The sequence below is a fragment of the Sphingomonas sp. IC081 genome, from assembly GCF_006874585.1.
Lineage (GTDB): Bacteria > Pseudomonadota > Alphaproteobacteria > Sphingomonadales > Sphingomonadaceae > Novosphingobium.
In genome coordinates, this window is the sequence record NZ_CP029761.1 from 1991911 (window position 1) to 2107253 (window position 115343).

The 115343-nt window shown below is 64.6% G+C and carries 100 protein-coding genes, 1 other RNA gene and 1 pseudogene (1 of these 102 running past the window's edge); 40 read left to right on the plus strand and 62 right to left on the minus strand.

Annotation, left to right across the window (positions count from 1 at the left end; all coding sequences use genetic code 11):
• The 11 genes from DM450_RS09685 to gor form a co-directional block, all read right to left on the minus strand.
• On the minus strand, positions 1-543 hold the 5' portion of the coding sequence (locus DM450_RS09685) for a thioesterase family protein (protein ID WP_142634356.1). It extends 240 nt beyond the left edge of the window; only the first 543 of its 783 coding nucleotides appear in the window; the start codon lies at positions 541-543; its stop codon lies off the left edge, out of view.
• A gap of 75 nt (positions 544-618) precedes the next feature.
• Positions 619-2643, minus strand: a complete 2025-nt coding sequence (locus DM450_RS09690) for an acetyl/propionyl/methylcrotonyl-CoA carboxylase subunit alpha (protein ID WP_142634358.1) — start codon at positions 2641-2643, stop codon at positions 619-621.
• A gap of 1 nt (position 2644) precedes the next feature.
• Positions 2645-2890 (minus strand): hypothetical protein, encoded by a 246-nt coding sequence (locus DM450_RS09695; protein WP_142634360.1) that lies wholly within the window; start codon positions 2888-2890, stop codon positions 2645-2647.
• A gap of 115 nt (positions 2891-3005) precedes the next feature.
• Positions 3006-3377, minus strand: coding sequence for a lysozyme inhibitor LprI family protein (locus tag DM450_RS09700; RefSeq protein ID WP_142634362.1), 372 nt, complete (start codon positions 3375-3377; stop codon positions 3006-3008).
• A gap of 7 nt (positions 3378-3384) precedes the next feature.
• Positions 3385-4437, minus strand: coding sequence for a biotin synthase BioB (bioB, locus tag DM450_RS09705; protein WP_142634364.1), 1053 nt, complete (start codon positions 4435-4437; stop codon positions 3385-3387).
• Between the two features lie 107 nt (positions 4438-4544).
• Positions 4545-6707, minus strand: a complete 2163-nt coding sequence (gene scpA / locus DM450_RS09710; protein WP_185928584.1) for a methylmalonyl-CoA mutase — start codon at positions 6705-6707, stop codon at positions 4545-4547.
• 50 nt (positions 6708-6757) lie between these two features.
• Positions 6758-7195: a methylmalonyl-CoA epimerase gene (gene mce, locus DM450_RS09715; RefSeq protein WP_142634367.1), complete on the minus strand. Its 438-nt coding sequence runs from the start codon at positions 7193-7195 to the stop codon at positions 6758-6760.
• 4 nt (positions 7196-7199) lie between these two features.
• Complete coding sequence (gene bktB / locus DM450_RS09720; protein WP_142634369.1) at positions 7200-8390, minus strand: beta-ketothiolase BktB; 1191 nt, start codon at positions 8388-8390, stop codon at positions 7200-7202.
• Complete coding sequence (locus DM450_RS09725) at positions 8390-8629, minus strand: hypothetical protein (RefSeq protein WP_142634371.1); 240 nt, start codon at positions 8627-8629, stop codon at positions 8390-8392. Before DM450_RS09725 ends, bktB begins: the two co-directional genes overlap by 1 nt.
• Positions 8626-10152: an acyl-CoA carboxylase subunit beta gene (locus DM450_RS09730; protein WP_142634373.1), complete on the minus strand. Its 1527-nt coding sequence runs from the start codon at positions 10150-10152 to the stop codon at positions 8626-8628. The genes DM450_RS09725 and DM450_RS09730 overlap by 4 nt, the downstream gene beginning before the upstream one ends.
• A gap of 349 nt (positions 10153-10501) precedes the next feature.
• Positions 10502-11848: a glutathione-disulfide reductase gene (gene gor, locus DM450_RS09735; RefSeq protein WP_142634375.1), complete on the minus strand. Its 1347-nt coding sequence runs from the start codon at positions 11846-11848 to the stop codon at positions 10502-10504.
• Positions 11849-12113: 265 nt separating this feature from the next.
• Here gor and DM450_RS09740 point away from each other — a divergent pair, with 265 nt between their 5' ends.
• Complete coding sequence (locus tag DM450_RS09740) at positions 12114-12761, plus strand: RBBP9/YdeN family alpha/beta hydrolase (protein ID WP_142634377.1); 648 nt, start codon at positions 12114-12116, stop codon at positions 12759-12761.
• A gap of 175 nt (positions 12762-12936) precedes the next feature.
• Here the strand turns inward: DM450_RS09740 and pgi are convergent, their stop codons facing one another.
• On the minus strand, positions 12937-14457 hold the full coding sequence (pgi, locus tag DM450_RS09745; protein ID WP_142634379.1) for a glucose-6-phosphate isomerase: 1521 nt from the start codon (positions 14455-14457) through the stop codon (positions 12937-12939).
• A gap of 228 nt (positions 14458-14685) precedes the next feature.
• Between pgi and lepB the strand changes: the two genes are divergently transcribed.
• The 5 genes from lepB (at position 14686) to DM450_RS09770 (ending at position 19978) form a co-directional block, all read left to right on the plus strand.
• Positions 14686-15555, plus strand: coding sequence for a signal peptidase I (gene lepB / locus DM450_RS09750; RefSeq protein WP_142634381.1), 870 nt, complete (start codon positions 14686-14688; stop codon positions 15553-15555).
• Positions 15556-16224 (plus strand): ribonuclease III, encoded by a 669-nt coding sequence (rnc, locus tag DM450_RS09755; protein WP_142634383.1) that lies wholly within the window; start codon positions 15556-15558, stop codon positions 16222-16224. It begins immediately after the preceding gene.
• Positions 16221-17114, plus strand: a complete 894-nt coding sequence (gene era, locus DM450_RS09760; RefSeq protein WP_142634385.1) for a GTPase Era — start codon at positions 16221-16223, stop codon at positions 17112-17114. Before rnc ends, era begins: the two co-directional genes overlap by 4 nt.
• The gene (locus tag DM450_RS09765) at positions 17114-18163 is read left to right on the plus strand and encodes an SGNH/GDSL hydrolase family protein (RefSeq protein ID WP_142634387.1); all 1050 of its coding nucleotides are present in this window, start codon (positions 17114-17116) and stop codon (positions 18161-18163) included. Before era ends, DM450_RS09765 begins: the two co-directional genes overlap by 1 nt.
• A 285-nt stretch (positions 18164-18448) precedes the next feature.
• Positions 18449-19978: a hypothetical protein gene (locus DM450_RS09770; RefSeq protein WP_260609754.1), complete on the plus strand. Its 1530-nt coding sequence runs from the start codon at positions 18449-18451 to the stop codon at positions 19976-19978.
• On the opposite strand, the gene DM450_RS09775 is transcribed toward DM450_RS09770, so the two are convergent.
• The 4 genes from DM450_RS09775 to plsY form a co-directional block, all read right to left on the minus strand.
• Positions 19979-20158, minus strand: a complete 180-nt coding sequence (locus DM450_RS09775; RefSeq protein ID WP_142634389.1) for a hypothetical protein — start codon at positions 20156-20158, stop codon at positions 19979-19981.
• Positions 20155-22785: a type I DNA topoisomerase gene (topA, locus tag DM450_RS09780; RefSeq protein ID WP_142634391.1), complete on the minus strand. Its 2631-nt coding sequence runs from the start codon at positions 22783-22785 to the stop codon at positions 20155-20157. The genes DM450_RS09775 and topA overlap by 4 nt, the downstream gene beginning before the upstream one ends.
• Before the next feature lie 182 nt (positions 22786-22967).
• Complete coding sequence (gene dprA / locus DM450_RS09785) at positions 22968-24086, minus strand: DNA-processing protein DprA (protein WP_142634393.1); 1119 nt, start codon at positions 24084-24086, stop codon at positions 22968-22970.
• Positions 24083-24670 (minus strand): glycerol-3-phosphate 1-O-acyltransferase PlsY, encoded by a 588-nt coding sequence (plsY, locus tag DM450_RS09790; protein WP_142634395.1) that lies wholly within the window; start codon positions 24668-24670, stop codon positions 24083-24085. The genes dprA and plsY overlap by 4 nt, the downstream gene beginning before the upstream one ends.
• A 109-nt stretch (positions 24671-24779) precedes the next feature.
• Between plsY and murI the strand changes: the two genes are divergently transcribed.
• The 4 genes from murI (at position 24780) to DM450_RS09810 (ending at position 29076) form a co-directional block, all read left to right on the plus strand.
• The gene (gene murI / locus DM450_RS09795; RefSeq protein ID WP_142634397.1) at positions 24780-25613 is read left to right on the plus strand and encodes a glutamate racemase; all 834 of its coding nucleotides are present in this window, start codon (positions 24780-24782) and stop codon (positions 25611-25613) included.
• Positions 25614-25642: 29 nt separating this feature from the next.
• Positions 25643-26425, plus strand: coding sequence for a hypothetical protein (locus DM450_RS09800; protein WP_260609755.1), 783 nt, complete (start codon positions 25643-25645; stop codon positions 26423-26425).
• A gap of 173 nt (positions 26426-26598) precedes the next feature.
• Positions 26599-27813 carry a 5-aminolevulinate synthase gene (gene hemA / locus DM450_RS09805; RefSeq protein WP_142634401.1) on the plus strand — a complete coding sequence of 405 codons (1215 nt, stop codon included), beginning with the start codon at positions 26599-26601 and terminating at the stop codon, positions 27811-27813.
• A gap of 159 nt (positions 27814-27972) precedes the next feature.
• Positions 27973-29076: an NADH:flavin oxidoreductase/NADH oxidase gene (locus DM450_RS09810; protein WP_142634403.1), complete on the plus strand. Its 1104-nt coding sequence runs from the start codon at positions 27973-27975 to the stop codon at positions 29074-29076.
• A gap of 75 nt (positions 29077-29151) precedes the next feature.
• Here DM450_RS09810 and DM450_RS09815 read toward each other — a convergent pair whose 3' ends face one another.
• The 5 genes from DM450_RS09815 to DM450_RS09835 all read right to left on the minus strand — a co-directional run bounded on the left by DM450_RS09815 (position 29152) and on the right by DM450_RS09835 (position 33951).
• Positions 29152-30363: a type III PLP-dependent enzyme gene (locus tag DM450_RS09815; RefSeq protein WP_142634405.1), complete on the minus strand. Its 1212-nt coding sequence runs from the start codon at positions 30361-30363 to the stop codon at positions 29152-29154.
• Positions 30364-30746: 383 nt separating this feature from the next.
• Positions 30747-31925 (minus strand): carboxynorspermidine decarboxylase, encoded by a 1179-nt coding sequence (locus tag DM450_RS09820; RefSeq protein WP_142634407.1) that lies wholly within the window; start codon positions 31923-31925, stop codon positions 30747-30749.
• Positions 31926-31956: 31 nt separating this feature from the next.
• Positions 31957-32307, minus strand: coding sequence for a DMT family protein (locus DM450_RS09825; RefSeq protein ID WP_142634409.1), 351 nt, complete (start codon positions 32305-32307; stop codon positions 31957-31959).
• A 10-nt stretch (positions 32308-32317) separates the two neighbouring features.
• Positions 32318-32740, minus strand: a complete 423-nt coding sequence (locus DM450_RS09830; protein ID WP_142634411.1) for a hypothetical protein — start codon at positions 32738-32740, stop codon at positions 32318-32320.
• Entirely contained in the window at positions 32740-33951 is a 1212-nt protein-coding gene (locus DM450_RS09835; protein ID WP_142634413.1) for a saccharopine dehydrogenase family protein, read from the minus strand. Before DM450_RS09835 ends, DM450_RS09830 begins: the two co-directional genes overlap by 1 nt.
• A 325-nt stretch (positions 33952-34276) precedes the next feature.
• Here DM450_RS09835 and DM450_RS09840 point away from each other — a divergent pair, with 325 nt between their 5' ends.
• From DM450_RS09840 to DM450_RS09865, 6 genes are all read left to right on the plus strand, one after another.
• On the plus strand, positions 34277-35497 hold the full coding sequence (locus DM450_RS09840) for a DUF3419 family protein (protein WP_142634415.1): 1221 nt from the start codon (positions 34277-34279) through the stop codon (positions 35495-35497).
• A gap of 41 nt (positions 35498-35538) precedes the next feature.
• Complete coding sequence (locus DM450_RS09845) at positions 35539-36144, plus strand: class I SAM-dependent methyltransferase (RefSeq protein ID WP_142637713.1); 606 nt, start codon at positions 35539-35541, stop codon at positions 36142-36144.
• A gap of 16 nt (positions 36145-36160) precedes the next feature.
• A complete protein-coding gene (locus DM450_RS09850; RefSeq protein WP_142634417.1) occupies positions 36161-37138 on the plus strand; it encodes a threonine/serine dehydratase in 978 nt (325 codons plus the stop codon).
• Between the two features lie 63 nt (positions 37139-37201).
• Positions 37202-37624 carry an MAPEG family protein gene (locus DM450_RS09855; RefSeq protein ID WP_142634419.1) on the plus strand — a complete coding sequence of 141 codons (423 nt, stop codon included), beginning with the start codon at positions 37202-37204 and terminating at the stop codon, positions 37622-37624.
• A 330-nt stretch (positions 37625-37954) separates the two neighbouring features.
• Positions 37955-38191, plus strand: a complete 237-nt coding sequence (locus tag DM450_RS09860) for a hypothetical protein (RefSeq protein ID WP_142634421.1) — start codon at positions 37955-37957, stop codon at positions 38189-38191.
• An 18-nt stretch (positions 38192-38209) separates the two neighbouring features.
• Complete coding sequence (locus tag DM450_RS09865; RefSeq protein WP_142634423.1) at positions 38210-38473, plus strand: hypothetical protein; 264 nt, start codon at positions 38210-38212, stop codon at positions 38471-38473.
• Between the two features lie 24 nt (positions 38474-38497).
• Here DM450_RS09865 and DM450_RS09870 read toward each other — a convergent pair whose 3' ends face one another.
• The 3 genes from DM450_RS09870 to DM450_RS09880 are packed head-to-tail and all read right to left on the minus strand — an operon-like array spanning position 38498 to position 41515.
• Complete coding sequence (locus tag DM450_RS09870) at positions 38498-39757, minus strand: class I SAM-dependent RNA methyltransferase (protein WP_260609756.1); 1260 nt, start codon at positions 39755-39757, stop codon at positions 38498-38500.
• Entirely contained in the window at positions 39754-41166 is a 1413-nt protein-coding gene (locus tag DM450_RS09875; protein ID WP_142634425.1) for an NAD(P)H-hydrate epimerase, read from the minus strand. The genes DM450_RS09870 and DM450_RS09875 overlap by 4 nt, the downstream gene beginning before the upstream one ends.
• Positions 41138-41515 carry a hypothetical protein gene (locus DM450_RS09880; protein WP_142634427.1) on the minus strand — a complete coding sequence of 126 codons (378 nt, stop codon included), beginning with the start codon at positions 41513-41515 and terminating at the stop codon, positions 41138-41140. Before DM450_RS09880 ends, DM450_RS09875 begins: the two co-directional genes overlap by 29 nt.
• 128 nt (positions 41516-41643) lie before the next feature.
• Between DM450_RS09880 and DM450_RS09885 the strand changes: the two genes are divergently transcribed.
• Positions 41644-41919, plus strand: coding sequence for a hypothetical protein (locus DM450_RS09885; protein ID WP_142634429.1), 276 nt, complete (start codon positions 41644-41646; stop codon positions 41917-41919).
• 61 nt (positions 41920-41980) lie between these two features.
• Here DM450_RS09885 and ilvD read toward each other — a convergent pair whose 3' ends face one another.
• The 5 genes from ilvD to DM450_RS09910 all read right to left on the minus strand — a co-directional run bounded on the left by ilvD (position 41981) and on the right by DM450_RS09910 (position 47868).
• Complete coding sequence (gene ilvD / locus DM450_RS09890) at positions 41981-43837, minus strand: dihydroxy-acid dehydratase (protein WP_142634431.1); 1857 nt, start codon at positions 43835-43837, stop codon at positions 41981-41983.
• A gap of 136 nt (positions 43838-43973) precedes the next feature.
• Positions 43974-44540, minus strand: a complete 567-nt coding sequence (locus DM450_RS09895; protein ID WP_142634433.1) for a DUF805 domain-containing protein — start codon at positions 44538-44540, stop codon at positions 43974-43976.
• A 53-nt stretch (positions 44541-44593) separates the two neighbouring features.
• Entirely contained in the window at positions 44594-45331 is a 738-nt protein-coding gene (locus DM450_RS09900) for an N-formylglutamate amidohydrolase (RefSeq protein ID WP_142634435.1), read from the minus strand.
• Entirely contained in the window at positions 45328-46149 is an 822-nt protein-coding gene (locus DM450_RS09905; protein WP_142634437.1) for a 4-(cytidine 5'-diphospho)-2-C-methyl-D-erythritol kinase, read from the minus strand. Before DM450_RS09905 ends, DM450_RS09900 begins: the two co-directional genes overlap by 4 nt.
• Before the next feature lie 69 nt (positions 46150-46218).
• Positions 46219-47868, minus strand: a complete 1650-nt coding sequence (locus DM450_RS09910) for an electron transfer flavoprotein-ubiquinone oxidoreductase (RefSeq protein WP_142634439.1) — start codon at positions 47866-47868, stop codon at positions 46219-46221.
• Between the two features lie 113 nt (positions 47869-47981).
• Between DM450_RS09910 and DM450_RS09915 the strand changes: the two genes are divergently transcribed.
• The 3 genes from DM450_RS09915 (at position 47982) to moaB (ending at position 51123) form a co-directional block, all read left to right on the plus strand.
• On the plus strand, positions 47982-48755 hold the full coding sequence (locus DM450_RS09915; RefSeq protein WP_260609758.1) for a uracil-DNA glycosylase family protein: 774 nt from the start codon (positions 47982-47984) through the stop codon (positions 48753-48755).
• 99 nt (positions 48756-48854) lie between these two features.
• A complete protein-coding gene (locus DM450_RS09920) occupies positions 48855-50606 on the plus strand; it encodes a transglycosylase SLT domain-containing protein (protein WP_409529364.1) in 1752 nt (583 codons plus the stop codon).
• Positions 50596-51123, plus strand: coding sequence for a molybdenum cofactor biosynthesis protein B (gene moaB / locus DM450_RS09925; RefSeq protein ID WP_142634443.1), 528 nt, complete (start codon positions 50596-50598; stop codon positions 51121-51123). Before DM450_RS09920 ends, moaB begins: the two co-directional genes overlap by 11 nt.
• A 15-nt stretch (positions 51124-51138) precedes the next feature.
• Here the strand turns inward: moaB and DM450_RS09930 are convergent, their stop codons facing one another.
• The 7 genes from DM450_RS09930 to DM450_RS09955 form a co-directional block, all read right to left on the minus strand.
• On the minus strand, positions 51139-51987 hold the full coding sequence (locus DM450_RS09930) for an arylamine N-acetyltransferase family protein (protein ID WP_142634445.1): 849 nt from the start codon (positions 51985-51987) through the stop codon (positions 51139-51141).
• A 184-nt stretch (positions 51988-52171) separates the two neighbouring features.
• Positions 52172-53038 carry an alpha/beta fold hydrolase gene (locus tag DM450_RS09935; protein ID WP_142634446.1) on the minus strand — a complete coding sequence of 289 codons (867 nt, stop codon included), beginning with the start codon at positions 53036-53038 and terminating at the stop codon, positions 52172-52174.
• Positions 53039-53144: 106 nt separating this feature from the next.
• Positions 53145-54779: an alpha-D-glucose phosphate-specific phosphoglucomutase gene (locus DM450_RS09940; protein WP_142634448.1), complete on the minus strand. Its 1635-nt coding sequence runs from the start codon at positions 54777-54779 to the stop codon at positions 53145-53147.
• A 226-nt stretch (positions 54780-55005) separates the two neighbouring features.
• Positions 55006-55452, minus strand: a complete 447-nt coding sequence (locus tag DM450_RS26195; RefSeq protein ID WP_242526109.1) for a JAB domain-containing protein — start codon at positions 55450-55452, stop codon at positions 55006-55008.
• An 89-nt stretch (positions 55453-55541) separates the two neighbouring features.
• Positions 55542-56051 (minus strand): hypothetical protein, encoded by a 510-nt coding sequence (locus DM450_RS26200; protein WP_242526108.1) that lies wholly within the window; start codon positions 56049-56051, stop codon positions 55542-55544.
• A 61-nt stretch (positions 56052-56112) separates the two neighbouring features.
• Positions 56113-56451 (minus strand): hypothetical protein, encoded by a 339-nt coding sequence (locus DM450_RS09950; RefSeq protein WP_142634452.1) that lies wholly within the window; start codon positions 56449-56451, stop codon positions 56113-56115.
• Positions 56452-56517: 66 nt separating this feature from the next.
• Positions 56518-57168: a helix-turn-helix transcriptional regulator gene (locus tag DM450_RS09955; RefSeq protein WP_142634453.1), complete on the minus strand. Its 651-nt coding sequence runs from the start codon at positions 57166-57168 to the stop codon at positions 56518-56520.
• Between the two features lie 480 nt (positions 57169-57648).
• Between DM450_RS09955 and DM450_RS09960 the strand changes: the two genes are divergently transcribed.
• Positions 57649-60474, plus strand: a complete 2826-nt coding sequence (locus tag DM450_RS09960) for a TonB-dependent receptor (RefSeq protein ID WP_142634455.1) — start codon at positions 57649-57651, stop codon at positions 60472-60474.
• A 118-nt stretch (positions 60475-60592) separates the two neighbouring features.
• On the opposite strand, the gene lepA is transcribed toward DM450_RS09960, so the two are convergent.
• Both lepA and DM450_RS09970 read right to left on the minus strand, forming a co-directional pair.
• Positions 60593-62395, minus strand: a complete 1803-nt coding sequence (gene lepA, locus DM450_RS09965) for a translation elongation factor 4 (RefSeq protein ID WP_142634457.1) — start codon at positions 62393-62395, stop codon at positions 60593-60595.
• A 66-nt stretch (positions 62396-62461) separates the two neighbouring features.
• Complete coding sequence (locus tag DM450_RS09970; protein ID WP_260609760.1) at positions 62462-65233, minus strand: EAL domain-containing protein; 2772 nt, start codon at positions 65231-65233, stop codon at positions 62462-62464.
• Positions 65234-65460: 227 nt separating this feature from the next.
• Here DM450_RS09970 and DM450_RS09975 point away from each other — a divergent pair, with 227 nt between their 5' ends.
• The 3 genes and pseudogenes from DM450_RS09975 (at position 65461) to DM450_RS09985 (ending at position 69329) form a co-directional block, all read left to right on the plus strand.
• A complete protein-coding gene (locus tag DM450_RS09975; RefSeq protein ID WP_142634459.1) occupies positions 65461-66780 on the plus strand; it encodes an FAD-dependent oxidoreductase in 1320 nt (439 codons plus the stop codon).
• A 5-nt stretch (positions 66781-66785) separates the two neighbouring features.
• Positions 66786-67091: pseudogene (locus DM450_RS09980) on the plus strand (TlpA family protein disulfide reductase); the annotation flags it as partial.
• A gap of 168 nt (positions 67092-67259) precedes the next feature.
• A complete protein-coding gene (locus tag DM450_RS09985) occupies positions 67260-69329 on the plus strand; it encodes a putative bifunctional diguanylate cyclase/phosphodiesterase (RefSeq protein WP_142634461.1) in 2070 nt (689 codons plus the stop codon).
• A gap of 87 nt (positions 69330-69416) precedes the next feature.
• Here DM450_RS09985 and dnaN read toward each other — a convergent pair whose 3' ends face one another.
• Positions 69417-70535: a DNA polymerase III subunit beta gene (dnaN, locus tag DM450_RS09990; protein WP_142634463.1), complete on the minus strand. Its 1119-nt coding sequence runs from the start codon at positions 70533-70535 to the stop codon at positions 69417-69419.
• Between the two features lie 389 nt (positions 70536-70924).
• Between dnaN and DM450_RS09995 the strand changes: the two genes are divergently transcribed.
• Positions 70925-71200 (plus strand): hypothetical protein, encoded by a 276-nt coding sequence (locus tag DM450_RS09995; RefSeq protein WP_260609762.1) that lies wholly within the window; start codon positions 70925-70927, stop codon positions 71198-71200.
• Here DM450_RS09995 and DM450_RS10000 read toward each other — a convergent pair.
• From DM450_RS10000 to DM450_RS10015, 4 genes are all read right to left on the minus strand, one after another.
• Positions 71197-71661, minus strand: coding sequence for a GNAT family N-acetyltransferase (locus DM450_RS10000; protein ID WP_142634467.1), 465 nt, complete (start codon positions 71659-71661; stop codon positions 71197-71199). The two genes, DM450_RS09995 and DM450_RS10000, sit on opposite strands and share 4 nt — an antisense overlap.
• Before the next feature lie 4 nt (positions 71662-71665).
• Positions 71666-72430 carry a 3-oxoacyl-[acyl-carrier-protein] reductase gene (fabG, locus tag DM450_RS10005; protein WP_142634469.1) on the minus strand — a complete coding sequence of 255 codons (765 nt, stop codon included), beginning with the start codon at positions 72428-72430 and terminating at the stop codon, positions 71666-71668.
• Positions 72431-72547: 117 nt separating this feature from the next.
• Positions 72548-73483 (minus strand): ACP S-malonyltransferase, encoded by a 936-nt coding sequence (fabD, locus tag DM450_RS10010; RefSeq protein WP_142634471.1) that lies wholly within the window; start codon positions 73481-73483, stop codon positions 72548-72550.
• Positions 73484-73560: 77 nt separating this feature from the next.
• Complete coding sequence (locus DM450_RS10015; protein ID WP_142634473.1) at positions 73561-74388, minus strand: LD-carboxypeptidase; 828 nt, start codon at positions 74386-74388, stop codon at positions 73561-73563.
• 53 nt (positions 74389-74441) lie between these two features.
• Here DM450_RS10015 and DM450_RS10020 point away from each other — a divergent pair, with 53 nt between their 5' ends.
• From DM450_RS10020 to DM450_RS10030, 3 genes are all read left to right on the plus strand, one after another.
• The gene (locus DM450_RS10020; protein WP_142634475.1) at positions 74442-75854 is read left to right on the plus strand and encodes a glutamate ligase domain-containing protein; all 1413 of its coding nucleotides are present in this window, start codon (positions 74442-74444) and stop codon (positions 75852-75854) included.
• Positions 75855-75954: 100 nt separating this feature from the next.
• Positions 75955-76170: a hypothetical protein gene (locus tag DM450_RS10025; protein WP_142634477.1), complete on the plus strand. Its 216-nt coding sequence runs from the start codon at positions 75955-75957 to the stop codon at positions 76168-76170.
• Positions 76142-77161, plus strand: a complete 1020-nt coding sequence (locus tag DM450_RS10030) for a DUF6976 family protein (protein WP_142634479.1) — start codon at positions 76142-76144, stop codon at positions 77159-77161. Before DM450_RS10025 ends, DM450_RS10030 begins: the two co-directional genes overlap by 29 nt.
• An 89-nt stretch (positions 77162-77250) precedes the next feature.
• On the opposite strand, the gene DM450_RS10035 is transcribed toward DM450_RS10030, so the two are convergent.
• Positions 77251-78198 (minus strand): DUF808 domain-containing protein, encoded by a 948-nt coding sequence (locus tag DM450_RS10035; protein WP_142634481.1) that lies wholly within the window; start codon positions 78196-78198, stop codon positions 77251-77253.
• Positions 78199-78449: 251 nt separating this feature from the next.
• Here DM450_RS10035 and DM450_RS10040 point away from each other — a divergent pair, with 251 nt between their 5' ends.
• Positions 78450-79274: a flagellin gene (locus tag DM450_RS10040; RefSeq protein ID WP_142634483.1), complete on the plus strand. Its 825-nt coding sequence runs from the start codon at positions 78450-78452 to the stop codon at positions 79272-79274.
• A gap of 82 nt (positions 79275-79356) precedes the next feature.
• On the opposite strand, the gene DM450_RS10045 is transcribed toward DM450_RS10040, so the two are convergent.
• A complete protein-coding gene (locus DM450_RS10045; RefSeq protein WP_260609764.1) occupies positions 79357-80040 on the minus strand; it encodes a glutathione S-transferase in 684 nt (227 codons plus the stop codon).
• 125 nt (positions 80041-80165) lie between these two features.
• On the opposite strand from DM450_RS10045, the gene DM450_RS10050 reads away from it, so the two are divergent.
• A complete protein-coding gene (locus DM450_RS10050; RefSeq protein WP_142634485.1) occupies positions 80166-81401 on the plus strand; it encodes a polyhydroxyalkanoate depolymerase in 1236 nt (411 codons plus the stop codon).
• A gap of 3 nt (positions 81402-81404) precedes the next feature.
• On the opposite strand, the gene DM450_RS10055 is transcribed toward DM450_RS10050, so the two are convergent.
• Positions 81405-82349: a cupin-like domain-containing protein gene (locus DM450_RS10055; protein ID WP_142634487.1), complete on the minus strand. Its 945-nt coding sequence runs from the start codon at positions 82347-82349 to the stop codon at positions 81405-81407.
• Positions 82350-82460: 111 nt separating this feature from the next.
• Here DM450_RS10055 and DM450_RS10060 point away from each other — a divergent pair, with 111 nt between their 5' ends.
• The 7 genes from DM450_RS10060 (at position 82461) to DM450_RS10090 (ending at position 92333) form a co-directional block, all read left to right on the plus strand.
• Positions 82461-85283: a DUF3857 domain-containing protein gene (locus DM450_RS10060; RefSeq protein ID WP_142634489.1), complete on the plus strand. Its 2823-nt coding sequence runs from the start codon at positions 82461-82463 to the stop codon at positions 85281-85283.
• Positions 85284-85444: 161 nt separating this feature from the next.
• Complete coding sequence (gene rpsF, locus DM450_RS10065; RefSeq protein ID WP_142634491.1) at positions 85445-85807, plus strand: 30S ribosomal protein S6; 363 nt, start codon at positions 85445-85447, stop codon at positions 85805-85807.
• Between the two features lie 5 nt (positions 85808-85812).
• Positions 85813-86037, plus strand: a complete 225-nt coding sequence (gene rpsR, locus DM450_RS10070) for a 30S ribosomal protein S18 (RefSeq protein ID WP_142634493.1) — start codon at positions 85813-85815, stop codon at positions 86035-86037.
• A gap of 14 nt (positions 86038-86051) precedes the next feature.
• Complete coding sequence (gene rplI / locus DM450_RS10075) at positions 86052-86648, plus strand: 50S ribosomal protein L9 (protein ID WP_142634495.1); 597 nt, start codon at positions 86052-86054, stop codon at positions 86646-86648.
• A 371-nt stretch (positions 86649-87019) separates the two neighbouring features.
• Entirely contained in the window at positions 87020-88450 is a 1431-nt protein-coding gene (locus DM450_RS10080; protein ID WP_142634497.1) for an AMP nucleosidase, read from the plus strand.
• 455 nt (positions 88451-88905) lie between these two features.
• A complete protein-coding gene (locus tag DM450_RS10085; protein WP_260609767.1) occupies positions 88906-91731 on the plus strand; it encodes a TonB-dependent receptor in 2826 nt (941 codons plus the stop codon).
• Between the two features lie 200 nt (positions 91732-91931).
• The gene (locus tag DM450_RS10090) at positions 91932-92333 is read left to right on the plus strand and encodes a hypothetical protein (protein ID WP_142634501.1); all 402 of its coding nucleotides are present in this window, start codon (positions 91932-91934) and stop codon (positions 92331-92333) included.
• Between the two features lie 169 nt (positions 92334-92502).
• Here the strand turns inward: DM450_RS10090 and DM450_RS10095 are convergent, their stop codons facing one another.
• The 8 genes from DM450_RS10095 to lon all read right to left on the minus strand — a co-directional run bounded on the left by DM450_RS10095 (position 92503) and on the right by lon (position 102970).
• Complete coding sequence (locus tag DM450_RS10095; RefSeq protein ID WP_142634503.1) at positions 92503-94341, minus strand: M2 family metallopeptidase; 1839 nt, start codon at positions 94339-94341, stop codon at positions 92503-92505.
• Between the two features lie 135 nt (positions 94342-94476).
• Positions 94477-95175, minus strand: coding sequence for an alpha/beta fold hydrolase (locus tag DM450_RS10100; RefSeq protein WP_370584580.1), 699 nt, complete (start codon positions 95173-95175; stop codon positions 94477-94479).
• Between the two features lie 94 nt (positions 95176-95269).
• The gene (locus DM450_RS10105) at positions 95270-95716 is read right to left on the minus strand and encodes a GFA family protein (RefSeq protein ID WP_142634507.1); all 447 of its coding nucleotides are present in this window, start codon (positions 95714-95716) and stop codon (positions 95270-95272) included.
• Between the two features lie 69 nt (positions 95717-95785).
• Entirely contained in the window at positions 95786-96349 is a 564-nt protein-coding gene (locus tag DM450_RS10110; protein WP_142634508.1) for a DedA family protein, read from the minus strand.
• Positions 96350-96500: 151 nt separating this feature from the next.
• Positions 96501-97526 carry an aspartate-semialdehyde dehydrogenase gene (locus DM450_RS10115; RefSeq protein WP_142637722.1) on the minus strand — a complete coding sequence of 342 codons (1026 nt, stop codon included), beginning with the start codon at positions 97524-97526 and terminating at the stop codon, positions 96501-96503.
• 168 nt (positions 97527-97694) lie between these two features.
• Entirely contained in the window at positions 97695-99110 is a 1416-nt protein-coding gene (locus DM450_RS10120) for a DUF418 domain-containing protein (RefSeq protein ID WP_260609768.1), read from the minus strand.
• A gap of 98 nt (positions 99111-99208) precedes the next feature.
• On the minus strand, positions 99209-100357 hold the full coding sequence (locus tag DM450_RS10125) for a diguanylate cyclase (RefSeq protein WP_142637726.1): 1149 nt from the start codon (positions 100355-100357) through the stop codon (positions 99209-99211).
• A gap of 198 nt (positions 100358-100555) precedes the next feature.
• The gene (gene lon / locus DM450_RS10130; protein WP_142634510.1) at positions 100556-102970 is read right to left on the minus strand and encodes an endopeptidase La; all 2415 of its coding nucleotides are present in this window, start codon (positions 102968-102970) and stop codon (positions 100556-100558) included.
• A gap of 223 nt (positions 102971-103193) precedes the next feature.
• On the opposite strand from lon, the gene DM450_RS10135 reads away from it, so the two are divergent.
• Positions 103194-103721, plus strand: a complete 528-nt coding sequence (locus DM450_RS10135; RefSeq protein ID WP_142634512.1) for a GtrA family protein — start codon at positions 103194-103196, stop codon at positions 103719-103721.
• A 207-nt stretch (positions 103722-103928) separates the two neighbouring features.
• Here the strand turns inward: DM450_RS10135 and DM450_RS10140 are convergent, their stop codons facing one another.
• The 5 genes from DM450_RS10140 to hrpB form a co-directional block, all read right to left on the minus strand.
• A complete protein-coding gene (locus DM450_RS10140; RefSeq protein ID WP_142634514.1) occupies positions 103929-104264 on the minus strand; it encodes a YbaB/EbfC family nucleoid-associated protein in 336 nt (111 codons plus the stop codon).
• Position 104265: 1 nt separating this feature from the next.
• On the minus strand, positions 104266-106233 hold the full coding sequence (locus tag DM450_RS10145) for a DNA polymerase III subunit gamma/tau (protein ID WP_142634516.1): 1968 nt from the start codon (positions 106231-106233) through the stop codon (positions 104266-104268).
• Between the two features lie 142 nt (positions 106234-106375).
• An RNA gene (ffs, locus tag DM450_RS10150) (signal recognition particle sRNA small type) lies at positions 106376-106470 on the minus strand.
• Positions 106471-106624: 154 nt separating this feature from the next.
• Positions 106625-106903 (minus strand): ETC complex I subunit, encoded by a 279-nt coding sequence (locus tag DM450_RS10155; RefSeq protein ID WP_142634518.1) that lies wholly within the window; start codon positions 106901-106903, stop codon positions 106625-106627.
• Positions 106904-106948: 45 nt separating this feature from the next.
• Entirely contained in the window at positions 106949-109405 is a 2457-nt protein-coding gene (gene hrpB, locus DM450_RS10160; protein WP_142634520.1) for an ATP-dependent helicase HrpB, read from the minus strand.
• A 147-nt stretch (positions 109406-109552) separates the two neighbouring features.
• Between hrpB and DM450_RS10165 the strand changes: the two genes are divergently transcribed.
• Positions 109553-111505, plus strand: coding sequence for a putative bifunctional diguanylate cyclase/phosphodiesterase (locus tag DM450_RS10165; protein WP_185928585.1), 1953 nt, complete (start codon positions 109553-109555; stop codon positions 111503-111505).
• A gap of 18 nt (positions 111506-111523) precedes the next feature.
• Here DM450_RS10165 and DM450_RS10170 read toward each other — a convergent pair whose 3' ends face one another.
• The 3 genes from DM450_RS10170 to DM450_RS10180 form a co-directional block, all read right to left on the minus strand.
• Complete coding sequence (locus tag DM450_RS10170) at positions 111524-112285, minus strand: hypothetical protein (protein WP_142634522.1); 762 nt, start codon at positions 112283-112285, stop codon at positions 111524-111526.
• A gap of 95 nt (positions 112286-112380) precedes the next feature.
• A complete protein-coding gene (locus tag DM450_RS10175; protein ID WP_260609771.1) occupies positions 112381-113601 on the minus strand; it encodes a linear amide C-N hydrolase in 1221 nt (406 codons plus the stop codon).
• Positions 113602-113825: 224 nt separating this feature from the next.
• Positions 113826-114842 carry a polyprenyl synthetase family protein gene (locus DM450_RS10180; RefSeq protein ID WP_142634524.1) on the minus strand — a complete coding sequence of 339 codons (1017 nt, stop codon included), beginning with the start codon at positions 114840-114842 and terminating at the stop codon, positions 113826-113828.
• Positions 114843-114994: 152 nt separating this feature from the next.
• On the opposite strand from DM450_RS10180, the gene DM450_RS10185 reads away from it, so the two are divergent.
• On the plus strand, positions 114995-115294 hold the full coding sequence (locus DM450_RS10185) for a chorismate mutase (protein WP_142634526.1): 300 nt from the start codon (positions 114995-114997) through the stop codon (positions 115292-115294).
• Positions 115295-115343: the final 49 nt, after the last annotated feature.

A 115343-nucleotide genomic window follows, 5' to 3' on the forward strand; every position in this document is an offset into this window, starting at 1 on the left:
CAGTACGGCTTCCAGCGCCGGATCGAGCCCGTCACGCTCCTTGAGGCGCACCCACCAGCACAGGTCCGCTTCCCCCAGCGCCGATTTCGGCAAGGCAAAGCGCGCATCGAAATTCTCGCGCAGGAAAGCGGGCGCATGGTCCATCGGCACCGGCTTCGCGTGTTGGGCCGGGTTCACGCCTTCCGGCATAAGATAACCGGCAATATCCGCCGCGCTTTCGATCTGGCGCATGAACACGAAGCTGGCGCTGAAACCGACGCCCTTCTCGTTCGACAGTTCCGCTGAAACCCAGGTGGCATTGCGCCCCTTGCGCACGATCCGCGCCCGCGCCTCCACGCGGCCCGCCAGCGGCGCGATCATCGCGAACTGGCCGGAGCGCAGCGGCGGCAATTCGGCATCGACCCGCTGCGCTGCCGCCAGCGACAGCGCCGACGTCAGCCCGCCGTAAGCGGTGCGCCCTTGAAGCCACTCCTCGGTAATGTCGAAGGCGAAACCACCGTCGATCTCTTCCGCTGCGGCAAGACGCGCGGCAAAACCCGTCATCAGAATATACCTTGAAGCGTTGGGCTTGAAGTGCTGGGAATGCGGCTCTCCGACGGATCGGAGAGCCGCAAGGCATCATTCCATTTCGAGGATCACGGCATCCACGGCAAGGCTTTCGCCCGCCTTGGCATTGACCGCCTTCACCACGCCCGACTTCTCGGCGCGCAGGATGTTCTCCATCTTCATGGCCTCGACGACGGCAAGCGGCTGACCCGCCTCGACCTTGTCGCCCTCGCCCACATGGAGCGCGACGAGCAGGCCCGGCATCGGGCAGATCAGGAACTTCGAAAGATCCGGCGGGATCTTTTCGATCATGTGCTTGTTGAGCGGCGCCACGCGGCTCGGCAGGATCAGCACATCGTGGATGCAGCCGCGCGTGGTCATCTTCAGGCCCGTGCGCGTGGGCGCAACGCGGATGCCGATGAGCTCGCCGTCGATCTCCGCTTCGATCAGGCGATCGCCCGGCGTGTATTCCATCGCCAGTTCGACCGAAACGCCGTTCACGGTGACGTCCTCATCGTCGATGACGACTTCGTACGGCGCCTTGTCGATGGTAACGGTCCATTCCGACGGCGGCATCAGGCGGCGCGGTGCCAGCTGGCCATCGACGCGGCGCGCACGGTCGGCCCGCGCGGTGGCGACGAAGGCGGCAACGGCGGCCAGCTTGCCCTTCAATTCTTCGGGCGCCGGCGCGCCGGTGAAGCCTTCGGGATATTCCTCGGCAATGAAGCCGGTGGTCAGTTCGCCCGAGCGGAAGCGCGGGTGCTGCATGATGGCCGAGACGAAATCGATGTTATGGCCAAGGCCCTCGATCTCGAACAGGTCGAGCGCGGCAACCTGCTTGTCGGCCGCCTCGTCGCGGGTCTCGCCCCAGGTGATCAGCTTGGCGATCATGGGGTCGTAGAACATCGAGACTTCGCCGCCTTCGTAGACGCCGTCATCGACACGAATGCCGTCCACACCGCGACGGCCGTTCTCCGAACCGTCGTCGGTCCAGCCGTCAACCGGCGGGTTGTAGCGCACAAGACGGCCGGTCGAGGGCAGGAAGCCGCGATAGGGATCTTCGGCATAGACGCGGTTTTCGATGGCCCAGCCGTCGATCTTCACGTCGTCCTGCGTCATCTCCAGCTTCTCGCCGGCGGCGACGCGGATCATCTGCTCGACGAGGTCAACGCCGGTGATCGCCTCGGTAACCGGGTGCTCGACCTGAAGGCGGGTGTTCATTTCCAGGAAATAGAAGCTCTCGCCCGTCGGGTCGGCGCCCGAGACGATCAGTTCCACCGTACCCGCCGAGTAGTAGCCAACGGCACGCGACAGGGCGACGCACTGCTCGCCCATGGCCTTGCGCATCTTTTCGGTGACGAAGGGCGACGGCGCTTCCTCGACCACCTTCTGGTGGCGGCGCTGGATCGAGCATTCGCGCTCATTCAGGTAGAGGATGTTGCCGTGCTTGTCGCCGAGGATCTGGATCTCGATGTGGCGCGGGTTGAGGATGAACTTCTCGATGAAGACGCGGTCGTCGCCGAAGGAGTTCAGGCCTTCGCGCTTCACGCTCTCGAAGCCCTCGCGCACGTCCTGCTCGCTATAGGCAAGGCGCATGCCCTTGCCGCCGCCGCCCGCGCTGGCCTTCATCATCACCGGATAGCCGATCTCGTTCGAGATGCGCACCGCGTGCTCGGTATCCTCGATCTCGCCTACGAAGCCGGGGACGACGTTGACGCCGGCCTGCTTGGCAAGCTTCTTGGACTCGATCTTGTCACCCATCGCGGCAATCGCGCCGACGGGGGGGCCGATGAACTCGATACCCTCTGCGGCCAGAGCCTCTGCGAAGGAGGTACGTTCGGACAGGAAGCCGTAGCCCGGATGGACGGCCTCGGCGCCGGTCTGCTTGCAGGCCTGGATGATCTTGTCGGCAATCAGGTACGACTGCGCGGCGGGCGCGGGGCCGATGTGGACGGCCTCATCGGCCATCTGCACGAACGGCGCGCGGGCATCGGCGTCCGAATAGACGGCCACCGTCTGGATGCCCATGCGGCGCGCGGTCTTGATCACACGGCAGGCAATCTCGCCCCGGTTTGCGATGAGGATTTTCTTGAACATCTCAATCCCTGTCTTTTGTCCTACGCCAAGCGGCGAAAAGTCCCACCAAGATCAGAACGATCAGGCTCCCCGGAAACATGAGGAACTTGATCAGCCCATCGTTCTTGCATGCCGTACTGCCAGGGCGACCGCAGTCTCCCATCGCCGCGCCGACCAGCAACGTCGCCACAAAGGCAGTGCCGAGCAGCCCCAGCGCAATGCAGCCCAGATGCTGCTTCAGGCTTGCGCCGGAATCGCTGAAGCTCACCCGTCACCGCCCCTCTCGTCGTCATCCCCGCGAAGGCGGGGATCCCGCTCGTTCGCGAGGCTCCGCAAGGAAGCGGGATCCCCGCCTCCGCGGGGATGACGAGAAAGGCCGAATGTCACCGCTCGCCCGTCTCAACAACGGCGCGCAGCTGTTTTGTGCGCGCTTCGGTCAACTCCGTGAGGCAGCCGTTCTGCTGGAGCGGCCAGATCGTGCCGCTTTCCTCACGCGGGCCGTTCTCTGCGAGGCACTGGGCGTCGCGGTAGGCGAGCCACTTGCGCTGCGCGTCGAGCAGCCGATTGAAATTTCCGCCGGGGCCCTGCCTGTCGGCGGCCTTCGCCGCCGCTGCCGCCTTCCCCCAGGCCTCGTTCATCGCCCGGTCGGCCGACTGGAAGTCGCGGTACGAACAGATGTTCATGTCCGTCTGCGTCATCGCGTTGGCGCAATCGATCGCGGGCTCCGAGGCCAGGAGAAGGATCGGCAGGATCATGCGTGGATCACTCCGCCGCTTCCAGCTTCGCGCAGCCCTTGGGCATGCGCTGGGCTTCGACCTGAGCCGGGGTCAGTTCGATGGCCATTGGCTTGATGCCGAGGCGGGCGAACATCGCCGCGTCATTGTCGTCACCCGAATTCGGCGCGGTCAGCAGCTTGTCGCCGGTGAAGATCGAGTTGGCGCCGGCCATGAAGCACATGGCCTGGGTCACTTCGGACATGCTCTCGCGGCCCGCCGAGAGGCGCACCATCGACAGCGGCATGGTGATGCGCGCAACCGCCACGGTGCGCACGAATTCGACGTCGTCGATCTTGGCGAGCGGGGTGTCGGCCAGCATGTCGCCCAGCACGGTGCCCTTGACCGGCACCAGCGCGTTGACCGGCACCGACTGCGGGTGATCGGGCAGCGTCGCCAGCGTGTGGATGAAGCCCACGCGGTCGGCGCGCGTCTCGCCCATGCCGACGATGCCGCCGGAGCAGACGTTGATGCCCGCCATGCGCACGTTCGACAGCGTATCGAGACGGTCGTCCATCGTGCGCGTGGTGATCACCTGGTCATAGCGTTCGGGCGAGGTGTCGATGTTGTGGTTGTAGTAATCGAGGCCCGCTTCGGAGAGCATGTCCGCCTGATCGGGGGTCAGCATGCCCAGCGTCATGCAGGTTTCCATGCCCATCGCACGCACGCCCTTCACCATCTCGATGATGGCGGGCATGTCGCGGTCCTTGGGGTTGCGCCAGGCGGCGCCCATGCAGAAACGGGTCGAGCCCTGATCCGCCGCCTGCGCCGCGCGCTGGAGCACCTGCTGCACTTCCATCAGCTTGGTCGCCTTGACGCCGCTGCTCGCAGAAACCGACTGCGAGCAATAGCCGCAGTCTTCCACGCAGCCGCCGGTCTTGATCGAAAGCAGCGTGGAGAGCTGCACTTCGTTGTGCGGATGGCTGGCCCGGTGCACTTCGGCCGCGCGGAACACCAGTTCGGTGAACGGCAGGTCGAACAGGCCTGCGATTTCCTCGCGGGTCCAGTCGGTACGGGGGGTGATGGCGGTGGTCTCGGTCATGATCATTCCTCAGGCGGCCGGAACGCGCGCGGGATAACGCACGGGATTGCTGGGGGCCAAAGCTCCGCCATAATCGCAAGCGCGGCGCCGATCCAGCATCGCCGTCCTTATTCCGCCGCTTCCAGCGCCGAACCAAGCGGCGGCATGTTGTGGCCGAGCAGGCGCAGTACGTCGGCGGCGCATTCCACCACGTTCGTACCGGGGCCATAAATGCCCTGAACGCCCGCATTGCGGAGGAATTCATAGTCCTGCGGCGGGATCACGCCGCCGGCGATCACCTTGATGTCGCTGCGGCCGGCTTCGCGCAGTTTCTGGATCAGTTCGGGGATCAGCGTCTTGTGCCCCGCCGCCAGCGACGATGCGCCGACCACGTCCACGCCGCTTTCCAGCGCCAGCACCACGGTTTCCTCCGGGGTCTGGAACAGCGGACCGGAAATGACCTCGAAGCCCATGTCCCCGAAGGCCGAGGCGATCACGTTGGCACCGCGATCGTGGCCATCCTGGCCCATCTTGGCAACCAGCAACCTGGGCTTGCGGCCGAGACGACGCTCGACCGCCGAGACGCCGTCCAGCACTTGCTGCCAGCGGCTGTCGCCTTCGTACGGCGCGGCATAGACGCCCTTCACCGGGGTCGGCTGGGTGCCATAACGCTGGAAGCTGTCTTCCATGGCCGAGCTGATCTCGCCCAGCGTCGCGCGGGCACGGGCGCACTCGACGGCGAGCGCGAGCAGGTTGTTCTCGATGCTGGCGGGCGCGGCGGCACCATCGCGCAGAGCCTGGAGTGCGGCCTGACAAGCCGCCTCGTCACGATCCGCCTTCATCTTGTTGATGCGGGCGATCTGGCCTTCGCGGACCTTGGCGTTGTCCACTTCCAGCGTTTCCAGCAGGTCTTCGCTGGCAAGGCGGTACTTGTTGACGCCGACGATCACGTCGTCGCCCCGGTCCACGCGGGCCTGGCGGGCGGCGGCGGCGGTCTCGATCATCGCCTTGGGCCAGCCGGCAGCAACCGCCTTGGCCATGCCGCCTTCGGCCTGCACGCGCTCGATGATCTCCCAGGCCTGGTCGACCAGCTGCTGCGTCAGCGATTCAATGTAGTAGGACCCACCCAGCGGATCGACGACATTACACATGCCGGTCTCTTCCTGGATGATGATCTGCGTGTTGCGGGCGATGCGGGCCGAGAAATCGGTCGGCAGCGCGATCGCCTCGTCCAGCGCGTTGGTGTGCAGCGACTGGGTGCCGCCGAGCATCGCCGCCATCGCCTCGATCGTGGTGCGGATGACGTTGTTGTAGGGGTCCTGCTCCTGCAGCGACACGCCCGAAGTCTGGCAGTGGGTGCGCAGCATCTTCGAGCGTTCGTCCTTGGCACCAAGCTGCGTCATCACCCGGTGCCACAGCACGCGTGCGGCGCGCAGCTTGGCCACTTCCATGAAGAAATTCATGCCGATGGCGAAGAAGAACGACAGGCGGCCGGCGAACTTGTCGATATCGAGGCCCGAGGCCACACCGTACTTCACGTATTCCGCGCCGTCGGCGATGGTGAAGGCCAGTTCCTGCACCTGTGTCGCCCCGGCTTCCTGCATGTGATAGCCGGAAATCGAGATCGAGTTGAACTTCGGCATCTCGCGGCTGGTGTAGCCGAAGATGTCCGAGATGATCCGCATCGAAGGCTCTGGCGGGTAGATATAGGTGTTGCGGACCATGAACTCCTTGAGGATGTCGTTCTGGATGGTCCCGTCGAGCAGCTTGCGGTCGACGCCCTGCTCTTCACCGGCAACGATGAAGAAGGCCAGGATCGGGATCACCGCGCCGTTCATCGTCATCGAGACCGACATCTTGTCGAGCGGAATGCCGTCGAACAGGATCTTCATGTCCTCGACGGAATCGATGGCGACCCCGGCCTTGCCCACGTCCCCCACGACGCGCGGATGATCGCTGTCATAGCCACGATGGGTGGCAAGGTCGAAGGCGACCGAAAGCCCCTTCTGGCCCGCCGCAAGGTTGCGGCGATAGAAGGCGTTCGATTCCTCGGCAGTAGAGAAGCCCGCGTACTGGCGGATGGTCCAGGGGCGGCCGGCATACATCGAGGCACGCACGCCGCGCGTGAAGGGGGCAAAGCCGGGAAGGCCGGGATCGCCCACCTTGTCCGGGGTCACGTCCTCGGCAGTGTAGAGCGGCTTCACCGCAATACCCTCGGGCGTGTTCCAGGTCAGGTCCTTCCCCTTGACCTCCTTGTCGGCGGCTGCCTTCCAGTCGTTGATGTCTGCCATGTTCCGCATCCCTTCCGGCCCGCTCGCATTGCCGCGGACCGTAAATCCTATCAGTGAGCGCCCTTGGGCGTTTCCATGATCTCGGTGAGCTGACCGCCCATGTCCCGGGGGTGGACGAAGAAGATCAGCGTCCCGTGCGCGCCCATGCGCGGCTCACCCAGCACGCGCTTGCCGAGGCTCTCGAACCAGGCCTTGGCGGCGTGAATGTCCGGCACTTCGTAACAGATGTGGTGCTGCCCCCCGAGCGGGTTCTTCTCCAGCCACTTGCCCACCGCCGAGTCCGGCGCGGTCGGCTGGAGCAGCTCGATCTGCGTACCCGCCGTGCCATTTTCACCGGGCGTGTTGACGAAGCAGACGCGCACCTGCTGGCTTTCGAGCACGAACGGCTCGGTGATGTCGGTCGCGCCCATGACGTCGCGGTAGAACGCGATAGAAGCGTCGAGATCCGGCGTCGCGACGCCAATGTGGTTGAGACGGCCAAGCTTCACAGTCTTACTCCGCATTCTCGATGATGAGGGCGATGCCCTGCCCGCCGCCGATGCACATGGTGACGAGGCCGTACCTGCCGCCCGAACGCTTCAGTTCGTAGGCAGCCTTGATCGTCAGCATGCAGCCCGTCGCGCCGACCGGGTGGCCGATCGAGACGCCAGAGCCGTTGATGTTGGTCTTGGCGGGATCGAAGCCGAGCACCTTGGCGCAGGCCGCGGCCTGGGCGGCAAAGGCCTCGTTGCTCTCGATCACGTCGATCTCATCGAGCGTGAGCCCGGCGCGTTCGAGCGCGATGGGAGTGGCCTTGATCGGCCCCTCGCCCATGTATTCGGGCTCGACCCCGGCGTGGCCCCAGGCGACGATCTTCGCCAGCGGCTTGAGCCCGCGCTTTGCGACTTCGCTGCCGGTCGCCAGCACGACCATCGCCGCGCCGTCGTTGATACCCGAAGCGTTGCCCGCGGTGACGGTGCCGTCCTTCTTGAAGGCCGCGCGCATCGCGCCCAGCACTTCCATCGTAGTGTCGCCCTTCACATGCTCGTCGGTGTCGAACACGGTCACGCCCTTGCGGGTCTTGATCTCGATGGGGAGGATCTGCTCCTTGAAGCGTCCTTCCGCGATCGCCGCCGCCGCGCGCTGGTGGCTGGTGACGGCCAGCCGGTCCATGTCCTCGCGGGTGATCTGGTGGCGCTCGGCCACGTTCTCCGCCGTGATGCCCATGTGATAGCCGCCGATGGCGTCCGACAGACCCAGCGTGAGCGCGTCTTCCTGCGTATTGGCGCCCATCTTGCGCCCCCAGCGCACGCCGTGATCATGGTAGGGCACGTTCGACATCGATTCCGCGCCGCCCGCGAGCGTAACCGAGGCCTCGCCCAGCTTCATCGCGCGCGCCGCGTTGACGATCGCCTCGACGCCCGAGCCGCACAGGCGGTTGAGCGTGAGCGCGGGCACCGAGAGCGGCACGCCGGCATTGATGCCGATCACCCGGCTGAGCATCTCGTCGCGCGCGCTGGTCGGCATGACCTGCCCGACAACGACATGGCCCACGGCCTCGGGCTCGATCCCGGCGCGCTTGAGCGCTTCGGCGGCGACAAGGCCGCCGAGGTCCGAGGGCATGAACGACTTCAGCGAACCGCCGAAGTCGCCGACTGCCGTGCGCACGCCACTGACGATGTAGATGTCTTCAAGATCAGCCATCACCCGGTTCCCAATTTCAACCAGATCAGCCCGGCAAGCACGCCAAGGCCGCCCAGAAAGTTCATTGTCACGGCGAGGCCGAACATCGTCGTGCCTCGCGCGAATTCATCGTCGTTCAGGAACTGCAACGGAATGCGCACAGTCCCTTCACGCAATCCTCTAACCCCGTTCCACAGGAACGCGCTGGCGATGCCGGTAAAAACAAAGATCTGCCAGACATCGAGGAATTCCAGCGTCACAGCGGAATGTTGTCGTGCTTCTTCCAGGGGTTTTCGAGGCTCTTGGTCCGCAGCTTGCGCAGGCCCAGCGCGATGCGCCGACGGGTCGAGTGCGGGTAGATGACCTCATCGATGTACCCCCGGCTCGCCGCCACGAAGGGATTGGCGAAGCGGTCCTCGTATTCCTTGGTCTTCTCGGCGATGCCTTCGGGCGAAAGGCCGCGGAAGATGATCTCCACCGCGCCCTTGGCGCCCATGACCGCGATTTCGGCGGTCGGCCAGGCATAGTTGAGATCGCCGCGCAGGTGCTTGGACGCCATGACGTCGTAGGCGCCGCCATAGGCCTTGCGGGTGATCACGGTGATCTTGGGCACGGTCGCCTCGGCATAGGCGAACAGCAGCTTGGCGCCGTGCTTGATGATGCCGTTGTGCTCCTGATCGGTGCCCGGCAGGAAGCCCGGAACGTCCACGAAGGTGATGATCGGGATGTTGAAGGCATCGCAGAAGCGCACGAAACGCGCGGCCTTCTTCGACGAATTGATGTCCAGCACGCCCGCCAGCACCATCGGCTGGTTGGCGACGACGCCCACGGTCTTGCCCTCGATACGGCCGAAACCGACGATGATGTTGCCTGCATGCAGCGGCTGGACCTCGAAGAAGTCACCCTCGTCGAGCGTCTTCTTGATGACTTCGTGCATGTCGTAAGGCTGGTTGGCCGAGGGCGGGATCACGGTGTCGAGGCTTTCCTCGGCGCGGTCCCACGGATCGGCGCAAGGACGCTCGGGCACTTCCTCGCGGTTGTTCAGCGGCAGGAAATCGAAGAAATCGCGCGCCGCCAGCAGCGCCTCGATATCGTTCTCGAGTGCAAGGTCGGACACCGAAGTCTTGCTGGAGTGCGTGACCGCGCCGCCCAGTTCTTCCTGCGTAACGACTTCGTTGGTCACGGTCTTCACCACGTCCGGCCCGGTGACGAACATGTAGGAGCTGTCCTTCACCATGAAGATGAAGTCCGTCATCGCCGGCGAGTAGACCGCGCCGCCCGCGCAGGGGCCCATGATCAGCGAGAGCTGCGGCACCACGCCCGAGGCGAGCACGTTGCGCTGGAACACTTCGGCATAACCGCCAAGCGAGGCCACGCCTTCCTGGATGCGCGCGCCGCCGGAATCGTTGAGACCGATGACGGGGGCGCCGACCTTCATCGCGTTGTCCATCAGCTTGCAGATCTTCTGCGCGTGACGGTGCGACAGAGAGCCACCGAACACGGTGAAATCCTGACTGAACACATACACAAGGCGGCCATTGATGGTGCCCGAACCGGTAACGACACCGTCGCCGGGGATGCGCTGGCTTTCCATGCCGAAGTCGGTGCAGTCATGCTCGACGTAGAGATCGAACTCCTCGAAGCTGCCTTCGTCCAGCAGGATGTCGAGACGTTCGCGCGCGGTCAGCTTGCCCTTGGCGTGCTGCGCGGCGATGCGCTTTTCACCACCACCCAGCTTCGCTGCGGCGCGGCGCTTCTCCATTTCGGCGATATTCGCTGACATCCGTTATCCCTTGCAGTGACCTTGCAGTACCTGGGGCCTTTGGCTGGCCGCTCGGCGCAAATTTGCTGTGACTGCTAAGGCAGGTCGGAACGCTCAGGTCAATAGTTTTAATCGCGCGGTTAAATGGTCGGAGTAATGATCTGGCGCCAAATCCGCCCCACCGATGGCTATCCAACGCCCCGCCGATAAAATGGCGCAATTTCGCGATATCAAAGCCGTGCAGCACCCTGAAAACACGAAAGCCCGGGAGCCACACGCGACGGTGACCCCCGGGCTATCTTCACTCCCGCGCGGAGGCGGTTGCGACATTTGCATGCAACTGAGCGGAGGCAGGCGCCCCCGCTCGGCGTCACTTCATCAGCACCAGTTCTTCCGACATCGTCGGGTGGACGGCAACGGTGGCGTCGAAATCGGCCTTGGTCAGCCCCGCCTTCACCGCAATGGCGGCAGCCTGGATGATCTCGGGCGCTTCCGGCCCGATCATGTGCAGCCCCAGCACGCGCCCCGTGCCCGCCTCGCAGATCATCTTGTAGAGCGAGCGTTCGTTACGGTGGGCAACGACGTTCTTCATCGGCCGGAAGTCGCTGGTATAGACTTCCACCTCACCGTACTGCTGGCGCGCCTGCGCTTCGGTCAGGCCCACCGCGCCGATCGGCGGATGGCTGAACACGGCCGAGGGAATGCAACCATAGTCCACCGTCGCCGGCTTGCCGCCGAACACGGTATCGGCAAAGGCATGGCCCTCGCGGATGGCCACCGGGGTCAGCTGTACACGATTGGTCACGTCGCCCACGGCGTAGATGTGGTCGACGCTGGTCTTCGAATACTGGTCGACCAGAATCGCGTTCTTGTCGTCCACTGCGACACCGACGTTCTCCAGCCCCAGCCCCTCGACATTGGGCACGCGGCCGGTGGCGAACATCACGCAGTCGACTTCAATCGGATCGTGATTGGTCATCGAAACCGTCAGTGAGCCATCGGCATTCTGCTCGATGCCGCGGAAGTCGGCGTTGAAGCGGAAGTCGATGCCCTTGGCGATCGAGATCTGCAGCAGACGGTCGCGCAGTTGTTCGTCGTAGCCGCGCAGGAGCTGATCGGAGCGGTTGATCAGCGTCACCTTGGCACCGAACTCGTGGAAGATGCCCGCGAACTCGTTGGCGATGTAACCGGCCCCGGCGATCAGCATGCGCTTCGGGATCGCGTCGAGGTGGAACGCCTCGTTGGAGGTGATGCCCAGTTCATGTCCCGGGCAGTTCGGCACCTGCGGACGCGCGCCGGTGGCGATCAGGATCACTCTGGCCGTCTTCTTCTCACCGCTCGACAGCGTGATCTCGTGCGGACCGGTGATGACCGCACGCTCGTGGAAGATCTCGACCTTGTTGTTCGAAAGTGTCTGCGTGTAGAGCCCGTTGAGCCGGTCGACGTCGCCCAGCACGTTGTCCCGCAGCTTCAGCCAGTCGAACTTCGCCTCGGGAATGTCCCAGCCGAAATGTTTGGCGTCTTCGAGATCCTCGGCAAAATGCGCGCCGTAGACCAGCATCTTCTTGGGCACGCAGCCACGGATCACGCACGTCCCGCCGACCCGGAACTCCTCCGCCACCGCCACGCGCGCCCCGTGCGATGCGGCAATACGGCTGGCACGCACGCCGCCCGATCCGGCGCCGATGGTGAAGAGGTCGTAGTCGAATTCGGACATGCGGCTTGCTCCTATGCCCCCCATCCGGGGGCGTACTCTCTTGCGGCGCGCATATGGGGCATCGGCGCATGGATTGCCAACGGGTCATTTGCGCCTGACCGCCGCAGGCCTTTCGGAACGGACCGGCATTCGGGTCGTCGAAAACCTCAAACCACTGGACGCAGACTCATTGTCAACTTTTTTGGTTGAGTTATAAGGAGTCGCATCGCCCACCGCACCTTGTCTATCCCCGGGGTTCGGTGGGCACCCTTACGGGAGACGATGAATGGCACAGACGCACACGCCGCAGGCGCCTGCCGAAAAGCCCCTGGTCCTGCTGATCCCCGGCCTTGATGGCAGCGGGCCGGGCCATTGGCAGCGCCGCTGGTCGGAAGAGATGGACAATGCCCAGATGGTCGACCTCGGCCTCTGGGAAAAGCCGCACCGCAACACCTGGATCAACCGCCTGAACCTCGCTGTGCAGCGGGCCGGACGGCCGGTGGTGCTGGTCGCGCATAGCCTCGGCTGCCTGCTGACCGCATGGTGGGCGAAGTTCGAGCAACCCGGCTGGTCGAGCCCGGTAGTCGGCGCCCTGCTGGTGGCGCCGCCGGAAGTGGACTTTTTCCCGCGCGATGACCGCCTCAACGGCTTTGCACCGACGCCCGCCGATGCCCTGCCCTTCCCCTCGATCCTCGTCGCCAGCCGCAACGATCCATGGATCGGTTTCCCGACCGCAAAGCTGCTCGCCAAGCAATGGGGCAGCGAGTTCGAGGATGCCGGCGAGGCCGGGCACATCAATGCCGATTCGAAGATCGGCAGCTGGGAAGACGGCAAGCTCCTGCTGCACCGCCTGCTGAACACGCGGCCCGTCGCCTCGGCCCCGCATATCCCGACCCATGGAGACTGGTCCGAGGGCCTCGAATACCGCGCCTGACAGTCCGTCAGAAAATTCGCCGCAGGCGAATTTTGCGGCACTAGCCCCCCCCCCCCACCCGACCACCCAACGATTATACCCCGGTGGGTGGTCGGGTGGGGGAGTGGGCCGGTGCCGCCATTCAACTTGAGGAGGATCGGGCCGGGGATGCACCTGCATCCCCGGCCCGTTCTTTTTACTTGATGCCGGCGAGTTCCAGCAGCGCCTCGGTGGAGGGATCGAACGAGGTGCCGCCGGTCTCGATCTGCTTGGCAATTTCCTTGCCCAGTTCGACGCCGAACTGGTCGAAGGGATTGATGCCCATCAGCACGGCATTGGCGAACGTGCGATGTTCGTGGAACGCGATCAGCGCGCCGAAAGTGGCGGGGCTGACTTCGTCGAGCAGGATCGTCGCCGAGGGACGGTCGCCCGGATAGGCGCGCGCCGGGTCCTCGCTGGCCTTGCCCGCCATCAGCGCGGCGCCCTGCGCGAAGCAGTTCGACAGCAGGATGCGGTGATGCGCGGGATTGAGATCGTCGCCCGGCCCGATTGCGGCAATGAAGTCCACCGGCACGATGTTGGTGCCCTGATGGAGCAACTGGAACACCGCGTGCTGCGCATCGGTACCGACACCGCCCCAGGTGATCGGCGCGGTCGGCCCATCGACGGGCGAGCCATCCACCTTCACGCTCTTGCCGTTCGATTCCATCTCCAGCTGCTGGAGATAGTCCGGCAGCAGCTTCAGGCGCTCGTCATAGGCAAAGACGCCGCGCGTCTGGCAGCCGCGCAGGCGGGTGTAGTACTGGTCCGCGAAGGCGGCGCGCAGCGGCAGGTTGGCAAGGCCGTCGGTATCGCGGAAATGCGCGTCCATTGCCGCCGCCCCGTCGAGGAACTCGGCAAAGTCCGGCCAGCCGAGCGCCATCGCGACCGGAAAACCGATCGACGACCACAGCGAATACCGGCCGCCGACGCTTTCCGAGAACGGCAGGATGCGGGTCTCGTCGACGCCCCATTCGATCGCCTTGTCGGGCGCCGCGGTCAGCGCGACGACGCGGCCATAAGGGTCCTCGACGCCGTTCTCGCGCAGCCAGGCGATGGCGCTTTCGGCGTTGGTCATCGTCTCGATGGTGGTGAAGGTCTTGGAAGCGACCGCCAGCATCGTGGTCGCCGGATCGCACTTGGCAAAAGCGGCTTCGAGCGCGCAGCCGTCGATGTTCGAGACGACCTGCACGTTCACCATCGCGCCGTCGCGCGCCAGCGCGTCGATCGCGAGCGCCGGGCCAAGCGCGGAGCCGCCGATGCCGATGTGGATGAGGTGCTTCACCTCACCCATGGCACCGCGGTGGATGGCCTCGACGATGGCGGCCATCCGGCCGTGGAATTCAGCGGCGAGTGCGACGCTCTCTTCCTTGCCGACGCCGCGCTGGGCGGTGTGCTCGGCAGCGCGGCCTTCGGTGGTGTTGACGATCTCGCCGTCGAACAGCGCCTTGCGGCGGGCATCGAAGTCCATCGCGGCGGCCAGTTCCTCGAAGGCGGCGACGTGCGCGGCATCGAGGTGGGTCTTCGACCAGTCGAACCGCATGCCGCAGTCGGTCTCGATGTCACTGGCCTCGAAATGGGTCGCAAACGTGTCGAGGCGGGCGGGATCGGCGGCAAAAAGCTCCTTCAGGGTCGGCTTGGGAAGGCCCTCCAGCTTGGTCCACACCGCTTTGCTCATGCCTCGTATCCCTTCATTCGAATATATCGCCAGTCTTGGGGGCAAGCTGGCGGCTAAAAACGCGGGCCGCGTTATGCATGGCAGGCAGGGCAAGGCCAAGTGCCATTGTTGGAGCCTCACCGTTAGAGGGCCAATCCAGCGAAAAGATGACGATTTTGGTCGACCTGAAACGGGTCTCCATCGGGATTGCGCTTGACGGCAGCGCGCGGGCGCAACAAGGGTCGCCACATGAGCGAAACCGACACTGCCACTCAGGCCCCGTCATCCGCAAGCCCCGCGCAGGCCGACAAGGCACAGCGCGACAAGCGATCAGAACAGCCCAAGAAGGACGACAGCTTCATCGCTTTCCTGTTCTGGCTGGTTCTGGGCGTAGTCGTGCTGCGCAGCTTCATCATCTCGCCCTTCAACATTCCCAGCGAATCGATGCTGCCGCGCCTGCTGAACGGCGACTATCTGTTCGCCACCAAGTGGTCCTACGGCTACTCGAAGTACTCGCTGCCCTTCAGCCTGCCGCTGATCCCGGGCCGCGTGTTCGCCAGCCAGCCCGAGCGCGGCGACGTCGCCATCTTCAAGGCGCCCCCGGGCAACGACGTCGACTACATCAAGCGCGTCATCGGCCTTCCGGGCGACGAAGTGCAGGTCAAGGGCGGGCAGGTCTGGCTCAACGGCAAGCCGGTGCCCCGCGTGAAGCAGCCCGATTTCGTGCTGCCCGTCACCCCCAACACCCATTGCTACGCGCCCGAATTCGAAGGCACCGACGCCAAGGGCGGCCCGGTCTGCAACTATCCGCAGTACCGCGAGACCCTGCCCAACGGCAAAAGCTACAACGTGCTCGACCTCGGCCAGACGCCGCAGGACGACACCGGCGTCTATGTCGTGCCCGAAGGCCAGATGTTCATGATGGGCGACAATCGCGACAACTCGCTCGACAGCCGCTTCCCCGCCGTGGAAGGCCAGGGCATCGGCATCGTTCCGCAGGAAAACCTCGTCGGCAAGGCCTCGGTCATGATGTTCTCGACCGATGGCTCGGCCAACTGGTTCCTGCCCTGGACCTGGTTCACAGCCGCGCGCTGGAGCCGCATCGGGAGCGTGATCTGAGTGCTTGACGCGCAGGACCGCGCCTTCATCGCCAGGATTTCCGGGGCGGAGCCCGTCGACGAAGCCCTCTGGCTCGCCGCGCTCACCCACGGCAGCACCGGCGAAAAGCGCAATTACGAACGTCTCGAATTCCTCGGCGACCGGGTGCTTGGGCTCTCGGTCGCCGAATGGCTCTTCGAGAACAGCGAGGAAGCCGAAGGACGGCTGTCGCAGCGCCTCAACGCGCTGGTCGCCCGCGCGACCTGCGCGCAAGTGGCGCGCGGCATCGACCTCGGGCCGCGCATGCGTCTGGGCAAGCAGGCCCGCGACGACGGCGGCCAGGACAGCGACAACATCCTGGGCGACGTGATGGAGGCGCTGATCGGCGCCTGCTTCATCGAACGCGGCTTCGATGCCGGCAAGGCCATGGTCCGCGGCCTCTGGGCAGGCGAGATGCAGGGCAAGGCCGGCAAGCGCAAGCACCCCAAGTCCGCATTGCAGGAATGGGCGGCCGGCAATCGCCGCCGCATGCCCGAATACAAACTGGTCGACCGCTCCGGCCCCGACCACGCCTCGAAATTCACTGTCGAGGTTTCGATTCATAACGTAGGCTCGGCGCGCGCGGTCGCGAACTCCAAGCAGGATGCTGAAACGCAGGCCGCCGAGGAATTCATGAGGAAATTCGGATGACCCAGCATTGCGGTCTCGTCGCCGTCATCGGCGCCCCCAACGCGGGCAAGTCAACGCTCGTCAATGCGCTGGTCGGCCAGAAGGTGGCGATAACTTCGGCCAAGGCCCAGACCACCCGCGCGCGGCTGATGGGCATTGCCCTGCTCGATGAAACCCAGATCATCCTGGCGGACACGCCCGGCATCTTCGAGCCCAAGCGCCGCCTCGACCGCGCGATGGTCGCAGCGGCCTGGGAAGGCGCGCAGGAAGCCGATGCCGTGCTGCTGGTGGTCGACCCCATCAAGAAGCGCCGCCATGAGCTGGAACCGCTGCTCGAAGCCCTTGCCGCGCGCCCGGAACGCAAGATCCTGGTGCTCAACAAGGTCGATGCCGGTGCCAAGGAGCCGCTGCTGGTGCTGGCCCAGGAACTGACCGGCAAGGTCCAGTTCGACGAGGTGTTCTTTGTCTCGGCGCTGACCGGCGACGGTGTGCCCGAACTCAAGACGCACCTGGCCGGGCTCATGCCCGAAGGTCCCTGGCACTATCCCGAGGATCAGGTCTCCGACGCCAGCGAACGCCTGCTCGCCTGCGAAATCACGCGTGAACAGCTCTATCGCCAGCTTCACGAGGAACTGCCCTACGACGCCGCCGTCCGCCCCGAGGCCTACGAGCAGCGCAAGGACGGATCGGTGGAGATCCGCCAGCAGATCGTCGTCACGCGCGACAACCAGCGCGCCATCGTGCTGGGCAAGGGCGGCGCCAAGATCAAGGCGATCGGCGAGGCCGCGCGCAAGGAACTGGCCGAAGTGCTGGGCCAGAAGGTCCACCTCTTCCTCCACGTGAAGGTCGAGGAAAACTGGGCCGACGCACGCGACATCTACGAAGAGATCGGGCTGGACTGGGTCAAGTGATGGCACGCGTCTCGCTGACGGGACTTGCCGTCACCGCGCTGCTGCTCGGCGGCTGCGCGACCCCTTACATGAAAGCCCGTGCGGCCGAGGCCGATGTCGCCGCCCAGGTCGAGGAAAGCTTGGCCGGGCAGCGCTATGTCGCCATCGGCTCGTCCTTCGCCGCAGGCCCGCAGCTGCCTCCCCCAAAGACCGGTGCGCCGGTGCGCTGCGGGCAGAGCCTCAGCAACTATCCCACGCTGCTGGCCGAACGTTTCGGCATGGTGCTGACCGACCGTTCCTGTTCGGGCGCCAAGACCGACAATGTGCTGGGTCCATGGTCCGAGATCCCGCCGCAGATCAACGCGGTGACCCCGCAGACCCGGCTGGTCACGCTGACCATCGGCGGCAACGACCTCAACTACGTCGGCAACCTGTTCAATGCCGCCTGCGCCTATCGTTCGAAGCAGGCCGTGGCGGCGGGCGGCAAGCCGCATGCCTGCGGCCCGGTCAAGGTCCCGACCGACTACGACTATGCGCGCGACGAGATGCAGATGATGGAGATCGCGCGGCGCGTGCGCACGCAGGCGCCCCATGCCCGCATCGTCTTTGTCCAGTATCTGACGCCGCTGCCGGAACCCGGCAAGCTCTGCGCGAATACGCCGATCAGCGAAGAGCACGCCGCCATCGTGCGCAAGATCGGCGTGCGCCTTGCCGAGATCACCAACCGCGTCGCCCAGGCCAACGGCGCGCTGCTGGTGGAGATGAACCAGGCCTCGGCAACCCACACCCCGTGCGACGCGGTGCCATGGCTGATCGGCTCGCCCGACGGCTATGACGGCAAACAGGGCCTGCAGTGGCACCTCAACTCCGCCGGCATGGAAGCCACCGCAAACGACATCGCCTGGTGGCTCACCCGTTCGGGCGTCAAACAGGTGAAGCCGAACTTCCCGCAGACGGTGACCCCGCCCCCTGCCCCCGGCGCTACCCCGGTCCCCCTGCCCGTACCGGCCCCGCAGGTGACGCCTCCCAAGAGCGGCACTGGAAGCGGCACCGCACCTCGCCGCCGCTGAATACACTGTCGGCCAGCCTTTGCTGCCACCTCGATGGCGGCAAGGTTGGCCGATAGGGCTGACCGCCCCGGCATGGCATGGCATGGCATGGCATGGCACGGCACGGCACGGCTCGATCCGCCCCCTTTTCCCGACCCGGCATAAATCCCGCGCGGCACGCTGCGGATTCCGTGCGCCGGCGGCGTCTCGGTACCGCAATCTTCATGCGGCATAGCGCGCACGAAGCCGCTGCGCGCAATCACTGCCCGGACACGCTGCGGGCCCACGGGACAAAAAGGGTCAGCCATGATCGCAGCTGCCGGGCGTCTTCTCGCCCGCACCGGAACCTCACTCCGCGCCGGATTTTCCGCGCGGGCCGGTCTCTCCGCGCGCACCGGGATGGCATCGCCGGTGCTGTACCTGGCAGTGGCACTGGCGGTCCGCCTGCTCATGCTCGGCAAGCCCGCGTTCCAGTCCGACGAGCAATTCTACCTGCTGGTCGGCCAGCGCATGGCCGAGGGCGCCGTGCCCTTTGTCGACATCTGGGACCGCAAGCCCTGGGGGCTCTTCGCGATCTTCCGCAGCGTCTACCTGCTGCCTTTCGACCCCGTGCTGAGCTATCAGTTGCTCGGCCTCGCCTGCTCGGTGCTGACCGCGCTGGTGATCGAACGCATGGCCCGCTGGATCGCCCCGCCCCGCGCCGCACAGGCGGCGGGCCTTGTCTATCTCCTCTGGCAAGTCGTGTTCAACGCCGCGCTGGGGCAGGCACCGGTGTTCTACAACCTGCCCGTGGCGCTGGCCGCGATGGTGGTGATCGAGGCCTGCCAGCGCCGCGACGATCCGCTGCTCCGGCGCCGCGCACTGGTACCGATGCTGCTGCTCGGCATCGCCATGCAGATCAAGTACACGGTGCTGTTCGAAGGGATCGGCTTCGGCCTCATGCTGCTTGCGCGGGGGCGAACTGACGGCTGGAGCTGGCCCCGCCTTGCCGGGGCAGGTGCGTCATGGCTGCTGGCCGCGCTGGCGCCAACCGCAGCGGTCATGGCAGGCTATGCCCTCACCGGCCATCTCGATGCCTTCGTGCAGACCAACTTCCTCTCGATCTTCGGCCGCGCGACCGACCATGCCGATGCCTATGCCCAGCTTGCCAAGGAGACGCTGGCGATGACGCCCTTCGCGCTGGCCATCCTGCTGGCGCCGCATCGCCTTTCATCCGTGCGCGCAGGCTCGCCTGCCGCACTGCCGGCCCTGCGCATCTGGGCCATCTTCGCCATTGCCGGATTTTTGATTTTCGGGACGTGGTACGACCATTACCTCGGCCCGGTGCTGGTGCCGCTTTCGATCCTCGCCGCCCCGGCGCTCGCCTGCACCCACAAGGGCGAGCGCTGGTATGGCCAGTTGCTGATCGGTCTGGGCCTGATCGGCGCAGTACTGGTCCCCGCCTTTCAGGTGCGCGAAAAAGGCGACGCGGAGGATTTTGCAATCGCCAGCGATCAGGTCGCCCGCGAACTCCACGGGCGCTGCCTCTACGTCTACGAGGGTGACAGCGCGCTTTATCGCACAACGAACGCCTGCATCCCGACGCGCTACGCCTACCCCAGCCATCTCAATGCGATGAACGAAGCGGGCGCACTGGGCGTGGACCCCGCCTCAGAAGTATCACGCGTGTTTGCGAGCAAGCCGGGCGTGGTCGTGGTGGCCGAATCCGGCCGCCCCAACCTGCCCGACCTGGCAACGCGGGCGCTCGTCCGACGGCAGCTGGCCGAGAGTTACCAGCGCTATGCTGGCGTCACTCTCGGCACCCGCAAATACGGGCTCTATCGCCTCAGGCGGTGATCAGCGCGCCTTGGCGATGGCAAAGCCGTGCTGGCGCGCGGCGTCCTTGGTCGATTCCTCGGTGCGGTTGAGAGCCTTGGCGATCTCCTTCAGGCCCTTGCCCTTTCCGGCAAGGACCTGGAGCTTCTGAAGCTCTTCCGGCTTCCAGGGCTGCTTGTGCTTGGCGATCTTGTCGCTCATTCGGCCGCTTCCTTCTTCACCGCCTTCTTGGCCGGAGCCTTCTTGGCAGCGGGTTTCTTGGCAGCAGGCTTCTTTTCAGCCGCCGGCTTCTCCGCCGCATTCTTGGGGGCCGCTTTCTTGGGGGCCGCCTTCTTGGCCGGGGCCTTCTTGGCGGGCGCCTTCTTCTTGCCCTTTGCCGGGCCCTTGGCCGCCTTGGCATCGATCAGCGCGATGGCCTGCTCCGGGGTCAGGTCCTCCGGCTTCTGGTCGCGCGGGAGCGTGGCATTGGTGGTGCCGTCGGTCACGTAAGGACCGAAGCGGCCGGCCATGACCTTCATCTCGCCTTCCGAAGTCGGATGCGCGCCCAGCACCTTGATCGGCTCCGCCTTGGCGCGGGCGCCGCCGCCGCGATTGGCGGCATCGGCCAGCATCGAGACGGCGGCATTCATGCCGGTCTCGAACACTTCGGCGGTGTTGCGCAGGCGGGCATACTTGCCATCATGGGCCAGATAGGGTCCATAACGGCCGATGCTGGCGGTGATGTCCTTGCCGCTTTCCGGGTGCGGACCGATCGTGCGCGGCAGGCTGAGCAGCTTGATGCCCCATTCCAGGGTCAACTCGTCGATGTCCTTGGGGATCGACGCACGCTTGGCTTCCTTGCCCTCACCCAGCTGGATGTAGGGACCGAAGCGGCCGACACGGCGCACGATTTCCAGCCCGGTTTCGGGATCCTTGCCCAGCGCCTCGTCCTCACCCTCGCCATCGGCGCTGCCGCCGGGCTGCGCGAACTTGCGTGTGAACTTGCACTCGGGATAGTTCGAACAGGCGACAAAGGCGCCATAGCGGCCACCGCGCAGCGAGAGGCGCCCCGCGCCGCACTTGGGGCAGACGCGCGGATCGCTGCCGTCGGCCTTGGGCGGGAACAGGTAGTCCGACAGGAATTCGTCCAGCGCCTCGGTCACTTCCGAGGGCTTCTTTTCCATCACTTCGTCCGACTTCGGCTTGAAGTCGCGCCAGAAGGCTTCAAGCAGCGCCTTCCATTCCTGACGGCCACCGGAAACGTCGTCGAGTTCGTCTTCCATGCCCGCCGTGAATTCGTAGGCGACATAGCGCTGGAAGAAGCGTTCAAGGAACGAGGTCAGCAAACGGCCCGACTCTTCGGCGAAGAAGCGGTTCTTCTCGGTGCGGACGTAGTTGCGGTCCTTGATGACCTGGATCGTCGCGGCGTAAGTCGACGGGCGGCCGATGCCGAGTTCTTCCAGGCGCTTCACCAGGCTTGCTTCCGAATAGCGCGGCGGCGGCTGGGTGAAGTGCTGTTCGGCGCTGACGTCCTTCTTCGCGGGCATGTCGCCCGACTTCATGAATGGCAGCAGGCCCGAATCGTCGTCGTCCGACTTGTTGTCCTGGCCTTCCTCGTAGACTGCGAGGAAGCCGGGGAACTTCACCACCTGGCCGGTGGCGCGCAGCTCGTGCTGGCCGGTGCCGTCACGCAGGGTGACGGTTGTGCGTTCCAGCGCGGCGGAAGCCATCTGACTGGCCATCGCGCGCTTGAAAATCAGGTCGTAGAGACGCGCCTCGTCACCCGAGCCATAGCGGTCCTTGGTGAAGTCGGTCGGGCGGATCGCCTCGTGCGCTTCCTGTGCGTTCTTCGCCTTGGTTTCGTAGTGACGCGGCTTTTCGGGCAGGTAGTGGCCCGAGAAACGCTCGGTGATGGCCGCACGCGCCGCCGAAATGGCGCTGGGATCCATCTGCACGCCGTCGGTACGCATGTAGGTGATCGCGCCGGCTTCATAGAGCGTCTGCGCCACGCGCATCGTCTGGCTGGCCGAGAAGCCGAGCTTGCGCGAGGCTTCCTGCTGCAAGGTCGAGGTGGTGAACGGCGGCTGCGGATTGCGGCGGTGGGGCTTGGTCTCGACCGTCTCGACGCGGAAGGCGCCGTTCTCGACAGCGGCCTTGGCGCGCAGGGCAGTGCCTTCGTCGCCGATGCTCAGACGCTCCAGCTTCTGGCCCTCGAACGTCACCAGACGGGTGGTGAAGTCGGTGCCGTCATGCGCCATCTGCGCGGTGACCGACCAGTATTCCTGCGGCGTGAACGCCTCGATCTCGCGCTCGCGGTCGACGATCAGGCGCAGCGCCACCGACTGCACGCGGCCGGCCGACTTGGCGCCCGGCAGCTTGCGCCAGAGCACCGGCGAGAGCGTGAAGCCGAACAGATAGTCCAGCGCGCGACGGGCAAGGTAGGCGTCGATCAGGTCCTGATCCAGCTCGCGCGGCTGGGTCATCGCCTTGGTGACGGTTTCCTTGGTGATGGCGTTGAAGGTAACACGCTGCACGTCCTTGGGCAGCGCCCGGCGCTTGGCCAGGAGTTCCTTCACGTGCCACGAAATCGCCTCACCCTCGCGATCAGGGTCAGTCGCGAGGATCAGTCGGTCGGCTTCCTTGGCCGCGTCGGTGATGGCCTTCACCTGGCGCTGCTTGTCGCCATAGAGTTCCCAATCCATCTCGAAACCCTCGTCCGGGCGGACCGAGCCGTCCTTCGGCGGCAGGTCGCGGACGTGGCCGTAGCTGGCCAGAACCTTGTAGTCCTTGCCCAGGTACTTCTCGATGGTCTTCGCCTTGGCCGGCGATTCTACGATGACTAGCTGCATGCGATACTCTTATAGCCCCTACGCGCGCGCTCCCACGCGTGCGCATGTGTGTACACGCATAGGGTGGGAAGCTTTGAGGCGCCTCGTCAAGCACCCCGATGGGCCCAAGCACCCCGATATGGCAAGGTCATTTCAGGCTGCAACAATAGTGATACCGCGCAACCCTGCGGAAAACCGCTCTTTTATCCCAGACTGACACGCCCGCCGGCGTGGCGCACCAGCCTTCCGGCAATCTCCAGTTCAAGCAGTTCCAACTGCACCGCAGCCGTACCCGCACCCGATTGCCGGATCAGCTCGTCGACCGCGACTGGCGCCGTCGTGAGCAGCCCGGCGATGCCCGCCGCCTGCACTTCGACACCGGCATCGCCCACCCACGCCCAGTCCTGCGCCTCCTCGCGAAAACGGGAGCGCGGCGTACCGTCAAAGCCGGTCAGGAGTTCGATCACATCGGCCACCGACTGGACCAGAACCGCCCCGTCGCGGATCAGGTTGTTGCATCCGTGGGAGCGCGGATCGAGCGGCGACCCCGGCACGGCCATGACCTCGCGCCCCATCTCGCCTGCCAGCCTTGCGGTGATGAGCGAGCCCGACTTGGGCGCCGCCTCCACCACCACGGTACCGGCAGCGAGCCCGGCGATGATGCGGTTGCGCGTCGGGAAATGACGGGCGAGCGGTTCGGTACCGGGCGGCTGCTCCGCCACCAGCAGGCCTTCGCCGGCGACACGCTGCTGCAACTCGGCATGTTCCGGCGGATAAGTCACGTCGATGCCACTGGCGATCACGCCGATCGTTGCCCCGCCCGCCAGCGCGCCCTGATGCGCTGCGCCGTCGATGCCCCGGGCCAGCCCCGAGACAACGGCATGACCGGCCTCCGCCAACCCCTGGGCGAATTCGCGCGCGATCCGCACCGCGCCTGCCGAGGCGTTGCGCGCGCCGACAATGGCGACGCAGGGTTTGGCAAAAATCGCGAGGTTGCCGCGCACCGTCAGGATCGGCGGCGCGCCTTCACTATGGGCAAGCAGGCGCGGATAGTCCGGCGAATCGTGAAACAGGTAGCTGGCGCCCGCCTTGCGGATCCGCGCGATTTCGGCCTCGACGACCCGTTCCGGCGCCGCCGTGTAGCGCCGTCCGGCGCGGCCGGCCAGTTCCGGCAGAGCCTCCAGCGCCGCCGCCGCGCTGCCGCAGCGCGCCATCAGTTGGCGGTAGGTGACCGGGCCGACATTGGGAGAACGCAGCAAGCGGATGCGCGCAAACGCCTCGTCCTGCGAAAGCGGTGCGGTCTCCCCCCCGGCGCCGCTCACGGCTTCTTGCCGCTCCCGATCCTGGGCTCGGTGCCTGCGCGCAGGCGGGCAATGTTCTCGCGGTGCTGGAACAGCACCACGGCGGCGATCACCGCCAGCACGCCCGCGGCTTCACCGTAGCCCAGCGCCCATGCCGCGAGCGGTGCCGCCACCGCAGCGGTCATGCCCGCAACCGAGCTGATCCGCACGGTGAGCAGCAAGCCGATCCAGGTCAGCGCGTAAATCAGCCCCACCGGCCATGCGAGGCCAAGCGCGATTCCGGCCGTGGTGGCGACCCCCTTGCCGCCCTTGAAGCCGAGCCAGACCGGGAAGCAGTGACCGGCGAAGGCACCAAGCGCCGCCAGCCAGACCCAGTCGGGCAGGAAATGCCGGGCAATCAGCACCGCGGCGAGCCCCTTGAGCAGATCGAGCAGCAGCGTTGCTGCGGCAAGACCCTTGCGACCGGTGCGCAGCACGTTGGTCGCGCCGATATTGCCCGATCCGATCGAGCGCAGGTCGCCCGCCCCGGCGATCCGAGTGATGAGAAGCCCGAACGGCACCGAGCCGAGGGCGTAACCGAGGACAATTGCGAGAATCCAGTTCATGGCATGCCTCTTAGCCGCTCATGCCGGTGAGGCGAAGCGGCTTGCAGCATTCGACATTGCCCTTTGCACATCGGCGCGGTTAACAGTGTGCAAGGTACAGGGAAAAACGATGCCTTCCGAGAATTTTGCCGTGTCGACCGCGCACGACGTCGACCCCGCCGCCCCGATCCTGGTTTTCGATTCGGGCGTGGGCGGACTGTCCGTGCTGGAAGAAGTGCGAAAAGCGCTGCCCGATGCACCGATCATCTACGCCGCCGATACCGCCGGCCTGCCCTATGGCACCAAGACCGAGGCGCAGATCGCCGCCCGCGTCGCCGGGCTGCTCGGCCGGATGACCGAACGTTTTGCGCCGCGCCTTGTCTGCATCGCCTGCAACACCGCCTCGACCATCGCGCTGGGCATGGTGCGCGACGTGCTCGAGGTGCCGATCGTCGGCACCGTGCCCGCCATCAAGCCCGCGGCCGCGCTCACGCGCACCGGCACCATCGGGCTGCTCGGCACCCAGGCGACCATTCGCCAGGCCTATGTCGACCGGCTCGAACACGAATTTGCCGCCGACAAACGCCTGCTGCGCCATGGCGCGCCCGAACTGGTGGAAGCCGCCGAGGCCAAGCTGCGCGGCGAAGCCGTCGATCCCGCCGCGATCCACCGCGCCGCCGATGCCCTGCGCACGATGCCGGGGGGGACGGACATCGACACGGTGGTGCTCGCCTGCACGCATTTTCCGCTGCTGGAAGAGGAACTGCGCGCAGCGTTCGGCCCCGACGTAACCTTCGTTCACGGCGCTGCCGGCATCGCCCGCCAGATCGCCCGGCTCACGCAGGGCCAGGAATATGCTCGCCAGGGCCCCGACCGCGCGCTATTCACCGGAACCAGGGATTTGTCCGCATCCTACGCCGAGACCCTGGCACGATACGGACTCATAGGGGGCGGGCTGTTTTGACGCCGAGATTCAATGTCTTCATACTCGTCGTGCTGCTGCTCGCCGGGCTTCCGATCTACTGGTTCCAGTTCGATGCCAGCGCCCGGGATGCACAGCCCAAGCGCCTCGACATAGCGGTGTTGCGCGAGCTCGCTAATGCCGTTCCCGGCGCGCATCCCGTACAGATTCGCCATGAGATCATCGGTTCGCGCATCGCCCTGTACAACCAGCTCGCCGCGGGCTCCGGCCTGCGCCCGATCCACACCGGCGTGCGCGCCTACCAACTGGTTGTTCCCGGCCAGCGCCCGATCCTGATCGATGCCGGCACCTCTGCCGAACTGGCCGAGGAAAACAAGGTCACCGATTTCGACGCCGCCGCGCAGCAGCGCGTGGACCATGTGGCCAGGGAAGCCGGCCTGCGGCTCACCCTGCTCGACCGGCCCGTCCACCGCGGCAATCCCGCCGTTTCCTCACCCCACGCCGCCCCGCTGCCCGACCTTGGCGACGGCCGCCCCCGCGCCGTCGCGCCGGGTGTGGTTGTCATTCCCCAGGACGACCTGCCCAACCACCCCCGGATGGTCTTCGTGCAACTGGCGAACGGCGCCGAGTTCCTGTTTGCCGGCGACGTCGCCCAGGTGCCGCTGAGCTGGGAAATGACGCGCCCGCCGGCGCGCACCTTTGCCGACCTCGGACACCCGGCGCTGCGGACCGAAATCGTCTCCTGGTTGATGACGATCAATGCGCTCAAGCGCGCGGCGCCCAAGATGGAGGTCGTTGCCGGCCACGATCCGGCGGCGCCCCGGGTCATTCCCTGGGGGTTCGTCCGTAGCTGAAAGCCCCTCGAATGCGAAAAATTCGCCTGTGCGACGATTTATTTCAAGCCAATCCCGAGGCGATATCGATCACTGTATCCGGTACAAGCGACTGGTCATGCCGTCCGCGATACGGTATTGGCCCGCAGCAGAAAGTAGAAGCCGTTTTAAGGCCAGCGCAGGATAACGCCCAGGTGAACTACGAGCATATTTTCGATCAGGCGATCGACCGCCTGCATTCCGAAGGCCGTTACCGGGTCTTCATCGACATCTTGCGCAACAAGGGCGCTTATCCCAACGCACGCTGCTTTGCCGGCCACAACGGGCCCAAGCCGATCACCGTGTGGTGCTCGAACGACTATCTTTCGATGGGCCAGCACCCCAAGGTGATCGAGGCCATGGAAGAGGCGCTGCATGACGTCGGCGCCGGTTCCGGCGGCACCCGCAACATCGGCGGCAACACGCACTATCACATCGAGCTTGAGCGCGAACTGGCCGACCTTCACGGCAAGGAAGGCGCACTGCTGTTCACGTCGGGCTATGTCTCGAACGACGCCACGCTGTCGACACTCGCCAAGCTCCTGCCGGGCTGCGTGATCTTCTCGGACGAGCTCAACCACGCCTCGATGATCGCCGGCATCCGCAATTCGGGCTGCGACAAGAAGGTCTGGCGCCACAACGACCTCGAACACCTCGAGGAACTGCTGGCCGCCACCGATCCGAACCTGCCCAAGCTGATCGCCTTCGAATCGGTCTATTCGATGGACGGCGATATCGCCCCGATCCACGCGGTCTGCGACCTGGCAGAAAAGTACAACGCCCTCACCTACATCGACGAAGTCCACGCGGTCGGCATGTACGGCCCGCGCGGCGGCGGCATTACCGACCGCGACGAAGCCGCGCACCGCATCGACATCATCGAGGGCACGCTGGGCAAGGCGTTCGGCGTCATGGGCGGCTATATCGCCGCCGACCAGCGCGTGATCGACTGCATCCGCAGCTATGCGCCGGGCTTCATCTTCACCACCTCGCTCTCGCCCGTGCTGGTCGCAGGCGTGCTGGCCTCGGTGAAACACCTCAAGAGCTCCAGCGCGGAGCGTGAGGCGCAGCAGAACTCTGCCGCGACGCTCAAGCAGATGTTCCGCGATGCGGGCCTGCCGGTGATGAATTCCACCACGCACATCGTGCCACTGATGGTCGGAGATCCGGTCAAGGCCAAGAAGATCAGCGACATCCTGCTCGCCGAATACGGTGCCTATGTGCAGCCGATCAATTTCCCCACCGTGCCGCGCGGCACCGAACGGCTGCGCTTCACGCCCGGGCCGACGCATACCGAAGCGATGATGCGCGATCTGACCGACGCTCTGGTCGAGATCTGGGAACGGCTGGAGATGCGTCTCGCGGCCTGACGCTATCGCAGTTGCAACATATTCTTTTTCGAGAAGGGCTCCACCGCAAGGCCGGAGCCCTTTTCATTTGGCCAAGGCACCCCACGTTGCCTGCCATCGCAGGCGCCGTTCGGCGCGCACTCTCCCCCCAATTGCGACGACATGACCGGAAGGACCCGCATGGCCAAGCTTTTCGAACCGATCTCCCTCGGCAAGCTCCCTCTCGCAAACCGCATCGTCATCGCGCCGATGTGCCAATATTCCGCCGAGGACGGCAAGATGACCGACTGGCACGTCCAGCATCTGGGCAACCTGTCGCAGTCGGGCGCCGCCATCCTCACCATCGAGGCGACTGCCGTCAGCCCCGAAGGTCGCATCTCCTACGCCGACGTCGGCCTTTGGGATGACGAGACCGAGGAGGCCATGGGCAAAGTGCTCGAATCCGTGCGCCGCTGGTCGGATATGCCCATCGCCATCCAGCTTGCCCATGCCGGCCGCAAGGCCAGCACCGCCAAGCCCTGGGACGGCGGCGCCCAGATCGCCCCTGAGGACGCGAACGGCTGGCAGACGGTCTCCGCATCGGACATTCCCTTCCTTGCGCACGAGAACGCGCCCGAGGCGCTCGACAAGGCAGGGCTCGCCCGCATTCGCGACGCATTCGCCGATGCCGCCCGCCGCGCCGACCGCCTGGGCATCGATGCGATCCAGATTCACGGCGCCCACGGCTACCTGCTGCACCAGTTCCTCTCGCCGCTTTCGAACACGCGTACCGACGAATACGGCGGCACCCTCGAAAACCGCATGCGCTTCCCGCTGGAAGTCTATGACGCCGTGCGCGCCGCTTTCCCGGCGGACAAGCCGGTTACCATGCGCGTCTCGGGCACCGACTGGACGCCTGGCGGCTGGGACATCGAACAGACCATCGCTTTCGCCAAGGCGCTTGAAACGCGCGGCTGCGACGGTTTCCACGTTTCCAGCGGCGGCCTTCATGCCGAGCAGAAGATCCCGGTCGGCCCGAACTACCAGGTGCCTCTGGCCCGCAAGGTGAAGGAAGCGGTGGAGACCATGCCGGTGATCGCCGTGGGCCTCATCACCGAGCCAGAACAGGCCGAAGCCATCGTCGCCACCGGCGATGCCGACATGATCGCGATCGCCCGCACCGTGCTCTACGATCCGCGCTGGCCCTGGCATGCCGCCGCCGCCCTCGGTGCGCAGATAAAGGCATCGCCGCAGTTCCTGCGCTGCCAACCGCGTGCCCTGAAGGATCTTTTCACCGCCGGCTGACCACCAACAACAAAAAAAGAGCCCCCCGGTCATCGCTGACCGGGGGGCTCTTTTTGTGTTTCTATCGGCGAACGATCAGCGCAGCGAGACGACGTTGTCCGAAACGCGCGGATCCTTGCGCTCGCCCGTGTAGAGGCTCGCCATCGGTTCGTCCGACACGGTCACCACATCGCCGGTTCCGAAGCCGTTGAACGCCGTGCGCATCGCCGCGCCATAGGCGCCCAGCATGCCCACCTCGATCCAGTCGCCGGCCTTGATGTCGGCGGGGAGCAGGAACGGGCCTTCCATGAAGTCGGCATCGTCGCAGGTCGGACCGTAGAACGAGAACTCCTGAAGGTCCTCGGAACGCTGACCGTCACGCGCGATGCACTTCACCGGGAAGCGCCATGCCACGTGTGCCGCATCGTAGAGCGCGCCATAGGCGCCCTCGTTGATGTAAAGCTCGTCACCGCGACGCTTCTCGACCTTGACGATCATCGAGCTGTATTCGGCGGAGAGCGCACGGCCCGGCTCGCACCACAGTTCGGCGTTGTACGCGATCGGCATCGCTTCGAAGTGGCGGTGGATGACCTGGAAGAAGTCTTCCAACGGCGGCGGTTCCATGCCCGGATAGACCGAGGGGAAGCCACCACCGACGTCGATCATGTCGATGACCACGCCCGCATCGGCAATCGCCGCACGCGCACGCTCCAGCGCCTGCACATAGGCAAACGGCGTCATCGCCTGCGAACCGACGTGGAAGCACACGCCCAGCCAGTCGGCAACCTGACGGGTCGCCTGCAGCAGCGGGCCGGCGTCGGCCAGATCGATACCGAACTTCGAGGCGAGGCTCAGTTCCGAATATTCGGAGCTGACACGCAGACGCACGCAGAGACGCAGGTCGGTCGCTTCATTGCCTTCGGCGTCGGTGGTCGCTTCGAGGATCTTCTCGACTTCCTCGATGGTATCGAGGCTGAAAGTGCGAACGCCATGCTCGAAATAGGCTTCGCGGATCGCGCTTGCGGTCTTGACCGGGTGCATGAAGCACAGGGTCGCATCCGGCAGGGTCTGGCGGACCATGCGGACTTCACCGATCGAGGCAACGTCGAAATGCGTGATCCCATTGTCCCACAGGATCTGGATGAGATCCGGCGAGGGATTCGCCTTCACCGCGTAGAGCGACTTACCCGGAAACTTCGTGGCGAAGAAACGGGCAGCGCGCGCAGCCGCGTGCGGGCGATTGAGAATAACGGGTTCGTCAGGCGCGAGAGTGTGCGCTACGACCGATGCATCAAGATGTTCGAGCAACTCAAGGGACCCCCAAACGGATTGTTAGCGACAAAGCTGCCTTGCGGTTTGGAAGTCCCCATGGGGCAGCGAGGGGCCGGATATAGGGCGGGGCCGATGAATCGCAAGTGAAAAAATCCGGCCTTCATGAAAACGTCACAGAAGTTTCACGAAGGTCCGCGAAGCGCGCCCTTGGTCCGAATTTAGCCTTTTAAAAACAGATGGTTAACTACGCCCGCCACCCTCCGGAAAAACACCCCGAGAGATGCGGAAAAGCATCGCGATACACGGTTAAAACGCAGGCTCGCCCCAGGGGTTCACGCGACTCGTCGCAGCAGGGACCGGCCGGGGCAACGGCAGGACGGACCGAGCCGCCCTGCCCTGCTTCATCGGCTGGAGGGTCCTCAGCTCAAGCGGGCGCGGAAGTCCTCGTAATCGAAGCGGCGGATGCAATCGAGTGCATCGGTTTCCGAATCCCATAGCCAGATCGATGGCAGCGGCACGCCGTTGAAGGTCGTGGTCTTGACCATCGAATAATGGGCCTGGTCGAGAAACGCGAAGCGCATGCCCGGTTCGGGCCGCTCGGGCAGCACGTAATCGCCGATCACGTCCCCCGCGAGGCACGACGGCCCGCCCAGGCGCACCGGCTGGCCATCGCCCTCCTCACGCTCGCCCAGCATCGCCGGACGATAGGGGGCCTCGATCACGTCGGGCATGTGGCACGTGGCGGAAATGTCGACCACGGCAACCGGCATGCCGTTGTGGGTGATGTCGAGCACGCTGCCGACCAGAATGCCTGCGTCGAGCGCCACGGCCTCACCCGGCTCCAGATAGACTTCGGCCCCGGTGTCTTCCTGAAGGTCGATCAGGAATTCCACCAGTTCGTCGCGCTGGTAATCGGCGCGGGTGATGTGGTGGCCGCCGCCGAGGTTGATCCACTTGAACTGGCCGAAATAGGGTTCGAGGTAGTCGAACGCCTTGTCCCAGGTGCGGCGCAGCGGCTCGAAGTCCTGCTCGCACAGGGTGTGCATGTGGATCCCGTCGATCATCTCGACATGCTCTTCGGTGAGCTGGTCGATCGGGAAACCAAGGCGCGAATGCGGCGCGCAAGGGTCGTACTTGGGCACTTCGCCCTCGGGGTGCATCGGATTGACGCGCAAACCGATGTCGAAGTCCTCGCCGCGGGCGCGGGCGGCCTCGATCTGCGACCAGAAGCGCTCGATCTGCATCGGCGAGTTGAAGATCACATGGTCCGACAGACGCAGGATCTCGTCGAGGTCCTCGGCCTTGTAGGCGGCGCAGTAAGTCGCGATCTCGCCGTCGTAGAACTCGCTGGCAAGGCGCGCTTCCCACAGCCCCGAAGTGCAGACACCGTCGAGATACTCGCCGACGATCGGCGCGGTGGACCACATCGAGAAGGCCTTGAGCGCGGAGAGCACCTTGGCGCCCGACCGTTCGCCGATGTCGGCCAGCACGCGCAGGTTGTCGCGCAGCTTGGCGGCATCGACCACGAAACTGGGGCTGTCGACACGCGACAGGTCGAAGTGAACGAAGGCTCCCGGATCGCCGGCGCGGGTTTCCATCACTGAAGTCCTTTGCGAAAAGGGGACGGCCTCAGCCGAACGGCCCCTTGAAGATAAACCATGCCCCGGCGCCGACCAGCGAAAAACCGATGACTTCGTTGAGCCCCGGCTTCTGGCCGAACAGCGCCCATGCCACCAGCACGAATGCCGTAAGCGAAAACGCCTCCTGAAGCACTTTCAGCTGCCCCAGCGAGTAGACCTGACTGCCGATCCGGTTGGCCGGAACGGCTAGGCAATATTCGAAAAAGGCGATGCCCCAGCTCATCAGAACCGCCACCCACAGCGCCTTGCCCGGCATCTTGAGGTGCAGATACCACGCCGTGTTCATGAACAGGTTGGAGCCCGCCAGAAGAGCAACCGGCGCCACGAAATTCCAGTTCATCGGCGAATTCTCAGTCGACGCAGATCGCGGCGGGCGCCTTGCCGCCCACGACTTCGGCATAACAGCCGTAGAGCTTGTCGTCGGCCTGACACTGTCCGGTAATGGGCCCGGCCGCCGGCTTGTCGGGCGAGACGGCGCCCGCACTGGCCACGCACTTGCCTTCGCACTGCGACGTGTCGGTGCAGGTTTTCCCGGCATCGGCGAAGCGGTGGACGCACTGCTCCATGCCGATCCGGCCGCGCCGCTGCACGGTGCCACCGGATTGTTCGCAGGCCGCACGGTCAGCCGCGCCCATTTCCCGCGCAAAGCCGCCGGGCCGCGAAGTTTCGCCTGCCGGGGTGGCAGGCGGCTTGACGGGCGGCTGTGGACCGTCCTGCGGCGCGCAGGCGGCAAGCGCCAATGCGCCCGCAAGAACGGTCCACAGCCCGCGCATCAGAACGTGACGGGTCCGTCGAGTTCCTCGACCGTCCACGGCAGGCCGTGCTTGTTCAGCATGTCCATGTAGGGATCGGGATCGAACTGCTCCATGTTGAACACGCCCTCACCCGACCATGCGCCGGTCAGCACCATGGCCGCGCCGATCATTGCCGGAACGCCGGTGGTGTAGCTGACGGCCTGGTTGCCGGTCTCGGCATAGGCGTCCTCGTGGTCGCAAATGTTCTTGATGTAGAACGTCTTCTCGCCCGAACCGTCGAGCGCTTCGCCGGTCGCGATGTCGCCGATGTTGGTCTTGCCCTTGGTGGTCGAGCCAAGCGAGCTGGGCTCGGGCAGCACGGCCTTGAGGAACTGGAGCGGAATGATTTCCACGCCGTTGTAGACCACCGGATCGATGCGGGTCATGCCCACGTTCTGCAGCACGGTGAGGTGCTTGATGTACTCGTCGCCGAAGGTCATCCAGAAGCGGCCGCGTTCCATCTCTGGGATGAACTTGGCGAGGCTTTCCAGTTCCTCGTGGTACATCATGTACATGTTCTTGGGGCCGACGGCCTCGAAGTCGAACTCGACCTTCTTGCCCATGGCCGGGGTCTCGACGAATTCGCCGTTCTCCCAGTGGCGGGCCGGCGCGGTCACTTCGCGGATGTTGATTTCCGGGTTGAAGTTCGTCGCGAAGGCCTGGCCGTGGTCACCGCCGTTGCAGTCGAGGATGTCGAGCGTGCGGATGGTCTTGAGCTTGTGCTTCTTCAGCCACATCGCGAAGACCGAGGTCACGCCCGGATCGAAGCCCGAACCCAGCAGCGCCATCAGGCCCGCCTGCTTGAAGCGCTCCTGATAGGCCCACTGCCAGTGGTATTCGAACTTGGCCACGTCCTTGGGCTCGTAGTTCGCGGTGTCCATGTAGTGGGTGCCGGTGGCCAGGCACGCGTCCATGATCGCGAGGTCCTGATAGGGCAGCGCCAGATTGACGACCAGCTTCGGGCCGATCGAGCGGATCAGCGCCGAGGTCGCCTCAACGTCGTCGGCGTCGATCGCATACGTGCTGATCGTGACGCCGGTGCGCTGCTTCACCGATTCGGCGATCGCTTCGCATTTGGAAACCGTGCGGCTGGCGAGATGAATGTCGGAAAAGATATCCGGATTCATCGCCATCTTGTGGACCGCGACCGAACCGACGCCACCTGCGCCGATCACCAGAACCTTGCTCACCAATCTATCTCCTTGAACGCGCAAGCCGCGAAAGGGCCGCATATAGTGCCCCTGTGTGACAACTCAACTCTTGGAGTCGTTTGTCCGGGCTCACGCCCGGAAGCGGCACCAGCCCCCTCCCCCACCCGACCACCCACGAGTGTATCCTGATGGGTGGTCGGGTCGGGGTGTGGGCTGGTCCCGCACAAAACGGCTGGATGGCCGTTTTGCCCGACCGCAAGGTCGGCCAGACTGTCATAAACCGCCATCGTCCCGTCATCACCCGGTCACCCCGCAGAGGCATTGCCGCCACGACACGCCGACCTGGCACCGGGGGACCACTACCATGCCGCACGCACGCCCTGCTTCCGATCTGATCGAGGGAGCGGTCGTCCGCTCGGAATCCTCCCGCGCCGCGCGCTTGCTGGACAAGGCATTCGCGCTCGCGTTCAAGGGCCTCGTCTATGCGCAGATCTGGGAAGATCCGGTGGCGGACATGGCGGCGCTGCAGATAGGGCCGGACAGCCGGGTGCTGACCATCGCCAGCGGCAGCTGCAACGCCCTCTCCTACCTCACCGCCGATCCTGCGGCGATCACTTGCGTCGATCTCAACACCGCGCATATCGCGCTGGGACGCCTGAAAATCGCGGCGATCCGGAACCTCGATTACGCCGACTTGCGCAGCTTCATCGCCGAAGCCGACAAGCCGGAGAACGCCCGCATCTACCGCGAAAAGCTGGCCCCGCATCTCGACGAGACGACGCGCCGCTATTGGGAAGGGCGCGACCTCGTCGGCCGCCGTCGCATCAAGGGCTTCACGCGCGGCATCTACAAGCGCGGGCTGCTCGGCCACTTCATCGGTGCAGCCCACGTGCTGGCCAAGCTTTACAAGATCGACCCCAGCGAAATTCTGGGCGCGGAAACGCTGGAAGACCAGCGCCGGGTCTTCGACGAGCGTTTTGCCCCGATCTTCGAACGCAAGCTGGTGCGCTGGCTGACCGACCAGCCCGCATCGCTGTTCGGCCTAGGCATTCCGCCCGCCCAGTACGATGCCCTCGCCGGCGGCCAGCGCATGGCCGACGTGCTGCGTGCACGCCTCGAAAAGCTCGCCTGCCACTTCCCGCTCAATGACAACTACTTCGCATGGCAGGCCTTCGGGCGCGGTTATGGCCGCCAGGACAAGGCGCCATTGCCGCCCTACCTTCAGGCAGCCAACGCCGCCTGTGTGCGCGAAAGGCTGGACCGCCTGACGCTGCGCCATGCCAGCTTCACGCAGGTCCTCCAGGAAAGCGCGGAGGCTTCGCTCGACCGTTACATCCTGCTCGATGCACAGGACTGGATGAGCGACGCGCAACTCACCGAGCTGTGGAGCGAGATCACCCGCACCGCCCGCCCCGGATCGCGGGTGCTGTTCCGCACGGCCGCCGAACCCACCCTGCTTCCGGGCCGCGTGCCGGACGAAATCCTGTCGCGCTGGGATTACCGCGAGGAGGAATCCCGCGTCGCCACCGAGGGCGACCGCTCCTCGATCTACGGCGGCGTCCACCTCTATGTGCTGAAGGACTGACGGTGAGCGACACCGCCCTTCCCGCCGATCACGCCGCACTGATGGACCGCGTATATCGCGGCCAGCGCCATATCTACGACCTGACGCGCAAGTACTACCTGTTCGGCCGAGACCGCCTGATCCGCGAACTCGATGCGGCGCCGGGCATGGCCGTGCTGGAAGTCGGCTGCGGCACGGGGCGCAATCTGGAACTGGCGGGCAAGGCATGGCCCGGCGTTGCACTCCACGGTTTCGACATCTCCAGCGAGATGCTCAAGAACGCCGGCAAGCGGCTGGGCACCGAGGCTCAGCTTGCCCTCGGCGACGCCACCCGCTTCGATCCGAAAACGCTGTTCGGACGTGAGGGATTCGACCGGATTTTCCTCTCCTACACGCTCTCGATGATCCCCGGCTGGCAGGACGCCCTGTCGGCGGCGATAGCGGCCCTTTCCCCCGGCGGCGCGGTTCACGTCGTCGATTTCGGCGACCTCGCAGGCCTGCCTTCCCCCTTGCGGGCGGGCCTGCGGGGCTGGCTGACGAAGTTCCACGTCACGCCGCGCACGGACTTGCCGGCCGTAGCGGCACGACTTGCCAACGAACGCGGCCTGCCGGTGCGGTTCACCCGCGGGCCACTGGGCTATTACCAGATGGTGCGCATCGGCCACTGAGGCTATGCCCTTGGCCATGAACACGAATCCCCAGCGCCGCCCGACCCGTGAAGGAGTACTCGAAGCCGCCGCCAAGGTCGCCGCGATCCTGCCGCGCACGCCCTTGCTGCCGCTGGAGGTCGATGGCCGCACGATCTGGTGCAAGGCGGAGAGCCTGCAACCGGTGGGCGCCTTCAAGATTCGCGGCGCCTGGCACCGCCTTACCGCGCTTTCCGATGAGGAACGCCGACGCGGCGTCGTCGGCGTGTCCAGCGGCAACCATGCTCAGGGCGTTGCCTGGGCTGCGCGCAGGCTGGGCATCGCCGCCGCCATCGTCATGCCCACCGATGCACCGGAAGTGAAACTGGCCAACACCCGCGCACTCGGCGCCGAAGTCATCCTCTACGACCGCCCCGGCGGCGAGGACCGCGACGCCGTCTCGCAGCGCCTCTGCGCCGAGCGCGGCGCCACGCTGGTCCATGCCTTCGGCGATCCCTGGATCATCGAGGGACAAGGCAGCCTCGGCATCGAGATCGCCGCGCAGATGGCGGAAATCGGCCTTGAAGGCCCCGACCAGATCGTCACGCCCTGCGGCGGCGGCGGGCTCACCGCGGGCCTTGCGCTCGCCCTGCCCGATGCCGCCGTGGTTCCGGTCGAGCCCGAGGGCTGGGACGATGTCGGCCGCAGCCTTGCCAGCGGCGAGATCCAGCGAGTCGCCGCCGATGCGCCGCCGACCGCCTGCGATGCCTTGCAAACGCCCGCGACCTGGCCGATCAATTTCGAGGTGCTGAAGGCGCGCTGCCCCTTCGGCCTTGTTGCAACGCCCGCCGAAGTGCGCGCGGCGCAGCGACTGGCTTTCGCGAAACTGCGCCTCGTGATCGAACCCGGCGGCGCGGCGGCATTGGCAGCAGTACTGGCCGGAAAGGTGGAACTGACCGACCGGACGGCCGTGGTCCTTTCAGGCGGCAATACCGACGCCGAAGCCTTCGCCAAGGTACTGGCCGAAAACGCCTAAATCTCGGATTGACAAGCCGCCTGACCGGGCCGACGCTCCCTTCCATCAGCAAGGGAGCGTCCGATGGTTGGAATGGCAATCCTGCAACCCGTGGTCGCGCTGGCGGCCTGGACCATGGTCATGTGGTTCTGGCTCTACGGCTCGCGCCTATCCTCATTCGGCAAGGCCGATCCCGAGGAACTGATCGACGATCCCCACGTCGCGCTCGACCATATCCTGCCCCCGCAGACCGAGTGGAAAGCCCATAATTACCGGCACTTGCTGCAAGATCCGGTGATCTTTTACGCAATCTCGATCACTCTCGCCATCATCGGCCAGGGCGACGGGCTGAATGCGCAGATCGGCTGGGCCTACGTTGTCCTGCGCGTGCTCCATTCGATCGTGCAGTCCACCTTCAACCAGATGGTGCCCCGCTTCGCGCTCTATGCCCTCTCCAGCTTCTGCCTGATGTTCCTTGTCGCCCGCGCGGCACTGGTGATGTTCTAGTGTCCTGTCCCGCAAATAGCTTTACATAGGCGTTCGACCTTATCGAGGATTGCCTCGCTAGTGGCGGTCCAGACGAAAGGTTTCGCGTTGGCGTTGTATGCCTGAACGAAGACGTTGATTTTATCGACGAGGTCCTTGGCGCTGACGAAAGAAGCGCGGCAGCGTTGCACGGCCTTGAAAGAGGACCACTCTTCCCGCGTCCGCGCGCCTCGTTGGGGGGCAAATGGGGGCTATCGTGACCTCGAGGAATTTGTCCACGCCGCCTATACGAACGCCCGTGCCGGGAGTAAGCTATCAGCCTAACATACGCGTGGTTCTGGGAGGTGCTGCGTGAAGACCGTGCAAAGGCAATTGGCCAGCCCGCCGATCCGGTGGTGTGTGCTGGTGCTGGAAGTGGGCTTTGTGGTCCTGACACTGGCCGCGCTCATCAACATGATGCTTCCGGTCGGCTGGGGACTCAGCTGGTCGATGTTTTTCGTCGGCGTGATCGGCAGCGCATGGGGGGCGGTGATCTACCAGCTGCTGTCCTGCAATGCCGACGACACGGAGAGTGACGGGAACGCCTGATCGCTGTAGAGCGAGCGCATGGATTTCGACGACCAGCTCCGCCGCTACTTCGGCACCGACGACCTTGCGACCATCGCTCCCTCCACGCTGGAAACCGGGCTGGACCGCATGCGCGTGGACCTCGGCATGGAGAAGGACCGCTCCCGCCGTTTTGCGCTGTGGTCGCTGCTCACCATGTTCAACGCCGCGCCTGATCTCGACGTCGCCTTCGACAACGAGGACGACCGCAACGCCGCGCGGGACTTCATGGACATGATGGCAAGGGTACAGGAGGGCGACTGAACGCCCTCCCCTCCTGGGCCCGCTTCAAACGCGCTCGAAATAGCTCGCCAGTTCGACGTGGGTGGACCAGCGGAACTGCCCCACCGGGCGCAATTCCACCAGTCGGAAGCCCGCCTCGATCAGCCGCGCCGCATCGCGCGACCAGCTGGACGGGTTGCATGAGATATAGACCACCCGCCCCACGGTGGAATCGGCGATGCACTCCACCTGCTCTCGCGCACCGGCCCGCGGCGGGTCGAGCACGACGGCCTCGAACTTGCTGAGTTCGTCCGGCTGGAGCGGATTGCGGAACAAGTCGCGATGGGCGGAGAAAACCGGCAATTGCGCGCGGTCTGCGCCTGCCTTGCAGGACAAGTGGGCATCGCGTGCGGCCTCGGCGGCGAGCACCCTCGTCTGCGGTCCGGCCAGCGCGAGCGCAAACGTGCCGAGACCGGAAAACAGGTCCGCCACGGTCGCGGCGCCATCCAGCCAACGCTTCGTCGCGCCGACCAGCGCTTCCTCGCCGTCGACCGTCGCCTGCAGGAACGAACCCGGGGGCAGCGGCACCTGAACGCCACCTAGAGTGACCGTGACCGGCACCGGCTCCCACACGGTCTCGAAACCGTAGCCGCCGTCCATGGTCAGGCGGGCGAGCTTATGGTCGCGCGAGAAATCGAGCATCGCCTCGGTTGCCGCGAGCCCCTCGGCGGTAAGCCCCTTCACGCCCAGATCGACGCCCTGATCGGTCAGCGTCATCTCGATATCGGCGGCCATGCGGGTCTGCTGGTGCTTGCTCGGCTTGCCGTGGCGGCCCTTTTTCGCCGGCGCTGCCTTGCCCATGGTAATGAGCAGCTTGCGCAGCGGTCCCAGCACGGCGAACAGTTCCGGCGCCATGACCGGGCATTCTTCCAGCTCGACCAGCCGGTGCGACTTCGCCTCGCGGAAGCCGATCACGACGCGCCCGCCCGAACTTTCCGCCCGCAGCGATACGCGGCGACGCGCGCCTGGCGGCGAGAGATGCGGCGGCGCGATATTTTCGGCGCCCAGTTCCTGTGAGGCCGAGGCATTGGCAACGCGCGCCTCGACAAAGGCGGTCAGCGTCTCCTCGTCGAGCTGCTGGAGCTGGCAGCCGCCGCAGCGCCCAAAATGGGTACAGGCCGGCTGGACGTGGTGCGGCCCCCATTCGAGGGTGCCGTCTTCATGCAGCAAGTCGCCCGGCGCCGCGCCCCAGGCAAAGCGGCCGGATTCGGTCACGCCATCGCCCTTGGCGGCGATGCGGATAATTTCTTCGGTTCCAATAGTCACAGGCAGGCCGCTAGCGCAGCCGGAACCATTTGTCCAAGCTGACCGGCAGTAAAGGCGGGCGGAGCGTACCGCGCGGCCTCTCCATGCAGCCAGACGCCCTCGCAAGCCGCCGCGAAAGCCTCCGTACCGGCGGCAAGGCGGCTGGCGATACATCCGGCCAGCACGTCCCCCGTTCCAGCAGTCGAGAGCCACGAGCTGGCCCGCGGCGCGCAGGCAAGGCGGCCATCGGGCGCGGCAATCACGGTGTCCGGCCCCTTGGCAACCACGACCATACCGCTCGCCTCCGCCAGAGCCAGAGCGCGGGCCGGTTTGCTGCCCGTGCCGTCGAGATCGAAAGCACGCTCCAGCGCCATCAGTTCGCCCTCATGCGGGGTTGCCACGGTAGCCGCCGAACGCTCCGCCAGCACGCGCGGTGCCAGCAGGATCAGCGCGTCGGCATCGACCACTGCCGGCACCGGATCGGCCAGCGCCACCGCCAGCCGCTCCCGCGCGGCGGCATCGCGGCCAAGCCCCGGCCCGACCAGAACGGCCGTGTTGCGATCATCGGTCAGTACATCGCTCAAGGCGCCCTGTTCGACCACCAGATCGGCAGGCACATTGCGCTTGCTCTCGGCAAAAAGCTTCACATAGCCCGCCCCGGCGCCTTGCGCCGCAAGGCTGGCCAGAACTGCGGCGCCGGGCATCGCCCCGCCGACCACCGCCAGCAGTCCGCGCCGATACTTGTGGGCATCCGCTCCCGGCGCGCCGATCCGGGGTTTCACGACCGCAACAGCCGCTCCTTCGACCGGCGCAACGCCAATCGGAACCTGTCGAAGTGTGCCCATCGTAGCGGCTGCAGGCATCAGGAAATGCGCGAATTTCCACGCTCCCAGCGCCAGCGTCGCATCGTATTGCGGCAGCCCATGATTGAGCAGCATGCCGGTATCCGACTGCACGCCGCTGGGCAGATCGAGCGCGATGCGGTGGTGATGCGCTTTCGCCAGCCGGACCAGCAACGCAAGATCCTCCGGCGACAACGGCCGCGTAAGGCCGCTGCCATAGAGGCAATCGACAAAGACGTCGCCGTGCACCTCGGCATCGGCTCCCAGCACGGCGCCATGATAGCGGGTCCGTGCATCGCGGGCAGCGTCCGTCTTCGGACTGACCGGAGCCACCACCGTCACCTGCCCGCCGCGTTCGCGAATGGCCTCGGCGATGACATAGCCATCGCCGCCATTGTTGCCGGGCCCGCACAGAATAGTGACGGAACGCCCGGCCGAGACCCGCCAGACCCATTCGGCCGCGCCCAGCCCGGCAATCCGCATCAAGGTCTCGACCGACGCCCCCGCCGCGATCAGCACCGCTTCGGCGCAGCGCATCTGGGCAACAGTCAGGATCTGGTCATTTTGCGGCAGCAGCCTGTGGGGCATGGGACTTCCTCGTGGCCGGGAACAGGTAGCGGTCGGCCCCGACTGAAACGTCGAGCTTGCCGCCTTCCAGCCTTGTTATCGCCACTTGCGCCCCATCGGCAACCTCAAGCCCGCGCCCGTCGCTGACAACGGCGAAGCGGCGAAAGCCGCCATCCGGGTGGCGAACCAGCAGCGTCAGCCCATTCGCCCCCTGATGCCGCTCCACCGCGCAGATCGGTTTGAGTTCGCCGGAACCGGAAACCGCGCAAGGGATATGGTCCTCCCCCTCGGCAACGTCAGGCGCCTCGTGCTTAGACGAGCAGGCGGCAAGCGCGAGAACAAGGGCAACAGCGGGGAGTGATCGGACCATGTCCCTTGGCTACAAGGACTTTCTCGCCGACCGCAAGCGCCCGTCTGGCGCAGACCGAGAATGGGACACTTACACAAGGCCCTGCGCGGTGTTACGCTGCCTGGATTCTGTCGAGGGAGAGCATAACGATGCCGCTTATCGAACGCGCCGCCCGGGCTCTGGCAAAAGCCGAACACGGTACCGACGACTGGAATACCCTGACCCCGCAAGATCGCGAGCAATTGAAGGAAACCGCGCGCGAAGTCGTAAAGGCGCTGCGGGTGCCGACGCCGGGCATGTGCCTCGCCGGTGAGCATCTGCTCAAGAAGGACCGCGGCCTTACTGTCAGCATCAGCGATGTGCACGACGCATGGCAAAACATGGTGGACGAGGCCGTACGCATGGCGCCTGCCGCGGACGGCTGATCCGGCCCGCAAACGGCCACGGGATGCAGGGGCACCTGCCCCTGCATTACCCCCTTGAACCTTACTTGCGCTTGAGCTGCGTGACGTCGCGCACGGCGCCCTTGGCGGCGCTGGTGGTCATCGCCGCATAGGCCTGGAGCGCGGCCGAAACCTTGCGCGGGCGCGGGTGAACCGGCGACCATGCGTCGGCGCCGCGCGCCTCCTGGCTAGCGCGGCGGTGAGCCAGCACTTCATCCGAAACCATCAGATTGATGGTTCGGCCGGGGATGTCGATCTCGATGGTGTCGCCGTTCTCGACAAGTCCGATGGCGCCGCCCTCTGCCGCTTCCGGCGAAGCGTGACCGATCGAGAGGCCCGAAGTGCCGCCCGAGAAACGGCCGTCGGTCAGCAGCGCGCAGGCCTTTCCGAGCCCCTTCGACTTCAGGTAGCTGGTCGGATAGAGCATTTCCTGCATGCCCGGCCCGCCACGCGGTCCTTCATAGCGGATGACCACGACGTCACCCGCACCGACCTGTCCGCCGAGAATGCCTGCAACGGCGGCATCCTGCGATTCGTAGACGCGCGCGGTGCCGGTGAACTTCAGGATGGAATCGTCCACGCCCGCCGTCTTCACGATGCAGCCGTCCTGCGCGATATTGCCATAAAGCACGGCAAGGCCGCCGTCCTGGCTGAACGCGTGTTCCTTGCTGCGGATGACCCCGTTCTCGCGGTCGAGATCGAGTTCCTCCCAGCGGCGCGACTGGCTGAAAGCGGTCTGCGTCGGCACGCCGCCCGGGGCCGCCTTGAAGAATTCCTGCACCGAAGGCGCGTTGGTACGGCTGATGTCCCAGTGGTTCAGCGCATCGCCCAGCGTCTTGGCATGGACAGTCGGCAAATCGGTGTGCAGCAAGCCCGCACGGTCGAGCTGACCGAGGATCGCCATGATGCCGCCAGCCCGGTGAACGTCTTCCATGTGCACGTCGGCCTTGGCCGGGGCGACCTTGGAGAGGCACGGAACCTTGCGGCTGAGGCGGTCGATGTCTTCCATCGTGAAGTTCACGCCCGCCTCGGCGGCCGCGGCCAGCAGGTGGAGCACCGTGTTCGTGGAGCCGCCCATGGCGATGTCGAGGCTCATTGCGTTCTCGAACGCCTCGAAGCTGGCGATATTGCGCGGCAGAGCGCTCTCGTCTTCCTGCTCGTAATAGCGGCGGCAGAGGTCGACCGCGAGACGGCCCGCTTCCAGGAACAGGCGCTGACGGTCGGAGTGGGTCGCCAGCGTCGAACCGTTGCCCGGCAGCGAAAGCCCCAGAGCCTCGGTCAGGCAGTTCATCGAGTTGGCGGTGAACATGCCCGAGCACGAACCGCAGGTCGGGCACGCCGAACGCTCGATCGCCTTCACTTCCTCGTCGGTATAGCTCTCGTCCGCAGCCGCGACCATCGCATCGACCAGATCGAGCGCATGTTCCTTGCCGCGCAGGACAACCTTGCCCGCTTCCATCGGCCCGCCCGAGACAAACACCACCGGAATGTTGATGCGCAGCGCGGCCATCAGCATGCCCGGCGTGATCTTGTCGCAGTTGGAGATGCAGACCATGGCGTCGGCGCAGTGGGCGTTGACCATGTATTCCACGCTGTCCGCGATCAGGTCGCGGCTGGGCAGCGAATAGAGCATGCCGTCGTGGCCCATGGCGATGCCGTCATCGACCGCGATGGTGTTGAATTCCTTGGCGACGCCGCCCGCCGCCTCGATCTCGCGCGCAACCATCTGGCCCAGGTCCTTGAGATGGACGTGGCCGGGCACGAACTGGGTGAACGAGTTCACCACCGCAATGATCGGCTTGCCGAAGTCCGCATCCTTCATGCCCGTCGCGCGCCAGAGGCCACGCGCGCCCGCCATGTTGCGGCCGTGGGTGGAAGTGCGTGAACGATAGGCGGGCATTGTGCGAACTCCGGGATTGGTCATGGGCGCGGTGCGCGATGGCGACCGTCTTGCCGCGCCCCTACGCCATGTCCATGGCTTTTGCGAGGCATAAAATTTCCAGAAAGGCGGTTTTTGCTTTTCGGATCGTGCGAGATCAATCTTGCGACGCCGGCCCGTACCGGTTGTCGCCCCGGGATCCTTCCCTTGCAAGCAGCAACACCAACAGGCCGAGCGCACCCAGATAACACAGGTTGTTGAGGAACAGCAGGCCGAACAACTGCATGTCAGGCACCGCCGAAGCAAACAGCTTCGGGGTCTGGGTCAGGCCGATCGCCAGGAACGGCAAGGGCAGCAGCTCCCAGGCGCCGGTGAGGCCGGTATCGTGAAGGCGCCGCGCGACGGCCGCGGAAAGCAGCACGACGGCCAACGCCACGACAATCGCCATCGCGCCCGAAAATGCCGCAAAATCGGGCATGAGTTCAGGATGATGCCCCTCGATACTGATCTCGTAATGACCTGGCCCGGCATTCACCCTGGCCTGATCGGGATGTTCGCGCGCGAATTGCTGCATCTTGACCATGGTGTCCGCGATCATCGGACCGACCAGCACAAAACTGCCCAGAAAGATCAGCCCGACCACGATCCCGGCCCAGGGCCAGAACTGCGCCCGCGCTTCCCTTCCGGAGAATTTCCCCAATCCTGCAAGATGATAACCGACCATCACACCCCGCTTCCAGGGGCCGAAGACTATCCCGGCCACGCCTGCTTCACAAGTCAGCCGAGCGCAGCGGCGACCTCGCGGCAGATGCGCGCCATGCGTTCGGCCCAGACCGTCTGACCTGCGGCATCACCGATCAGATCCTGCCGGATCTCGATGCCAAGGTAAGGGCGGCCATGCGCCTCCGCATGGCGGTTCATCGTCGCATTGAGGACCTTGCCCGAATAGGGAAGCTGGTCGCCGACCACGAGCCCCTCGGCCTGCAGCAAGGGGATCGCGATGCGGGCGGCGCGCTCATCCTCGTTGTAGAGCACACCGACATGCCAGGGACGCGGCTTGTCGCATGTCGCCAGCGCCGGGGTAAAACTGTGGAGCGAGAGGATCAAAGCCGGTTCGGCGGCCTTGAGTTGTGCTTCCAGATCGTCGTGATAGGCATGGAAGAACTGCTCCAGCCGCGCCGAACGCCCTTGCGCGCAGAGCGTGTTGCCGGGAATTTCGTGGCCGTCGGACACTTCGGGCAACAGGCCCGGCGCATCGAGGTCACGGTTGAAATCGCAGACGAGGCGGCTGACATTTGCCAGCCAAGCGGCGATTTCGCCTTGCTTGCTGGTCTCGGCCACCATCCGCTCGGCGACAGCAGCAACGCCGAGGTCGATGGCGATATGCCGGTTCAGCAATTCGGGATCGATACCAAGATCCACGCCGTCCGGCACGCGGTTGGAAGCATGATCGGCAATAATCAGGATTCCCCCGGCGGCCGGGGTTCCGAGTACTTGATAGGCTTCGGTAATCAACGCAGGCTCCCGGACAATTGCCACCAGTCGGGGCGGGTTGCAGCGATCCTTGCCGCAGCCTCGCTTAAGGCTTGCTGACTTTCGTAAAGCGCAAAGCACGTCGCGCCGGAACCGGACATGCGCGCCAGGAACGGCGAAGTCTCGCCAAGCGCAGCCAGAACGTCCGCCACCACCGGGCAGATGGCAATGGCCGGCGCTTCAAGATCGTTGCGGCCATGGAGGGCGATTTCGCGCAAGCTTCCACCGGGCATGCCCCCCCGGTCGATCCGGTCCCATGCCTGGAACACGGGCCCCGTGGGCACCGGCACGCGCGGGTTGACCAGCAGAACCGGACACCCGGCCAGATCGTTCTCCGCCACTTCGGCAAGATCGGTGCCAGTGCCGGTGCCGATGCAGGGGCGCGAGAGCACGCAGGCCGGGACGTCCGCACCGAGTTTCGCCGCACGGGCGTGCCAGTCATCCGGCAAGCCGTGCGTACGCTCCACCATGCGGAACACGGCGCCCGCATCTGCAGAGCCTCCACCCAGCCCCGCCGCTACCGGCAGGCGCTTCTCGAGGTCGACTGCCCAGCCCTGACCGTGCGGCAGCGCGCCAAGCGCCTTGGCGACGATATTGCCGAAGGGATCATCGATCTTCGCGGCGAATTCGCCGTGCGTCGTCAGGCGATCCGCGTCGGCAGGGGTCGCCGCCAGTTCGTCCCCCGCATCAACGAAGGCGAACAGCGTTTCCAGTTCATGATACCCATCCTCGCGCCGACGGCGGACATGAAGCGCGAGGTTGATCTTGGCGTAGGCGGTTTCCGAAATCATCGCCGTCATCCCTGAAACGAGCGAGGCGCCGGAGCAACCCCCGACGCCTCGTCTTTTTGCTTAAATGACCGCCCGCGATCACATGTTTGGATAGTTCGGACCGCCGCCGCCTTCGGGCGTGACCCATTCGATGTTCTGGGTCGGGTCCTTGATGTCGCAGGTCTTGCAGTGGACGCAGTTCTGCGCGTTGATCTGCAGCTTCATGCCCGAACCGTCCGGATCGACGAATTCGTAGACCCCCGCCGGGCAATAGCGCGCCTCGGGCCCGGCATAGAGCGGCAGGTTGATTTCTGTCGGAACCTTGGGGTCCTTGAGACGCAGGTGGACCGGCTGGTCTTCCTCGTGATTGGTGAACGAGTAGGACACGCTGGTCAGACGGTCGAAACTGATCACGCCGTCCGGCTTGGGATAGGCGATCGGCTTGTAGAGATCGGCGCGCTGGGTGCACGAGGCATCGGTGTGATGCTTCATCGGCTTGGCGAGGCCGAAACCGAACAGCGTGCGCAGCCACATGTCGGCCCCTGCCAGGATCGTACCCAGCTCGCCGCCCCACTTCGCCACCATCGGCTCGGCGTTCTGCACGAGCTTCAGTTCCTTCGCGATCCAGCTTTCACGCACGGCGCTGTCGTATTCGGTCAGCGCGTCCTGCTCGCGCCCAGCCTTGATCGCAGCAGCAATCGCCTCTGCTGCCAGCATGCCGCTCTTCATCGCGGTATGCGTGCCCTTGATGCGCGGCACGTTGACGAAACCGGCCGAGCAGCCCGCCAAAACGCCGCCCGGGAAGGCCAGCTGCGGCACCGACTGCCAGCCCCCCTCGTTGATCGCGCGGGCACCGTAGGCGACGCGCTTGCCGCCTTCCAGAATTGCGCGGATTTCCGGGTGCTGCTTCCAGCGCTGGAATTCCTCGAACGGATAGACGTAGGGGTTCTTGTAATCGAGCGCGGTAACGAAGCCGAGCGCGACCTGGTTGTTCGCCTGATGGTAGAGGAAACCGCCGCCCCAGGCGTTGTTCTCGCTGAGCGGCCAGCCCTGCGTGTGGATCACGCGGCCGGGAACGTGCTTGGCGGGATCGATGTCCCACAGTTCCTTGATGCCGAGGCCATAGATCTGCGGCTGGCAGTTCGCTTCAAGGTCGTACTTGGCCTTCAGACGCTTGGTCAGGTGGCCACGCGCGCCTTCACAGAACACGGTGTACTTGCCCAGCAGGTTCATGCCCGGCTGGAAATCGCCCTTCGGATTGCCCTCGCGGTCGACGCCCATGTCGCCGGTCTGCACGCCGATCACGGCGCCGTTGTCGTCGTAGAGGATCTCGGCAGCGGGGAAGCCCGGGAAGATCTCGATCTCCAGCGCCTCGGCCTGTTCGGCCAGCCAGCGGCAGAGGTTGCCCAGCGATCCGGTGTAATTGCCGTCGTTCGACATGAAAGGCGGCTGGATGAAGTGCGGCAACGCGAACTTCTTCTTTTTGGTGAGGTGCCAGTGCAGGTTGTCCGTCACCGGCGTTTCCGCCAGCGGGCAACCGTCTTCGCGCCAGGTGGGCAGCAGTTCGTCGAGCGCCTTGGGATCGATGGTCGCACCCGAGAGGATGTGGGCGCCGACTTCCGAGCCTTTTTCCAGCACGCAGACCGAGAGTTCGGGATCGACCTGCTTGAGCCGGATCGCCGTGGACAGGCCCGCAGGGCCACCACCGACGATGACGACGTCATAAGGCATCTCTTCACGTTCAATCATGGCAGTCCCGACTCCTGGCCCCGTCTTTGACCCTGTTGGGTCTTTTCGCCCCAAAAATTGCGATTCACACACTTAAGCGTGCGATTAATTCGTGTTGTGCCTTGATTGGTGGAATGCGACAGGTCAAGACCCACGCGATGGATCAGGCTCCAAATCGGCAATTTCTGGACGATATCACAGCTGCGCTCGATTGGTGGCGCGGCGCCGGCGTCGACCATGACTACCTCGACGAACCGCGCGAGTGGATCGTGCCCGAGGAGGAGCAGGACGAGAACGGCGATCGCCTGCCCCCGCGCCGGGCGCCGGTGGCGGTGCAGGACGTGGTCGTGCCCACCCGCATCGATCCAGCCCTGCTGCCCGCCGACCTCCCCGCCTTCCGCGACTGGTGGCTGAGCGAGACCCTGCTCGACGACGGCGGCCCGGCCGGCCGCCTGATGCCGGAAGGCGAGGCAGGCGCCAGGCTGATGATCGTGGTCGAAACTCCGGAAGCCGAAGACCGCGACCGCCTTTTGTCGGGTCCGCAGGGCCGCTTGCTCGATGCAATGCTGGCCGCCTTCGGAACACGGCGCGAGGACATCTACCTCGCCAGCGCCCTCCCCCGCCCCGACCCGGTACCGAACTGGCGCGCCGCAGCCGAACGGGGAGTGGGCGAGGCGCTTGCCCGGCACGTCGCCCTGGCCGCTCCGGAGCGGCTGATCGTGCTCGGCGGCAACGTCCTGCCGCTGATCGGCCACGAATCACCGCAACGCGCTGCCGTTTTAAGACAATTTCAGCATGAAGGAGGAACGATACCTCTTTTGGCTGGCTGGGGGCTTGCCGCGCTGCTGCAGAATCCGCGCGCGAAGGCAAGCATCTGGAGAGCCTGGCTGGAGTGGACAAGGCCCTAGAATGCGGGCGTCTGCCCCGGCAAAAGGGTCAGGGATCAGGTCGCACGATGCGGGGATTTTGACGTGAACAAGTTTGCCAAGGCAGCGCGCGCCGCGGGGGTGGCTGCGCTCGCCGTAACAACGCTGACAGCAACGCCGGCCTTCGCCAACAGCGCCGCGGTGGACTACTTCCGCAGCCGGGCCGACAACACCTCGGTCCCATCGCTGCTGAGCCAGGACGACCGGGCCTTTTACAAGCAGGCCTTTGCCGCGGTCGACGCCAAGGACTGGGCCGCCGTCCAGAAGATGCTGGCAGACCGCCCCGACGGCCCGCTGCACCAGCAACTGCGTGCGGAATATTTCCTCGCCGCAGGTTCGCCGAAGATCGAACTGACCGACCTGCAGACCTGGCTGGCACAGGGCACAGAACTTCCCGGAGCCGACCAGATCAGCCGCCTCGCCCTGAAGCGCGGCGCCATGTCGGTCCCCAGCGTCCCCAGCGAACAGCCTTTCGCGCGCCTGCCGACGATGGCCAAGCGCGTGCGCCCGGCGTCGATCGGCGACGGCACGATGCCCGCCGCCATCGCCTCGGGCATCAACGAGCGCATCAAGAACGATGATCCCACTGGCGCGCGCCTGCTGCTGGACGGCATCGACGCCGGCCTCAGCCCTTCGGCGCAGGCCGAATGGCGCCAGAAGATCGCCTGGGCCTACTACATCGGCAACCAGGACACCTCGGCCTACCAGATGGCCCAACTCGGCGCGATGGGCAGCGGCCCATGGGTCGGCGAAGCCTGGTGGACCGCCGGCCTCGCCGCATGGCGACTGGGCGACTGCGACGGCGCTGCCGACGCTTTCGACAAGACCGCCAAGTCCTCCGAAAACGCCGAACTGTCGAGCGCGGCGCACTACTGGCGCAGCCGCGCCCTGGTTCGCTGCCGCAAGCCCGAGGCCGCTTCCGCCGAACTGCGTCTGGCCGCAGCGCGCGATGAGACACTTTACGGCATGCTCGCCGCCGAACAGCTGGGCATGAAGCTGCCCGAACAACATGCCGCCGCCGACTTCACCTCGTCCGACTGGCAATCGCTGCGCAACACGCCTAACATCCGTGCCGCCGTGGAACTGGCCGAAATCGGCGAGGACGGCCTGGCCGACGAGGTACTGCGCCATCAGGCCCGCATCGGCGATGCCTCGCAATACGCCTCGATCAGCCGCCTCGCCCGCGATCTCGGCCTGCCTTCGACGCAGTTGTGGATGGCCTACAATGCGCCCGCCGGTGGCCGCCCCGAACCGGCCAGTCGCTTCCCGACGCCCAAGTGGACCCCGGCCGGCGGCTGGAAGGTCGACCCGGCACTGGTCTATGCCCACACGCTTCAGGAATCGATCTTCCAGACCAGCGTCGTCAGCCCCGCCGGAGCGCGCGGCCTGATGCAAATCATGCCCTCCGCCGCCCGCGACCATGCCTCGCTGCTGGGCGTTTCGGGCACGGCCAGCGACCTCAACAAGCCGGAAGTGAACCTTGCCTTCGGCCAGCAGCACTTGCAGACCTTGCGCAATGCGCCGGGCACGCAGGGCCTGCTGCTCAAGGTCATGGCGGCCTACAACGCCGGACTGGTGCCGGTCACCCGCTGGAACACCCAGGTCAATTGCGACGGCGACCCGCTGCTGTGGATGGAATCGCTGCCCTACTGGGAAACCCGCGGCTATGTGAACATAGTGCTGCGCAACTACTGGATGTATGAGCGTCAGGCTGGCGGCCCTTCGGAAAGTCGCATGGCGCTTGCACAGGACATGTGGCCGACCTTCCCGGGGCTTTCCGGATCGCAGGGTGTCCACATGGCCGCAAGCGGAGCGATAATGCGTGGCCATTGATCATGAACGTCAATTCAAGCCCATCAACATCGCGCTCCTGACAGTTTCCGACACCCGCACCGCCGAGAACGACACCTCGGGCGACATTCTGGAAGGTCGCATCCGCAAGGCGGGACACCGCCTTGTTGCCCGCGCGATCGAAAAGGACGATGCCACCCGCCTGACCGTCCGCTTCAACAACTGGATCGACGACCGCGAGGTCGATGCGATCGTGGTGACCGGCGGCACCGGCCTCACCGGCCGCGACGTGACCCCCGAGGCGATCGACCGCGTGAAGGACAAGGACATTCCCGGCTTCGGCGAACTGTTCCGCTGGATCTCGTACAAGACCATCGGCACCTCCACCGTCCAGTCGCGCGCTTGCGCTGCGGTGGCGCGAGGCACCTACATCTTTGCCCTGCCCGGCTCGAACGGCGCGGTGCAGGACGGCTGGGACGGCATCCTGGCCGAGCAGCTCGACAGTCGCAATCGTCCCTGCAACTTCGTGGAACTGATGCCGCGGCTCAGGGAAGTCTGAGGGCAGCGCCGCAGATCAGCCGGCGTTCCACAGCGGCAACCGGGCCGCTTGCTCGTCCGAAAGATCGATGCCCATGACCTCACGCAAGGTTCGGGCATAATCGCCGGCGTCAGCGACTTCCCGCACCTCGGCCACGCCGTCGCGGTGGATGGTAAGCTGGCGGTCGGTCATGGCTGCAAAGCCGTTTTCCAGCACGACGCTGGCCACGCAAAGTGTCGTGAAGCGGGTGCCAGGGCGAGTGGCGGTCCAGTGGTTGCCCATTTCCAGATCGTCCTGCGCCACTTCGGCCAGATCAAACACGTATTGCGGTTGCCAGTCGCCATGGTCGGCGCTGCGCCCATCGGTGGCGCTGGCAGCTCCCGCGCGCTCCAGCCGCCATTCACCGCCAAGCGCACCACGCTCGCCGCTACGCAGCAGGCGGTGCCAGGCGCCGTCCGGGGTCTGCGCCTGAGCGCCATCCTCGAGCGGCAACGGCGGCACGTAACTGCCGCCAAAGCCCGCATCGGCAATCCACGCTGCTCCGCCGAGATTGACCAGTACCAGAGTATGCGTGCGCGGCGGCGCAGCCAGTTCGGGCAAGCCCAGCAGCACCCGCGCCAGCAGCGGCCGGTTCACCAGCCCGAGGGCCGACAACACATCGGACAGGAGCCGGTTCTGTTCAAAACAATATCCCCCGCGCCGATGCAGCACCAGCTTCTCGAACACGCTGGCACTATCGATGCGAATGCCCTCGCCCAGCGGAATGGCCAGGTTCTCGAACCCGATCGCGCGGCGATGGGCACGCTGGAGAAGGGCCAGTCCCTCGGCATCCCGAGACGGCGCAGCGGTGAGGCCGATACGGGCGAAATAGCGTTCGATTTCCATGAAACGCTCTAGAGCACCCTTGGCCGGCAGCCGGCAAGACTGTGGATAACTTTGCGCATATTCTCGGGACAGACTTGGGCAAAACGAGTGAATATAGGGCGCAAAACGTGCAGGCAGTAGGAACAAGCCTGTTCATAACCACGACATATACGGAGCATAATCGGTGGAGGAACGGCGGATATCCTCAGCCTGCCGCAAACGACAGGATCGGCTCCACCAGCCGTGGCCAGGAGCGGAACAGCGTATGCCCGGCCTGTCCGCCATGGGTCTCCACCGAGCGCTCGTTCCACTCGTCATTGCCCCATGGCGGATCGATGAAGTGCGAATGCGGGATCAACCGGTGGACCCACTCCGAGGTCGCCCGCGTGTGCGACAGATCGCTGGTGCCCGACCGGAACACCAGGACCGGCATCGTCAGCCGCGCAAAATCGCGCTGGGTCATGCCGGGAACCGGGCTCAACGGCGACGGCCCATAAGCCGCGGCCCATTTCTGCATGACGGCGATGAACCTGTCCGGATCCTGGGCCAGGATGAATTCCCGAGCCTGCGGACTCTTCGCAAGGTTTTCCGCCCAACTCGTCGCCTGAAGCACGGCCTCCATGCCGCCCCGGCTGGCCAGCGTCGCGGCCTCGCCGCAATAGTAGGTGGCAAGCTGCATGAGGCCGATCGGATCGCCCGAAATCCACCAGAGCACGAGGTGCGAGCAGATTTCGGGATCCCGCGCTGCCGCCAGCATCGAGACGCGGCTGCCGCCCGAACCGCCCGCGATCAGCGCCGGCCCGAGGTCCAGCCTGCGGATCAGCCCGGAGAGAGCCTCGGCCTGCATTTCCGATTCGCTCTCCCCCAAAAGGCTGGCATCCGAGGCGCCGCAATTGGGCCGGTCGTAAAGGAGTACACGCCGCCCCGCAGCAACCAGGCCTTCCGCCATTTCGCGCAGGCCCGGCACATCCATGGCGAAACGTCCGCCGGGCGTCAGCACCACGGCGGGATCACCCGCGCGCCCCAGCAATTCATAGGCAATGCCGATTCCGCCCACGTCGATCCGAGGCATCCGCTCTCCCCCGAGGCGCCATTCAGGCGTCGCGGGGAAAGGGTCGGATGCAGGGCCGCACGAAGCAAGGCGGCACCGGCGATAACGCCCGGGCGTTGGAGCCGGGTCAGGTCACCACGTCAGGCGCAGTGCGGCCGGTATGGCGCACGATGCCGGCGGCCGCTTCTGCCGCAGCCACTTGCGCTTCCAGCATGACGCCGGTGTCGGCATCAAGATGCCCAGAAGGCGCCTCGTAGCGTTCGAGATAGACCCGCAGCGTCGCCCCTTGTGTGCCGGTGCCCGAGAGGCGGAACACCACGCGGCTGCCGTCCTCGAACAGAACGCGCACGCCCTGGTTGGCGCTGACCGAATGGTCGACCGGGTCGGTATAGGCAAAGCTGTCCGCATGGGCGACCACCAGCGGGCCGAACACCGTGCCTGGCAGGCTCGGCAGCGCAGCCAGCAGTTCGGCCATCAGCGTGTCGGCGCCCGCCTTGTCGACACCCTCGTAATCGTGCCGCGCGTAGTAATTGCGGCCGAACCGCGCCCAATGCGACTTTGCCAGTTCGTCGACGCTGATCCCGCGCACGGCCAGAATGTTGAGCCAGAGCAGCACGGCCCAGAGCCCGTCCTTCTCGCGCACATGGTCCGAACCGGTACCGGCGCTTTCTTCCCCACAGATCGTCACCTTTCCGGCATCCAGCAGGTTGCCGAAGAACTTCCAGCCAGTCGGCGTCTCGTAGCACGGCACTCCGAATGCCTCGGCCACCCGGTCGGCAGCGCCGCTGGTCGGCATCGAGCGGGCAATTCCGGCCAGTCGCCCGCGATAGGCCGGTGCGATTTCGATATTGGCCGCCAGCATGGCCAGCGAATCCGAAGGCGTTACAAAGCGTCCGCGCCCGATGATCAGGTTGCGGTCGCCATCGCCGTCCGAAGCCGCGCCGAGATCGGGCGCTTGCGGCCCCATCATGAGGTCATGGAGTTCCTTGGCGTGGATCAGGTTGGGATCGGGATGATGCCCCCCAAAATCCTCCAGCGGGGTGCCGTTGACCACCGTCCCCGGCGCAAAGCCCAGTCGCCGTTCAAGGATTTCGTGCGCATATGGCCCGGTCACCGCGCTCATCGCGTCGAAACGCATGGTGAATCCGCTGGCGACGATCCCGCGAATCCGATCGAAATCGAACAGCGTCTCCATCAGGTCGGCATAGTCCGCCACCGGGTCGATGACCTGAACGGTCATCTCGCCCACCAAGACTTCACCGGTCCGGTCAAGATCGACGTCCGCCGCCTCGACAGTCAGCCAGCGGTCGATCTCGACAGTGCGCGCGTGGATCGCCGATGTCACGCTTTCCGGTGCCGGTCCGCCATTGGCAATGTTGTACTTGATCCCGAAGTCCTCATCCGGACCGCCGGGATTATGGCTGGCCGAGAGCACCAGTCCGCCGCTGGCGCCATACTTGCGGATCACGTGGCTGGCCGCCGGGGTCGACAGGATCCCGCCCTGCCCCACCAGAACCCGGCCATATCCATTGGCCGCCGCCATGCGGATCGCCTGCTGGATCACCGTGCGGTTGTGAAAGCGCCCGTCGCCGCCAATCACCAACACCGCCCCCGGTGCCGGCTTGACGACGTCGAACACCGACTGAATGAAATTCTCGGCATAACCGGGCTGCTGGAACACCCGGACTTTCTTGCGCAAACCGGAAGTTCCCGGCGCCTGACCTTCATAGGGAGTGGTGGGAACAGTTACGATCCGGGTCAAGCGCGGGTCTCCATAAACAGAATGCCGATAGTTCCCGGACAGGAAGTCGGCCAACAAGAAAGCGGTGGTCGGGAAGTTTCCACCAAGAACAGACTGTGCCTGCAAAGAAGTTGCTTGGCAGCATTGAGTGACAGTCTGGCGGCATCGCCAGCAATATCAAGCCCATCCATGGCAAATGTTGCGCCCAAGCAAAAGGGCCGCGCGACCGGCCGAGTTTCGCGCAGGATCAAATAAGCCCGCGATCCCGCAGACTTACCGCGCGATTGCCGCCAACTACGAAGTGATCGTCGACAAGGATGTCCAGGGCACCGGCCACATCGATGAAATGGCGGGTAGCACGAATGTCGGCGGCGCTGGGCTCGGGATTTCCCGAGGGGTGGTTGTGCGCGATCACCAGCCGCCGGGCATCCAATTCAAACGCCCGCCGCACGGCCCGGCGCAGCGGCAGGATTGCCGTGCTGCCGTGGACGCCTTCGTGAAAGTCCTCGGCGATGAACAGCCCCTCGGCGGACAGGTAAAGCACCACGACACATTCCTCGCGGCAGAACCCGAGGCGGCGCACAAGGTATTGACGAAGGCGCGGACTGTTGGGCTCGGTCGGCTCGCCGACAACCGCTTCGCGCGCGGCCAGAACCGAAAGTTCACGAGCCGCCGCGATGGCTGCAGTCAGCAACCTGAAGCCCGGCGTCGTCTCACCAATGGTTTCTGCGAGACTGGCCGCGGATGCGGCATGGATCCCCCGTAGCGAGCCGAAGCGCTGAATCAGGCGGCAGGCAATCTCCTGCGTCCGTTCCCCGGCGAAAGGAGCCAGGACTTGCGCCAGGACGGATAGCTGCCCAGTCGCTTCTGCCGCCGCATGTGAGCGAGCAGGCCAAGCGCCAAGGCGATCATCTGCACGTAGGAAGGCATGATGTTCATCGCCACGTAGGCCTGCCCCGAGACCATCTTCGCCATTGCGGGATAGACGTGGCTCAACAGTGCGATGAGCTGAGAACCCGCTATCCACAGCGGGTAGACCCGGTTGGCGCCCAACGCCACCATGAGGAAGACGGCAAACCCGATGACGTCGATCGCCAGATGGGCAAAGTTCACTCCCAGCACCAGCATGGGTTGAATACCGACGAACAAGTGGAACATGCGATCGACAACCAGCATCCCCAGGATGGTGGCCGAAATGATCCGCTCCGGTGCGGCCCCACGCCGCATCGCCAGCACGAACAGCAAGGCAAGCACGCCATGCTGGAGATAGGCCCGCGCGCTCAGGAGAAACATGGCAGCCCCCCAGCCCCATGCCGCTTCGAGCGCGCGGAACCCATCGTCGACCCGCTTGTGGTCAGGCCGACTGCAACTGCGGCATCGCCTCTACAAGGACAGCGCTTTGCGGGCAGGCTTCCGGCTCGTCGACGATCGCCTTCACCTGGCGACCGGCATCGAGCAGCGCGCGGTGGACACGGATCATGTCGTTCTGACTTTCCAGAAGCGCGCGCTGCGAACGGGCGAGGCGCAGCAGCGCATTCTGCCCGGTGAAGTTGGCGACACCATCGGCGCCGCGCGCCAGCACCATCGTTTCCATCAACCGCGCCGACGCCAGCAGTGCGGTATCGAGCGAAAGCTCGGCTTCGGGAAGCTGGCGCGAAAGACGTGCGGCAGCGGCGGAAATCGACATACCCATAAAAACCCTCCATCGACGCCCGCCACTCGCTACGGGCCCCCCACAAGATCGTGATACGAGGCTGGCTCACAGATGTCGGCTCAGCGCCGTGGCAAGATCCAGTCCAAACACCGCCACCAGCAGTAAGCCGCCAGCGATGAGGACCATGGCTGCCACACGGTTGACACCGGCATCAGGGCCATCGAGCACCTCGGGGACGACCCGTTCGATCCGTTCGTCATGCCACGGTGCCTCGACCTTGAAGGTCACGCCATCCGAAAGCGTGAGGCGGTTGCCCGGCTCGTCCCGAAGCCACCCATCGGCGATGATGTGGCGTGCGGGAACCTGAGGATTCTTCTCTGGTAGAGGATTACAGGGGGCCTGCCTGTCAGCCATTGGGGAAACGGCGACCTCGCCGGGAAGACGTGCAGCATCCGCCGCAGCAACAGGCGCGGCCGCTTGCAGCGCAGGCGCTACATGATCCTTTCGCTGATAATACCGATAGGCCCGGGCCAGTTCCGCCCGCGGCGGTGATCCGGTCCGTGCACGTACACCTTCGATACGCTGGTTCACGGCACTTTCCGAAATGCCAAGTTCCCAGGCTATCTCCTTGCTGGTGCGGTTTTCCGCAACCAGTCTTAGAACTTCATGTTGCTTATCTGTCAGCCTCGGAAGTGTTTCAAGGATGCCCTGAAACTGTCCTGAGTCTAGTTCGCGCGCCCCGAATTCGAAATCCATATCCCCCGGCTTCCCGATCCGGCGGGCTACCCCCCTCCCGCCGGTTCTCCCTTAGGTATATCGCGGTAACCAATTCAGGATCAATCGGTAGTTGGGCGGATTTCGCTGCAAGACGCCTGGAAACCGCCATTACGAACGGATTTCGCGCGACCGTTCTGTCTATCTTAACCGAACCCTCAAGGTTTGTTGTTAACTATACGCGGAAATTCAATCGTTTGCAGAAAATGCCGTGCACAGACGACGCCTGCACAGCCCGGTCGTGCAAATGTCACAAGAACCGGCACGGCCAATACAATTTCTTACCATTCGAGGATTTGCCCGCCGCACTGCGGCATCTAGCCCAGAGTGATGAGCAGCCCGCGCCTACTCCTTGCACCATTCCGCGCCACCTCCCGTGCGCCATCCCCCGCAACGTCGCCTGCCCCGGCCCGCATCCTCGCCCCTGCAGCCCTGAGAAGAACCCGGGGCCGATGCGGCGCCATGTATCTGCTGCTTTCCTCTAGCGGGTTCGTTCTGCCGGCAGCTGTTTTTGCTCAACAAGCGAGCCCGGCCATCTCCGCCGGGAAAGGCATCAAAGGCAGTGCGACGACTTCCGGCAACGGCGCGGAGGCGGACTCCGGTTCCGCCGACGAGATCATCGTCACCGGACAAGCCGTTCCCGGCGCGGTGATCGGCGACATTCCTCCGGAGAACCGCATCGGCCAGGGCGAAATCGCCTCCTACGGCGTCGATTCCATCAGCGACCTGCTCGACGAAATCGCCGACCAGACCACCAGCATCGCCGGGCGGGATTCATCGAGCGGACCGGTCGTTCTGGTCAACGGCAAGCGTGTCTCGGGCGTCAACGAAGTCGGCGACCTGCCGGTGGAATCGGTGCTGCGGGTCGACATCCTGCCCGAAGAAGTGGCGATCAAATACGGCTACGACGCGCAGCAGAAGGTGGTCAACATCATCCTCAAACGGCGCTTCCAGTCGCGCGTAGCCAATCTGGAGGGCGGCATGTCCACCAAGGGCGGGGGCGGCCAGGGCAACGGCGCCTTCACCTACACCAGGATCCACGACAACGACCGGCTCAACCTGACCGGCAAGATCACCTCGCAGGCCGCGATCCTGGAAAGTGATCGCAACATCACCGCCGATCCCGACAGCGAAGTGACCGCAGCCGGCGGCCTTTCCGACGAGCGCTCCTATCGTACCTTGCAGGCATCCACCCGCAACTACGCGATGGCGGCCAGCCTTGCGCACGATCTGGGCGGCTCGGCCAACATCTCGTTCAACGTCAAGGGCACCTACAAGACCAGCCGTTCGCTGGGCGGCCTTGCCGACGGGGAACTGACGATTCCGGCGAGCAATCCGTTTTCGGGCGGCTCGGATTCGAGCTTCACGCGCTATCTGTCGAACGATCCGCTCAACCGGGCGAGCAATTCCGGCGATGTCTCGGCGGGGACGACGCTCAACGTGGACCTGTCCAGCCGCTGGAAGCTCTCGGTCATCGGCAGCTACGACCACAGCGAGTCGGACACCCGCAACGAGACCGGCTACGATCTCGACACGCTTCAGGCCGCGCTCGATGCGGGCGACCCCGATGTCGATCCCTATGGCACGCTCTCGCCCACTCTTCTCGGCTCGATGCTTACCACCCGCGCCAAGTCCAACACCGACACCGGCAGCGCCAGCGCGCTGATCTTCGGCAAGCTGCTCAAGCTGCCCGCCGGCGACATGGGCGTGAGCCTGAAACTGGGCGGCGACTTCACCTCGCAATCCTCCAGCACGATCCAGAACGGCGCGGCGACCGACAGCGACGCCAACCGCACCAACGGCAGCGCCAAACTCTCGGTCGACATTCCGCTGACCAGCCGCAGCAAAGGCGTACTCGGCGCCATCGGCACGCTGAGCCTCAACCTGAACGGCGGCATCACCCAGGTGTCGGACTACGGCACCCTCGGCACCTTCGGTTACGGGCTCAACTGGACGCCCGTAACCGGCGTTACCGTGATCGCCGCCGTGAACGAGGACCGCAGCGCGCCGACCGTCGCCCAGCTCAGCGGCCCGGTGATCACCACCACCAACCAGCGCGTCTACGACTATGTGACCGGAGAGTCGGTGCTGGTCACCTCGGTCACCGGCGGCAATCCGAACCTCAAGGCCGACGACCGTCACAGCTTCAAGCTGGGCGTCACGGCCAAGATCCTCGACGAGCCCAAGCTCAATTTCAGCGCCAGCTACGTCAACAGCCGCAACCGCAATGCCATCATGAGCGTGGGCGGCGTGACCGAAGACCTTGAGGACGCCTTCCCCGATCGCTTCATCCGCGACGCCTCGGGCACGCTGGTGAGCGTCGATTCGCGCCCGGTGAACGTCTACATGCAGCGCACCGAGCAGGTGCGCTGGGGCTTCAACTTCTCCACCCAGCTACGCAAGCCAAAGCGCCCGGAACGACCGGCATGGGCTCGCCCCGGCGAAAACGGCCAGTGGGGCGGGCGCCGCAATGGCGAGCAGAACGGCCAAACCGGCGGACAACGTCCCACGAACGAAACCTCCGGCCAGCCGCCGCAGGGCGAAGGCCAACCGGGCCAGCCCGGCGGCGAAAACGAGATCACCGTCAACGGCCAGCGCGAACAGGAAGGCCCCGGTGGCTTCGGACCGCCCCCCGGCGGTTTCCCGCCCGATGGCCCGCCGCCGGACGGTTTCCGCGACGGACCTCCGCCAGACGGCTTCGGCCCGCCTCCCGGTGGTGGCCCCGGCGGTCCTGGAGGACCGGGAGGCCCCGGCGGGTTCGGTGGTCCGGGTGGACGCGGCGGACGCGGGTTCTCGGGCGGCAGCGACAATGGCGCGCGCCTGCTCGCCTCGGTCTACCATACCTGGGTGCTGTGCTCCGACGTGCAGCTCACCGAGGACGGCGAGACCATAGACCTGCTGCATGGCGGCACCGTCACCGGCAGTTCGACACCGCAGCACAAGGTCACCGCCAGCCTGGGCGTGGTCGACAACGGCCTTGGCATGCGCCTGGAAGGCAACTGGCAAAGCGCGACCAGGGTCAACGGCGACAGCCTGTCCTCCTCGACCGGCGATCTCCACTTCTCGTCGTTGGCGACGCTGGACCTGCGCCTTTTCGCGAACCTGCAGAACCGCTTCCGCGGCAAGGCCTGGGCGCGCGGCACGCGCGTCAGCCTGTCGATCGAGAACCTGTTCGACACGCGCCAGACCGTGACCGACGCCACCGGCGCGACGCCCTATGCCTACCAGAAGGACTATCTCGACCCGATGGGCCGGACGGTACTGCTGTCGGTGCGACGCATTTTCTGAGGCAAGGAGAAGCGGGATCCCGCTTCCTTCTTCAACGTCGAAAGCAATGAAAAAGGGCAGGAGAGCCGCGCTCCCCTGCCCTTTTCTCAATCTGCCGGAAAGCAGCGAGGCTGAAACCTCACTCCTCGCCCATGCGAAGGGCGGCGATGAAGGCTTCCTGCGGGATCTGCACGTTGCCGTACTCACGCATGCGCTTCTTGCCTTCCTTCTGCTTTTCCAGAAGCTTCTTCTTGCGCGTGATGTCGCCGCCATAACACTTGGCGGTCACGTCCTTGCGCATCGCCGAAATCGTCTCGCGCGCGATCACCTTTGCGCCGATGGCAGCCTGGATCGGGATCTTGAACATGTGGCGCGGGATAAGCTCCTTCAGACGCTCCACCAGCGCGCGGCCGCGCGGTTCGGCCTGGCCGCGGTGCACGATCATCGACAGCGCGTCGACCGGCTCATTGTTCACGAGGATGTTCATCATCACGAGGTCACCCTCCTGAAGGCCGATCTGCTCGTAGTCGAAACTGGCATAGCCACGGCTGATCGACTTCAGGCGGTCGTAGAAGTCGAACACCACTTCGTTGAGCGGCAGTTCGTAGGTAACCTGGGCGCGGCCGCCGACGTAAGTCAGGTCCTTCTGGATACCGCGACGGTCCTGACAGAGCTTCAGGATCGAGCCGAGGTATTCGTCCGGCGTATAGATCACCGCCTTGATCCACGGCTCTTCCATGAAGTCGATCTTCACCGGATCGGGCATGTCGGCCGGGTTGTGCAGTTCCTTCACGGTGCCATCGGTCATCGTCAGGCGGTAGACCACCGAAGGCGCGGTGGTGATGAGGTCGAGGTCGTACTCGCGGCTCAGGCGCTCCTGGATGATTTCCAGATGCAGCAGGCCAAGGAAGCCGCAGCGGAAGCCGAAGCCCAGCGCCGCGCTCGATTCCATCTCGAAGCTGAAAGAGGCATCGTTCAGGCGCAGCTTGCCAATCGATTCGCGCAGCTTCTCGAAGTCGTTGGCGTCGACCGGGAAGAGCCCGCAGAACACCACGGGCTGCACTTCCTTGTAGCCCGGCAGCGCCTGCGTGGCACCCTGCTTCACGGTGGTGATGGTGTCACCGACCTTGGCCTGCTCCACTTCCTTGATCTGCGCGGTGATGAAACCGATCTCGCCAGGGCCGAGTTCAGGCAGGTCGATGCGCTTGGGCGTGAAGCAGCCCACGCGGTCGATCAGATGCTCGGTGCCGCCCTGCATGAACTTGACGTTCAGGCCCTTCTTGATGACGCCGTCGATCACGCGCACCAGAATGACGACACCAAGATAGGGATCGTACCAGGAATCGACCAGCATGGCCTTGAGCGGCGCTGCGCGATCACCCTTGGGTGCCGGAATCTTGGCGACCACGGCTTCGAGGATCTCGTCGATGCCGATGCCCGACTTGGCGGAAGCCAGCACGGCTTCGGAAGCATCGATGCCGATGACCTCCTCGATTTCGCTCCGCACCTTTTCCGGCTCGGCGGCAGGCAGGTCGATCTTGTTGATGACGGGCACGATCTCGTGGTCGTGCTCGATCGACTGGTAGACGTTCGCCAGCGTCTGCGCTTCCACGCCCTGCGCGGCGTCCACCACCAGCAGCGCGCCTTCGCAGGCGGCAAGGCTGCGGCTGACTTCGTAAGCGAAGTCGACGTGGCCCGGCGTGTCCATCAGGTTCAGCTCATAGGTGATCCCGTCGGAAGCCGTGTAGTTCAGGCGCACGGTCTGCGCCTTGATGGTGATGCCGCGCTCCTTCTCGATATCCATGTTGTCGAGCACCTGCGCGCTCATCTCGCGGTCGGAGAGGCCCCCGGTGCGCTGGATCAGGCGGTCGGCAAGCGTCGACTTGCCGTGGTCGATATGGGCAATGATCGAGAAATTACGGATCTGGGCGAGTTCGGTCATGGTTGCGCCGTTAGCAGCGCTTGGACCATTTGAAAATGCGTCTCTGCGCGCATTTTCGAGCGCCCGTCAGCTGACCTTGCGGAGCGGCCCCACCTCGGCCGGCTCGAAGCGCGTGCGCGAGGGCGTGAACTGCACGGCACCGTGCGGGTCAAGCTCCAGCGGGGTGCCGAATTCGACCCCCATGTGATCCTCCCGGCACCAGCGCGCCGTGGCGAGAACGACGTTGTCCTCGGCCAGATGAAGCGCAAAGCAGGTATCCACCGGCACGTTCCACAGGCCTTCCACCAGCGCGCCGGTCTGCGAGACGTTGCGGATCGTGGCATGGTAGATATGGCCGCCGTGCTCGAGCACGACCTTGCGCAGCATCGTCTGTCGCGGCGCCCGCGCCGAGCGTGGCCCCGTGGCAACCGCTCCCATCCCGTGTCCGAGGCGGTTGATGACGCCTTCCGCATTGAGCGGCTTCTCGTAGATGTAGCCCTGGATATGGCTGCATCCCAGCAGTCGGACGAGATCGAGTTCGTCGAGCGTCTCGACACCTTCGGCGGTCGTCTCCATGCCCAGCGCTTCGGCCAGGCTGACGATCGAGGCGATGATCGCGCCGTTGCGGCTGCCCTCGATGGTGGCGCCGCGCACGAAGCTCTGGTCGATCTTGATCTTGTCGAACGGCGCCTTCTTCAGATAGCCGAGCGAGGAATAGCCGGTCCCGAAATCGTCGAGCGCCAGCCGCACGCCCACGCCCTTGAGCGCGGCGAACATGTCCTCGGTGGACTTGTCCTCGCCCAGGAACACGCTTTCGGTGATCTCCAGTTCCAGCCGCGAGGACGAGATGCCGGCGTCGGCGATCGCCCGCTTGACGATCTTGGGCAGATCCGGGTTCGAAAACTGCAACGGCGAGACGTTGACCGCGACCCGCACCTCACCCGGCCAGCCCGCCATGTCGCGGCAGGCGCGGCGCAGCGCCCATTCGCCGATCTCGGCGACCAGCCCGGTCTCCTCGGCCACCGGCACGAACTTGGCCGGGGACAGATAGCCGTGGCGCGGATGCTTCCAGCGCAGCAAGGCCTCGAAGCCGGTGATGCGCTCGGTGGTGGTGTGCACTTGTGGCTGGTAGTGCAGTTCCAGCGCGCCCGCCGCGATGGCGTCGCGCAGATCCTGCTCCAGTTGCTGGCGCTCCTTGGCATCGGAATGCAGGTCGTCGTCGTAGAAGTAATAGCGTCCGCGCCCGCCACCCTTGGCCGCATAGAGGGCAAGATCCGCGTTGCGCACGATTTCCTCGGCAGTGACGCCGTGATCGGGACAGAGCGAGATGCCCACCGAAGCTCCGATGGTCACCCGCACGCCGTCGATCGTGTAGGACTGCGACAGGTTCTCGATCACCCGGCGCGCAAGATGGGCAAGGCCTTCGTGCTGGTGATGGCCGGGCAGCAGGACCTGGAACTCGTCACCGCCGAGACGCCCCACGCGCCCCATCGCCCCCACGGAATGGGTCAGCCGCTCGGCAACCTGCTTGAGCAGTTCGTCGCCGGCCGGGTGCCCCATGGTGTCGTTGACTTGCTTGAAACGGTCGAGATCGAGCAGGAACAGCGCGCAGGCCCGGCTTTCGAGGCGCGGCGAGGTGAGGATCTTCTCCAGCCATTCCGCCATCTGGAAACGGTTGGCCAGCCCGGTCAGCGAATCGAAACGCGCCAGTTGGGTTACGTGCTGCTGCGACTTGCGGGATTCGGTAAGGTCGGTACCCGAGCCGCGAAAACCCAGGAAATTGTGGAACTGGTCGAGCACCGGACGGCCCGAGATCGACCACCAGCGCTCTTCCTCCTCCGCCGTCGCGGCGCGCACGGTAAGGTCCTGGAACGAAGAGCGGGTGGCAAGATGGAAAGCCAGCGTACGTTCGCTTTCCTGGCCGCCGATCTCGAGATGGAAGAGGCTGTTGAACGGCCGCCCCACCACTTCGGACTGGGCCGCCCCCAGCAGCCCCGCGATCGGCGCCGAAACGTATGTGATGGCACCGCGCCGGTCAGTCTCCCAGAACCAGCCCTGCCCGGTTTCCTCATATTCGCCGAGCAGTTCCTCGGCCCGGTGCTGACGCATCTCCTGCTCGCCCCGGCGCACCGATTCGGCGGCGGCCAGGCGCACCTGCCGCATCGCGACGACAAGGCCGGTGCCGCTGCCGCACGCCAACAGGACAAGCGATTCGATCCACGCACTTGCCATCGAGGCACCGCACCAGAGCGCCACCGTCGCCGCCACCGTGGCGGTCAGCCGACCTTCGAGCAGCACCGTGGCGAGCAGGACCAGCAACACCAGTCCCTGCACCGTCAAGGCACCATCGAGCGCCGGGGCCCAGGTGCCGATGGCATGGCCGAACAGTACCATCGGCACCGCGATCGCCAGGAGCATGATCGGATAGCGCAGCCAGCTCGCCGGATCGCAGCGCTCCTCGAATCGGGAGAGCCAAGGTGCGGCGAGGCAACCGATAGCCGCCAGCAGCACCAGTGCGGTGACCAGCAGGCCGGGCGCCTGGGCGGACACCGCGCCGATCACCGCCATGACGCCGATCATCGCCGGAGCCATCAGCTCCCAGCGGCGCGGCACAAAATAGAACAGAGGATCGCTGGCCCCGCCCATGGGGCGCAGGAAGGCAAAGTTATCAGCAAAACCACGCGGACGGGCGGCCGTGCCCCCGGAATCCCGATCGCCGAAACTCCTTTCGGGCGCGGCCGTTTCGGGATCGCAATGGGGCTCACGGGGGCTGCCGACACGCGCACGCTCGGTTGCGCCCGCGCCCGGCACACCCTTGCGAACGGTATGCCGTTGCCGCCTGGAACCCATATCCACCATGCGTCCGCTATGGACTGCCGGCCATTTCAAAAGGGTTAACCCCCGCATGGTCCCTTACCGCAGAAACACTGAATTTGCTGGGGCCGACAAACCCTAACAACACCACTCTCCAAACGCCGAACACGACGGACCGACACCGTTTTTGCTTGCCGAACGGGCTGCCGCATGTTTGCCTGAGACATGACGGGGTTCACGCCCGGTGCACCCCATCGAGGGAGAGCAAGTCCATGCGACATATCGCAATCGTGGGATCGGGTCCGGCCGGCTACTACACGGCGGAAGCGGCGCTCAGGCAGTGGCGCGACGATGTGCGGGTCGACATCTTCGATGCCATGCCGGTACCCTTCGGACTGATCCGCAACGGCGTCGCCCCCGACCACCAGTCGATCAAGGGCGTCTCCCGCCGCTATGAGGCCACCGCGCTCACCGACAACGTACGCTTTGTCGGCAACGTGATGATCGGCCGCGACGTCACCATCGGCGAACTCCAGGACCTCTACGATGCCGTCGTACTGGCCACCGGCGCGCCGGGCGACCGCAAGCTCGGCGTGCCGGGCGACGGCCTCGCCAACGTTTTCGGGTCCGCCGCCTTTGTCGGCTGGTACAACGGCCATCCCAACTTCTCCTCGCTGGCACCCGACCTTTCCGGTGGAACCGCCGTGGTGATCGGCAACGGCAATGTCGCACTCGACGTCGCGCGAATCCTTGCCAAGTCGCAGACGGAGTTCGAGGGGTCCGACATCGTCACCCATGCACTTGAAACACTAACGGCATCGCGGGTGCGCCGAATCGTCATCCTCGGTCGGCGCGGACCACATCAGATCACCATGACGGCCAAGGAACTGGGTGAGATCGCCCACCTCTCGCGCGCGTGCCCGCATGTCGATGCCGCCGACCTGCCGCCCGAACGTGCCGATGCCGCACTCGAGGCCGGACAACGCAAGGCGGTCGGCCATCTGCGCGCCTTTAGCAAGATACCCGAACCCGGCACCGCCCCCTGCACAGAGCGCGAGGTCGAGATCGACTTCGACTTCTTTGCCGCTCCCCGCGCCATCCTTGGCGAAGGCAAAGTCGAGGCGGTCGAGGTCGAGCGTACGCGGCTGGAAGATGGCAAGGCCATCGGCACCGGCGAAACCTACCGCATCCCCGCAGGCCTCGTGGTCTCCTGCATCGGCTACCAGACCTCGCCGATCCCCGACGTGCCCTACGACCACGACCTCGGCCGCTTCGCCAACACAGAGGGACGGATCGCGCCGGGCCTCTACTGCGTGGGATGGGCGCGGCGCGGCCCCACCGGGACCATCGGCACCAACCGCCCGGACGGCTTCGCCATCGCCGAAAAGATCGCCGCCGACCTCACCGGCGATTCCGGGAAGCCCGGCCGTCCCGGTTTCGACGCCCTCGCCGCCCGGCGCGGGATAGACTACGTCAAATTCGCGGACTGGCTGAAGATCGACGAAGCCGAGATCGCCAATGCACGAACCGGCTCTCCGCGCGAAAAGTTCGTGGAAGTCGAACGCATGATCGAGGCTGCCGGAAAACAGTAACGCGGCCCTGCCGCACCGAACTGCCGACTCTGGACAACTATTATGCCTTGCAGCGCAAGCACGGCCTGCGCGTCTTCGCGATCACCACCGAAGGCTCGCTTCCGGCCTACCGCCTCAAGACCCTGTTCAACACCATGGCGATCCCGGCCGTGAAGCGCATCAAAGGCCCCTACGGACCGCTCACCGGCGTACCCACCAATTTCATCATCGATCGCGCCGGCAAGGTTCGCTATGCCAAGGCCGGCGCATTCGACCTCGACGACCTTAACGCCGTGCTGGTGCCGCCGCTCAACGAACCAGCGCCGAACTGACGCAGTCTCAACTCCAAAAATTATTACATCTTCATGACAGTTTCGGAAAATAAATTTCTCTAATTATTCTAGTTTATTAGAAGTTTTAGCCTAGGCACCCGCTCGTTTCAGATTAGGCACCGGAAGATAAACACCACGTCCGGGCCTGCAAGGAATTCGGGTGCTTTGATGTCCTCCTTCAAACCGGCGATAGGCCGGCTCTTCGCGTCGCTGGAAACGCGCCTGGTCGGCGCGCTCGCACTCATCGTCGTGGCCAGCGTGCTTCTGCAGGTGGTGACCCAGCGCGAGGCCTTCGGACTGCGACACGATGGTGACGCGCTTGTCCACGCCTCGGCGATTGCCGAAAACGCCGACCAGTTTGCCGAAGCGGTCGGCAAGCTGCGCATGGCCACCAACCGCGGCCTTGCCGCCAACGACGATACCGGCAACGAACTGACAGATGCTGCCATGGCCATCGGCGACCGGTTGGGCAAGCTGCGCAACAGCGGCATGGCACTCTACGATCTGCCGGAAGCGGCCGATCCATTTGCCGATCTCGATCGCCATGTCGCCGCGATCATGCAGGTCCAATCGGGCACCAACAATGGGGGGGCGCTCGTCGCCCGCATCGAATCGCGCAACGACGCGATGGCCACACTGGCCAAGCGTATCGTCGAGCGGGCCCACGCCGACCGCGAGGCCGCGCAGCAGCGCCTCGTCTCATCGGCCGCACGCTGGCAATTGCTGGTGCTCTGCGCCGGCCTGGTGACGATCCTGATCGTTTCGCTGGTGCTGCTCGACATGCTCCGCAACATCCTTCCCGCGATCCGGCGCATGCACCGATCCCTGCAAGCCCTTGCGGACGGCGACCTCGACATCGCCATCGGTTCGTTCCGCCTCAAGGAATTGCAGGACCTTTCCGGCCCGCTGGAAACCTTCCGGCGCAATGCCAAGGCCGTGAAGAACCTTGCCTTCAGCGACCCAGCAACCGGCCTGCCCAATCGCCGCGCCTTCCAGGAAGACGTTGCCTGGCTGTTCAGTGCCGCGCCGCACCGCCGTTTCGCCTGCATGGTCGTCGATATCGACCGCTTCAAGCATATCAACGATGACTACGGCCACGCCGCCGGTGACGATCTGGTTCGCCTGATCGGCGCGCGCCTCAAGGCAGCACTGGGCGAGACCGGCATCGTTGCACGCGTGGGCGGCGACGAGTTTGCCATCTGCATCGAGCCGGAGGACGACGAAACCGCCTATTCGCTCGCCGCGCGCCTCACAGGCGCGATGCGCACACCCTTCAGTCTCGGCGAATATTCAGTGGCAATCACGGTTTCGATTGGTGTTGCCGAAGCGGGAGGCGACACCCCCACGGTCGATATCGACGAACTGCTCCGTCAGGCGGACATGGCGCTTTATGTTTCCAAGAAAAGCGGCCGCAACGCAGCCACCTGCTTCGCCCCGCAAATGGCCGAGGAGCGCGCCGTCGACCGGGCGCTGGAAAAGGATCTCGAAGGCGCCTTCGAACAGGGCCAGTTGCGCATGGTGTACCAGCCGATCCACGCCGTAGCCGGCACGGCGGGCGGCGGCGAAGTGGAGGCACTGGTGCGCTGGCACCACCCGGATCTGGGCGAAGTGCCGCCCTCGACCTTCATTCCCGCCGCCGAACGCAGCGGACAGATGGTGCGCCTGGGCGAATGGATCATCCGGCGTGCGCTGGCCGACTTCGCCCACTGGCCAGGCATGACGATGAGCCTGAACCTCTCGCCGCTGCAACTCCAGCATGACGGTTTCAGTGCTTTCCTGCTCGATGCCTGCAGCCGCCATGGCATCGCCCCGCAGCGACTGTTCCTCGAAGTCACCGAATCACTCTCGATCGAACGAAACACACGTGCGCTGCTGACGCTGAACCTCTTGCGCAACCTCGGCTTCCGCATCGCGCTCGACGATTTCGGCACCGGCTATTCGTCGCTCTCGATGGTCAAGAGCTTCAAGTTCGACCGCATGAAGCTGGATCGTAGCCTCGTCATGGATCTCGGCCAAGACCCGGCCTCGATGGCCGTGCTGGAAGCAGCCGTGACCATGGCCCGCCATGTCGGCGCCGAAGTGGTGGCCGAAGGGATCAGCGAGGAGCACCTGATCGACGCCACCCTCGACGCCGGCTGCACCCACCTCCAGGGCTACTACTACAGCAAGCCGATCGAGGCAGACGACGTTCCGGCCTATTTCGCGCAGCCGGGTGATGGGCGCAGCGCGGTCGCCTGACCCCGCGCCGACGCGAACAATCCCCCCGAACAAAAAAGGGCCGAGACTTACGTCCCGGCCCTTTTTTTCGTGTGCGGTTCAGCGAAGTCAGACGCGCATCGGCATCAGCACGTAGAGCGCCGGACTCTTGTCGTCCTGACGGATCAGCGTCGGGGCGCCGGCATCGGCAAGGTGCAGTTCGACCGTGTCGCCGTCGATCTGACCGAGGATGTCCTTGAGATAATTGGCATTGAAGCCGATCTCGAAGCCATCGGCCGAATAGTCCGCGGGAACTTCTTCCGCAGCCGTACCGTTGTCGGGCGAAGTGACCGACAGTGTCACGCGGTCCTGCTCCAGCGCCATCTTGACGGCGCGGGTCTTCTCGGTGGCGATGGTCGCCACGCGGTCGACGCCTTCGAAGAAGCTCTTGGGATCGATGCGCAACAGCTTGTCGTTACCGGTCGGGATCACCCGGGTATAGTCCGGGAACGTGCCGTCGATCAGCTTGCTGGTCAGCACCACACCGTGCTCGCCGCCCAGCGTGAAGCGCACCTTGCTGGCAGAGAGATCCACCAGAACGTTGGTGTCCAGCGCTTCTTCCAGAAGCTTGCGCAGTTCGCCCACGCACTTACGCGGCACGATCACGTCGGGCATGCCCTGTGCACCGTCGGGACGGGGCAGCGTAAAGCGGGCCAGGCGGTGACCGTCGGTCGCGGCGGCCTTCAGTTCCTCGTCGGTGACGTGGAGGAAAATGCCGTTGAGGTAGTAGCGCGTTTCCTCGGTCGAGATCGCGAAACGCGTACGATCGATCAGCTGGCCCAGCACGGCGGCGGGGATCTCGAAGCTGGTCGGCAGCTCGCCCTCGGCGATGACCGGGAAATCGTCGCGCGGCAGCGTTGGCAACTGGAAGCGGCTGCGACCGGCCTTCACGACCATGCGGTTGTCGGCGGCATCAAGGCTGACCTGACTGCCATCGGGCAGCTTGCGCGCGATGTCGAACAGGAGGTGCGCCGAAACGGTGATGGCGCCGGCCTGCTCGACCGAAACCGCGCCGAGGGTTTCGACGACCTGCAAGTCGAGGTCAGTCGCCATGATGCGCAGGGAGCCGGTGCCCGATGCCTCGATCAGCACGTTCGAGAGGATGGGAATGGTGTTGCGCCGCTCGACGACGGACTGCACGTGACTAAGGCAGCGCAGGAGCGTGGAACGTTCGATGGTGGCCTTCATGTCAGCCTCAGGTCCCCCTTAGGTCGGGCTTGGGACGCCCGGATGACACGGACAATCCCGAATTTCAGGACGAATATCTCTAACGAACGTAAGGCTTGCGGCAAGCGAGTAATGGCCTGGAACCGGCGAATCTGGGGATAAATCGGGGGTTTCTCGCGCGATTTCCGCTCGTTCGCCCGCCTTGCCGCACGAAGAAGGCCCGATATCGCCTTCGCAGCACCTTCCGCTTGCCCTGAGCGTCAGTGCAGAGCATGCTGCATTGCACCTCCAATCCCCCGAAATCGTGGGAGGCTAACGACTTGTCTTACGGTCTGCGCATTGAACGCAAGGATGAGAGCGGCGAAATCAAGCCGATAACCCTGCCCGAATGGAGGCAGGCAGTCACGGGCATGGACGGTGTCAGACTGGCCGAGGGCGACGCCAATGCACTCAATCCGGTCACGCAGGAATGGGTGGTGATGCCCAATCGCGGCGGCGACGTGGAAGTGTGGCGTGACGGCTATGACGGCTGGCTGCGGGCACTCTGGTGGTCGCCCAACGGCACCATCAGCTTCAGCGCGCCGGATCCCGAGCCGGACGGACACTCGATCCTCGCCGTCGCGCGGGACATCGCCGGAAAGCTGGGCGCCAGGATCGTCGACGCCGACGGCGCCGTTCGCGACTAGGGCCTGAGCATCTTCCCGAGACAGATCGATTGCGGCCGATCCGCATAACGGCCGTAAGGCGCGATTTCGCTGTAGCCATGCCGTTCGTAAAACGAGACCGCACGCGCGTTCACCCGCCGGGTGGAAAGTGACGCTGCCCGGTAGCCATTGGCAAGCGCCGCCGCTTCGAGATGGGCGAGGATCGCCCCGCCGCAACCCTGCTCGGCATACATGCGCTTGATTTCGGCCACATCGCCTTCAAGCGGCCGATAGGCACCGCAGCCGATCACCGCGCCCTGCCCCACCCGCGCGATGACGAACAGCGCGCGGGGGACGAGAACATCCGTCGGATCGAACGACGACGTACCACCGTCGCCGGTGAGGGTGACGAGCGCCCCGGAGAGGCGCTCTATCACTGAGGCGGCATCGGGACCGCGCGGATCGCAGGCTTCGACCTTCACGATCCCCACGGCACCCGACATGGCCTCAGATCATCACCATGCCGCCGTTGACGTGGATCGTCTGGCCGGTGACGTAGCCCGCTTCCTTCGAGGCCAGGAACACGGCGGCGGCGGCGATATCCTCGCCCTCGCCCATGCGGCCCATCGGGATGCGGCCGTTCAGCGCGTCCTTCTGCGCATCGGGCAGCACGTCGGTCATCGCCGTGCGGATGAAGCCCGGCGCGATGCAGTTCACGGTGACGTTACGGCTGGCGAGTTCCTGCGCGAGGCTCTTCGACATGGCAGTGATGCCGCCCTTCGCCGCGCAGTAGTTCATCTGCCCGGGGTTGCCGGTGGTGCCGACGACCGAGGTGACGTTGATGATGCGGCCGAAGCGCGCCTTCATCATCGGCTTGGTCACGGCGCGCATCAGGCGGAAGGTCGATTCGAGGTTGATCTTGATGACCTGATCCCACTCCTCGTCCTTCATGCGCATGGCGAGGTTGTCGCGGGTGATACCGGCGTTGTTGATCAGGATGTCGATCTTGCCCAGCGATTCGAGCGCGGCGGGAACCAGCTTCTCCACCTGATCGGCATCGCCCAGGTTGCAGGCGATGGCGACGTGGTCGACGTCCTGCAGATGCTGCGGGGTGTGCTCGTCCAGTTCGTCGCGGAAGGCGCGCAGCTTGTCCGCGTTCGAGCCCGAGATGGCAAGGCGCGCGCCCTGCGCGGCCAGCGCGCGGGCGACGGCGGAGCCGATGCCGCCCGAGGCGCCAGTGACGAGGGCGGTCATTCCATTGAGGTTGAACATCTTTTCAAATCTCCGTGAATCGCCTGCCTGAACGGCGGCGACGGCCCGCTGGACGGGGCCTTTCTTCAAACCTTAGAGGGCTCCGGGTCAAGCCCGGCACGCCGATCAGGGCCCCGATCAGAGGCCCTTTGCCAGTTCCTCGATCTCGGCCATGGTCACGGCGGAGATCACCTCCACCTCACCGGCCGAACGCTTGATCATCGGGCCGAGCACCTTGCCGCCCAGTTCGACGAACGTCTCGACGCCCGCCTCGCGCATGGCGATCGCGCTTTCGCGCCAGCGGACGCGGCCGGTGACCTGCTCGACCAGCAGGCGCTGGACTTCGGCGGGATCGGTAACGACCGAGGCGGTGACATTGGCGAACAGCGGCACGTGCAGGCTGCCCGGAGGGGTCTTGGCGAGCGCCTCCGCCATGGCATCGGCGGCGGGCTGCATCAGCGGGCAGTGGAACGGGGCCGAGACCGGCAGCAGCACGCCGCGCTTGATCCCGTGGTCCTTCACCAGCGCGACGGCACGCTCGATGGCATCCTTGTGGCCGGAGATCACGACCTGCGTGGGGTCGTTGTCGTTGGCGACGGTGCAGACCTGACCTTCGGCTGCAGCCTCGGCCAGCGCGGCGGCCTTCTCGATATCGGCGCCGAGCAGCGCCGCCATGGCGCCAAGGCCGACCGGAACGGCCGCCTGCATCGACTGGCCGCGCAGCTTCAGCAGGCGTGCGGTGTCGGCAAGGCTGAAGGCACCGGCGGCGCAAAGCGCGGTATATTCACCCAGCGAGTGACCGGCGACGAAGTCCGCCTTGTCGGCGAGCGAGATGCCGCCTTCCTTCTCCAGCACGCGCAGGACGGCGATGGCATTGGCCATGATCGCCGGCTGGGCGTTTTCGGTAAGGGTCAACTCCTCTTCGGGGCCCTGCGTCATCACGCGGAAGAGGTTCTGGCCGAGCGCCTCGTCCACTTCCTGGAAGACCTCACGCGCGACGGCGCTGGCTTCGGCGAGTTCGGCGCCCATGCCGACCTTCTGGCTGCCCTGTCCGGGAAAAACGAATGCACGCATCTTGGCGGCTCCTTTTGTCCGGCGCGCTTGCAACTGCGCCCTGCCGGTTTGTGAATCTCTGTATGTGGCGCGGCGCGTTATTGACCTTGAGGCCGCTCGGCAAGTCCGAAGGGAACAATCCGGTTCATCGCGTCATGTCCGATGTCTGCGCTACCTAGATAGGGGATCGAGTGATGCGCGCACCAGTGGCGGGCGATTTCCTCAGCCTCCACACCGAACGGCCGGTCATTCTCGGGTACGTCGCTGACCCTGCCAAGACGCAGGCCAGCCACGCCCCCAAGGTGCGCGGTGAGGTGGAAAAACAGCCGGTCCACCGCATAAAGGTACTCCGACACCTCCTCGACCAGCACGACATGCTTGGCCAGCCCCGGCATCAGCGGGGTGCCGCAGAGCATCGCCAGCGTCATCAGGTTGAAGGCCACGCGCGGGTGATCGTCGCCCGAGGGTTCGACGCCCGAGGCATCGCCGGTCATCCAGCGCAGCGCGCGGCGCACCGCTTCCGCGCCGCCCTCACGCCGGATGTCGGCCAGCATCGGACCATGCACGGGCTTGCCGATGCGCGCACGATAGAGGCCGCCCAGCAGATAGCCAGCGTCGGAATAGCCCAGAAAAGTCTTCGCCTGCGCATCGTGCGTGAACTTGCCGATAGCCGCTTCCGCCACCCGGCACGCACCATAGCCCCCGCGCGCGAACCACACCGCATCCACCGAGGGATCGTTCGCGCATTCCACCAGCGCCGCGATCCGCCGCGCGTCGCTGCCAGCGAAATGGCCTTCCACTTCGAAGCACTGGTCGTGGATCACAAGCTCCACATCGGGGAACTCGGCAGTGGCCAGGAGGGCGACGGCCTCCGCATCCTCGCGGGTGATCGGGGTGGACGGTGCACAAACTGCGATACGGGTCATGTCTCCTTCCTATCGAGGTTGTCAGGACGAACAAGGCCGCATACCGAAGCGTCATGACTTCCGATCACGATCTCACTTCACACCCCTGGTTCTTCTGCGGCATCGGCGGATCGGGCATGCTGCCGCTCGCACTGATCCTGAAGGGACATGGCGCGCAGGTCGCGGGGTCGGACCGCAGCCGCGATCAGGGCCGCACGCCCGAGAAGTTCGCCTGGCTGGAAAGTCTTGGCTTCGAACTACACCCGCAGGACGGCAGCGGCATCACCGGCACCGAGCAGACACTGGTTGCCTCGGCCGCCGTGGAAGACACGGTGCCGGAAGTGGTGCGCGCAAAAGAGTTCGGCTGCCCGCGCATGAGCCGTGCGCAGCTTCTTGCCACTCTATTCAACGCCGCCCCTTTCGGAATTGCCATCGGCGGCACTTCGGGCAAATCGACCGTCACCGGCATGACCGGCTGGATCATGACCCATGCAGGCCGTGATCCCACGATCATGAACGGCGCGGTGATGAAGAACTTCGCCAGCCCCGATGCGCCTTTCGCCAGCGCCCGTGTCGGTCAGGGCGAGGTCTTCGTGTCGGAAGTGGACGAGAGCGATGGCTCCATCGCGCTCTATCGCCCCAAGGTGGCGGTGCTGGGCAACGTCAGCCTCGACCACAAGAGCCTTGAGGAACTGCGCCAGCTTTTCGGCGATTTCCTTGGCCGCGCGGACGTGTCCGCGATCAATCTGGACGATGCGGAGACCGCCGCCCTCGCCCCGCACGCCAGCGCGCTGGTGACCTTCGGCATTGCCTCGGCGGATGCGCAGATCGGTGCGAGCGATGTGGCCGAAGGGCCGACTTCGCTGACCGCCACGGTACTGGATCGCCGCGACGGGACTTCGCATGCGCTGGCGCTGAAAGTGCCGGGTCGCCACAACCTCTACAACGCCCTGGCAGCAATCGCCGCGGCCAATGCCGCCGGGGTTTCGGTGGCCGAGGCGGTCGAGGCGCTGGGCTGCTTCGTCGGGCTGGCGCGCCGGTTCGACATCGTCGGCACCTCGCCCTCCGGCGTGACGGTGATCGACGATTTCGGCCACAACCCGGACAAGGTTTCGGCCACGCTGGCCACACTCAAGGCCCATCCCGGCCGGGTGATCGCGTTCTTTCAGCCGCATGGTTACGGCCCGCTCAAGCAGATGGGCCAAGAACTGGCTGAGGTGCTGGCCAGCAAGCTGGGGCCGGACGACATGACGATCCTGTGCGATCCGGTCTATTTCGGCGGCACGGTTGACCGTTCCGAGGGCAGCGAACGGATCGTGCGCCTGATCGAGGAGGACGGCGGGAAAGCCGAACACGTGCCCTCGCGCGCGGACTGTGCGGAGCGCATCGTCCAGATCGCCCGGCCAGGAGACCGTATCGTGGTGATGGGTGCGCGCGACGACACGCTGACGGTCTTCGCGAAGGACCTGCTTGCGCGCCTGCCGTGAACTGACCGCCAAGCTCCGCACAAGTCCCGATCCAGCCCGAACCCGCGGTTAGCAACCGCCGGGTTACCAATCGTGCCGCAACCAACGATCGGGAGCGGTCATGTCACTACCTGCGTCGAATTCTCCGGTCTGGGCGCGCCTGGCCAGTGGAGGGCTGTCGCGCATTCAGACGAGCCACCTTGGCACCCAGATGCTGATCAAGCGGCTGGAACTCAGCAAGGATCCACCCGCCACCAAAGCCACCGAGATCTACAGCTATTTCCAGAAGTGGGAGCGTTCGCTTGCAAATGAAGTCGCCCAGCTCGCTCGTCTGTGACGGAACGACCGTCAACGGCCTGATGCCTCTCGATACCGTCGCCGACATGATCCGCGCCGGTGCCCGCCTCAGCCTTGCCGGCCGCAAGGCCGCGCTCGACGCCCTACCGCAAGGCAACTGGATCGGAGGCACGTCTCCTTACTTCATGACAGAGTCCGGCGGCCGGGTGATTTCCGACAAGGAAGTCTTCGTCACTGATCTCGCCGCGATCGGCGATGTCTCGATCGGCACTTACAGCGCCCACGAACTCGCCTGCATCTCGGGCGAGGCACCGGACCAGGGATTTGCCCTCGCCGTCATCCCCGCCGGATCGAGTTGCCATACCGAATTCGCGAAGAACGCAGCCTCGTATCCGATGGCGTTCATGCGCCCGACGATCGGCTGGATTGCGGGCTTCGACCTGGCCGAGCCCGGCGCTCAGGCCTTCGTCTACGATGGGCGCACCGGCAAGGCGCTCAGCGACGCGGTTGCCGTTGCCCATGTCACCTTCACCGACGATACCGACGCCTTGCTCGAGATCGTCAATATCTTCGGGCCGGACGGCGGCGACGTCATCCATTTCGAGGAAACCGGCTTCACGCCCGAATGGTGCCAGGTGAACGGACAGCGCAAACGCTTCTGCGACTACGTGGTCGAACGCGGCCGCGAGGGCGGCGACCTTCCACTGGTCGGCGACTTCGGAGGCGCAAAAGTGAACGCCTCGCTCAAGTCCGTCGACACGGCAAAAGGGCGTGTCGAACTCTACGCCCCGGTCTTTCCGGGCGTCGACTATGCCTTTGCCGGTCCGGTCGGCGACTATGCCCAGGCATTCCGTCAGGCTCTGGCGACACGCGCCACCGACGACGCGCTGTGGTCATGCAACTGCATTCTCAATTTTCTGTTCGGAAAACTGGAGGGGGTCGCCATCGGAGGCGCCGCAGGTCCGGTTACCTTCGGCGAAATTGCCTATCAGTTACTCAACCAGACGATGGTTCTGGTCCGCAAGGCCTGAGCGCCTTGCCGGGAGCCACACGGTAAAGCAAATATAGCACCGGCCCGCAGGTCCTGCGGGCCGGAACGCTGTGCCCGAGCGCTTCCAGATCAGTGCGAAGGCGCTCCGCGCAGCTTGCCTATGGCATGCACCAGCACCGCGATCACCGTGCCCAGCACCAGGCCCACAACGGCCGAAGCAAACGCGTAGCCGATCCATCCCACAACGCTGCCCAGCGGTCCGGTCAGCGCGGCAAGCCAATGCTCGAAACCATGCGCCAGATGCGCCGGGGCGGGAACGCCGAGTTCTTCCAAACCGTGCAGGATGATGCCGCCGCCAACCCACAGCATCGCCAGCGTCCCCACCGAGGCCAGCACCGTCAGCACCTTGGGCATGCCGTTAACCAGCATGCGCCCAAAGGCCTGCGTGCCCTTGCCCTGCTTCTTCGCGAGGTGCAGGCCGATGTCATCCATCTTCACGATCAGGGCCACCGCCCCGTAGACGCCGACGGTTATCAGGATACCGACCAGCGCCAGCGCCACCGCTCGGGTGAGCAAACCGCTGTCGGCGACTTGCGAGAGGGCGATAGCCATGATCTCGGCCGAGAGGATCAAGTCGGTACGGATCGCGCCGGAAACGCGGGCCTGCTCGAAGACAGCCACGTCGCTCACCGGGTCTTCCAGCGTTGCGCCGTGGTGGGCGCCCCCCAACTTCTCGATCACCTTCTCGGCGCCCTCAAAGGCCAGGTAGCTGCCGCCCAGCATCAGGATCGGCGTGATCAGCCAGGGCAGGAACGCGCTCAGCACCAGCGCGATCGGCAGCAGGATGACCAGCTTGTTGAACAGGCTGCCCTTGGTGATCTTCCAGATGATCGGCAGTTCGCGCTCAGGCGTAAAGTCGGTGACATAGCCGGGCGTCACCGCGGCATCGTCGATCACCACGCCGGCAGCCTTGCTACCGGCCTTGGCGACCCCCATGCCGACATCATCGAGCGAAGCGGCTGCGGCACGCGCGATCACCGCAACGTCATCAAGCAGGGCGACGAGGCCGGAAGGCATCGGAAATACTATCCTTTGATCATGGAAACGAATGGCCCATGCCATGCGGGGGAATTTTTCGGCGATCAAGCAATTCCCGCAAAATCCTCATGAACAAAGGAACTTGTAGCGGTTCCCCGGCTGGATTTCCGGTCACTGCGACCAGCCTTCAAGCCCCTCCCCTTAATGCCCCGGCATGCCAACCGTTCTGAGCCCTGTCCGGAGGATGCCACGATCGGAACCCTCCAAATTATTGAAACTGGGGAATTATCATGGCTGTCATCAACACCAACATCAGCGCCATCCGCGCCTCGAACGCCTCCATTGCCGCCAACAAGACGCTTGGCATTGCCATGGAACGCCTTTCCACCGGCAAGCGCATCAACTCCGCCAAGGACGATGCGGCAGGTCTCGCCATCTCCACCTCGATGAGCTCGCAGATCCGCGGCATGAGCCAGGGCATCCGCAACGCCAACGACGGCATTTCGCTCGCCCAGACCGCCGATGGCGCTCTCGACGAAGTCTCCAACATGCTGCAGCGGGTTCGCGAACTGGCGATCCAGTCGGCTTCCGGCACCTATCAGAACGCCGACCGCGATGCGATGCAGCAGGAAGTCACCGCGCTGACCGACCAGATCGACGCCATACTCACCAACACCACCTTCAACGGCAACGCACTGTTCTCGACCACGTCGGGATCGGACGTCAGCTTCGACATCCAGACCGGTGCGAACTCCGGTGAAAAGGTCACGCTGACCTCGATCGCCATTGACGGCACCAACATCGATGCCACCGCGCTCGACGTATCGACCAGCACCGCCGCCTCGACTACGCTCGACAACGTCGACGACGCCCTGGTCGAAGTGAATGCCTGCCGCGCCTCGCTCGGCGCAGGACAGAACCGGCTGGAATCGGCGGTGAACAACCTTACCAGCAACGTCACCAACCTGTCCGACGCCCGCTCGCGGATCGAAGACGCCGACTACTCGTACGAAACGACGCAAATGGCGAAGGCACAGATCCTTTCGCAAGCGTCGACGGCGATGATCGCCCAAGCCAATCAGGCCCAGCAGAATGTCCTGACCCTGCTGCGCTGAACCATCCCCAGCGAGGCCTCACGAGGTCCCGAAAGCACCCGGCGGGCGCCATGCCCGCCGGGTCAATTTCATGCCGGGCCGCTCAGAACTCGACGTCGAGTTCCTCGATGTCCTCGGGTTCCTCAACCGCCGCAGCGAGCCATTCCGCCATCGGCGCCCAGGCCGTAATGGCCTGGCAATAGGCCCGGATCTTCTCGTTCATCGGCACGGCATAGCTGAGAAAACGCCGGGTGACCGGCGCATACATGGCATCGGCCACCGTCGGCCGGGTGCCGAACAGGTAAGGTCCGCCATAAGTATCGAGGCATTCCGTCCAGATCGCCTCGATCCGCTCGATGTCCGGCCGCGCGCCCGAAAAGATCGGAAAGCTCTCATGCGTGACCTTGAGGTTCATCGGCAGCGCGGAGCGCAAGTTCGTGAAGCCGGAGTGGATTTCCCCCGAAACCGACCGGCAGTGCGCCCGCGCGATGGGATCGGCAGGCAACATTCCCGCCTCAGGGAACTTCTCGTTGAGATATTCGGCAATGGCCAGCGTATCCCAGACACTGGCGCCGTCGTGATCGAGCCGCGGCACCAGCACCGAAGGCGACAGCAATAGCAGTTCCCGCCGGTTCGCCGCATCGTTGACGACGGCCTGTTCCTCGACGTCGAGCCCGGCCAGACGACACAGCAGCCATCCCCGCAGCGACCAGGCCGAGTAAGTCTTGCTCGAAATCGTCAGCCTGGCTCCGCCCGCCTTCGACTTGTCCACCGCCGACTCGCTCACTGCCGTCTCCGCATTAAGTGTGCTTTTGCTTGCATCAGCTTATGATGCAGCGCAGCATGAATCCAGCGCCGAATGAGCCGCTCCGGCGAATCGCGCATCGGATTGCCGCAGGGAACAGATCGCGCATGCTCTACCAGGCGTACCAGGCTTATTCGGACCTGCTGGAACTACCGCGCTGGGCCGCTCGCAAGACCGTGGCCATGCGGGACGATTATTTTGGCGGCGCCCACGAAATGCCCTGGATGCGCCGCTTCTTCGCGCTTGCCGAAACGTTCGAGAAAGCCACGATCACACACAAGCGCCCGGCTTACGGCATCACCTCGGTGATGACCGGAAACCGCGAGGTCCCGGTGCGCGAGGAAATCGTGGTCGACATGCCTTTCGGCAATCTTCTGCACTTCGCGAAAGACGATGTTGCAGTGCCGCAACCCAAGATGCTGGTCGTGGCGCCCTTGTCCGGTCACTACTCGACCTTGCTGCGCGACACCGTATTCACGCTGCTGCGCGATCACGACGTCTACATCACCGACTGGAAGAACGCCCGCGACATTCCGCTCAGCGCCGGAGATTTCGGGTTTGACGATTTCATCGACTACGTGATCCATTTCCTGCAGGATCTCGGCGATCCGGCGGAACGGCGCGGCGCCCACGTGCTTGCGGTCTGCCAGCCCTGCGTGCCGGTGCTGGCGGCCGTGGCGCTGATGGCGCAGGACGACGATCCCTGCCAGCCACGCTCCATGACACTCATGGGCGGCCCGATCGACACCCGTGAAAGCCCGACGACCGTCAACGAACTGGCGACCGAGCATCCCTTCGCCTGGTTCGAGAACCAGATGATTCACGAAGTGCCGTGGCGCCACAAGGGCGGCGGCCGCAAGGTCTACCCCGGCTTCATCCAGCTCACCGCCTTCATGTCGATGAACATGGGCCGCCACTTCGGCCAGTTCCGCAAGCTCTACCAATCGCTTGCGGACGACCGGAAGGCCGATGCCGAAAAGATCGAGACGTTCTACGAGGAATATCTCGCCGTGCTCGACCTCACCGCCGAATTCTATCTCGAAACCATCGACAAAGTGTTCCAGCGCGCGCTGCTGGCCAAGGGCGAGCTCGAACACCGGGGCCGCAAGGTGGACTGCGGCGCGATCCGCAAGACCGCGCTGCTCACCGTCGAGGGCGAACGCGACGATATCTGCGCCGTCGGCCAGACGGCCGCAGCCCACTTCCTCTGCTCCAGCCTGCGCCCGCACCTGAAACGCCACCATCTGCAACCCGGTGTCGGCCATTACGGGCTGTTCGCCGGATCACGCTGGGAAAACCAGGTCTATCCGCAAGTCCACAACCTGGTCCTCGCGGTGAACTGAACGCTATCCTTCCGGAAACTCCTCGTGCCCCAGGTTCGGCCAGAGGAAGTTCGTGCAAGTCATCATCACGCTGAACTCCAGCGAACGCACCTGATGCCACCAGCCGATCGGGATGTAGAGCATGTCCCCCGGCTCCAACGTCACGTCATAGCTCGCCACCTGCTGCGCCAGTGGATAGGCAGCAAGGCGCGCAGGATCGTCGAGGTCGTGCACCGCGCTGAACACGTGACGGTGGTTGTACAGCAGCCGTGTCTGTGACGGCGGCACCATGCGCACATGCTTGCGCCCGGTGATCTGGATCAGCAGGTTGTTGGTCAGATCGAAGTGAAGCGGCGTGAACGTGCCGGCCGGCCCGACCCAGAGCATTCCGGGCTCTGGGGTCAGATAGGCCGAGACCGGCGCCACATCGGCCATCAGCGGCGCAAAGGCCGAGGCATTGGTCGCGCTGTTATACGCCGTGATGTAGGCATCGTTGCCCGCGCCATCGGCGACCATCGCGATGAAGGCATCGAATGCCATGCGCCGCTTGTGGCGATCCTTGGCGAGTTCGAAGTCCTCCGCGCCTTCCCGCCCGCCCTGATACTCGACCTGCGCGCTGCCGACCTTGCGGACGAGATAGTCCGGCGTCCAACTGGCCAAAGCCGGCCAGTCGGCTATCGCCCCCTCGATCACCACCGGACGCGCCGGGGCGTAGAAATGGTCGAGGAAGGCCTGCCCAGGCAGATCGCGGCAACGCATCAGCGCGCTCGCCTGCATGGATAGACCGCGCTGGCGCTCCTGCACCTGCAGGATCCAGTCCCGGCGCGCCGCCGTCACCGCGTCGGGCAGGCCAACAGGCGGCGCGGACGCACGTGGCCCGCCGGTGTAAGGGCGCGGTGCATCAAGCCCTCCCAGGCCCATGGCTCGCAGCGCCGCATCCAGTTTTTCGTTCCCACCTGCCACACTCATGCTCCCAAGGCTCCGAATGGCCGGATTAAAAGACCTGTCACCTTGCAGAGCGCTATTGCACCGCGATGGCAATGGCTTAACACTCTTGGCATTCGAACCGGGGGAATTCAGGTGTATCTGGGCAAAGTCTCGCGGGCCGCACTGGCCTGCGCCATCGTCATGTCTGTTCCGCATCCGGCTTTCGCCGGCGAGACGATCCTTTACCAACCCTCGCCAGCGTGGGTGAAGATCGCCGCGCTTCCCCCTGTCACGGGCGCTTCGCCCGCCACCGACGCGCCGCCGTTCTCCGTGTTCGATTCGCAGCAGAAGGTCGAGGGCGGGCAGGTCTGGCGCTATCTCGACACCGCCATGCGGATCACCTCGGCGGAAATGCTGGCCCAGTTCTCGACCGTGGGCGCACAGTGGTCTCCCGATCAGGGCGATCTCATCATCCACGAGATTGCCATCATCCGCGACGGCGAGACGATCGACCTCGTCAAGGGCGGCATGAAGCTGGACGTTCTGCGGCGCGAGGAAATGCTGGAACAGCGCCAGCTCAACGGCGTGCTGAGCGCAACAGCGGCGATTCAGGGCCTGCGCGTGGGGGATACCTTCCGCCTGCGCTATTCGATCACCCAGCACGACAAGGTGCTGGGCGAAAGGGTGCAGAGCGTCGTCGGCCTGCCCGCGCGGCCGCTGCGGATCGGCTCGGCCCGCCTGCGTGCGATCTGGCCGGTTGCCGAAAATGCAAAGTGGCAGGTGCTGGCCAAGGACGTTTCCGCCACCCCGGTGCGCCGGGGCGACACGATGGAACTCGAACTGCCCCTGCCGCTCGCCAAGCAGCCGGAAATGCCCGCTGACGCGCCCGCCCGCTTCCGCCCGCTGACCGTGTTCGAATTCTCCACCTTCAAGGACTGGGCCGACGTTTCGCGCACTTTCGCCCCGCTCTACGCGGCCAGGGGCCTGATCGCGGACGGCACCCCGCTCGCGGCAGAGGCAGACCGCATCGCCGCCGCTTCCACCGATCCGCTCACCCGCACGCAAGCTGCGCTGCAACTGGTGCAGGACAAGGTGCGCTATCTCGCCGTGTCGATGAACGGCGGCAACTATACGCCGCAGAAGCCAGAGGAAACCTGGCAACTGCGGTATGGCGACTGCAAGGCCAAGACCCTGTTGCTGCTGGCCCTGCTGGACCGGCTGGGAATCGAAGCCGAAGCGGTCACCGCCAATGCCAGCGGCGGTGCCTTCGACCTGCCGCGCCACCTCCCCAGCGCCGCCGTGTTCGACCATGTGCTGGTCCGCGCAAAATTGGCCGGACAGAACCTCTGGCTCGACGGCACCGGCATCGGCGCGCGGATCGAGGACATCCATGACACGCCCGACCTCGGCTACGTCCTGCCGCTGCGCAGCGGCGGCGCCGAACCGGAACTGATCGAGACACACGCCAACGCCCGCCCGACGCTGGAAATGGCCATCGATTACGACGAAAGCACCAGCCTCGACCTGCCGGCAGTGATCACCGCCAGAATCACCATGCACGGGCCGAGCGCACTCGGCACCGGCCTTGCGGTCAATACACTCGACGCCGAGCAACGCGACGAGATGGTGCGCGGACAACTCACGAACCTGCTCGGTGAAGGTCTGTACACCGACGTCGCTATCGAAACCTCGACCGAGACGGCCACCACCGTACTGAAAGGCCGCGGCATCCTCACCACGGGATGGAGCCCGCGCGACCGCTTGATGCAGCGCCGGGTGCGAAGCCTGCTTGGGAACTTCGCTTTTGCGCCGGACCGCGCCCGCGCCGAGTGGCGCGAGATCCCGGTCGCCACGCAGCAACCGTTCAGCGTCGTCTACCACGTGACGGTCAAGCTGCCCGACGCCGGCAAGGGGTACACGCTGGAAGGCACGCCGAGTTTCGACACCTCCGTCGGCGGGGCGCACTTCGCGGGCAAGGCCAGTCTTGCCGGCGGTGTGTTCACTTATGACGAGCGGCAGGACGCCACCGGCATGGAAGTGCCTGCCGCCCGCATCAGTGCCGACCGCGCCCTGCTTGCCAAGGCACAGGCGCAGATACCGCAAGTGCTCGCCCCCGCCGAAGCCACGCGCCGATGGGATCTTTCAAGCGCCGCCAGCAGCTCCACGCAAATGGCCGGGATCAACGCCGTTTTCGCCAAGACCATGGCCGTCAAGGAACCCGAAGCGCAGCCGTGGCTCGCCAGGGCCAGCCTGAGGCGCGGCATCGGTGACTACAAGGGCGCCCGCGACGACCTGACCCGCGCGATCACGCTTTCCGACGACGCCGATTCCTACTTCGACCGCGCCCGCACCAACCGGGCCCTTGGCGACCGGGTCGCGGCGATGGCCGATGCCCGCAAGGCACAAGAACTCGATCCTTCCTCGGATCCGGCAGCCGATCTCGTCGCAACCCTGCTGATCGAGGACGGCAAGACCGACGACGCCCGCAGCCTGCTGGATGAAAAGATCGCGCTCGGCGGCGACGGGAAGCGTTTCTGGGAAATGGCCAAGGTCGAGAAGATCGGCCTTTACGCCGATCCGACCGAAGCGCTGTCGATGCTCGACACACTCATGACCCAGCGACCCCAGAGCCCGGACCTGCTCAACCTCGCCTGCTGGATCAGAGGCATGCGCGGGATCGACGTGGAAGCCGCCGTGCGCCAGTGCTCAAGCGCGGTGGAACTTGCAGCCAGTCCGACAGGCCCGCTCGACAGCCGCGCCGTCGTATGGTTCCGCCTCGGCCGCTTTGACGATGCCCTCCACGATCTCGACGCGGTCATTCGTGAAGCGCCTACTCAGGCAGAAAGCCGCTACATGCGCGGCGTTGTCCTTGCTCACCTCGGCCGCGCCTCGGAAAGCAAGAGCGAGATCGCCCTCGCCCGCCGCCTCGACCCGGGGGTCGACGCCCTCTACACGAAGCTCGGCATCAAGCCCTGACGGATACAATGATCCAGTTCATGCTTGCAATTGCGGCACGCCGGGCATAAGGGCGCGCCTTCCGTCTTCACGCAAGTAAGCCGGAAAGGACGAAAGCCGGAGGGGCCCCGCAATCCCGCGGACAAGCCAGCGATCGGTTAGATTGAGAAAAGGAAGCTGCCGTGGCTCTTTATGAGCACGTGTTCCTGGCACGCCAGGACCTCAGCCAGGCGCAAGTCGACGCGCTTGCCGCCGCCGCCACCGAGATCGTCGAGTCGAACCAGGGCAAGGTCACCAAGACCGAGACCTGGGGCCTCAAGAATCTCGCGTACAAGATCAAGCGCAACCGCAAGGCGCACTTCGTGATGCTGAACATCGAAGCTTCGGGCGACGTCGTCGCCGAGCTCGAGCGTCAGACCCAGATCAACGAAGACATCATCCGCTATGTGACCATTCGCGTCGACGAGCACGAAGCTGGTCCGTCGGTCATGATGCGCAAGACCGACCGCGAGCGTAGCCGCCGTCGCGAACGTGAAGGGAACTGATTTCCATGGCACGTGCATTCTTCCGTCGCCGCAAGTCGTGCCCCTTCTCGGGCAAGAACGCCCCGGTCATCGACTACAAGGACGTCCGTCTGCTCCAGGGCTTCATGTCCGAGCGTGGCAAGATCGTTCCGAGCCGCATCACCGCGGTTTCCGCAAAGAAGCAGCGTGAGCTGAGCCAGGCAATCAAGCGCGCCCGGCACATCGGCCTCCTGCCCTTCATCGTCAAGTAAGGGGGACGAACCTCATGGATATCATCCTCCTCGAACGCGTCGAGAAGCTCGGCAACATCGGTGACGTCGTTTCCGTCAAGGACGGTTTCGCACGCAACTACCTGCTGCCGAACAAGAAGGCGCTGCGCGCCAACGAAAAGAACAAGCAGGTCTTCGAAGCCAACCGCGCGAAGATCGAAGCTGACAACGCCGAGCGTCGCTCGTCGGCCGAAGCCCAGTCGGGCAACGTCGAAGGCAAGCAGGTCGTCCTGATCCGCGCCTCGTCGAACTCGGGCCAGCTTTACGGTTCGGTTTCGGTTCGCGACATCGTCGACGCCCTCAACGAACAGGGCGCTGGCGTTGCCAAGAACATGATCGTGCTCGAACGCCCGATCAAGACCATCGGCGTGTTCGACGTTCGCGTGAACCTGCACCCCGAAGTCGCCGTCACCGTCAAGGTGAACGTGGCGCGCTCGGCTGACGAAGCCGACCTGCAGTCGCAGGGCGTCGACGTCATGGCCGCGATGTTCGAACAGGACGTCTCGGGCTTCACCGAAGCTTACGACCCGAATGCCGAACCCGGCGAAATCGCGATTGAAGAAGCTGAAGTGGAAGGCGAAGAGGAAGCCTGAGCTTCCCCTTCCGCTTGACCAAAGCGTTTCGGAAAAGCCCTCGCTCCCCTGTGGAGCGAGGGCTTTTCTCTTGCCCGCACGCTCGATGATGACCAACACCCGGAGCGACTGGCGCCAGGGATATGCCAAGGACGCCCGGCTCCGCGCGGCCTTGTCGAGGTCCATGCCGCCGAGCTTTCACTGGCTGAAGCGGCCTGCATGGGCATGCTGGTGGAACGCGCCTTATCGACGCCGACCGTGTCGTCCCCGCGCCCTCCGTTTCCTGCAGATGGACGAAGCCCGGCCTGGCAATGGCAAGACGTTCTCTTAACTCGCCCGCGAACGTGCGCTGTGACTATTGCACTGCAACACGAATCGCGTAAGTGTGGGAGATGGAAACGATAGAAAGCACCGTCGCGGAACTGGTCCGCGTCTACGAAACCGCCGTCACCACCCTGAAGGCCGACATTGCCGCCTTTGTCGAGCACGGCACCCTTCCCCCGCCCGAACGCCGAGAGACGCACGCATGGTGCTATCCGGAACTGCGCATCACCTACAAAGGTGTCGAGCGCGGCTCGCTTTACAGCCGCTCGTTCGGCCGCCTGAACGACGCAGGCACTTACGTCACCACGATCACCCGCCCGCGCCTCTTCGCGGATTACCTCAACGAACAGCTCGGCCTGCTCCACGAGGATTACGAGGTCGAGATCGAGGTCAGCCGCTCCGCGCAGGAGATTCCCTTCCCCTACGTGCTTGACGGCATCGGCATGGGTAGCGTGACTCCGCAGGAACTGGCAGCGCACTTCCCGACCACCGAACTCGCCATGATCGGTGACGAAATCGCCGACGGCGTGTTCCTGCAGCCCCAGGACGAACCGCTGCCGCTGGCCCTGTTCGACGGCCTTCGCACCGACTTCAGCCTGGCCCGCCTCCAGCACTACACCGGCACCAGCGTCGAGCACTGCCAGCGCTTCATCCTCTTCACCAACTACCACCGCTACGTGGACGAGTTCGTGGACTGGGCCGGCAAACAGATCGGCACGGACGGGTACACCGCACTTTCCGGCGCCGGGGGCCTCTACCTCGACGCGCCAGTCGACAATGCCCGCGAGCGCCTGTCCGACACCGCATGGCGCCGCCACCAGATGCCCGCCTACCACCTGATCCGTCCGGACAAGTCGGGCATCACCCTGGTCAACATCGGCGTCGGCCCGTCCAACGCCAAGACCATCACCGACCACCTCGCGGTGATCCGTCCGGAAGTCTGGCTGATGATCGGCCACTGCGGCGGGCTGCGCGAAGGCCAGCGCATCGGCGACTACGTGCTCGCCCATGCCTATCTGCGTGACGACCACGTGCTCGATCACGTGCTGCCGCCCGAGATCCCGCTGCCGGCAATTGCCGAAGTGCAGCAGGCCCTCGCCAGTGCAGCCGAAACCGTCAGCGGCGAAGGCGGCGCAAACCTCAAGAAGCGCATGCGCACCGGCACCATCGTCACCACCGACGATCGCAACTGGGAACTGCGCTACACCGAATCCGCGCACCGCTTCAGCCTCAGCCGTGCCATCGGCATCGACATGGAAAGCGCCACGATCAGCGCCCAGGGCTATCGCTTCCGCGTCCCCTACGGCACGCTGCTCTGCGTCTCGGACAAGCCGATCCACGGCGAGTTGAAGCTGCCGGGGCAGGCCAACCGCTTCTACGAGGAGGCGATCGCCAGCCACCTCAAGATCGGCCTTCAGGCCTGTGACCTGCTGCGTGCGGAAGGCGAGCGCCTGCACAGCCGTAAGCTGCGCGCCTTCAACGAACCGCCGTTCCGCTGATCCACTGCGCGCCGCCGGCGCGGCGCATCGACACCTTCCAGAACCGCCACTTTCCCTTGGAAGTGGCGGTTTTTTGACGCCCTGCGCAGATACCGCGCACATCCAACCCATAAATACGCGCAGAATTGTAATTATATTCCAAAATATACGATATTTTGAGCAATTTTATCTTGAAATCTTAAATTGAGTCCAATATCCGAACCAACATCAATAGTAAAAATTAGGCATACGCATAATTTCATTAAAATTTCACGATGTTTCAAACTCATTTCATATTCTTTTCTATGATTGAAATAGTTGTGGCAGTTCTACAACTTAACCAGAATCAATCATCAATAACTATTAAACCTGCATGACAAATGCGGGACTCCCTCGCACATCTGCGGCCTGATTTCGACGCGCACACCCTCTCCCGCGTCGGAATCCGCAATAGGGAGTAATCAATGCAAACCGAGATGAAGCGCCTTCTGCTGGCGTCCACGCTCCTCATGGGTCTGCCGGTCGCAGCTCAGGCCCAGGAAACCGCCCCGGATTCCACCTCCGACTCTTCCGCCGACAGTTCTGGCGGTGCAGCGATCGTCGTCACGGGCTCGCGTCTGCACAATGCCAATCTCGAACAGGCCGCGCCGATCATGGCGATGAGCAAGGAAGAGATCGCCCTCACCGGCCAGCAGAACATCGAAGCGATCCTGAAGGATCTGCCGCAGGTTCTCCCCGGTTCCGGTGGCGCCTCGAACAACCCGGGCGGCGGCGTTGCCACGGCAGACCTTCGCGGCCTTGGCGCCCAGCGCACGCTGGTGCTGGTCAACGGCCGCCGCTACGTCTCGTATGACACCAACCAGATCGTCGACCTCAACACCATCCCGACCGCGCTGATCGAGCGCGCCGACGTGGTGACCGGCGGCAAGTCTGCCGTCTACGGTTCCGACGCGATCAGCGGTGTCATCAACTTCGTCACCAAGCAGGACTTCGAAGGCGTCCAGGCCAATGCCGACTACCGCCTGACTGATTCCGGCGACGGTGCGCAGTGGACGGGCGGCCTGCTCGTCGGCAAGAACTTCGCCGATGGCCGCGGCAACATCACGCTTTACGGCGAATACAGCAAGCGCAAGGCGATCAAGCAGTCCGCCCGGTCGTACACGGCCACGACGCAGACCGACGCCAGCGATGATGACATCAACTACTACCTCACGAATGGTGGATCGGCCAGCATCCCCTCGACCCGCCTCAACATCGGCGGCAAGAACTACAAGTTCGACGAGAGCGGCAGCTATTCCGACTATACGTCGCCCGACGCCTACAACTACGCCTCCGAGAATTATCTGCAGGTCCCCCAGACCCGCAAGCTGTTCTTCGGACAGGCTCATTTTGACGTCAGCAATGCGCTGACCTTCTACACCGAAGGCCAGTACGTTCATAACCGCGTCAAGAACCAGCTCGCACCGACCCCGGTTACCGGCAGCTTCGAGATCGACAACGATTCCTCGTTCCTCTCGGCCGACAGCCAGGCGCTGCTGCAAAGCTACGACACCGATGGCGACGGCTACACCACCGCCAACATCTACCGCCGCCTTTCGGAAGTGGGCGACCGCATCTCGGTGATGGACAGCAAGGCCCTGCGCGGCGTGTTCGGTGCCCGCGGCGACATCGGCAGCGGCTGGAGCTATGACGTCTACGGCAGCTACGCCCGCACCCGCCAGACCGAACACCAATACGGCAACATCTCGCGCAGCCGCCTCGAACAGGCGCTCAAGACCACCTACGATGCCGATGGCAACCTGGTGTGCAGCGACACCAGCAACGGCTGCGTCCCCGCCAACATCTTCGGCGCAGGCAATCTGAGCCAGGCGGCGGTGGACTTCCTGGAAGTCGACACGGTCAACCGCTCGACGATCACCGAAAAGGTGGTTTCCGGCGTCATCACGAACAACAACCTGTTCGATCTCGGTGCCGGCCCAGCGGGTATCGTGTTCGGCGGAGAATACCGTAACGAACACGGCAGCTACGATCCCGATGAACTCCTCTCCTCGGGTGACGTTGTCGGCTTCAACGGCAGCGAGCCGACCTCGGGCGGCTACAACGTGAAGGAACTCTTCACCGAAATCGACGTGCCGCTGCTCGCCGACAAGCCCTTCGTCAACCGCCTCGAATTCAACGGTGCAGCCCGCTACTCGTACTACTCGACGGCGGCAAAGTCGGTCGGCACCTTCTCGGCAGGCCTGGTCTATGCGCCGATCAAGGACATCAGCCTGCGTGCGCAGTATTCGCGCGCGGTGCGTGCACCGACGGTCAGCGATCTCTACGCCGGGCAATCGGAGGGCTATCCCAGCGCAACCGACCCGTGCTCGACCAAGTACGCGAATTCGAGCTCTTCGGACTTCAGCCAGAACCTTTACAACGCCTGCGTCCGCGATGGCGTTCCGGCTGCCTCCGTCGGCAGCGGGGACTACAACGCCAGCGCCAGCCAGATCCAGACCTACAGCGGCGGCAATCCGGACCTGCGCGAGGAAACCGCGAACACCTACACCTTCGGTGCGGTGCTCCAGCCCTCGTTCCTTCCCCGCCTGTCGATCACCGTCGACTATTACCACATCAAGATCGACAACTACATCACCTCGGCCGGTGTCGGCAGCATCCTGACGGCATGCTACGGCGACGAGAACAATGGCTGGACCTCGTACGACAGCAGCGCCTGCTCGCTGCTTCCGCGTGACAGTTCAGGCACGATCACCGGTGCCATCGACACGCTGGCCAACTCGGGCGGCGTGAAGACGGACGGCATCGACTTCGACGCCCAGTACTCGATCCCGCTGGCATTCGGTGCGAACAATGCGAGCAAGCTGAACCTGCGTCTCGCCGGCACGTACCTGATGAACTGGACGTTCCACCCGCTCGCATCGATCCCGGACATTGTCTACAATTGCGCGGGCAAGTTCGGCCTGAACTGCGGCAACGTCTACGCATCGTGGCGTCTCAATGGCCGTGCCACCTGGCAAACCGATGGCTACGGTCTCTCGCTGGCCTGGCGCCATCTATCGTCGGTCAAGGACGACGACGACTCGACGCCTTACGCAGTCGAGAGGATCAAGGCCTACGACTACTTCGACCTGACCGCGACGATCGACGTCGCCAAGCGGTTCACCTGGTCGATCGGTATGAACAACATGTTCGACAAGAAGCCGCCGATCCTCGGCGACAACCAGGAACAGTCGAACACTTACCCCACGACCTACGACGTCTATGGCCGCACGTTCTTCACGAGCATCAAGATGGACTTCTGATCGAAACACCGTTTCGTCACGGGGAAGGGAGCCGGGTCAAACCGGCTCCCTTTTTCGTCTGCCGTATCCGACACTGCGTTTCGGATCGTTCGGCACCGGCCCACTCCCCGGTTGCAAGACCGGCAAATGCAAGTCATCCTCGTCGCAAGAAGAAGGCCGCGAAAGTCGGCCGGTAAGTTGGGAAGAGGACAAGACTGCTTATGAAAGCTGCCCGTGCCGGATTTTCTCTTGCAAGCCTGCTTCTGCTGACAGCCACAGGCTGCTCGGAACTGAAGCCCGCCGCCGATCTCGGTTCCTGCTGGAACGTCAACAGTTCCTCATTTGGCCCCGTGCAAGGCCAGGCGGTGCTCGTCTCCAGCGTGGATGGTTTCTCCCTCCAGGCGCCGGGATGTGACGATCACACCGGCCGCAACCACTTCGAGCTTTCGCGCGATGCCAACGATGCGCTGACCCAGGTACTGGCCGGAAATCCGCGCTTCGTGACCTTCCGCTTCTCGGGCCACATCCTGCCGCGCTCCGGCCATCCGTCCCTCTGGATCGGCAATCTCACCAATGCCGCCGCCAGCGATACCGGGCCTTCGTGGATGCCCAAGCTTCGATAGACACGAAAAAGGGGCTCTCCACCCCACGGCGGAGAGCCCCCTTCCCTTTTCAGGCCAGAGCGTTTTCTAATCAGGTGAAATCACCTGATGACTCGGAAAACGCGGAAAACCAAAATCTTAGAGCAGTTGATCCGATGCAATCGGATCGGGAACTGCTCTAAGGCCGCCGTTACCAGCCGGCCTTCTCGCCCTTGTTCTGTTCGTCCAGCCACTTCTTGAGCGGCGCGAAGTAAGCGAGCATCGGCTTCGCGCTCAGCTTGTCGCTGCCGGTGAAGGCCTTGAGCGCTTCGGGCCAGGGCTTCGACATGCCCATCTTCAGCATGCGGTCGAGGTTCTCGCCCACCTTCTTGTTGCCGTAGAAGCTGCAACGGTGAAGCGGGCCCTTCCAGCCGGCCTGCTTGCACGCGGCTTCGTAGAACTGGAACTGGAAGATGCGCGCCAGGAAGTAGCGCGTGTAGGGCGTGTTGCCCGGTACGTGGAACTTGGCGCCGGCGTCGAAGCCGTCATCCGGGCGGGCCGAAGGCGGAACGATGCCCTGATAGTCCGTGCGCATCTTGGTCCAGGCCTTGTTGTAGTCGGCAGGCTGGATAGACCCGTCGAAGATGCCCCAGCGATAGCGGTCGATCAGCAGGCCGAACGGCAGGAACGCCACCTTGTCCATCGCCTGACGCAGCAGCAGGCCGATGTCCTTGTCGGCGCTGGGCACCTTGTCCTTGTCGAGCAGGCCGATCTGCACGAGGTACTGCGGCGTGATCGACAGCGCGATGAAGTCGCCGATCGCCTCATGGAAACCGTCGTTGGCGCCGTTGAGGTAGAGGTAGGGCTGCTGGTTGTAGGCGCGCTGGTAGTAGTTGTGGCCCAGCTCATGGTGAATGGTGACGAAGTCTTCCGAATTCACCTTGGTGCACATCTTGATGCGCACATCGTCCTTGTTGTCGACATCCCAGGCCGACGCGTGGCAGATCACCTCGCGGTCGGCGGGCTTCACGAACATCGAGCGCTTCCAGAACGTCTCCGGCAGCGGCGCGAAGCCAAGCGAGGAGTAGAAGCCCTCGCCATATTTCACCATGTCGAGCGGGGTCTTGCCCTTCGCCTTCAGCAGCGCGCCGATGTCATAGCCCAGATCGCCCGCGCCGGCCGGCGCCACCAGCGGGTAGATGTTGCCCCACTCCTGCGACCACATGTTGCCCAGCAGGTCGGCGCGGATCGGACCGGTCTTGGGCTGCACGGCATCGCCGTACTTTGCGTTCAGCTTGTGGCGGACGTAGGTGTGGAGCGCGAGGTAGAGCGGCTTCACTTCTTCCCACAGGCGCTGCGTCTCGGCCGAGAACTGCTCGGGGCTCATGTCGTATCCCGAACGCCACATGGCGCCGACGTCGGCATAACCGAGTTCCTTGGCGCCCTCGTTGGCGATGCCGACCATCTTCACATAGTCGTTCTTCATCGGCGCGCCGACGTTGTTGTGCCAGCTGGTCCACATCTCGGCGAATTCGGCCGGCGTGTGCGCAAGGTTGCCCATCTCCGCCTCGATGTCCGAGCCGTTGATCTCCTTGCCGTCCAGCGTGCCGCGGCCCTTGCCGTACGTGGAGGCAAGGCGGGTGGAGATGGTGCTCAGTTCGTCCGCCGCGCCGGGCTTGGTCGGCGCCGGCAGGACGATGCCCTGACGCAGGATGGAGAGCTTGCGCGCGACATCGGGATCAAGGCCCGGAATGTTCGCAAACTTGGCCGCCTCGACCGCGTAGGCCACCTGCTTCTCGGTAATCGCCGCGTTCGACTGCGCCGCCAGCGCGTCGGTATCGTCGGTGATGTAGGTGTAATTCACCCAGTTGATGCGGGCATTGTCCACCGAGGCGGGGAACAGCTCCTTTTCGGCATCGGCAATGAACTGCGCGGCGCCGGCGGCGGTCACGGGATAGTCTGCCTTGGCTTCCTCGGCAAAAGCTGGAACCGCAAGGCCGAAGCAAAGCCCGGCGGCCAGCGCTGCACGCGCGGTGGATGCGAATTTCATGGGGGTGCCCTCTTGGTATATTCTGATGGCGCCGGAGACTAGCCGGGCCTGCCGACAGATCAACCGTTTCGGGGCGGGCGGTGCCGGATTATTTCGCATCCGGCACACAATTGCACAAGCTTGCGCAATCCCCCCTCAATCGAGCAGAAACGCCGCCATGGCCCGGCCCATATCCTTGAACGTCACCGAGGACATGTGATTGCCCGGCGTCTCCACATAGTGCCCATCGGGCAGCGCCGCCGCCAGTTCCGGCGCGGAGCCGTTGTCATGGTCGTCCTTGCCGCAGACGCAGAGCGTGGGCATGGCGATCTGCGCGATGGCGTCCGCCGAGGTATCGTCCACCGACTGAAGCAGCAGACGCGCCGCAACCCGGTCGATGTTCATGGACTTCATGAAAGCCTGCGCCACGAAGGCCTTGTCACCGCGCTCGATCGTGCCGAAACGGTCGATGGCATCCACAAAATGTGCCGAACGCCGCGCCCAGCCGGACAGGCCGGTGAGGCCCATGCCGCCCAGGATCAGCTTGCGCGGCATGAGCCCCGCCAGCACGCCGCGCACCGAAGTGCGTGCACCCAGCGAAAAGCCGCCAAGGTCGAAGTCGGAAAGGCCAAGCTGATCGACCGTCGCCTGAAGATCGCGCACCAGCACGTCGCCCGGGTAGTCCTCGGCATCATGCGGTGCGCCGCTCTGCCCGTGGGCGCGCAAGTCCGGCATGAACACCTCGAACCCGGCATCGGCCAGGATCTTGGCATTGCCGTACTTGATCCAGTTCACGTCCGCGCTGGAAAACAGCCCGTGCAGCAGCAGCAGCGGCCGCGCGCCGTGATCGCCCATGACATGCACCGCCAGCCGCGTGCCGGCATAACCTTCGAGATATTCGGTCTTCGCTTCGCTCACTGCACATTCGCCTGCGTTTGGGGAGGATCGATCACTCAGGCGGCTCCATGCCGGCCGCCTTCCAGCGATCGATCACATTGGGATTCTCCGCGCTCGTGTAGCCGGGCAGATGCCTTACGTCAGCCCATGCCGGAAGCATGGATTCGGTGGCATAGTTGTGCTCCGGCCGGAACGGCGTGGGATCGTCGAAACTGCCGACGGTAAGATCGATGGCCTTCGCGCCTTCCAAAAACTCGAACCCCAGCGGCGTGCCGCAATGCGAACAGAACGGCCGCCGCGCGATGGCGGAGGATTGATACCAGTCCGGCTCGCTGTGCCAGGTCACCTTCTCGCGCGGCGGGTTGATGAAGGCGATGGAGACACCCCCGGTCGCCTTGCGGCACATCTTGCAGTGGCAAAGGTAGGCCTTTTCCGGCTCCACTTCGGCCGTGAAGCGAACGCGTCCACACTGGCAGCCGCCAGCCATCGGAACCGTCATATACCCTCTTCCGACTGCAGTTGGCTGGATAGGCTCTGAATGCTCTCCACAAGCAGCCTGGACAAGTATTCAGGCATCCTTGCCCCGCGTGTGCAGTAAATGAACCGCCAGACCGATCAGCACCGCCGCCCCGACCACCCCGCCGATCAGCGGCGCCAGCGCATGGATACGCCCGAACAGCGCCTCCACCGCCTGCCCGCAGAAGTAGCCGAGCGAAACGAAGACCAACCCCCACACCGCCGCCGCCAAGGCATTGATGGCAAGGAAGGTTGTCGTCCGCAGCCGCGTGGTGCCGATGGCTATGGGGCTGACGGTACGCAGGCCGTAGAGAAAGCGGAACGCGAACGTGAAAATCACCGGATGCCGCTCGAACGCCGCCAGCGCCTTGGCGAATGCAGGCTTGGCCTGTGCCTTGCGCACCAGCCCATGCCCACGAAAGCGCCGCCCGATCAGGAAGAACAGTTGATCCGCCACGAACGATCCGGCCGCAGCCGCCAGCACGGCAGGCCAATAGGAAAGCAGCCCATGATGGGCCATCAACCCGCCGATCACGGTAACGGTCTCGCCTTCGAACCCCGCGCCGAGAAACAGGCCCGCAAGGCCGTACTGCGCGATCAGATGCTCGACCGACAACAAAAATGGCTCCTTTCAGGACTACCGCGATAGAGCCTCAAAACGCGCCGAAATCCAATACGTTTCAAGCCGCGCCGCACACGAAAAGGGCCCGCGAAGCCAATGCCTCGCGGACCCTTTCGTGTTCGGTTCGGGCGCAAGGCCCGCCGCGTCAGCCCTTCTTGAGGTGACGACGGCCCAGCAGTTCGGCGATCTGTACCGCGTTCAGGGCAGCGCCCTTGCGCAGGTTGTCCGAAACGCACCACAGCGCCAGACCGTTCTCGACGGTCGGGTCTTCGCGCACGCGGCTGACGTAAGTGGCGCTGTCGCCCACGCTTTCGATCGGGGTGACGTAACCACCGTCCTCGCGCTTGTCGACGAGCATGATGCCCGGCGCTTCACGCAGGATGTTCTGGGCTTCCTCGGCCGAGATCTCGTTCTCGAACTCGATGTTCAGCGACTCCGAGTGGCCGACGAAGACCGGCACGCGCACGCAGGTCGCCTGAAGCTTGATCTTGGGATCAAGGATCTTCTTGGTCTCGACCACCATCTTCCACTCTTCCTTGGTCGAACCGTCGTCCAGGAAGCTGTCGATGTGCGGAATCACGTTGAAGGCGATCTGCTTCGTGAACTTGCGCTTCTCGACCTGATCGCCGACAAAGATCGCGCGGCTCTGTTCGAACAGCTCGTCCAGGCCCGCCTTGCCCGCGCCGGAAACCGACTGGTAGGTCGAAACGACGACGCGCTTGATCGTAGCCTTGTCGTGCAGCGGCTTCAGCACCACGACCATCTGCGCGGTCGAGCAGTTGGGGTTGGCGATGATGTTGCGCGCCTTGTAGCCGTCGATGGCGTCCGGGTTCACTTCCGGCACGATCAGCGGCACGTCCGGGTCCATGCGGTAGAGCGACGAGTTGTCGATCACCACGCAGCCGGCGGCAGCGGCCTTGGGCGCATAAATCTTCGTGGGCTCCGAGCCTGCGGCGAAGAGCGCAATATCCCAGCCGGCGAAATCGAAGTGCTCGATGTTCTTTACTTTGAGCATTTTGCCGGTTTCGCCGAATTCAATCTCGGTCCCGGTCGAACGCGACGAAGCCACCGCTGCGATCTCGTCGCAGGGGAACTCACGCTCGGCAAGGATGTTGAGCATTTCGCGGCCGACATTTCCGGTCGCGCCGACGACGGCAACCCGGTAACCCATTTCAAGATCCTTCATGCAAATCCCGCGCGGCAAGGTCGCGGCGCGGGAAGCGGCCCGTTACAGGCTGAGCGCAAGCATGGCAAGAGACTGCGCAAACCGCTTGCGCAAAGAGATTGTGTTTCGACCGAAAATTACCGTTTAAACACCCATCATGAAACAGAATAAGCATTACACTGGCAACACCACCTCGCCTGCACCGCCGGGCGCAGCCGGTGTTAACGCCCCTGCCCGGCGGCGTACGAAGGGCTGGCGTTTCCAATAAGAAAGCAAGCGCCAGACCCACTCCAGCGGACCACAGACGAAGAAGCGCATCCAGAGGTTCGCGGCGATCAGCATCAGCAAATTGAACAGGCTCGCCGCCACCATCAACTGGAACCAGCCGAAGCGTTCCCACAGCCCCAGCCCCCAAGGGGCAAAGACGATCCAGATCATCACCGTACTGGTGGTAATGTAGACGGTGAAGGCCATGCGCCCCACCGCCTTGAACGGCGCGAGCAGGAACCGCCCCGACCGGGTGAGCAGCAGCAGGTTGAACAGCCCCACATGCCCAAGCGTCACGCAGAGGCGCGCGAACTCGTCCGTGATCCAGCCGATCTTGGGCTCGAGCGAGAAGCGGAAAATTTCATGTACGCTCCACGCCCGCAGTCCGCAGCCCACCCCATAGGCACAGATCGCCAGCACCAGATAGAACCGTACAGACCGCCCACCCTGGATCACGCCCCACTTGAACAGGGCCATGCCGACAAACATCGCGCAAACCGCTTCCAACACCCCGAAGAACGTGCCGTTGCCCGCACCGAATATCTTGTTCCAGGTGCTCCAGTTGAACAGCGCCATGTCCAGCGGCGTACCGTTGAAGGCCTTGCGCTCTTCCGCGATCTTCTCCTTCCGGTCCTTTGGCAGCGGCCTGGAAAGGTCGAGGGCATCCCGCCTTGTCCGAAACTCCTTGATCGCCGCGCTCTCCTCCTGGGTGAGCCGGGCGCCTGACTGTACTTTAGCCTCGATCCGGGTGGCCTCCCTCAGCATGTCGACCCGTTCGCCATAGCCCACCAGGCCGCCGCCTCCAGGCCAGCCAATGGCGCAAACCAGCGCGAACAGCAGCCCCATCGCCAGTAGCGCGCGCGGTGGCAACTTGCGGAACGGGAAAAGGAACAAGGCCGAGATGCCGTAAACCAGAAGGATATCCCCGACCCACAGCACCAAAAAGATGTCGATGAGGCCAAACAGCATCAGCCAGAGGTTGCGGCGCAAGAACAAGTCCGCAACGGCCACCGGATCGTCCGGCTTCATCGCTTTCGCCGTAAAGACCAGGACCCCCGCCCCGAACAGGAATTCGAACAGGCCGCGCTGCGTCCCGTCCCAGAAAATGCGAATAGCCGCCCATATCAGCTGATCGGCAGGCTCCCACGAGAGGCGCCGTGGATCCGGCAGCCATGCCGCGAGGTTGGTCCCCATGTAGGGAATGTTCATGTAGAAAATGCCAAGGATCGCAATGCCGCGCAGGACATCGAGACTCTCGATCCGCTGTCTCCCCCGCACGGGAGCCAGATCCAAGGGAACATGCGTGTCCACCATCGCCGCCATGGGGGCCCTCACACCGCTGCTGACAGAAGAATGCGCCCTGTTATGGCTTGTCGTCAATTCGTGAGAATCGGGATGCATCGGGGCCGGCAAACGGCCGACTACGCAGGCTCCACCCGGTTCCGACCGCTGCCCTTGGCCCGGTAGAGCGCCGCGTCGGCTGCCGTCAGCAGTTCGGCCAGCGTATCCCCATCGCAGCCCAGTTCGGCGATACCGATACTGACCGTCGCCTTGACGTCCTCACCATACTCGCGGCCGATGTCGATCGCGGCAAAGCCGTTGACCACTTGCTGGGCAATCGCCGCCGCCTCGGCATCCGATCTGCAAGGCAAAAGGGCTACGAATTCCTCTCCGCCGATGCGGGCGAGGATTGCGGAAGACCCGACGCTGCGGCGGACAAAACCGGCAAAACGCTTGAGCACCTCATCCCCTATCGCGTGGCCGAAACGGTCATTGATGCTCTTGAAATGGTCAAGATCGAACGCCAGCATGAAAGTCCGCCCGTCGGCCCCCATGCTGCCTATGCGGCGCTCAGCCTCCTCGAAAAACCACCGGCGGTTCCCCAGCCCCGTCAGATAGTCGGTGTGCGAAGCCTGAAGCAACTGATCGTGCGTCTCTTCTCGCACCAGTGCCAGCAATGCCATGGGCAATCCGACAGAATAGAGCACGCCTTCGTACATCGTCGCGAAGCTCGACAGCGCCAGCAGCCCCGCCCCGCCCTGCGGCTCCAGCACGGGCAGGACAATGGCGCGGAGCAGATAAGTGAAGCAATGCATGGCTGCAAAGGCCACCGCGATGCGGTGCGAGCGCAAGACGCGCAAACGGCCATTGCGCTGCAATTCCCACGCCGTCAGGCCGCTAACCAACCCGATCGGGAAGGCACTGGCGTATGTCCAGATCACCGTTTGCCAGCGCGCGCCGCCGACTGCCCATACCAGCACCTGGAACCCCAGAATGACACCGGCCATGGGGACATGCGAGCGCCCGGCAAGCCGCGCGGCTGCCTGGAGCACCAGAAGATAACCGCTGAGCATCACGATGTTGGCCAGGCCTGCGCCAATGGCACCAGGGAACAGCGATCGCCCCAAGGCCAACGCGCAACCGGCTGCGAGCGTCGCGTATCCGCCCGCAAGCATCCCCAGTTCGCGCCTGCGTAGCGGACGCGCGTATCGCTCCCAGAACGTCATGAGCGAACTGAGCACGAGCGTGCCGATAGCCAGGAAGTACAAAGTGGGGAGATCAAACCGCATCGCAGGCACCGAAGGTTTCCGGCCCTTTAACCACAATATGGAATTTTCCCAGCCGTTATCGCCGGTAATTCGCCCGAGCCGAAATCTTCAGCGCTGCCGGCGCGCCGTTACGCCGATGGTTCCGTCAGCCGTGCGACCTGAAGAAAAGGGCGCCGGATAGCCCGGCGCCCCTCCTATTTTGCGAATTGCAACCGCGCCTCAGTGCGCCGTGGCCGACGGAGCGGGCGTTTGCGGCGGAGCCGCCGCCAGTTCGTCCGCTTCGGTCCACTCGATCGCAGTGAGCGGGTCGACCAGGGCCTTGGCCAGAACTTCGTCGACATGGCTGACCGGAATGATGTCCAGCCCCTGCTTCACGTTATCCGGGATCTCGGCAAGATCCTTGCGGTTCTCTTCCGGAATCAACACGGTGGTGATGCCGCCGCGCAGCGCCGCCAGCAGCTTCTCCTTAAGACCGCCGATCGGCAGTACGCGGCCCCGCAGCGTGACTTCACCGGTCATCGCAACGTCCTTGCGCACCGGCACGCCGGTAAGCGTCGAGACGATCGAGGTGACCATGCCGATACCCGCCGACGGACCATCCTTGGGTACCGCACCCTCGGGCAGGTGAATGTGGATGTCCTTCTTGTTGAAGATCGAAGGCTTGATGCCATAGGCGGGCGAACGCGCGCGCACGAAACTGAACGCGGTCTGGATCGACTCGTTCATCACTTCGCCCAGCTTGCCGGTCGCCTTGATGGCGCCCTTACCGGGCACGGTGACGCTTTCGATCGTCAGCAGTTCACCGCCGACCTCGGTCCAGGCGAGACCGGTGACCGCGCCGACCTGATGCTCTTCCTCGCCCACGCCATGGCGGAACTTGCGTACACCGGCGAAGTCGGCCAGGTTTTCGGGCGTGATGACCACTTCCTTGGCCTTGCCTTCAAGGATCTGGCGCAGGGACTTGCGCGCCAGCCGGGCAATCTCGCGCTCCAGCGTACGCACGCCCGCTTCGCGGGTGTAATAGCGGATGAGGTCGCGCAGGCCGTCCTGCGTCAGCGTGAACTCACCCTTCTTCAGGCCATGCGCCTCGATCTGCTTGCGGATCAGGTGCCGCTCGGCGATCTCAACCTTCTCGTCTTCGGTATAACCTTCGAGACGGATGATCTCCATGCGGTCCAGCAGCGGCTGAGGCAGATTCAGGCTGTTCGCGGTGCAGACGAACATCACGTCCGACAGGTCGATGTCGAGTTCCAGATAGTGGTCCTGGAACTTGGCGTTCTGTTCGGGATCCAGCACTTCGAGCAGTGCCGAGGCCGGATCGCCACGGAAATCCTGGCCCAGCTTGTCGATCTCGTCCAGCAGGAAGAGCGGGTTGGACTTGCCCGACTTGCGCAGGTTGGTGACGATCTTGCCCGGCAGCGAGCCGATGTAGGTGCGGCGGTGACCGCGGATCTCAGCCTCGTCTCGCACACCGCCCAGCGACTGGCGGATGAACTCGCGCCCCGTCGCCTTCGCGATCGACTTGCCGAGCGACGTCTTGCCGACGCCCGGAGGCCCCACGAGGCACAGGATCGGCCCCTTGAGCTTGTTGGTGCGTGCCTGCACGGCCAGATACTCGACAATGCGGTCCTTGACCTTGTCGAGCGCGTAATGGTCGGAATCGAGCACCGTCTGCGCTTCGGAAATGTCGCGCTTCAACTTGCTCTTCTTGCCCCAGGGCAGGCCCAGCAGCACATCGAGGTAGTTGCGGATGACGGTCGCTTCCGCGCTCATCGGCTGCATCGACTTGAGCTTCTTCAGTTCGGCGGTCGCCTTCTCGCGCGCTTCCTTGGAGAGCTTGGTCTTTTCGATCTTGTCCTGGAGTTCAGCCAGTTCGTTGGCTTCCTCGCCGTCACCGCCGCCCAGCTCCGACTGGATCGCCTTGAGCTGTTCATTCAGGTAATATTCGCGCTGGGTCTTTTCCATCTGGCGCTTCACGCGGCCACGGATCTTGCGCTCGACCTGCAGAACGCCGAGCTCGCCCTCCATGAAGGAATAGACCATTTCAAGCCGCTTGAGCGGATCGGGTTCGGACAGCACGGCCTGTTTGTCGGCCACCTTGGCCGAAAGCTGTGCGGCCACGGTATCGGCGAGGCGCGCCGCATCATCGATGTCACCCAGTTGTTCACCGGCATCCTGCGACAGCTTCTTGTTGAGCTTGGCGTATTCGCCGAACTGCTCGACCACCGTGCGCATCATCGCGGCCACTTCGGTGCCTTCGGCCTCACTCGATTCAATGCGCTCAACCTGCGCCACGAGCATCTCGCCCTCGGCCCCGGTTTCCGTCTGCAGCATTTCGAGGCGGGCACGGTCCTGGCCTTCCACCAGCACACGCACGGTTCCATCGGGCAGCTTGAGCAATTGCAGGACACTGGCAATCACGCCGGTATCATAGAGATCGTCACGCTCGGGATCGTCGCAGCCGGGATCAAGCTGGGCGAGCAGGAAAATATCCTTCTCACCGGCCATGGCCGCTTCGAGCGCGGCCACCGATTTCTCGCGTCCCACGAAAAGTGGCACAACCATGCCGGGGAACACGACGATATCGCGCAAAGGCAGCAACGGAAGCAGGTTCAAGAGCTTTTCCAATTCCATACTTGCCAGGCGCCTAACGGAAATCCCGGCCATTGCCCGTAGATATGGTGTCATCCAGCGCGGACGCAATGCACTAACCGCGAAAGGCTGTGGAAGCGATTGTCATAACGCTCCCGCCTTGTCCTTACAAACCGCCTTCTCTCCACTCTGGAGGCAATTCCGGACGACCCCACCTCTTTTGGTCCTTACCTTATAGAGGAACAACGGGATATCAGGAGGAAGCATGCCGGCTGCCGGCCCACCGCCAGGCGCGAAAGAGGAGTTGCATTCCGCCAGGCAGGCCAGTTCCGCTACGGGCGCGTTGTCCCCCGCGGCGACCGGCTCGTCTTGGCGGATCGCCGCACCGGAAAGATGTGAGGCCCTGGCCAGGCTGGCCCGGTTCTACGTTACCGGCGGGATCAATACGGCCTTCGGCTATGGCCTATATGCAATGATGATCGCGCTGGGGCTGCATCCACAAGCTGCACAATTGCTCAGCCGCGTAGCCGGCATCATGTTCAACTTCTTCACATACCGAAGCCTGGTCTTCAGCAATTCGGGCTTCCCCCTGAACCGGTTTCTCCTTGCCTATGGCCTCAACTATCTGGCCAGTGTCGCATTTCTAGAGATCGCACTGACATTACAGCACGATCCGTACATTGCCGGTGTGGCGACGACCGTGTTTTCCACGCTGCTGCAGTTCTTTGTCCTCAGCCGCTTCGTGGCCGTTCCATCAAGGAAGTCCGGCGTAGGGAGCAAAAACCCAGCCTAGTCAGGCCAGCGCCCCGGCCAAACCGGATCGGCAGAAACACGCTTTCCTCCAAAGGACTTTCAGAGTTTTAACCCGCAACAATCCGGCACGGCACCCGAGAAAACGACAAAGCCGCCCGAAAGGCCGTCGCGGAACCTCCGCAACACGCCCCTCGAGCGGCTCGCGTTCGTCTTTACGACAATGCGCTGCCTTGGCGGCGGCCCGTCGTCAGAACGGCATCTTGAAGCCCGGCGGCAAACCCATGCCCTGCTGGGCCTTGGCAAGTTCCTCTCCTGCCACCGAGTCCGCTTTCACGCGCGCGTCGTTGTAGGCAGCGGCCACGAGATCTTCGAGGATCTGCTTTTCGCCAGGCTGCAGCAGGCTGTCGTCGATGGCCACGCCGATCACACGGCCCTTGGCCGAGCAGCGGATCTTGACCAGACCGCCCCCCGAAAGCCCTTCGACTTCCAGCGTGTCCAACTTGGCCTGCGTGTCGTTCATCTGCTTCTGGATGGTCTCTGCGGCCTGCTGCGCCGCCTGGATCATCTCTTCCATGGACTTCATCTCAACGTCTCCAATTTCGCCCGCCACCGCCAACGGCGAGCGGACGGTCATCCTCGATCACTTGGGCCTCTGGAAAGGCCGCCTTGGTCGCCAGCACAAGCGGGTGCTGGCTGACGGCATCGCTGGCCGCCGTCTTTTCCGCCTCGGCCAGTTCGACGAGCGTCGGCGCCCCCCCTTCATCGACCTTGAACACCTCCCAGCGCTCGCCCGTCGCCTTGCCCAGAGCGTTGCGCAGGATCGCGGTGATGTCCTCGCTGAACCCCGGCGGCTGCGCATAACGAAGCAGGCTCGTTCCGAGTTCGACGACGCGGACCTGCATGCGCATGGTGTTGGCGGTGGAAAGTTCGCCGGCGTGCTCGACATCGTCGACCAGTTCTTCCCAGCGCCGCGCCGTCACGACTGGCCTCGCCACGGCAACAGGTGCCGGACCGACGGCGCCGGAACTGTCGCCAGCCGGAACAGCAACCGGTGCACGGGCCGCCAACTCCTCCAGCTTTTTCACCAATGAGCCGGGATCGGGCATGTCCGCCGCATGCATGATCCGCAGGAGCGCCATCTGCGTGGCCACCAACGGGTCGGGCGCGGACTTCACTTCGTCATGGCCCTTGAGAAGAAGCTGCCAGAGACGATGAACCTGCCCGGCCTTGAGCGCCCTCGCCCAGCCCTCGATCGCCTCCCGCTCCTCCGCCGAATGGGCATCGTGCGCGCCCCCGGCAACCTGGGCGACAGCGATACGGTGGGTCAGTGCCATCAAGCCGCGCAGGATCGAGATAGGTTCGACACCGAGCGCGAATTGATGGGCAACCAGTTCGAGCAGATCGCCGCCCTTGCCGTCTAGGATCGCGGTGATCAGGCGGCGCTGCGCGCTCTTGTCGGAAAGACCCAACATGTCGCGCACCTTTTCGGCACGGACCTGACCTTCGCCGTCAAGGTCGGCATGGGCAATTGCCTGGTCGAGAATCGACAGGCCGTCGCGCACCGACCCTTCGGCCGCGGCAGCAACCATCGCCAGCGCCTCGGCTTCCGCCTCGACACCCTCGAGTCCGCAGACCTTGGCAAAGTGTTCGGCCAGCATCGGCGCCGGGATCCGGCGCAAGTCGAACCGCTGGCAGCGCGACAGCACCGTCACCGGCAGCTTATCGACCTCGGTCGTCGCGAAAAGGAACTTCACATGCGCCGGAGGCTCCTCAAGTGTCTTCAGCAAGGCATTGAATGCATTGCGCGACAGCATGTGAACTTCGTCGATGATGTAGATCTTGTAGCGCGCCGAAACGGCGGCATAGCGCACCGCCTCGATGATCTCGCGCACGTCGTCGACACCGGTATGCGAGGCGGCGTCCATCTCGATCACGTCGATATGACGGCCCTCGGCAATCGCCTGACAGGGCTCGCAAACGCCGCAAGGATCGATGGTCGGGCCGCCCTGCCCGTCCGGGCCGATGCAGTTGAGGGCCTTGGCAATGAGGCGCGCGGTCGAGGTCTTGCCGACACCGCGCACGCCGGTCATCAGGAAAGCATGCGCCAGCCGATCGCGCTTGATGGCGTTGGCCAGCGTCTGGACCATCGCTTCCTGTCCGATCAGTTCGCCGAAGCTCTGCGGACGATACTTGCGCGCCAGTACGCGATAGGGCTGAACTGCAGCGCTCGCCGGGGCGGCAGCCTTGACGGCGACAGGCGCCGCTGAGGGTGCGGGAACGGGAGCCGCTGCGACCGGCACTATGGCGGAAACAGGCACCGGCTCGGGCGCGACTTCGGCCTCAACCACAGACTCCAGCTCTACCGCAACGGGCTCGGGCTTTGATCCGGCCTCCGGCTGAGCCGCGGGTTCCGGCTTTGGCTCCGCTTCCGGCTCGCCGAACAGCGAGACCTGACCGGCCGCTTCCAGTTCCGCCGAAGTCGCTGCGGCCTCTTCCTCGCCCCCGTCGTTCCAGGGTGGGCTGTCGCCGAACATGTCAGGTGAATCGTCCATCGCCTGCCAAACTAGGCGCTGGGGGCCGAATTGTCAGGAGGAAAGCGATTTGCTCCACAGCCGCGCACAAAAAATGCCGCACTGAGGCGGCATTTCTAACCCCCAGTGGGGTAACATCTGTGGGGGTAATCTCTCAAACTTGAGAGAAGGAGCCGGGCGACCCGCCGCAATCCGTTGTGGCTGCTTCCTTCCGGACCTGACCAAGTTGGCGAACGCAAACGTCCACCCGACTCCCGGGCGGCCATATGACGGGGCGATGCCGGTTTGTCCAGCCCCGAAGCGGAGGAAATTCGTACAGCAAATCGCCGTTCCCGAAACGGCATCGGCCCGCGCCTCCCTACAGGAGATGCGGGCCGATTGCTGAACTAAACCGCGCGTCCAGCGCGAAGGATCAACGGAAGTTGTCGGCGTAAGCCTGGATCTTCAGACGGCGCGGCGGAGTGGCGTGAACTTCCGCTTCGATGCCGTAACGATCGGCATAGGCCTTGGCCTCCTCCACCGTCGGGAACTTCAGGGTAACCTGCTGCTGGGTATCTCCCGAGCCGGCCCAGCCCATCAACGGGTCGGGCTTCTTCGCCTCCGCCGGGACGAATTCGAGGATCCACTGATCCAGCAGTGCCTTGCCGGACTGCATGGCGTTCTTCGGGCGCTGATAGATGCGTGCACTCATGATGAAGCGCTTTGGCGCCGAATCGGGGAGAGAATCAAGCGCAAATCATTTGCCTTTGGATGCTTCGAACGCATTTCTTGTCTTGAGGCTGGGATCTTCGGTCCACGGCTCGTCCGGCCAGCGGTGCCTGGGGTAGCGCCCCTTCATGTCGCGCTGCACGTCGCGCCAGGATCCGCGCCAGAATCCAGGGAGATCGCGCGTGGTCTGGATCGGCCGTCCGGCCGGCGAGGTCAGCTTGAGCAGGAGCGGCTGCGGCGGTTGCCCGAACGTTGGATGGCGGTCGAGCCCGAACAGCGCCTGCACCCGCACTTCGACGCTGGGGCCTCCGTCATCCTCGTAATCGATGACATGGCTGGTGCCTGCGGGACTGCGAAATTCGGGCGGCGCCAGCTTTTCCAGCTTCTGCTGGTCGTCCCATGTCATGCGATTGCGCAGAGCCTCGGCAAGCGCGCCCTTGTCCACCGCATCCAGCCGCCGGCCGAGCAGCGGCCCCAGCCAGTCGTCGAGGTCTGCCTGCAAGGCTGTATCGGACAGCGCCTCGATCCCGGCATAACGGGCGCGCCGCAGCAGGGCGAGTGCGCCCTTGCCGAAAGGCACCAGATCGAGCCCTTTCTCGCGCACCCGTTCAAGCAGGAATGCCGAAATCGCCGCCGGGTCCGGCGAAGGATCAGGGCCGCTCGCCAGGGTGATCGCGCCGATCCGCCGCTCCAGCCGTGCCTCGACACGCCCTTCCGATTCGTTCCAGCGCAGGAGCGAACGGCGTTCGATCCGCTCCTCCAGCCATTGTTCCACTTCGGCAGGTTCCAGCGTCGCGCCAGAGAGGATACGGGCGCCACGCGCCTGCCCCTGGGCATCCCCGATCACCATCCACTCGCGCGCCGCCAAGGCGGAAGCCGGATCAAGCACATACCCCCTGCCCCCGGCCGAGAGCCAGTTCTCGCCGCTGGAATCACGGCGCCGGGCCAGCATGTCCGGACGCCCAAGCGCCAGCAGAACGCCGGCGGGAACATCTTCGTCGCCGTGCCCGTCCGTTCCGACCAGTACCCGCGCCCGCTTGGCCCAGCCTGCGGCGAGCTTGCGCGAGGCATCGGCGCGCGGCGCACGATCGCCGTTCCAGCGCGCGAGGCGCTGCGACAGGTCTTCGCTGCGGCCACCGAGGCCGCGTTCCTGCAAGAGCAGCGCCAGCCTGGCAGCCGAGCCCCCCGCGCCGATTTCGGTGCCATGAAGGATCATCGCCGCCTGCGCCGGGTCCATCGGCAAACTGGCTACCTTGCGCCCGAAGCCGGTGATCCGCCCCTCTGCATCCAGCGCCCCCAGTCCCTCAAGCTGGCGCCGTGCCGCATCGAGCGCGGGCACCGGCGGCGCATCGAGCCAGGCCATCGCGGCGGGATCGCCCGCCCCCCATTGGGCCAGCGTCAGCGTCAGCGGGGCAAGATCGCTGGTCAGCATTTCCGGCGGATCGAATTCCGGCCGTCCCGGGTGGGCGGCCTCTTCCCACAAGCGATAGGCCACACCCGGCCCCTGTCTTGCCGCACGCCCCGCCCGCTGCGCCGCGGAGGCGCGGCTGGCCCGGTGGGTGACGAGCCGGGTGACGCCCGCAGCCTTGTCGAACTCCGCTCTTCGCGAAAGCCCTGCGTCGACCACCACCGATACACCGTCGAGCGTCAGCGAGGTTTCGGCAATCGCCGTCGCCAGCACAATGCGACGACGGCCCTCGCCGTCGCGGCGAATCGCTGCGCGCTGGGCCGCCGGTTCGCATTGTCCGTGCAACGGCAGGACAAGGGCCTTAGGCAGCTTCTCCGCCAGCCGTTCCGTCACGCGATCGATCTCGCGTACGCCGGGCAGGAACGCGAGCACATCCCCCACCTGCTCGCGCCAGGCCGTGAGGATGGCAGAGGCCATGGCGTCCTCGATGCGCGCGTCAGGGGCACTGCCGAGCCAGCGAATGGCGAGAGGCCAGGCCTTGCCCTCGCTCTCGATCACCGGCGTGTCCGCGCCCAGCAGACGCGCGAAACGCGCGCCGTCGATGGTGGCAGACATGACGACGATGCGCAGGTCCTCGCGCAAGACTTCCCCAGCCTCGATCGCCAGCGCCAGCCCCAGATCGCTGTCGAGGTGCCGTTCGTGCGCCTCGTCGAACAGGACTGCCGAAACTCCCGATAGCTCCGGATCGGCGAGAATCGTCGCAACAAAGATCGCCTCGGTCATCACCACGACCCGGGTTCGGGCCGACCGCTTGACGTCGAGACGGGTCACGTAACCGATCGTCTCGCCAGCCTGTTCGCCCAGCCCGGCGGCCATGCGCTCGGCCGCAGCGCGCGCGGCGACGCGCCGGGGCGAAAGCAGGATGACCGTGCCGGTGCACCAGGGTTCGCCCAGCAATGCGGGCGCCAGGGCGGTTGTCTTGCCGGCGCCCGGCGGTGCGATCAGCACGGCACGCGGCTCTGCCCGCAGCGCGGCAAGAAGATCGGGCAGGACGGCATGGATCGGAAGCTGGCTCACGCGGGGCTCCTTAGAGACGCTTTGGAAATTCGCCTAAGATGAATTTCGCCGCGATCCGCAAGTTCACTCCAGAACGGATGCAGTTCGCGGCGCCATCCATTCTTCTTCAAGAATTGCAGGCTATGTCAGGTTCCGGAGTTCAGGACCTTGCACGAAACCGCTCACCCTCTCAGCAAGACCTATCGCGCCGGGCAGTTTCCATTGCCGGTAGCCCAGTTCCTGCGCCTGAGGGAAAGGATTCCCCCGCTTTACGGACTACTCTCGGTCAACGCCGCCATCCTGGGCTACACGCATTGGACGATCGCGCCGGTCTCGCTGACGCTGATTTTTCCTTCAGTGCTGATCGCAGCCTGCCTGATGCGCATGTTCGCCTGGCTGCGGGTTCCCAATGCTGCCGATTTCGACCCGGAGCTAGCCCTGCGCCGCATGCAGCGCACCACCGTTATCGCCGTGTTCATGGCGCTCGCTTTCGTGGCTTGGGCGCTTTGGCTGGACCAGTATGGCGGTCCCTACGAACACGGCCATGTCGCCATCTTCGTGGCCGTCACGGTGCTGGGCTGCACCTTCTGCCTGACCTTCCTGCCCACTGCGGCGACCCTCGTCTGCGTGACCGTGCTCAGCACTTTCCTGTGCTACAGCATGATAAAAGGGCCCTTCGTGCAAGTCGCGATCGCAATCAACATCGCGCTGGTCGCGATCGTGATCCTCAAGATCCTGCGCGATACCTACGATTCGTTCATCGCACTGGAGAACACGCAGCACGCCCTCGCCAACGAACGCCGTCAGGCCCAGGCGCTGAGCGAGGAAAACGCCCGGCTGGCCGAAACTGATGCGCTCACCGGACTGCCGAACCGGCGCTACTTCTTCGCCCGCCTTGAAGCCCTGCTGGCGAACGCCGGGAGCGAGGACGTGTTCTGCGTCGGCCTGATCGACCTCGATCGTTTCAAGCCGGTCAACGACACCTACGGGCACGCCCAAGGAGACCGCCTGCTCCACGTACTGGGCGAAAGGATCCTGGCCGCCATTCCTGACGATGCGGTGATGGCGCGCCTCGGCGGCGACGAATTCGGCATCATCGTGCAGGGCCCGCTGGAAGAAGCCGAAGCCGTCACCCAGGCGCTTTGCGCCGAGATCCGCCGCCCGGCCCGCATTGCAGACATCGTGGTCTCGGTCGGCTGTTCAGCAGGCCTTGCCGATTATCCCGCCAGCGGCCGCAACGCGCACGACCTGTTCGACCGGGCCGATTTTGCGCTCTATCACGCCAAGAACGAAAAGCGCGGCCAATGCGTTCGTTTCTCTAGCAAGCTGGAACAGATGATCCGCACCGAGCAGGCGCTCGATGCCGCCCTCCAGACTGCCGATCTCACCCGCGAACTTTCGGTCGTCTTCCAGCCGATCGTGGCCACCGAAACGCGTACGCCGATCGGCGTCGAGTGTCTCGCCCGCTGGCATTCCGCATCTCTGGGTTCGGTCAATCCAGAATTGCTGATCGCTACCGCCGAGCGATTGGGCCGGGCCCGGGAAGTGACACTGGCCCTGTTCGGCAGGGCGCTCGACGCGCTGGCCCAGCTACCCCAGCCGATGACGGTCTGCTTCAACCTTTCAGGCCAGGACATTTCCGACGCGGAGACGATCGCCGCCTTGATCGCGCTGATCGAACGATCCGGCATTTCCGCCAGCCGGCTGGTTTTCGAGATCACCGAAACATCGCTCATCTCGAAATTCGACAGTGCCAGCGAGGCGCTCGAAGGCCTGCGCGAGATCGGCGCCCGGATTGCGCTCGACGATTTCGGCACCGGCTACTCCAGCCTTTCCGCATTGCACCAGTTGCCCCTCGACATGGTGAAAATCGACCGCAGCTTTGCGCCGCGTCTCGACGAGACGCGCGGCCGCCGGCTGATCGCGGCCATCCGCAATCTCGCTCGCTCGCTTTCGCTTGATTGCGTGATCGAGGGCATTGAGACCGAGGACCAGTTGCTCAGCGCACGCATTGCCGGTTTCACGCTCGCACAGGGCTACTACATGGCCATGCCGATGCCGCTGCCGGAACTGTTGGAGCGCTATGCCGGCATCCCGAACAGTTCCTTCAACGCCGCCTGAGCGGCGCGGAAAACCGAATCAGATCGAGGCGCCCCGCACCCCGTAAGAGATATGGATGCGCACCCAGGTACCGATCTGTGGTTTGCCGTTGACGCGGGGCGGCTGCACCTGGAACTGCCAGGCCGCATTGAGCACGGCGCGGCCGAAGCCCGATCCCCGAGGAGATTCACCGAGAATCTGGCAATTGTCGACTTTGTAGTGCGGCTGGGTCTGACACGCGATCTCGCCCCAACCGCTATCCGGACGCCGCTCGGGAAGATAGCCACCCAATTGCGCATCCGTCGGTTCGCGGAACCAGGCAGCGTTATAGAGTACGACGCCACCCGGCCCTTCCCCCGGTCCATATGTGCCGCCCGAACCACCCGGCGCCTCATCCCCCGAGGCCGAGGACTGCCCCTTCATCTTGCCGATGTCGGCCGCCGCAAATTCGCTGCTCGACATTCGCAGGAACGTGAATGCCTGCTTCGGCGCAGCGGCAGGCTGCTCCACCGGCTTGTCGGGCGCAACCACCGGCACCGTCGTCTTGTGCTCGACATGCTTGGCCTGTTGCTGCTTGGGCTTTTCCGGCGCTTCGCCGCCCTGCTCCTTGTCGTGATCGACGACGTCGAAGGTCGTGAGCGAAGAGGTCTTCTTGACAAGATCGGGCACGAGGCCGGTCTGGGTGATGACAAGCAGCATCGCAGCCAGAATAATGGCCGCGGACAGCACGGAAGAGACGATGCGCTGGCGCGGCGACCCGGGCTGGTAACCCGTGGCAGCCAGCTCGGATTCGGGGTGCATGGCGGGCACTGGATAGACTCACGACCGGCGCGCCGCAATTGCAGCATTGTTGCCATTTCATTGCAGCGCACAACTGTGGCGCTTTTGGCGCAGCGTCAGCCCGGCAGACCGAGGAAACGGAACGGCGCATGGTCGGCGAACTGGCCTGAGGCCTCGCCCGAGAAGGTGTGATCCTGATTGGGGCCGAGATCGAGCATCTTCACCTTGCCGGTCTCCCGCGTAAAATCGATCTTCTTCAGATCGACCCAGAAGGTGTTGGGCGTCAGCGCCGACTCGAAGAAATAAAGTTGACGCTTGTGATCGAACACCGTGCGCCAACGGGTCGAGGAAATGTTCGGCTCGCCTGGCGTGGTGATGCCATATGGCACCGAGGCATTGCGAATGACGCTGAATACGGCGGCGAGCGCCTTGTCCGGATCCTCGGACTTCGGAATCGCGTTGATATAGAAAGCAGCGCGAGTGAAGCGATCCGACGCCCGATTGGTGCCTGGCAACATCACCGTACCGCCAATCTGCTTCCAGTAGGCATTGAGCGCCAGTTGCTGGTCGAAGGTCGGCGAATTCGTCATCACCTGAAAATCCCGCGAGTGGTGGATGACCTGCTTGCCATTGATGTACTCGATGATCGCGCTGTCGCCGCTCGCATCGGAGAGCGAAAGGTGCACGGTCGTCAGCCGATCCTCCCCCGGCACATTATCCGTTACGATGGTGAAAGGCTCCCCCCGCAGCGCGGCCACCGCTTCATCGACGGTGGCGAAATTGTCGAGCACATACTGCGCCCATGCGGCGATCGTGAGGCCGGGCTTTCCCTTGCCATCGAAGGGCGGGTACTTGGATTCGACCAGCCACAGCAGGTTCGCTTCCAGGCCCTTTTCGTTGACCCCGTCCGTCGTCGAGACGTCATAACCGCTGACAACCACGCTGCCGTATTTCGAGGTCCACTTGATCGAGTTCGGCCCCACTTCACCGCTGCGCGCCATCCCGCGTGGCAGGATCCACAAGTTGGACAGGATATCGCTCTTCCAGTCCATCGACCTTGCGGTGATCACGTTGCCGTTCGGGCCGAGATAGACCGCACGGGTGCAGGCCTCGGCTGCGCCCCCCACCGCAAGCAGCACGGACAGCGTCAAGACGGAGGCACGCAGACGAAAACCGTGCCTCGCGAAAGGCGTCTTGGCGAATTTCAGGGTCCGCATGTGAGCTCTCCTCGTGCCGGAACGGTCAAGCGCCATCCGCAAGCAGTCGCCGCCTCCGCAGGGAACCGCCAACTTGTTCGCGGAAAACAGATGCCAATCGCACCATGCCTGCAGCACCATTCGCGATACTTTCGCAATCCGAACAGTTTATTCAACCTAAATTATAATACAGATCAAACAAATCACTCAATCACCGGAGATCTCGGACCAGCGCGACACGATTATGATTCTTTTATCCAAGACAACGAGCAATCCCGGAATCGCCGCCTCAAGAGTTCCGGGCAAACAAAAAGCGCGCCGGTATCCGGCGCGCTCTCATTGTCTGCGACGATGCAACAGCCGGTTCAGTAGCGGCGCGCGATCGCGAACTCGACCGCTTCGCACATCGCATCACGCGCGGCGCCAGCCGGGAAGATCGACAGCGCATCAATCGCCCGCTGGCCGTAAAGGCGGGCCCGCTCGCGGGTTGCCTCGACGCAGCCGTGGCGATTGATCAGTTCGACGGCATGAGCAAGATCCTCGTCCTCGGTTCGGAAGCCGGCAATGGCATCCTCCCAGAACTTGCGCTCCTCGGCAGTGCCGCGCGCATAGGCCAGGATGACCGGCAAGGTCATCTTGCCCTCACGGAAATCGTCACCCTTGTCCTTGCCGGACTCCGACGCTTCCGAATCGTAATCGATCGCATCGTCGACAAGCTGGAAGGCGATGCCGAGATTGCGACCGAAGGTATCGAGCGCCTGCTCCTCCGCATCGCTCTTTTCAGCCACCGCAGCAGCGATGCGGGTCGCGGCCGAGAACAGCGCAGCCGTCTTCGAACCGATGATGCCGAGGTAATGTTCCTCGCTCGTCTCGATCTTGCGCTGGGCGGTCAGTTGGTCGACCTCGCCCTCGACAATGATCGAACTGGCGCGCGAAAGGATCTTGAGGACGCGGATGCTGCCATCCTCGACCATCAGTTCGAAGGCGCGGGTGAACAGGAAGTCACCGACCAGCACCGTGGCCGGATTGCCGAAAACGATGTTGGCTGCCGCCTTGCCGCGGCGCATGTCCGAACCGTCGACAACGTCGTCATGCAGCAGCGTGGCGGTATGAATGAACTCAAGCGCCGCCGCCAGCTTGTAATGCCGGGTCCCCTGATAGCCGCACAGCTCCGCCGCGGCCACCGTCAGCATCGGGCGCATGCGCTTGCCGCCGCCCGAGATCAGGTGCCCGGCCAGCGCCGGAATGAGGGGAATCTCGCTCTGCATGCGGTCAAGAATGACCGCATTGACACTGTTCATGCCGGACGCGGTAAGCGCCAGCATGGGAGCGAGGGAAGGTTGCGATCCGCGCGTGCGCAGGGGTATGACATCGGCACTCATCGTTCCGGCGCATTGCGCGTTCGCAGGCGTTTAGGCAAGAGCCAATGCCACCGGTCGGTCAAACTTCGGGATTGCTTAAGCATGCGGGCATCGCCGCCAAGACCGCAGGCGGGCTGGAACCGGCAGGCAAGCCGTGCTAGCGGACCGATCCGATGACCGAGACCATGCCCTCTTCCGATCCGGTTCTGGCCGCATTCCGCTCCAGCATCGACAATATCGACGCCGCGCTGATCCACATGCTGGCCGAGCGCTTTCGCATCACCCAGGCCGTGGGCACGTACAAGGCGGAAAAGAACCTGCCCGCCTCGGATCCGGGCCGGGAGGAACGCCAGATCGTGCGCCTGCGCAAGCTGGCCGAGGACGCACACCTCGATCCCGATTTCGGCGAAAAGTTCATCCGCTTCATCATTGACGAAGTGATCCGCCATCACGAGCGCGCCAAGGCAGGTTGAACCTGCCGTTATCCGGCAGCAAATAAGGAAGAAGGCGGCACGCCGCCTT

Bases quoted from the DNA above. Each gene is read 5' to 3' on its own strand.
- DM450_RS09690 (WP_142634358.1), bottom strand. From the start codon at position 2,643: ATGTTCAAGAAAATCCTCATCGCAAACCGGGGCGAGATTGCCTGCCGT.
- DM450_RS09700 (WP_142634362.1), bottom strand. From the start codon at position 3,377: ATGATCCTGCCGATCCTTCTCCTGGCCTCGGAGCCCGCGATCGATTGC.
- bioB (WP_142634364.1), bottom strand. From the start codon at position 4,437: ATGACCGAGACCACCGCCATCACCCCCCGTACCGACTGGACCCGCGAG.
- scpA (WP_185928584.1), bottom strand. From the start codon at position 6,707: ATGGCAGACATCAACGACTGGAAGGCAGCCGCCGACAAGGAGGTCAAG.
- bktB (WP_142634369.1), bottom strand. From the start codon at position 8,390: ATGGCTGATCTTGAAGACATCTACATCGTCAGTGGCGTGCGCACGGCA.
- DM450_RS09730 (WP_142634373.1), bottom strand. From the start codon at position 10,152: ATGTCAGCGAATATCGCCGAAATGGAGAAGCGCCGCGCCGCAGCGAAG.
- gor (WP_142634375.1), bottom strand. From the start codon at position 11,848: ATGTCCGAATTCGACTACGACCTCTTCACCATCGGCGCCGGATCGGGC.
- DM450_RS09740 (WP_142634377.1), top strand. From the start codon at position 12,114: ATGGCACAGACGCACACGCCGCAGGCGCCTGCCGAAAAGCCCCTGGTC.
- pgi (WP_142634379.1), bottom strand. From the start codon at position 14,457: ATGAGCAAAGCGGTGTGGACCAAGCTGGAGGGCCTTCCCAAGCCGACC.
- lepB (WP_142634381.1), top strand. From the start codon at position 14,686: ATGAGCGAAACCGACACTGCCACTCAGGCCCCGTCATCCGCAAGCCCC.
- era (WP_142634385.1), top strand. From the start codon at position 16,221: ATGACCCAGCATTGCGGTCTCGTCGCCGTCATCGGCGCCCCCAACGCG.
- DM450_RS09765 (WP_142634387.1), top strand. From the start codon at position 17,114: ATGGCACGCGTCTCGCTGACGGGACTTGCCGTCACCGCGCTGCTGCTC.
- DM450_RS09770 (WP_260609754.1), top strand. From the start codon at position 18,449: ATGATCGCAGCTGCCGGGCGTCTTCTCGCCCGCACCGGAACCTCACTC.
- DM450_RS09775 (WP_142634389.1), bottom strand. From the start codon at position 20,158: ATGAGCGACAAGATCGCCAAGCACAAGCAGCCCTGGAAGCCGGAAGAG.
- topA (WP_142634391.1), bottom strand. From the start codon at position 22,785: ATGCAGCTAGTCATCGTAGAATCGCCGGCCAAGGCGAAGACCATCGAG.
- plsY (WP_142634395.1), bottom strand. From the start codon at position 24,670: ATGAACTGGATTCTCGCAATTGTCCTCGGTTACGCCCTCGGCTCGGTG.
- murI (WP_142634397.1), top strand. From the start codon at position 24,780: ATGCCTTCCGAGAATTTTGCCGTGTCGACCGCGCACGACGTCGACCCC.
- DM450_RS09810 (WP_142634403.1), top strand. From the start codon at position 27,973: ATGGCCAAGCTTTTCGAACCGATCTCCCTCGGCAAGCTCCCTCTCGCA.
- DM450_RS09820 (WP_142634407.1), bottom strand. From the start codon at position 31,925: ATGGAAACCCGCGCCGGCGATCCGGGAGCCTTCGTTCACTTCGACCTG.
- DM450_RS09825 (WP_142634409.1), bottom strand. From the start codon at position 32,307: ATGAACTGGAATTTCGTGGCGCCGGTTGCTCTTCTGGCGGGCTCCAAC.
- DM450_RS09830 (WP_142634411.1), bottom strand. From the start codon at position 32,740: ATGCGCGGGCTGTGGACCGTTCTTGCGGGCGCATTGGCGCTTGCCGCC.
- DM450_RS09840 (WP_142634415.1), top strand. From the start codon at position 34,277: ATGCCGCACGCACGCCCTGCTTCCGATCTGATCGAGGGAGCGGTCGTC.
- DM450_RS09845 (WP_142637713.1), top strand. From the start codon at position 35,539: ATGGACCGCGTATATCGCGGCCAGCGCCATATCTACGACCTGACGCGC.
- DM450_RS09850 (WP_142634417.1), top strand. From the start codon at position 36,161: ATGAACACGAATCCCCAGCGCCGCCCGACCCGTGAAGGAGTACTCGAA.
- DM450_RS09855 (WP_142634419.1), top strand. From the start codon at position 37,202: ATGGTTGGAATGGCAATCCTGCAACCCGTGGTCGCGCTGGCGGCCTGG.
- DM450_RS09865 (WP_142634423.1), top strand. From the start codon at position 38,210: ATGGATTTCGACGACCAGCTCCGCCGCTACTTCGGCACCGACGACCTT.
- DM450_RS09875 (WP_142634425.1), bottom strand. From the start codon at position 41,166: ATGCCCCACAGGCTGCTGCCGCAAAATGACCAGATCCTGACTGTTGCC.
- DM450_RS09880 (WP_142634427.1), bottom strand. From the start codon at position 41,515: ATGGTCCGATCACTCCCCGCTGTTGCCCTTGTTCTCGCGCTTGCCGCC.
- DM450_RS09885 (WP_142634429.1), top strand. From the start codon at position 41,644: ATGCCGCTTATCGAACGCGCCGCCCGGGCTCTGGCAAAAGCCGAACAC.
- ilvD (WP_142634431.1), bottom strand. From the start codon at position 43,837: ATGCCCGCCTATCGTTCACGCACTTCCACCCACGGCCGCAACATGGCG.
- DM450_RS09895 (WP_142634433.1), bottom strand. From the start codon at position 44,540: ATGGTCGGTTATCATCTTGCAGGATTGGGGAAATTCTCCGGAAGGGAA.
- DM450_RS09905 (WP_142634437.1), bottom strand. From the start codon at position 46,149: ATGACGGCGATGATTTCGGAAACCGCCTACGCCAAGATCAACCTCGCG.
- DM450_RS09910 (WP_142634439.1), bottom strand. From the start codon at position 47,868: ATGATTGAACGTGAAGAGATGCCTTATGACGTCGTCATCGTCGGTGGT.
- DM450_RS09915 (WP_260609758.1), top strand. From the start codon at position 47,982: ATGCGACAGGTCAAGACCCACGCGATGGATCAGGCTCCAAATCGGCAA.
- DM450_RS09930 (WP_142634445.1), bottom strand. From the start codon at position 51,987: ATGGAAATCGAACGCTATTTCGCCCGTATCGGCCTCACCGCTGCGCCG.
- DM450_RS09935 (WP_142634446.1), bottom strand. From the start codon at position 53,038: ATGCCTCGGATCGACGTGGGCGGAATCGGCATTGCCTATGAATTGCTG.
- DM450_RS26200 (WP_242526108.1), bottom strand. From the start codon at position 56,051: ATGTTTCTCCTGAGCGCGCGGGCCTATCTCCAGCATGGCGTGCTTGCC.
- DM450_RS09950 (WP_142634452.1), bottom strand. From the start codon at position 56,451: ATGGGTATGTCGATTTCCGCCGCTGCCGCACGTCTTTCGCGCCAGCTT.
- DM450_RS09955 (WP_142634453.1), bottom strand. From the start codon at position 57,168: ATGGATTTCGAATTCGGGGCGCGCGAACTAGACTCAGGACAGTTTCAG.
- DM450_RS09960 (WP_142634455.1), top strand. From the start codon at position 57,649: ATGTATCTGCTGCTTTCCTCTAGCGGGTTCGTTCTGCCGGCAGCTGTT.
- lepA (WP_142634457.1), bottom strand. From the start codon at position 62,395: ATGACCGAACTCGCCCAGATCCGTAATTTCTCGATCATTGCCCATATC.
- DM450_RS09970 (WP_260609760.1), bottom strand. From the start codon at position 65,233: ATGGTGGATATGGGTTCCAGGCGGCAACGGCATACCGTTCGCAAGGGT.
- DM450_RS09975 (WP_142634459.1), top strand. From the start codon at position 65,461: ATGCGACATATCGCAATCGTGGGATCGGGTCCGGCCGGCTACTACACG.
- DM450_RS09985 (WP_142634461.1), top strand. From the start codon at position 67,260: ATGTCCTCCTTCAAACCGGCGATAGGCCGGCTCTTCGCGTCGCTGGAA.
- dnaN (WP_142634463.1), bottom strand. From the start codon at position 70,535: ATGAAGGCCACCATCGAACGTTCCACGCTCCTGCGCTGCCTTAGTCAC.
- DM450_RS09995 (WP_260609762.1), top strand. From the start codon at position 70,925: ATGGACGGTGTCAGACTGGCCGAGGGCGACGCCAATGCACTCAATCCG.
- DM450_RS10000 (WP_142634467.1), bottom strand. From the start codon at position 71,661: ATGTCGGGTGCCGTGGGGATCGTGAAGGTCGAAGCCTGCGATCCGCGC.
- fabG (WP_142634469.1), bottom strand. From the start codon at position 72,430: ATGTTCAACCTCAATGGAATGACCGCCCTCGTCACTGGCGCCTCGGGC.
- fabD (WP_142634471.1), bottom strand. From the start codon at position 73,483: ATGCGTGCATTCGTTTTTCCCGGACAGGGCAGCCAGAAGGTCGGCATG.
- DM450_RS10015 (WP_142634473.1), bottom strand. From the start codon at position 74,388: ATGACCCGTATCGCAGTTTGTGCACCGTCCACCCCGATCACCCGCGAG.
- DM450_RS10020 (WP_142634475.1), top strand. From the start codon at position 74,442: ATGACTTCCGATCACGATCTCACTTCACACCCCTGGTTCTTCTGCGGC.
- DM450_RS10025 (WP_142634477.1), top strand. From the start codon at position 75,955: ATGTCACTACCTGCGTCGAATTCTCCGGTCTGGGCGCGCCTGGCCAGT.
- DM450_RS10030 (WP_142634479.1), top strand. From the start codon at position 76,142: ATGAAGTCGCCCAGCTCGCTCGTCTGTGACGGAACGACCGTCAACGGC.
- DM450_RS10035 (WP_142634481.1), bottom strand. From the start codon at position 78,198: ATGCCTTCCGGCCTCGTCGCCCTGCTTGATGACGTTGCGGTGATCGCG.
- DM450_RS10040 (WP_142634483.1), top strand. From the start codon at position 78,450: ATGGCTGTCATCAACACCAACATCAGCGCCATCCGCGCCTCGAACGCC.
- DM450_RS10050 (WP_142634485.1), top strand. From the start codon at position 80,166: ATGCTCTACCAGGCGTACCAGGCTTATTCGGACCTGCTGGAACTACCG.
- DM450_RS10055 (WP_142634487.1), bottom strand. From the start codon at position 82,349: ATGAGTGTGGCAGGTGGGAACGAAAAACTGGATGCGGCGCTGCGAGCC.
- rpsR (WP_142634493.1), top strand. From the start codon at position 85,813: ATGGCACGTGCATTCTTCCGTCGCCGCAAGTCGTGCCCCTTCTCGGGC.
- rplI (WP_142634495.1), top strand. From the start codon at position 86,052: ATGGATATCATCCTCCTCGAACGCGTCGAGAAGCTCGGCAACATCGGT.
- DM450_RS10080 (WP_142634497.1), top strand. From the start codon at position 87,020: ATGGAAACGATAGAAAGCACCGTCGCGGAACTGGTCCGCGTCTACGAA.
- DM450_RS10085 (WP_260609767.1), top strand. From the start codon at position 88,906: ATGAAGCGCCTTCTGCTGGCGTCCACGCTCCTCATGGGTCTGCCGGTC.
- DM450_RS10090 (WP_142634501.1), top strand. From the start codon at position 91,932: ATGAAAGCTGCCCGTGCCGGATTTTCTCTTGCAAGCCTGCTTCTGCTG.
- DM450_RS10095 (WP_142634503.1), bottom strand. From the start codon at position 94,341: ATGAAATTCGCATCCACCGCGCGTGCAGCGCTGGCCGCCGGGCTTTGC.
- DM450_RS10100 (WP_370584580.1), bottom strand. From the start codon at position 95,175: ATGGGCGATCACGGCGCGCGGCCGCTGCTGCTGCTGCACGGGCTGTTT.
- DM450_RS10105 (WP_142634507.1), bottom strand. From the start codon at position 95,716: ATGACGGTTCCGATGGCTGGCGGCTGCCAGTGTGGACGCGTTCGCTTC.
- DM450_RS10115 (WP_142637722.1), bottom strand. From the start codon at position 97,526: ATGGGTTACCGGGTTGCCGTCGTCGGCGCGACCGGAAATGTCGGCCGC.
- DM450_RS10120 (WP_260609768.1), bottom strand. From the start codon at position 99,110: ATGGCGGCGATGGTGGACACGCATGTTCCCTTGGATCTGGCTCCCGTG.
- DM450_RS10125 (WP_142637726.1), bottom strand. From the start codon at position 100,357: ATGCGGTTTGATCTCCCCACTTTGTACTTCCTGGCTATCGGCACGCTC.
- lon (WP_142634510.1), bottom strand. From the start codon at position 102,970: ATGGAATTGGAAAAGCTCTTGAACCTGCTTCCGTTGCTGCCTTTGCGC.
- DM450_RS10135 (WP_142634512.1), top strand. From the start codon at position 103,194: ATGCCGGCTGCCGGCCCACCGCCAGGCGCGAAAGAGGAGTTGCATTCC.
- DM450_RS10140 (WP_142634514.1), bottom strand. From the start codon at position 104,264: ATGAAGTCCATGGAAGAGATGATCCAGGCGGCGCAGCAGGCCGCAGAG.
- DM450_RS10145 (WP_142634516.1), bottom strand. From the start codon at position 106,233: ATGGACGATTCACCTGACATGTTCGGCGACAGCCCACCCTGGAACGAC.
- DM450_RS10155 (WP_142634518.1), bottom strand. From the start codon at position 106,903: ATGAGTGCACGCATCTATCAGCGCCCGAAGAACGCCATGCAGTCCGGC.
- DM450_RS10170 (WP_142634522.1), bottom strand. From the start codon at position 112,285: ATGCACCCCGAATCCGAGCTGGCTGCCACGGGTTACCAGCCCGGGTCG.
- DM450_RS10175 (WP_260609771.1), bottom strand. From the start codon at position 113,601: ATGGTGCTGCAGGCATGGTGCGATTGGCATCTGTTTTCCGCGAACAAG.
- DM450_RS10180 (WP_142634524.1), bottom strand. From the start codon at position 114,842: ATGAGTGCCGATGTCATACCCCTGCGCACGCGCGGATCGCAACCTTCC.
- DM450_RS10185 (WP_142634526.1), top strand. From the start codon at position 114,995: ATGACCGAGACCATGCCCTCTTCCGATCCGGTTCTGGCCGCATTCCGC.